This is a genomic window from Cytobacillus sp. FSL M8-0252, from assembly GCF_038007345.1.
Lineage (GTDB): Bacteria > Bacillota > Bacilli > Bacillales > Cytobacillaceae > Cytobacillus > Cytobacillus kochii.
On the sequence record NZ_JBBOWZ010000001.1, the window covers coordinates 403,701 to 519,043 of the forward strand.

The window sequence follows — 115,343 nt, forward strand, 5'->3', positions numbered from 1 at the left end:
TACCCGTCGAAAAATAATCCATCTTTTCTCTCCTTTGAACTTGAAGATGACGTAACGTAACCAGGTACTCTTAATATATCAAATAAATTGGGGGTAAATGGAGTGAATACCTTATTTTCAAAAGAATCACACTGGTCAATACAAACGTTTTTACTTATTCTGATGTTTGTCTTCATCATAGTGCCGATATTCATTGAAAATTGGGCACAAGACCTATTGCAGCGGTTATTTCAAAATGATTTATATGCGGGGACTTTGACAGGGTTAATCATGGCAATTGCCTTTACAGTGGCTCTTTATTATATTACGATTAAATCATATGGATTGAATTGGCAGTCGCTTGGCTTGAAGTCGTTTGCTAAGAGCTATTGGCTACCGATTATCGGATGGACTTTTTTTCTAATAGTGGGCAGTGGATTGCTTGTTATTCTTATGGATTTATTTGGTGTTGGCGTAGAAAATAAGAAAACCGCTTCATTAACAGCAGAACTGAATGGTTTTACGATTCTCATTGCATTTATATCTGCGGCCATTGTGTCACCCATTTATGAAGAAATTTTGTATCGTGGCTTTATTTACAAATGGTTTAGGACTAAATGTAATATTGGACTGAGTATGCTCATTAGTTCTACGATTTTTACGGTGGTACATTTACCGACTTATAACACATTACCAGTTAATTTTTTCAGTGGACTTATCTTCGCTTGGACTTATGAGAAAACAGGCTCCATCTATCCTGCGATGATTATCCATAGCGTTTTTAACGGACTGGCGATTCTATTAACTGCCTTTACTTAATTATCTTAATTTTTAGTTTTCACGAAACGTTTGAAGCGAATAATCGTAAACAATAGAGGGGGTGAATAGAATGAAATGGTTATTTGCTATTTTACTGCTTATGTTATTACTTTTTTATTATTATCGCTTATTTAATGTTTTCTTTAAGATTAAGAAAAATAAGGTATTCCCATTGCCAGATGAAGTATTAGAGGACATTCGTATTGAGCCGCAAAGGCCGATAGCAGAGCCAAAGGTAGCTAGTCAGAAGGGCAGTATCTTTACTTATATTTTTATCACATGTATGGTGTTTATCGCGATCATGTTTATTGTTTTTTCCGATCAGTTAGATGTTTCGAATTATCTGCTGTTACTTGTACCTCTTTTTCAAATGGAGTTTCTGTTTAACCAATTAGTTTTTCTTCAAAAAGGGATTGTTAAAGGGCTAAAGTATATCCCTTGGCATAAAATTGATTCTTATGAAGTTCAGTCTATTGATATTAATAACCGTCATTTTGGTTTTGATAAAAAAGTAAATGATGGTTTTGAGATGAAGCTTCATTCAGGTCGTTCGAGTCAGGTTAGTTTACTAGTTACTTCAACAGAGGCTTATGAACAGTTGCAAATCCTGTTAGAATCTCATGGTATTAAACAAAAAGCCTAAATAAATGGGAGGGACGAGATGAGTAATCATGAACAATTTTTAACAGAGGCAGTACATCTAGCAGTAGAAAACGTAGGAAATGCAGGAGGACCTTTCGGAGCAGTCATTGTAAAGGACGGGAAGGTGATTGCCAAAGGTGTGAATAGGGTAACAGCTCTTCATGACCCAACGGCGCATGCGGAAGTAATGGCTATTAGGGAAGCATGTACGAAGTTACAATCTTTCACATTAACAGGCTGTATTCTTTATACAAGCTGTGAGCCTTGTCCCATGTGTTTAGGTGCGATTTACTGGGCGCGTTTGGAAAATGTGTATTACGCAGCCGATCGGAAAGATGCAGCAAAAGCGCTTTTTGATGATGATTTTATTTACCAAGAGATTGGCATAGACCCGAAAGATAGAGGTCTTCCGTTTGTACAATTGACACTAAATCAATCACAGCTCCCTTTTGATGCTTGGAGTAAGCAAGTCAATCGAACTTCATATTGACTTCACGGAAATTCCTTACTTTCTGCATAAGGATATATTATTCTTAAAAGTGATACATCTACATAAAGGAGAGCAGTATGGGCACAAATAAAAATCAATTCCAACCGATGAAGTTATTATTTTTTATTACGATTATTGTCGTTATCGCAGTTGTTATCATGGTGTTCATAAACAATCAAGGAAATGAAAAGGATGAGTATACATCTTTTGAAAATGCACCCCCTATTGAAGGACAGCCTGTTTTAGGCAAGGCGGAATCACCTGTACAAATCGTAGAATTTGGCGACTTTAAATGTCCAGCGTGTAAACAATGGGGTGAGACTATTTATCCGCAATTAGTGGAAGATTATGTAGACACGAATCAAGTGAATTTCTCTTATATCAATGTGCTCTTCCATGGCGATGAGTCTAAATTAGGTTCAGTTGCAGCCGAAGCTGTTCATCTATTGGAACCTGATGCATACTGGGCATTCCATAAAGGTTTGTTTGATAAGCAGCCAGAGAGTGGGCAACATGATTCTGTCTGGTTAACAACGGAAGTGCTAGAGGAAGTCGTTGCAGAAACGACGTCAATTCCACTAGAAGATCTATTGGCAGAAATGAAAAAAAGCGCAACAATAGAGGCGGTTAATCATGACACTTCACTCGTAGGTGAATATGAAGTCCAGCTCACACCGACGATTATGATTAACGATAAAATGGTGACAGATCCATTTAATTATGATTCAATCAAACGTTTGATTGAAGAAGAGTTAGAGGGATAAGAATGAAGAAAAATCAAATCATGTTGTATTTTTCTTGGGTGGTTGCACTCATAGCAACATTAGGTAGTCTATACTTTAGTGAAATTAAGCAGTTTATTCCTTGTGAGCTCTGTTGGTATCAAAGAATATTCATGTATCCACTCGTTTTAATCTTGGGGATCGGTACGTTCTATCAAGATATTTCTGTGCGAAGATTTGCGCTACCAATGGCGTTTATTGGCTGGTGTATTTCTCTCTATCATTATCTTGTACAAAAAGTGCCTGGACTCGCTGAGGTCACCCCATGTTCAAGCGGTGTACCATGTAGTGGCCAATATATCAATTGGTTCGGGTTTATCACCATTCCTTTCTTGGCATTAACGGCTTTCACGCTTATTATCTTCTTTTGCCTGATGATAAAAAAAGACAATCAAGCATCATAAACATTCCTCGTACATATGATTGTACGGGGTTTTTGTTTTGTTCGTAATGGAGTAGAAATCGGTTGTGAATTTGTAAATGGAAGAAGGGGAAGCTGCTTGACATGAGACAAGCGTAAAATCTCATTATATGCACACAATTCATTTGAAAATCACGAATAGAATTGTATGTAAATCGGACATCGCCATTCATCCGCAAATTCCGTGAACACTTCCGCTTTAATCCGACTTGCCCATTCTTCATCTACTTTCTAGGGTTGGACATGAGCGTAAAAATGAAGTGAGGCATTGCATTTTCTTTGATTAATTTTCTAACTATCTCTGAATTTCCCATCTGTTAGAACAACTTGTGATATATGTTTTTTCATGCTTAATCTACTTGAAAATGGGTAAAATAATGTTAGTGAAAATCTGCCATTTATTAAAGGAGGAAATGAGATGAAAAACCCAATAAAACAAGGGATGATGTTAGGGTTAGGTTTAGCAGCAGCAGGGAAAGAGCGTGCACAAGAAATGATGGATGAGTTAGTGAAAAGAGGAGAGTTAACAAAACAGGAAGCGAAGGATTTTATGCAGGAGGTAAGGGCGAAAGGCCAAGAGAAGCAAACGCAGATAGACGACAAAGCCCATCAACGAATGACTAGTTTATTGCATGATTTGAATATCGCTACAAAGGATGATGTCTTAAGATTGAGGATGAAGGTGCCATAACAGACGAAGAAAAGGCCGTTCAAACCGAGGCCTTTATTCAACAGTTACAAACTCCAGGTGTTTATGAAGTAGGAGGATTAGGTGCGTGCACGCTAATTAGCAGGAAGGCTTTGTTAGCAGGTATTCATTTTAGTAAAATTAAAAATCTCAGTTTTTGGGGAGAAGATCGACATTTTTGTGTGAGAGCTGTGGCATTAGGACTGGATCTACATGTAGACACACATACACATCTGCCAGCTTATCATATTTATCGTTCTTCTGACCTTACAGGCATACCCGCATTTAAAGAAAAATGTCAGTATGCTTATAGCGAACTACCTATTTATCCAGAAAAAGCAGAAAGCCATCAAATTCGCTTATCGATGATTGTGAAGAATGAAGAAGGTCGTTATTTACAAACGATGTTAAAGAAAGTAAAGCCATTTATCGATGAAGCTGTGATTATAGATGATGCTAGTACTGATCAGACTATATCGATTTTCTTGCAAGAACTAAAAGGTATGCCAATTAAATTGGTCAAGAATGCAAGCTCCCAGTTTGCCAATGAAGTGGAACTAAGAAAACAACAGTGGTTAGAAGCAACGAATGGTTTTTTAGGTTGGGTATTAAATCTTGACGCAGATGAATGGTTTGAGGAGAGTTTTATTGATTATATTGATGACTTTGTTAAACAGGATACTATCGACCTGTACTGTTTTAGACTGTATGATATGTGGGATGAAGACCATTATCGTGAAGATGAATACTGGCAAGCACATTTCTTATACCGTCCATTTCTAGCAAGAGTTAGATCAACCTTTCAGCCTGTCTGGAAAGAAACACCACAGCATTGTGGGAGATTTCCAGAAAACATCTTCCAACTTACCCACAGTTTATCCACAATACGAGTCAAGCATTTAGGCTGGGCAAAAGAAAAAGATCGATTAGAAAAATATGAGAGATATAAGCTGCTTGACCCGAATAGCCTCTACGGTAATGAGAAACAATATGAATCGATTCTAGATAAGAATCCCCGTTTAAAACAATGGTGAGAAACATAAAGCAAATGGTCAGTTTCGAAATGAACTTCGATTCATAGCTAGGAAACTATTTGTATGCTAAACTAAAAATAATTAAAAATTGTTGCAGGGGGACTCAGAAAATGAGTTGAGAAGGTTAAAACCTGACCCTTAGAACCTGTTCGTTAAGACGATCGTAGGGAGCATCTTCCAACTATATGCATATGTATGGTAGGCTCTCCATTTTCGGGGAGCCTTTTGTTTTGTTTCCCTGAACATTTTTAATTACATCTATTGAAAAGAGGGAATAGCGTGAGAGAAGAAGTCGTGTTAGTAACAGGAGCAAGTCGTGGATTAGGAGCTGCAATTGCTGAAAAGTTTGGTAAGGAGGGCTACAAAGTAGTCGTTAATTATTTTAATAATAAAGAAAAAGCAGATGCAGTAGTTGAAAAAATCGGACAAGATCGTGCATTGGCTATCCAAGCTGATGTAAGAGATCATCAAGCAGTAAAAGCAATGGTAGCAGACACAATTGCTCATTTTGGTCGCTTGGATATCGTTGTAAATAATGCATTAGTTCAATTTAAATTTGATCCTGTGGCACAGGCGAAAGTAGAGGAATTATCTTGGGCTAGCTATCAAACCCAGTTTGAAGGCGCGATAAAAGCAAGCTTAAATGTTGTTCAATCTGCTCTTCCGGCTCTAAAGGATTCACAGCAAGCCCGTGTGATTGGTATTGGCACGAATCTTTACCAGAACCCAGTCGTTGCCTACCATGAATATACAACAGCCAAAGCGGCATTAATTGGCTTTACACGCAATATGGCCAAAGAGCTCGGACAGTATGATATTAATGTGAATATGGTTTCCGGTGGATTATTAGAAACAACGGATGCAAGTGCTGTTACTACCCCTGAGGTATTTGCGATTGTGGCTGATAACTCTGCTATCCGCCGTGTGACAAAACCAGAAGACGTAGCAGAAGCCGTTGTTTTCTTAGCCTCTCCAGGCGCTAGAGCGATTACGGGACAAAATCTAGTCGTTGATCATGGATTGACGATGAACTAAGATAAAAAAGGTCGTCATCTTTGTTTATGGCGGCCTTTTTCAATAAAATGGACTTATTTTGTAGGTTGATAAATCAGTAAAGAGCTTATATCAGCAAATGTGAGACTAAGTCGAAGCTAAACTCCAATTTATTCGCAGAAAAGGATATTTTTAAAATAACAACTTAATTTTCTCACTAGTATTTTATTCTACTAGATGTTAAAACGGTCGATTGAACGTTCAATCAGTATTGTTCAATTTTTCCTTGTTTATATCGATAGCCAAACATAGAAGATGCTTGTAGGTGAAACTTCAGCAGTTGCTTGCTCATCGGATCCGATGCTTCCTTAGGCATCTTATCGTTAAATCCAACAACTGTCACTGCACCGAGTAATTGATTCTGGTAGTCTAGCAAAGGGACGGAAGCCGAAGAAATCGATGGAATTAAAGGTTCGGTAGCGAAGGAGATTTTCGATTGTTGAATCATTTGCCATTCTGCGTTATCGATCGCTTCCCCGTCTCCTAGCCAATCTTTTGTCAGTACTGGGTTTAAGAAACTTAAGAAAATCTTCCCTGCGGCAGATGTTGGTGGTAAGCTTCCGCCTAGTTGTGTACCAATATGAAGTGGTTCATTCGAATGACAAATCTTTGTCGTAATAGGTCCGTTGTTTGTCCATAATGAAAACGAAACGGTGCAGGAAGTAAGCGAAGAAAGTTCCTGCATATACGGAGTGATTGCATCGGCAATATCACGACTACCAAAGGCGGCTGTACCATATTGAATCAATTTGCTTCCAAGATAATACAGGTTTGTCCCTTTTTCACGATAGAGCATGTTCAATTGCGTAAGTGTATTTAAATATTTATATAAATTACTTTTCGTAATACCGGTTTCTTCTTGAATGGTTGAGAATTTCATTGGGGTATCTTTTTGATAGATTAATTCGATGATAGAAATGCCTATTTGCAAGGATTGTATCATCGTACTACTTTTTTGTATTTCCATGTATGTAACTCCTCAATATGCTAGTCATGTTGAATCCTAATTTATCAGAAACTACATCAAACAACAACCTTCCTTTAGAGGGTTGGTAGGATATCCCTATAAATTCAGTATATATAAGAATAGTAAGTGAGTTGGCGATTATTAACTTGGTCAATGAAGGTGCTCAACTCACGAAAAATAGGGAGCGGTCAAATATATTAATTTAACCTTTTCCATTTTTTTAGCTCTTTTTGAACATAGGATAATGATTGTAGTTTTTCTTTTAGTTCAGCTACAGAGAGACGATAAGTATTATTGGAGTGATATTCTTCTACAGAGTTTGTATCAGTTTCTATTCTGGTATCTCGAGGAATGCGATAGAAGCCTTCAAGATCAATAGCTTTCGCTGCTTCTTCTTTTGTTAGTAAAACTTCATAGAGCTTTTCTCCCGGCCGTGTGCCAATTAATTCTAAAGGAAGGCTAACGTGAAAAAGTTCTTTAATCGCTTGTGCTAAATCTGTAATATAGGCAGCAGGCGATTTTTGTACCATAATATCCCCATTACAAGCATTCTCAAAAGCGTACAATACGAGTTCGACAGCCTCATCTAAACTCATCATAAAACGGGTCATTAAAGGATGCGTAACAGTTAGCGGCTTTCCTTCCTTTACTTGTTCTATGAGTAGCGGAATGATGGACCCCCTTGATGCCATGACATTTCCGTATCTTGTGCCACATATAATGGTACCACGAGCGTTAGCTTGTCTCGATTTAGCGATAAATGTCTTTTCCATTAAAGCTTTAGACATTCCCATTGCATTAATTGGATAGGCTGCTTTGTCCGTTGATAGGCAGACAATTTTCTTTACCCCTGCTTGTATTCCTGCACTTAATACATGATCGGTGCCAAGAATATTCGTTTTCACCGCCTCTAGCGGATGTGACTCACATGAGGGTACTTGTTTTAAGGCTGCTGCATGAAAAATGTAATCAACCCCGTCCACAGCTGGTAATAAAGTACTCATATCCCGAACATCGCCGAGGATATAAGAGATTCTTCCATCTGCATACTGTTTTTGCATGTCATCTTGTTTTTTTTCATCACGAGAAAAGATGCGTATTTCTTTTATTTCACTATGCAAAAAACGTTCTAACACCACATGCCCAAACGAGCCGGTTCCACCTGTAATTAATAGCGTTTTATTTTTAAACATAAGTATGGAACGCACCTTTCTGTCATTTCCCACAATGGGCTTACTTTAATCCAAAATAGTATAAATAATATTCGGAATTTATTCGTGGATAGTTATACCAGTAAGCGATAATTCCTGTTATGTGCACTGAAGGGTTTTGGTCTAAGAGCGCTTGATGAAAATCACAGTCCCCCGCCATATCCGGTCTTTCAGAAAATCTCGCTTCTCCCACACAGCTTCTCTTAATGATCCTAAATTGCCCACACCATTCACGATAATTTTCTTCCGTTGCTTGAAAGAGCTGGCCATCCTTTGTCACCATGCTGTAATAATAAATGTCGTACTCACCATCTATTTTAGCGAGTACTTCACGAATGGTTGGTAAATAAATATCATCGCTATCAATAATGGCAATATAATCTCCAGTTGCGGCTTCGATACAACGATTATACGAATAGCTAGCGCCACGATTTTCCCCATTTTCTAAGATTTTTAGTTGAGGGTACTGTTGTTGATATTCTTTTAACATCAATAATGTTTGATCGGTTGATCCGTCATCACAAACAATGATTTCATCGGCATATTCTTTAGGAATGCTATCAAGCATCGAGCGAACCCATTGTTCACTATTATAAACCGGGGATAAAAAGCTGAATCTCATGACTTTTCCTCACTTTATTATGCATGATTTTGGGGCAGGTGTTATATCGTTTAGTGTATGCGCCTAATTAAAAGTGGTGAATTTAGGACATAAAAAGAAATTATTTACAATAAATTTCTTTTGGTGTAATATTACACTCAAGAGGGGTGAGGGAATGTTTATGGTGAGTTTACCGTTATGGTTTTGGCTATTGTATTATCTCTTTTTGTTTATTTCATTTATGATGGCGTTAAGAATGTTATGGAGGAAACAAATTAGAAAAACAGCATTATTTGTCATCTTTTTTGTTCTAACAATCCCTTTTATTTCTATATTCAATGCTATTGGTCGCGGTGAAGAAATGAATGAAGGGGAGTTTTTCCTTCATGAGCTTTTTGATGGTGCACTATGGGCGTTGTATAGTGTTTTCGGTTATCTTGTTTTATTGTGGTTTTGGTGGAAGGCTATAATATTGTCTATAAAAAGAAGGGGATGAACACTGACATGAAGATGTTTTTTCGAGTTTTATTTCCCTCTATATGTATTTTTATATTTACGTGGATATGTTCATTTTTTCCGTTTAGCAAAATCTTATTATTAGGGATTTATGTCCTTTTTCCGCTAGCTTTTATTATCCAAGGTATTATTTGCGCGCGCTTAATAAAGCAGATGATCATAGGCTTTATCTGTTCATCCGCTGCGATAATAATTCCAGTTTCGTATTGGTTTGAGGTAGGTAGTATGGTGAATGCTGTTATATTATATACCGTATTAGGACTCATTTCGTTCTTCTTATATGGACGGAAGGTGAAAAGTGCTTAGCCTATTTAAGCTAAGTCATATTTGCTCTGATTTTCTCTGGGATCATAACGACTTCGGTAGTTAAATTAACTGGTTTGTAGGTTTCATCTATACAATCTTGCCAATATTGGAGATGTTTTTTATCTACCCAGTGTGTGGATTCAGTCACTTCAATCCCATCCCTACCTTGTACAGAATACCAGTAAAGATATTCATCTTCGTTTTGTACTTCGCGAAAAATCGTTTCAATATACATTTTTTCTCCTTCAAGTGTGAGGAGTACTTCTTTCATATGATGATTAAGGAATTGTAGCCATTCGTCTACAGCTTTTGTTTTTCCTTTTTTAACCTTAAAACGTGTGAGTTCAACGTTCATACAATCTCTCCTTTTATTAGAATGTTTATGTAATATTTTAACATAAAAAGGAATAAAGATAGCTTTAATCGAATAGTATGAGAGGTTTGAAGGAGAAAGTAGAGGTGTTTAAATGGAATGCAGGTTAAGTAACGGTGAAGTGTATGATTATCTGAAAAAGGATGGGGGAGAGAAGGTTCTACTTCTCGTTCATGGCAATTATGCCTCAGCGAATCATTGGGACGTATTTTTGGAGAAAATACCTTCAAAGTATACGGTCTATGCCCCGGATTTAAGAGGTTATGGCCGATCTACTTACAATCAGCCAATAGAGGATTTTAAGACATTCGCTTATGATTTGAAATTATTTTGTGATCATTTTTCTTTAAATAAAATAACAATCATTGGTTGGTCAAATGGAGGTGGTATTGCGTTGCAATTTGCAGCAATGTATCCAAACCTTGTTGAAAAAATGGTTTTGCTCGCCTCCATGCCAGCCGGTGGATATCCAGCCTATGATGAAAACAATAAGCGCTATCAAACAAGAGAAGCAATAGAAAAAGATCCAATGTTAAATAGGTTAGTAGAAGCACAGAAGATGAAAGAGTTTGCTTTTTTTACCGAAGCGATAGAACAGTTGATGTTTGTTAAAGGCAGGCAGGCATTAGGAGAACGGTTTGAAGGATATATAGAAGCAGCAATACAACAAAGGAATATGATGGATGTTGCACATGCAGCTAATGTGTTTAATATAACTGATATTGATAATGATGCAGCTGAGGGAACAGGAGAAATAAACAATATTCAAGCAGAGACTTTTCTTTTGTGGGGAAATAAGGATGTCTTAACTACAAGGGAAATGACGACTACATTACTAGAGGATTTAAAGAGAGCTGGCGTTAATGTCATTTTTAGAGAATTAGATGCAGGCCATGCGTTCGTTATAGAAGAAGTTGATGAAGTGATAAGGGAATTAGAAAACTTTTTCCAAAGATAAGTAGGCAAAAGAAAAGAGCCAAAATATATGGCTCTTTTCTTTACATCCTCGTTAATTAGCAACTTTTATCGTTTCATTCTCTTTTACCACAGTAGCTTCAGGCTTATAGGCCCGTTTAATTGGGACGAGAGCTAAGGCAATGGCAGCAATCAACCCTGGAATTGCAAATGCGATAAAGTTCATATGAATAGGGAGAGCGGCCGTTAATAAGAATCCGCCGAGAAGTGGCCCGAGCATGCCTCCAAATCTCCCTATTCCTGAAGCCATTCCTAATGCTGTGGATCGAATATTAGGAGGATAATATTGAGAGACATAGGCTTGTACAAGGTTTTGGGCACCGATTGTACTAGCACCAGCTATAGCAACGAGTAAATAAATGAATAATTCACTGCCACCAAATCCAAGTAATGTTAAGCTCACTGCACCAAGTGCATATAAGGGCACGAGCATTTTCTTTGAACCGTATTTATCACAGAGCCAGCCAATAATGAGTGTCCCAACAATGGCTCCACCTTGTAGCGTAATAAGGAACGCTAGGCTGGAATTTAAGGCATAACCCGCTTCAATCATTAAGTTCGGTAACCAAGTATTTAGGCCGTAAACCATTAATAAGCACATGAAAAACGCAATCCAGAACATGACGGTACTTAGGCCGCGGTTGTTTTTGAATAGTCCGACAACTGGAACTTTGTTTTCCTCTTGGACTTGTAGGAAGAACTCTGTTTTTTCATCCATCTTTTGTGCAGGGTTTACTTTACGTAGCACAGATAATAGCTCTTGTTTCTTATTTTTCTTAATTAAATGGGCTGAAGATTCAGGTAAAAATTTATATATGACAGGCAACAGTAATAATGGTAGACCTGCAAACCAGAAAATTGATTCCCAACCGAGTGTAGGCATAACGAAGATTCCTAGAATCGGTGCAAGCATCCCACCAAAAGAGTATCCACATAATACAATGGAAACAGCCATACTTTTCATTTTCGTTGGCGCGTAATCTGTCAATAAGGCAATAACGTTAGGCATAATTCCACCTAAACCTAAACCGGCAATAAATCGATAAATAGAGAAGGTTGTAGGTGAAGAGGCAAATCCACAAAGGAACGTAAATAAGCTAAAAAGAATCAGTGAAAGTGCAATCACATTTTTTCTTCCCATTTTATCAGCAAGAATACCAAAAAAGATGGCACCAAACATCATCCCTAATAATCCATAACTACTCATGGCTCCAGCTTGGACCGAACTTAACCCCCATTCTTCAATTAAAACTGGTACGGCGGTACCATAAACAACTAAATCATAGCCATCAAAGAGAATAATAAGGAAGCTCCAGGCAAGTAAGCCGAAATGAAACCGATTAAACTTACTATTATTAATCACTTCCGCTGCGTTTATTTTGTTCATTTGTTTCCCCCATCAATTAGAGATTGCAATCGCTTACACATATATGAAAAGAGAGAAGAAAGGATTAAGCCTTTCTTCTCCAGATGAAACCATTAATGACGACTTTGTGGAGAACGGTTTAAGCTTCAACTAGTTTTGCATTTTTATTATAGCCATGGAATTGATCGACAAATTCAAAGTCATTTGATTGTCTTTTTCCTAGGATAATGTTTCTAAGTAAAATACCTTCGTTTGTTGTATTGTGAATAATTTCACCCCATGTACGTGCAGAACCTTGGACATAGGCTGTTCTCGGTTGTCTTTCTTTTTGGAACGCTGTAAATGCTGCAGGGATATCTTCACCATGTGCACTGAGCATATCTGACATGTATGCAGCATCTTCAAGTGCTTGACAAGCACCTTGAGCAAGATATTGTAGCATTGGGTGAGCAGCATCACCAGTGAGCGTAATGTGACCTTGCGTCCAGTTTTCGATTGGTAAGCGATCGAACATTGGCCAACGTTTTTGACGTGAGATAAATGCAATCGCATTTTGCACTAATTCACATGACCCAGCGAACACAGCGTCCATTTCTTCCGGAGTGCCCCAACCTTCAGTCTTTTCAATTTCGGGACGGTAGTTTTTACTTTTGAATACAACGACTTGGTTATAAAGTTCACCACGACGAACTGGATATTGTACTAAGTGAAGGTCTGGTCCAATCCACATATATACGTCATCCATATCCCCAATAGAGGTCTTCACTTCTTCAATCGGGATTGCCCCACGGTAAGCAACATATCCGGAACAAATAGGTTGGTCATCAGAGAACATTTTACGTACATTAGACCATAGACCATCTGCACCAATTACTGCGATTCCCTTATGAACATCACCGTTTTCTGCTTTAACTGTTACACCTTGATCGTTTTCTTCTGTTGTCGTAATTTTTTGGTTTGTTGCTAGTTCAATATATGGGTTTTCCTGACAAGCTTCAAGAAGCACACGATGTAGATCAGAGCGGTGTAATACAATATAAGGAGCACCGTATCTCTCTCTGTAAACCTCTCCTAAATCAAGTGCTGATAATTCTTTACCAGAGAATGCATCCATAAGTACAAGACGTTTAGGGAATACAGCGATTTCATTGATTTTATCCATTACGCCTAAGCGTTGCAAAACATTGGTCGCATTTGCTGCAAGTTGGATACCAGCTCCAACTTCACCGAATTCAGGTGCTTGTTCAAGCACTTTTACATATTGGTTATTTTCTGCGACGCCTAATGCAGTAGCTAAACCGCCGATTCCTCCACCGATTACAATAAATGGATTCTGTGCTGTGTTTGTCATTATGTTTATCCTCCTTTTGTTTTACAAAAATAAATATTCTGTTTTATAAGCGTTTTCATTTACTGTTATATTTCGAATCTTTTAAGAACAACCGAGGAACTGTGCCCGGTTGTTCTTGTGCAATTAACGGAAAGCTTTAAATTCGCCTATGATTTTTTGTTCTCCGTTGTTTTCTTCAAGGTTTTGAGATTTTTCTAAGTCAAATCGCTCCATAATTGGAAGGTCATTTACTGAGAAAAGGTAGCTATCTTCAGCAGGTACATGTTCGTGCCATGCCCAGTTTGGAATACAGAAGTAATCTCCTTTTTTCCAATCGAATCGTTCACCGTTTATTACTGTATAACCAGAACCTTGATGTACTTGGTAAATGGTAGAATGTGTGTGACGATGTGCCTTTGTACGGAAGCCTTTTGGTAATAATTGCATCCAAGCTCCCATTGTTGGATTAGCTGTTTGTCCGTTGGATGGATTGATATATTCAACAGCGTAGCCATCATATGGATCTGGCTCAAATCTAGTTAATCCTTTAATCGCATCTTCTGTACGTTTCCACTTGTAATTTGCGAGTGGTGCCACGCTTGAATAGCGGTCATTAATTGGTCTTACCATTCCGCCACTGTATCTTTGTTCAGAGAAGTTATCTGGGCGAGTTGGCGTTTCAATCTTATTAGGAAATGGTTCAAAGAATGTTCCACCGATTGAATAGATGGTAGGTATATCAAGTGCATCCATCCAAATCATTGGTTTATCGCCTACATGGCCATGTCCATGCCAGAGGTTCTTCGGTGTAATAAGGAAGTCGCCTTCTTGCATGAAGATACGTTCACCTTCAACAATTGTGTAAGCTCCTTCTCCATCAGTGATAAAGCGCAGAGCACTTTGAGAGTGACGGTGTGAAGGTGCTACTTCACCAGGAAGCAGTAACTGCACAGCAGCATACAATGTTTGAGTGGTTGAAGCCCATCCCCATGGTTGTCTATAAGTCAACCCAGGGTTTTGAAAGTAAATCGCGCGTCTTTCTCCACCACGGTCAGGTGTGAAGATTTCAGCAGCTTCGGATAATTTTTTCTTTAAAAGCTCATCTGACCATAAATATGGAACAGCATGTGGTTTTGGTGTATGGTTCATCAGTGCTGGGATGGCTTCCCATAATGGACCGAGATGATATTCTTGGATTTCTTTCGTAAAGTCCTTTACGTCTTGATCCTCCATATATGCATGTTTTTCAGCCATAATATTTCGCCACCTTAATATTATTTTGCTAGCTTAGACAAGTTACGTTGAATTTGGTTGTAATGACCAGCGGCATGTTCATCGATAAAGTGATCGGCAATAAAGAATACAGATTTATTACCGAATTTTGCAAAGTTACGATGAGGTGATTCCTGAGCCAATGTGTCAGCAGATAAAACAGATAATTTTGTTTGAACATCTTGTTTTATTTGCGATAATTTTTTCAATTCGTCTTCAACTGATTGGTGTTCAGTATTTTCGACTGCTGCAAGGCGAGCAGGGTCCTGTAAGCCTCGTCCCCATTGGGAACCCGGGGCTTTTACAACTGTATCTATTTCACCTAGCCAATAAGGTAGGGCCTCGTTTAAATGAGTAATAACCTGCATAATGGACCATTCTTCTTTTGATGGGTTCCAACGTATGGTTTCTTCAGATAATCCTGAAACGGTTTCAATGATTTGATCTAATGATGTTTGAATAGACTCAATAGATTGCTGAATCGTTTTCGTTTCGCTCATAATTATTTTTCCACCTTTGAAACTTTATTTTCGAGAACGCCGACTTTATCTACTTCAATGCGAACGACATCGCCATCTTTCAAGAATACTTGAGGATCACGAGCAAATCCTACGCCTCCAGGTGTCCCTGTTAATACGATATCACCAGGTTCTAAAGTCATTAAGTTAGATAAGAATTCAACAAGCGTTGGAACATCAAAGACAAAGTTGGCTGTATTCGTTTTTTGTCTTTCTTCCCCATTAACAGTTAAAAGAACACCTAAACCAGATGGATCTTGTAATTCATCAGAAGTGATTAACCAAGGACCCATTGGTGCACTACCTTCAACTGTTTTACCTTGCAACCATTGAAGTGTGCGACGTTGGATATCGCGGTAAGTGACGTCATTAGCGATTGTATATCCTGCTACATAATTGAGTGCGTCTTCTTTTGCTACGTTTCTAGCTTTTTTACCTACAACAAAAGCAAATTCAGCTTCGTAATCTAATTGTTCAGAAATTGGATAGAATGGAATATCATCTTGTGGTCCAATCACTGTGTTGGCAAATTTAGCAAATACTACTGGGTGAGGCGGTAATTCTCTTCCCATTTCTGCAATATGTTCACGGTAGTTATGACCTACACAAATAATTTTTCCGGGTTTTGTTACAGGTGCTTCGATTTTTACATCTTCAAATGCATGTACAAGTGGATGTTTGAACGATTCACGATTATTTAATGCATAATCAACCATTTCCTTTGCGATGGAAAGGCTTTCATTTCCCCCTTGTAGGAAACCTTCCATTTGTGCTGGAATGTACGCTTCAGCAATTAATTCAGAACGTAGTTTACCTTCTGCTTCAAGGAAAGCTTGGTAAGCAAAGTTTAAGTCTACTACTTCATTTCCTTCTGTAACTGCTCCGATACGTGTGTTGTTATTGTGAGTGAAAGTAACTAATTTCATATTCAAACTCCTTTATGAAAAGTTTTTTTTGTCTAGGAATTGCGTGATCAAAGAGTAAAACGCTTTGTGTGGAAGTGTTAGGCATAAAACCTTTATTAATGAGCGTTTATTAGACTCTTTCTTCATTGGTTGTTTAATATTCCATTAATAGTGAACGATGTTATCTATTAATGATAAATTTATAGTATCCTAATTTTCAGATAAACTCAAGAGAATTTGTTGTGGTTTTTTAAACTTTTTGAAAAATAACTCCTTTCAAAAGGATGCAAAACATGGCTGAAATCAGAAAACATAGTGTTTTTCTGATATACTAAAAAAAATATAAAATAGGGGTTTTTTACATGAAAAATCAAAAACAAGCTACGATCCAATCGATCCAAGTTGGTATGAGAATTATTGACCTATTAGTTGCTAGCGGAGAACCATTGAGGTTATCTGATATACAGGAAAAAACAGGAATTACAAAAAGTAATCTTTATAAATACTTGAACACTTTTACGGAATTAGACATTCTATACAAGGACAAACATAATGGACAATATCAACTTGGAAGTAAATTAATTGAATATGGGGTGGCAGCTATAGGGCAGGAAGATGTGATTTCACGTGTTCTACCCTATTTGAAGGATTTAAGTCATCAACTAGACAATACGTGCCTATTAACTACGTGGACATATAATGGTCCAATTATCTCGAAAATATGGAACCCGGGACATGCCTATAATATTGGTGCACAGCTCGGTTCACTTTTACCACCGCTTTCATCGACTGGGAAAATATTCGAGAGCTTCCTTGATTCAGCAACAACTAAAGATTGGATTAAGGTTATGGGGAAAGAAGGAAAAGGGAATGCGGTAGAAGAAATCAACCGCGTAAGGCAGGAACGGATTGCCTTTGCTAAGGAGCCTTTGATTCCTACTGTATCTTCTGTGTCTATACCAATCTTTAATTACAATCAAGAATTATTAAGTGCGATAACAGTAGTTGGTTTCTCAGAGTCGATTCCAAAAGACCCCTCTGCAGATAAAAGTCAATCTATTATAAAAGTAGGAAAAGAAATCTCTGCACAATTTGGCTATCGAGCGAGGGGCTGAATGATTGAATCCTACTCTATATGAGGCGGTTGCATCGAAGGGAAAGTTATTTGCCATAGCTAAAAGAGATTTAGTTATGGTCCATGTAAAAGAGCAAAACGAAGCTAAAAAGAAGCAAATCGAAGTATGAGCCATGTAAAAGAGAGAAACGAAGCTAACAAAGAATCAAATTGAAGTATGAGCCATGTAAAAGAGAGGAACAAGGCTAACAAAGAATCAAGTCGAATGATGAGCCGGGTAAAAAGGGCAAAACAAAGCTTACATAAATAGCTGGATATGCATCTAGTAGTGGAAGGGTGATTTCACCTTTCATTCAAATGCGTAAGAAAAATTAGAAATTATTGTATCCCCCTTATATCCTAGCTACTTGGTTTAATTTAGACTAAAACTACACACCACCCGACTCCTTAATTGAAAATAGTTTCATGTGATTTTATTGAATATTTAAAAGAGAAGGTCTATAATTTTATATAAATAGTAAAGGTGGTGCTCTAATAGTGAACAGCAAGGATATGTCCAATCATGTATTTTTTGATATATTAGCAGAGAAAATTAAAAGAGATAGTCATGAAGAGTACAATCAATTTGTTAATTATGTAAACGTATTAGCTGAGGATAAAGGGTGGAAGGAATTACAAGAAGAGGTTGTTCATTTACAAGCTTTTCTTTCATATTTAGATGATAAGTTAGCTATCATCGATGATTATGAAGATATTATGAATATGAAAGCAACTTTGCTTGATATGATTGTTAACGATTTAAATGATACGTCTGTTTATCTTTTAGTGGAGGCTCTTATGTATAATAAAGAGCTGAATTATTTGCAATCCTTTATATCTCCAGTTGAATATTGGGTGTCAGTAATAAAGGCAAAAGAAAGACTTTGTGCTGCATAAAAGATTTATTATAAAAAGCTGTTGACAGCGCCGGATGATAAGGTTATTCTGATTAATAATTAATGACTCTTAAAATTTAAAAAATTCAATTTATCAAGAGAGGTGGAGGGACTGGCCCTTTGAAGCCTCAGCAACCGACCAAAACTAGGTAACGGTGCTAATTCCAAGATAGATAAGTTGAGGATATGGCGATATATCGTGAGCCCCTCTTCTTTAGCAAGAGGGGCTTTATCTATGCCGATTAGACGACTAAAGGCGGCTTTCGATGGAAGAGTACAATCTCTTTTTATTGAAAGTGGTCTTTTTTCTGCTCTTGAAAAAAGGTGTTGGACATAAAAAATTGATGTTTCAAATTCAATTTATGAAAAAACAACCATTGTGCTGGCATACTCAAAAGCTCATCACTGATAGATGGTTCCGAGTCGAGTTTGTTTATTATAAGTGAAATGTGAGAGGAGAATGAAAAATGAATCATCACCAGTTTGATACAATAGCGCTTCATGGGGGGCAAGTGCCAGATCCTGTTACAAAGTCGAGAGCCGTACCAATATACATGACTTCATCCTATGTGTTTGAAGATACCGATCATGCAGCAAGCTTATTTCAGATGCAAGAGCCTGGCTTTATTTATTCAAGGAATGCAAATCCAACCAATGCAGTGTTTGAGGAGAGAATGGCACAGTTAGAAGGTGGCGTAGCCTCATTTGCTGTTTCATCTGGGCAAGCAGCGATTTCCATTGCCCTTTTAACACTTGCAAGAGCAGGCGATGAGATAGTTTCTACACAGGCTCTTTATGGTGGTACCTACCATTTATTTGCAGAAACGTTTAGTAAATTCGGTATCAATGTTCATTTTGTTGATGGGACGGACTTTACATCTTTAGAAGGAAAAATTAATAAAAGGACAAAGGCGATTTTCACAGAGACAATTGGCAACCCGAATATGGAGGTAGCACATTTAGAAAAGTTAAGTGAGATAGCGAAACGTCACGGCCTACCATTAGTAGTAGATAATACATTTACTACGCCATTTTTACTAAAACCACTTGCATTTGGCGCGGATATAGTCGTTCATTCAGCAACTAAATTTATTGGTGGACATGGTACGGCAATCGGTGGGGTAATTGTAGATGGAGGAAGATTCGAATGGAGTAACGAAAGATTTCCTTCCTTTAATGAGAAAAAGCCTGCTATTGGTAATCGCAGCTATGTTGAAATTTCTAGGGAAAAAGCTTTTATTCTTAAAGCAAGATTTGAACTTGGCCATGACTTAGGGGCAACGCTGTCTGCCTTCAATAGCTGGTTATTTATTCAAGGTCTGGAGTCATTAAGTGTCAGAGTAGAAAAGCAAGTCGCTAATGCACAAGTTTTGGCTAAACGGTTAGGAGAGTTACCTCATATTTCTTGGGTGAACTACCCTGGGTTAGAAAGCCATCCACAATATCATCTCGGGAAAAAGTATTTTCCGAGTGGGGCAGGTGCAACCTTTACATTTGGCATCAAAGGGGGAATCAGTACAGCTAAAAGGTTTATCAACTCACTAAAGCTGGTATCACATTTAGCAAATGTTGGTGACGCTAAAACGCTCATTATTCATCCAGCGAGTACAACACATGCTCGTCTTTCACCTGGACAACAAGCGGAGGCGGGTGTGAGTCCCGAAATGATCCGCCTTTCTGTTGGCTTAGAGGATCCTGTAGATGTGATGGCTGATATCACGCAAGCGTTAAAACAATGTACGTAGGTTTATTACGATTTGCATTATAAAGGGTGAAAAGTGTGAAGTTAAACTGCTTATCAAAGAACCATTCTTTATTCCTTTACCATATACTTTGTTGATCGCATGTCTCAGGCGATTCACCTCATACAGTATGAATGACAATATTTTTCTCAAACAGAGCCATCAACACTGATATCTTACCATTACGACGCGCCTGTTTCCTTTCATGAAAAGGGGGATAGAGCCATCGCGTAATTCCCTGTATGAACTAGTTGCCTTTGATTATCTAATGGATGAAACCTTTTTATCTTTCCTTCGTATGTATTAAAAAGACGAACGGAAAGAGGAGGAATGGGGTATGGATAGACCAGTACTTAAATTGCCTCGTACTAAATGGGAATGGGGATGCGACATACTTGGTCTTATTGTATTCATTGGGTCGATTGTATTCTTAGTTGTGTCTTGGTCAGCTATACCTGAACAAGTACCGGGTCATTACAATGCTTCAGGGGAAGTTGATCGGTGGGGTTCTAAATATGAATTATTTATCTTACCAATTATCGGCGTGTTTCTATGGTTTATGATGGGGATATTTGAACGGTTTCCTCATATTCATAATTACCCTGCACGCATCAATGAATCAAATGCAGCCGCATTTTACTTAACGAGTAGAAAAATGCTAAATGTCATAAAGAATATTTGCCTCGCATTATTCGGCTTTATACTTATACAATCCATTAGAGTAGCATTAGGATGGGCGGACTCTTTAGGCATTTGGTTTCTGCCAGTGTTTTTACTTGCCACGATAGTTCCAATTATATTTACTTTGATTAAGTTTAGTCGAATTCAATAGTTGCCAACTTATCCTTTTTGGATAGGTTGGCTTTTTTATGTTATTTGACCAATAAGCACTGAAATAAATTGATAAAAATATTCCCCTATTAGGTAAGGTCACAGGCGAAATGGACTTACTGTTTGTAATATATATAAAAGGATAAGAAGGTGAAAATAGTGAACAGGTTTAATAAAAAAGGTTTTTGTTTGCCTGGAGGTTATCGGTATTGTGGCCCGGGTTGTAGCGGTCCAGGCAAGCCCATCAATTATGTGGATTCTTGTTGTCAGAAACATGATGCCTGCATTGATCGATATGGCCATTGTTATCAATGTGATCAAATGTTAATTGATTGTGTCAATCGAAAGAAGTATGCATCCAGGCATGAAGGAGCGACAGCTAGAGTAATTGATGCAGCTATGCGTTTTCGTATGCTTTGGGGATAATTTAGAAAGCTGGAGGTAAGGGAACGACTATCCCTGTCCTCTAGCTTTTTTGATATAAAGGGAATATTTAGTAGGAGAATAGCAAAACTTAGTCACAAGAATGGTTATTTTATAAAAGTAGGTGACAGAATGGTCAATCGAAGTAAAATGACATCTACAGAAATTGGTGCACTGTGGATTACTTATCAGAAGAAAACAATGATATTAAGGGTTTTAGAACATTTTATAGAAGTGTCCGAGGATAAAAAAGCGAAAAAGCTTATGCAAGGTTTATGGTCTGAGTTAGAGCCAAATGTCCACCGTATTGAACAGATATTTAATGATGAGGGTGCTGTTATACCTCAAGGCTTCACTAATGCCGATGTGAACTTGAAAGCTCCTAAAATTTTTGGAGAGGGATTTGATATTCTTTTGTGTATGGTGTTAAAGGAAATTAGCATGGGACTATACACCCTTCATATAGCAACGTCCTACCGAAATGATATTATTGATTTATATCGTGAGATGACAAATGTAACGCAGAAATATTATCAAAAGTTCTTAAATTATGCGGTTGACGAGGGGTATTACCCATTACCTAATTTGATTAATGTCCCTACAACGGTCGACTTCGTCTCAGATATAAATTATACAAAAGGTTATCGCCTGTTTGGTGACAAAAGAGATATTAATACGATTGAGTTTAGTTATTTAAACCAGTCTATTCAAACGAATACAGTTGGCATGATGCTTATGACAGGATTTGCTCAAACGGCAGTTCATACAGAAGTGAAGGACTATTTTATTAAAGGGAAAGAGCTCAGCAAGGATATTTTGGAGGGAACATATGACATCCTAATTAAGGATGATATTAGGGTGCCGACAATTCATGGGTTATCGCTTACTAAGTCTAACATTCCACCATTTTCTGATAAATTAATGATGTATCTAACCTTTTTGTTAAGTAATTTCGGTCTCGGTAGTCAAGGATTTGGTGCAGGCTTTAGCTTAAGAGATGACATCAACATCAAATTAGGTTTATTTGTAAAAGATATCATGTTGTTTATTAGAGAAAATATAAGAATTATGATCGATAATGGATGGTTAGAGGAGCCCCCAAGAATGAGTGTAAATAATTTGAGAGAATAAAAATTGATTGGAAAGTTTGTTTCGTAACGAAGCACTTTCCTTTTTTTTTTTGAAATAAAGATTGCGATTATTCATATATTAGATTAACATCAAATTAGATGATTATCTAATTATATGAGGAGGGGACGAGAATGATCTCCATATTAAAAGAAGAGAAAGACTATGCGCGCTTATTCTTTGCGGGTGTTCTCAATGGAATAGGTGATCGATTTAGTCAAGTTGCGTTGTTAGCACTGTTATTGCAAGTAACAGGGTCTGGCCTTGCTGTTGGTCTTGCTTTAGCGATAAGAGTCATTCCGTTTCTGTTATTTGGCCCATTAGGAGGATTGATGGCAGACCGTTTTTCACGGAGGAAAATATTAGTCTGCACAGATTTAGGACGTATCCTGTTTGCTTTGTCGTTTGTGTTTGTAAATGATGTTTCATCTGTCTGGATCGTTTATTTGTCGAGTTTTTTCTTAGCAGCAGGTGAAGCCATTTATGCACCAACAAGAAAATCTGCCATTCCGTTGATGGTGAAGGAAAAAAATATGATAAAAGTTAATAGCCTTGAACAAGTAATGGTGGGAGTTGTTCTTATTGGAGGGTCGTTTTCAGGTGGAGTGGTCACTTCTTTATTCGGTGCTAATTTTACCTTTTTCGTAAATGGTGCTTCCTTTTTAATTGCTGCTGTTTTGTTAGCTAAATTGCGCGTTCTTGATAGAGAAAGAACTGAGGAATCAATGTCCAAAAATAAGAAGAAAGGTTCATTCATCATCGTTAAAGATGTTATTTTTCATTCGAGTTTATTATTAATCATTTTTCTATCAGAACTGTTAATTCCTCTATTTAATGGCATTGATAATGTGTTATTAAGTGTGTATGCAGTTCAAGAATTTCATTTAGGAGATGTTGGTGTCGGCATATTCTATGGTTCATTAGGAATTGGTTTAATGCTAAGCTTTCCTGTAGCAGAGAAATTGCAAAATCATCTAATGAGAATCGCCTTAATTGCACTGATGTTCGAAGGATTTTGTATTATCTTATTAAGCCAGTCACAACAATTTTGGATGGCCATTGTTTTTTTAATAACGGCCGCGTTTTTCTCTGGATTATGTAACACCTGTTTTGATACGATGCTAATGAGAGAGACACCTAAAGATAAGAGTGGACTTATATTTGGTCTATTTACAACGATTTCTAATACAATGATAGGTATCTCTATGTTTTTAGCTGGGCTTGCCACTGTATGGATGCCTAATCGCTTGCTTGGATTATTAGGTGGGACTGGGTTTGTTATTTCTAGTATTTTCTTATTTTCTTTGTATTATTTTTTAAAATACAAGAAACAGAAATAAAGCCCTAGCAAAGCATCTTGTTAGGAATAGAGTGTGAAAAAGAGGTGTTTATTTTGAACTTTATTGAAGCGATCGTTCCGTTAGCAAAGAAAATAGCTAAACAATATCACATACTGCCTTCACTAGTGATTGCACAAGCTATGCATGAATCTAATCATGGGAAGAGTAAATTGGCAATAGAAGGTAATAATTTGTTCGGTATAAAGGGTGAGTATAACGGACAGTCGGTAAAGATGTTGACGAAAGAATTTATAGATGGGCAAATGGTTACAACGGCAGCGGCATTTAGAAAGTACCCTTCATGGGAGGAGTCAATTGAGGACTTAGCAAAGCTTTATAAGAATGGTGTATCTTGGGATCGAAACAAATACCTTGCTATTTTAGAAGAAAAAGATTACAAAAAAGCTGCTGAGCAGGTGCAGTTATCAGGTTATGCGACAGATCCTGATTATAGCAAAAAAATCATTCGTATCATTGAGACTTATCAATTACTACAATATGATACTAATCCTAAATATCATTTATCAAGGGACAAAAAAGGTTATGTAACGGTTGAAGATGCAAAGAAAGAGATACGAGAAAAGTCCCTGTACAAGGCAGGGAGTTATTATATTTTTAAAAAGGTAGGAGAAATATTTAATCTATCAAAAGTGGAAGGTATGCCAGGATCTTGGGTGAACCTAAATCAATTAGAGGAGGTAGAGTTTAGCTATACAGTCAAATCTGGCGATACGCTTTCAAAAATAGCAGCTGTGCACGATACAAGTGTCAGTAGCTTGCAAAAAATCAATCATATTCATAATCCTCACTTGATTACTGTCGGACAAATAATCAAGACAGGGGAAAAACACTACTATTACACCGTTCACCAAGGTGATACAGTCACAACTATCATAAAGAGATTTAAACTAACGGCGCAAAAGTTACAAGAATGGAACCATTTGAAAGATATCAATGTGATTACAGTTGGGCAAAAGTTACGAGTGAAATAATTGGAGGTGTAATCAAGTAATGGTAAGAGCAGTGATGTTTGATTTAGACGGAACCCTTCATAATCGAAAGGCAGCTATTTTGTCGTTTATTGAGAATCAGCAAGAGAGACTCTTTCCACATTTAGATAAGAAAATATATGCAGAAAGGTTCATTAATTTAGATCAAGGCGGCTATGTTTGGAAAGATAAAGTGTATCAACAGATGGTAGGAGAGTTTTCTTTAATAGACTTTTCTTGGCAAGAATTACTGCAGGATTATTTATCTCATTTTCCTTTACATGCCGAACTGTATCCTCAGGCAATTACATTGCTTAAAAGGTTGAAAAAGAAGGGCTTAAGGACGGCGATCATCTCGAACGGGTACAGTAAATTTCAGCGAGAAGTAATTAAGTCATTGCAGATAGAAGCATTGTTTGATGAAATTGTTATTTCAGAAGAGGTTGGTGTAAAGAAACCCCATCCTTATATCTTTGAACATACTCTTTCAAGACTTGGCGTATCTCCAGATGAGACAGTATATGTAGGTGACCATCTCAAAAATGATATAGTCGGTGCGGGTGGAGTGGGGATATATACAATATGGAAACAGCCTCGCCCTGCATTTACAACAAAAGGGGATGAGCATGTTTCTGATTTATCGGAAGTATTTGCAGCTATTATGAAAAAAGTAAATACTGAATTTTGTAAGGACCAAATCTTGTAGGATGGATGAGGTCTTTTTATTTTATTCATATTGGTATCGAATAACTTACATTTAGAGATCCTTACATGCGTTTTTCTTGTGAAGAGAAGGAGAATAGCGAAAAAAATTGAATGAGAGTAGTATCAAAATTTATTTTAAAAGAGGGGTACCTAGTGATATATCATCATAACGAAAATAAAATCGAAACGAACCAATTAATGCTTCGCTTGTTTAATGAGGCCGATGTACCAGAAGTTGTTAAACTATGTAACAATTATAATCTTTATAAAAGTACTTTAAATCTTCCCTATCCTTATTTAACTGAACATGCTCTTATTTGGATGGAAAATCATCTTAGTGATTTCAATCATAATAAGCGGTTTGAGTTGGCAATAACTGATAAAATCACTGGCAAGTTATACGGTGCAATTGCGCTCTCGCATCATCAAACGTTCAATCATGGAGAGCTTGCTTATTGGATTGGTGAGGAATATTGGGGGAATGGCTATGCTACAGAGGCTGCTAAAGCGTTAATTGAATTTGCCTTTAGCGCAAAAAATTACAATAAAGTGTTTGCACGTTCATTCGACTCGAACCCAGCTTCAATGAGGGTAATTGAAAAGACCGGTATGAAGAAAGAAGGCCTGTTGAAAAAACATGTAAGAAAAGATGGAAAATATATAGACCTCGTATGTTATGGCATTCTTAAACCAGAAGCTGATGTTTTGGGTTAAATAGGGACATGTATTAGTTACGAGTTCATATGAGAGTGAAGTTGAAACAGCTAGGGACATAGGTGGGGAAGTACCTTGCTGTTGCTTTATTTAAAACTAATGGAGGACTCTCTAAGAGAGGGTAAGCTGTTTACTGTAATATACAAAAAAATTGTCAGTTTGGCATAGATAGAAAAATTGGATAAAATACAAGAAGGAGTTCTCAAGAGAGAAACATAATATAAAAAGTAACCCGAAACGAGTTCGGGTCATTCTCATTTATTAGGTTATTTCTCTACAGATACAGAGATATGGTTAAAGGTATTGACATCAAAGAGCCCAAGGTCTGTTAGTTTTAGTGATGGAATAACAGGTAGCGCAAGGAAGCTTAATGTTAAGAATGGATTAAATGTATGGTTAGCTCCGATTTTATCCAATGCCTGATTGATTTCCACTAGCCTCTTATTCACTTTCTCATATGGTTCATGTGACATGAGACCCGCGATTGGCAAGTTTAATTGAGCAAGCACCTTTCCTTTATCGACAACTACAAGTCCACCTTGCATGTCGCGGATTGCATTGGCAGCGACAGCCATATCTTTATCAGTTGTACCCGCAAGAATTAAATTATGAGAATCATGGGCTACCGTTGTTGCGATGGCGCCAGATTGTAGTCCGAGCCCTTTTAAGACACCGAGTCCAATGTTGCCAGTATGATGATGACGCTCCATGACAGCAATTTTCAAATGATCTTTCTCGATAGAAGCGATGAAACGATCGCGTTCGTCTTTCTGAACGGTTTCAATAACATGGTCGGTTACTATGCTGTTCGGTATCACTTCAATAATATGGGCTTTTTCTCCGACGATGTCTAAGTGAAACGATTGTTCATTAATGACAGGAAGATGGACGGTATTAGTGAGATGGGAAAATTCCTTTTGCTCTAATTCTTTAGGGAAATCAGTTAATTCTCCTTCACTAAAAACACATTGTCCATTTTTATAAACAGATTGAATCTCAATTTGCTCAAGATCGTCTAATAAAACGAAATCAGCTTTATATCCTGGAGCGATGGCACCTTGTTCCTTAAGCCCGAAGCACTCAGCTGTATTGAGAGACCCCATTTGAATCGCTGTAATCGGATCAATCCCCTTCTTAATCGCTTTCCGAATCATATAGTCGATACTACCTTCGCTAATAATATCATCAAGATGGCGGTCATCTGTAACAAATAGAAATCTACGTGCATTTTTCTCATTAACAATTGGTAGGATTCGACATAATTCTTTTGCTGCTGTACCTTCGCGAATCATGACGTACATCCCTTTTTGCAATCGTTCTTTTGCTTCTTTTGCAGTAGTTGCTTCATGATCAGTTCGGATACCAGCTGTCATATACACATCTAGTTGTTTTCCTTTTAGCCCCGCCGCATGGCCATCCACTTTTTTTCCTCTTTTATGCGCTTCGTGAATTTTACTCAATAAGTCGTGATCGCCTTTCATCACACCGGGATAATTCATGACTTCGGCTAAACCAATCACCCTCTCATATTCATAAAAAGGAGATAAGTCGTTTGCTGTTAATGTAGCACCGGCATTTTCAAAAGGTGTGGCTGGCACACAAGATGGTAGCATGAAATAAGCATCAAATGGAATATCATCAGATGCGTGAAGCATAAACTCAATACCTCTTTCACCAACGACATTAGCAATCTCATGAGGATCACAAATGACAGCAGTTATCCCATGCTGCAGGAGGATTTTTGAAAACTCGACAGGGGTTACCATGGAGGATTCAATATGTACATGTCCATCAATAAAAGAAGGAGCTAAAAAACGGTTATGAGCGTCAACTGTTTCTATTCCTTTATAGTCACCAATTCCAACAATATATCCATCTGTGATGGCTACGTCTCCAGAAATAATTTCACTTGAAAACACATCAACAATTTGCGCATTTTTGATGACAAGGTCTGCAGGTGATTTACCTGAAGCTACTTCAATTCGTTTCTTCATCTTTTCCATTAAAGGTCCTCCTCCAAAAGTGGTTCCGTCAATTTCGATTTTTTGAACTTTATTGTACCATTAAGTAGTTGGTTCATTTATGACATTGTTATTGTTTCTTCCAATCATAAGTAAGAAGGCTTAAACTGTTTAGGTCATTATACTAGTGTTCTTAAACTAAGGGAAATAAAAGAGAATTTTGACTTCTCCCTAAAAATTATAATCAAGTGTGAAACCAAATAATGTAAATGTACTCTTATATAAGATATGATGTTAGTTGCTTTTTAATCAATAAAGGTGGTAGATACTACGATGATTAATTATGAAAAACAGTTAAAGGAAATGTTAGAACAAAATGAGGAAATCATTCATTTATTAAGTTGTTTATCGGATTTGGACTTACCCTTTGATTATTATGTAGCTGCGGGATGTGTGGCAAATACCGTGTGGAATCAATTATCTGGCAACGCAATCGACTATGGTATATCAGATATTGACCTTGTCTACTATGACAAGGGAAACCGATTGAGCGAAAGGGAGTTTCAGCAAATATTAAGTAGTATGCTCAAGTCGTTTCCATATCAATTAGATATAAAGAATCAAGCGAATGTCCATTTCTGGTATGAAGAAAAATTTGGTTTTGCGATTCCTGCTTATACAAGCATCAATGAGGCAATCGCGAGCTGGCCAACAACAGCTACTGCGGTAGGGGTGAAAATGGAGAAAAATGACAAGATGACTATGTATGCGCCTTATCATTTAGATGATCTGTTTAACATGAGGATAGTACCGAATAAAGTAATCGTCACGAAGGAGATATATGAGTATAAGGCAAGGAAATGGAAAGCGAAATGGCCCAATCTTGTTGTATATGATTGGTGAGGTCGGAGAGAGGGAACCTATCCGACCTCGATACCTTAATCAAATCTACGTTTCTTATATATTACGATGGTGAGTATGAATGAAACGGCTACCCACAAGAATAAAATGAACAAATTCATGAGGATTTCAGCTGCCCCCTTACCGTCACTTAAACCAAACCAAATCTGATTTAATTGTTCATTAGGCAACAACTCAATTATATTGATCAAGGTTGCATTTTCAACCATTGGTTTAAACATGGAGCTCATGCCGAATATAATTAATACAGGCATACCGATAATACTTGTCTCCATTACTGTCCGTGAAAGCAGTCCAAGAATCGTTCCTGTTGCAAGGTAAAAGACTAAGCCTAGTAAAGTGCTAAGAGAAAATAGTGGAAGGGATGGGACTGTGTATCCTGAGAAAATAATTGATCCGATAATAACAAGTATGGTCATCAGTCCAGACAATGCGCTTTTTCCAATCAATATTTCTAGTGTACTGGCAGGTGATAATAACAAGCCCCTCAAAGTATTTTTCTCTTTTTCTTCTGCAACCATCGCAGCTTGAATAAAAGCACCTGCAATAATTAGTGCGAGATTAATTGGATAAGTAGAAAGGACGTCTGTTGCTGCATTCATGCGACCTAACATCGCTGCAAAAACTAATGGGATGGCTAAAGTAAAAAGAATATATGAATTTCTCTGCAAATCTTTCCAATCTTTAATAAATATAGCGTTGACACGTTTTAATGAAAAGATCATGATAATTTCCTCCCCGTTAATTTTACAAATACATCTCCAAGTGTCGGCTCATCTGAATGAATGGTTACGATTTCTCCGTCTTTTATATAGTTATATATTTCTTTTGCACCTGCTTCGTCTTTTTGCACAACCACTTTACGATTGTTTCGCAATAATAGGGAGATGGATGAAGAACTTTGTTGTGTTTTAATATTCTCTGGTGTATCAATTAAGCTGATTTCACCATTATGTAAGAATGCCACTCGATCACAAATTGTCTCGGCTTCTTGCATATCATGAGTAGTTAAAAATATTGTTGTTCCTTCTTCGTTTAGCTTTTTAAGCCCTTGGTGGATATGCATCGTGTTTACAGGATCCAAGGCGGAAGTCGGCTCATCTAAAAAGAGTAAATCCGGTTTATGAAGCATGGCTCTAGCTAATGTCACTCGTTGCTTCATTCCTTTGGACAGTTTTTGCACGATTTTCTTACTTTCTCCTATTAAATTTACCGTTGTGAGTACTTCATTGATTCTTTTTTTATCTACTTCATATAAATCACAATATAATGCGAGATTATCGTATATACTAAGCCTTTCGTATAAGCCACTATTATCAGTTAATATACCAATTCTCTTCATATAAATGGGATCTTTTAGTTTCGCAATTGGTTCACCAAACACTTTCACTTCTCCGGCAGTTGCATGAAGTTGAGCGGTTAGGATTTTGATTGTTGTTGTTTTACCTGAACCACTCGGTCCTAAGAAACCAATTGTTTCCCCTTTTCTTACTTGAAAACTTACTTTCTTTAAAGCTAGTTGGTTTTGAAAAGACTTTTCAAGGTCTCTTACTTCAATGACATTTTCCATTTAATTGGCCCCTTTTCACGTTTTGCATTTCTTGTCTTCAATATTAACTGTGAAATGGGATGAATACAGTAATATCAAGGTGAAAAGCGTCTATATTTAGATGAATGGAAGCAATTAAGCGGTGAATGGAGCAAGGAAAGTAGGTGAAAATAGGGTGTCATTCGTTGTTAAAGTCAAGATGAAACAACTTATATGCCCATAATCTCTTTCAACTCATTTAATTTTCCTTTTGATAATGGGATTGAACTCTTTTTCGCATCATCGAGAATAAGGCTATAACTATTTCTTGTCCAAGTAATGACTTCTCTCACCTTCTGCAAATTAACAATATATGAACGATGACAGCGAAAGAATCCAAATGGATGCAGTCTCTCAAATAATGTATTTAGCGTAAGAGCACAAGGGAAACTTTCACCATTTACATGTAAATGGGAAATGCCATCATTACTCTCAACATATACAATTTCAGTCGGATCAAAAAGGATGATTTTGTCCTCCACTTTTGCAGGGATTTTTTCAAGACGCAATGGATTGTTCATGTTCTGAATCTTTTCTGAAGAAGCTGGACCGATTTCTTCGCTAGGCAACATATCTTGTTGCGGCTGTGCTTCTTCATCTTCGATATCCTGGTGACTACTCTCTTCATCCATGATCTCGATTTTTTTTAGACCGTGCTCATTTAAACGATACACTGTATCCGTCATTGATAGTGCACTTTCGTAATTATTAGTAATGATAAGGGCGACTCTTCCTTGTTGTTTATGGTCTTCTAATACTTTCTGTAGTGTAATTTTACTTTCGATATCGATGTTTTGGTCGGGTTCTTCTAATATAAGCAAATCTGGTTGATGGAGGATTGCCCTTCCTAAGTGTAGCCTTTTCTTTTCAGAAAACGTAAGTCTGCTAATCTTTGTATTTACTTTGTCTATTAAATTTATTTTTTGTATTAAAGCTTCTATTTCTATATTGACTTCATGCAGGTTCTTATAAAAAGTTAAAAATTCTCTGGGAGTTAACCGGTCGTAGAGAGCGTCGTCTAGTAGAGATAGCCCAATTCTATTAGATAGACTTTTAAAATGCTTATTTAACTCTGTATCTTCAAATAATACATTTCCATTTGAAATACTGTTCTTTCCAATCATCATCATGATGAGATGTTTGCCAACTTCGTTATTGCATTGGAGTGCAACAATTTCATTTCTATATAAAGTTAAATCGAATTTAGGGAAGATAATTGTATTTCCGATTGTTTTTTCAAGTTGATTCATCTGCAATAGCTTCATGTCGACACCTCAGGGTAGATTAATATGGTTTACATTGACTATAAGATTTTCGTTTACACAAAGGATAAATGATTGAAGAGGAAGAGGACGAATGTCGTAATTCAATGTAGTTAAATATACCTTAATTGGATTTTACAGGATTTTAAAGCTGATTAAAAGTGGAAATAATTAAAATGTTGAGGCTTTATATGAAGAAAAAAGAGGGACCCGAATGTCATGCAAGTAGGGTCCCTTTGTAGAACTTATTGCCATTTCTTTTTCTGTTGTAGTAGTTTCTGGAATTCTTTTTCCAGCTCCTCTGTTGGCTCGATACTCAATCGTGAAAGGACTTCTGTTATTTTTGTTTCGATGAGTAAACGTTCTTCCTCATGATCATTCCTCTTCACCTCGGGCTCATAGGATTCGTAAGCTTCGTGATTGCCTCTGAATACTTCAATCTGTTTATTTTTAATAATCAATAACCTGTTTGCTACCTTATTAGTAAGACGGCGATCATGAGAGACGAAGAGAATAGTTCCCTTATATTGCATTAATAGTTCTTCTAATGCTTCTACAGCTTCAATATCGAGAAAATTTGTCGGCTCATCTAGCACTAATGTATTCACTTCACTCACAAGTATTTTGGCTAATGCGACTTTCACTCGTTCTCCGCCGCTAAGAAGTGAGACTTTTTTATATACATCTTCTCGAAAAAAGCGTAGTCTGGCTAGTATTGTACGAATAATCGTTTCTTCCTGAATAGAGGTTTCTTTAACATTTTCAATAATCGTTTTATCCTTGTGCAGAATATCTAAATTTTGACTAAAATAGCCAATTTTTAAAGATGGAGAGACAGTCAATTCTTGCCTCTGTAAAATTTTTTTAATCAAGGTTGTCTTTCCAGAGCCATTGGGACCAATAATCGCCCATTTTTCTCCTCCGCGAATTTGAAAGGAGGCGGGTTCAAAAAGCAGGTGATCAGCTATTTTTCCTTTAAGGTTTTCCGCTCTAATAATAATTCGGTTCTTCGTATTTTTTTCATTAGGTAAGGTCATTTGTAAAGACGGGAGGTCCTTAATTTTTTCAACCTTTTCAAGCTTTTCCAATCTTGTTTCAATTGATTTAGCCGTTTGTTGCAGCTTTTTTTGTTTTTTAGCAAAGTAAGGCTTTGATCCTGTGATCCGTGCTTCAGAAGAACTTAGATTTTTTGGCTTTTTAGTTGCTCTCTCTGCCTTCTTAGCCTTCAAGGTGAGGGCATTTTCTAATTGTGCTTTTTTCTGTTCATACTGTTCGTAAGCTTGCTGCTTCTCTGCTAATGCTAATTCTTTCTGCTGTTTATATTGCGAGTAATTACCAGAATATATCTTTACTTTCTCCTCGTCAATTTCCCAAATTTTTGTACACACACGGTCAAGAAAAGTTCTGTCATGCGAGACAAGAATGAGGGCACCTTGCCAATGCTTAAGAATCTTTTCTAACCATTCAATATGGGAAGTGTCCAGATGGGTCGTTGGTTCATCTGCAAGTAATATTTCCGGGTTTTTAGCTAGTGCTTCTTTAATATATTGTTGCGTTGTTTCTCCACCACTTTTGTATTGATCATCATGTTTTAATTGTGGTAATAACTCCATTGTGCCATTGCGGATGATTTGTCCCTCTTCGGCAGCTATTTTTCCTACAAGTGTATCTAAAATTGTCGTCTTTCCTGTCCCGTTCCGGCCAACTAAACCAATACGATCGTTTTGTTGTACAGTTATTCTTTCTGCAGTAGCTAATAGCCGGTCACCTATAGTAATTTTCAAATCAGTGGCTTCTAATAATAGCATATTGATCATCTCCTCTCGTTTTGGGAGACAAATTCTCGAAAAAAATGCCTCCTATTTCTTCAGAATAGGAGGCATAAAGGTACACTAAAAAAGTTGGGAGAATTCCAACGGGTAACCTTATGAAGTGCAATCCTATTCTGAAAACATTGTTTGAAAGCATAGCAAAATAAAGCGTTCCTTTACTCATTACCTTCAATTGTTTGTTTTCGATAAATAGGATTCTTACTTCATTGACTTAGAGTCACCCTTTCGCATTTAATAATATTATCATACTTAAATGGATAGAAATTGTCAAAGTTATGTGTTTTAATGTTTGTTGAAAAGGGAATAAGAGAAGTTAGCGCTCTATAAAACCATTCGTGTCTGAATTTTAAAATAGTTATTTTTGCTCATTTATTTTCAGTTTTATCATGTATTTTTTTAATGAAAAATATAGCAAAAGAACCAGGTATAATATACTATGATACTATCAACTATTTTGATGTGGGGTGACCGGCAATGGAAAAGGTCTTACAGGATAAAGAAAAAATGAACCTTTTATTAAAAGGTGTCCAAACTTCAATTGGACAGCTAATTCCCATGAATCATGAATTAGTGGGTAGGACTGAGCTAGAAGGTTCATTCCTTGTTCGATATGGGGTATTCATCGGTTTCTCAGGGGACATAGCTGGTAAATTGTTCATTGGTGGTGATCGTTCACTTTTTTCATTGCTGGGGAAATCTATGTTCGGGATGGACTTAGAAGGTGAAATGTTAACATCTTTTAGTGGGGAACTAGGGAATATGATTGCTGGTGGTTCAGTATCAGCCATCGAAGGGAAGGGAATGGAAGTAGATATTACCTCCCCGACAATATTGGATGGTCATAGTTTTATATCAGGGTATACAAAAGGGTATATTCTTACTTATAATTTGCCAGATAATATAGAACTTCTTGTCCATGTTTTGATTGACTAACTATTGTTGATACGATAAGTATTCATATTCATCCAATGGAATAGCTTTAATGACTTCCTGCTCGTCATTTCTATAAACCTCGAATTGTTGATATTTTTCAACAATGACATCATCTTTGTAAACTGTGTCCACTAGTTGAAGCTCTAAAGTAGGAGCTAAACCTTCAAGGTCAGTTTCATCAACGGTTTGACTTACTTCTTCGCTGTCATTATTCTCATTAATTACTGGAAAATAGGGATATTTACTTTCTCTTTCGTTCTCATGGTGGAGGATTGAATTAGGGGATTCAGCTAATGAAACAAAGCAAATAATGATGGCTACTCCAACTAGATAAACAACTTTATTCATCATTTCTCCTCCTTAAATAGTCTCCTATTTTAGTTTATGCATGTCCTATTAGTGATAGAACGTTAATAAAGTCATCGCCTATCAATAGAGGGGATACAAAAAAGGGCTATTCATTAGCAGAACACCCCTTTTTTATTATTAGTTATGAAATTAAATTTATTTTTGTACTTATAGTTGTTGAGGTAAAAACTTCACACAAACTGGTTCAGGTACAGGAACATTTTGTTGCAATAGTTGAAGTAACCCTGATTCAGCCTCTCGTTTAAATAAAGTTAAATTATTTGACCGTTCATTGGCTGCGATTAAGTATTCTTCAGTTGGATCTAATACAAAGTCACGTGGCCAATCTCCATATGTCGATGTATGAGCAACAAAGGTTATATGCAATCGATCTTCGGCGACTGCAAATATCGCAATTGAATTATGACCTCTATTGCCAGCGTATAAAAATTTGCCGTCTTGAGAAAGATGGATGGCGCTACCTTGATTGTTTTCTAAAAAATCCTCAGGTATCGTCTTATAATAAGAAATTTCCTTCAATTCTCCTTTCTCAGTGTCATATTGAAGTGCAATAATTTCTGAGCTTAGTTCAGTCATGCAGTAGGCCCATTTCCCATTGGGGTGAAAGGTGATATGTCTTGGTCCAGAGCCTGGCTGTGTTGCCAAAGTAAAATGTTTGGTGAGTTTATCCCCATCCCTACGAAATAGAATGATTTCATCTGCCCCTAAATCGACAGCAACAACATACTTCTCATCCGGTGTGAGTCCAGCGAAATGGGTATGTGGTTTTTCTTGGCGCTCATGTGGTCCCGAACCATGAATCTCTTTTGAAGTTAGCAGGTTTTTAATCTCGCCATTTTGTAGTAGTGAATAATAGTCAACCGTTCCTTTATGGTAATTCGCACTTAATAAGTATTGACTCTTTGGATCTAGACTTACATGACAAGGCGAGGCACCTGGAGAAAGGTGTTTGTTTAATAAAGTGAGCCCACTATGTCTGCTGTCTAACTCATAAGCGGCGACACCGCCTAAATCTCCTTCTTTCATCACAGCGTATAGATGTGATTGATTCGAGCTGATCGTTAAATAAGTTGGGTTTTCAAGTTTAGCAGCAAGTTCTATATTTTTAATTTGATCATCCTCTAAATGAAATGAGTAAATTCCTTGGCTATCCTTTTTTGTATAGGTACCAACATAGCCTGTGTAAGTAGTTGATGTCATAAGTATTCCTCCAACATTTTATGTATAGCTTTACTGTATCATATTTAAAGAGGAGAATGAAAAATAGAAAGAATCGGGATAAATTTATGGTAAGCGGAGAGGAGAAGGATGGTTACAAATTTTATTTAAAGTAATTTGATTTAAAGATTTGTATGTTTTTTGAATTTTTAACAAATACATTTGCTTTTACTTATTAAAGAATGATATCCTTTTACATTATATTGACAGGAGGCCGCGAAAGAATTATGTCACTTGAAAGTGTTAAAGCTCACTTGGGGAAATATGGTCGAGATAAAGATATATTGGAGTTTGATACGACAAGTGCAACTGTTGATCAAGCTGCCGAAGCAATTGGTGTTATTCCAGCTAAAATTGCCAAAACACTCTCTTTTCGAGGTGAGGGAGAAAAAGCACTACTAGTTGTTGCTGCAGGTGATGCCAGAATAGATAATAAAAAATTTCGTCATACATTTGGAATGAAAGCGAGAATGCTCTCTGCTGAAGAAGTGCTTGATCATACAGGGCATGTGGTTGGTGGTGTCTGTCCATTTGGTTTATCAAAAGAAATGAATATCTTTCTTGATACTTCCCTACAGCGTTTTGAAATGGTATATCCAGCATGTGGTAGCAAAAACTCAGCAATTGAACTAACTTGTGAGGAATTATATCAATATGCAGGGGCAAAACAATGGGTGGATGTAACTAAAGATTGGAATGGCGAGGCTAGGGAACAAACTGCGGCTACAACGGAAAATTGATTGTATTTGATGTAATGAAAGAAGGAGAGGTACTTGCCTAACAAAGGTTGGTACCTTTTTATGTGGAGAAGAATTTGAAATACGTGGTGCTTCCTCACTTGGGAATCTTAATAACACACACTATTATTAAGAGGAAATAGCTTAATTCTTTTTTTATTAGAGAAAAAGACCTGAATCTGCGTGGTGTTCTTATGTTACTATAGTACTATTCATGTTGTGTGAAAGGGTTTAGTCATGAATGAAACGTATCTTATTTTCTAGATTAATAGTAAGATAAAGGTGTATATATGCAAAAGGGGTTGCATTTATGGGAGTTGTCGTCACTGGAATGGGATTGATTGGCCCTAACATTACATCAATCAAAGATTTTTCAAATATATTAAAAGATAAAAAGACAACATTAAATAGAGAAGAATTTAACGGTGAGCACATTTTTACTGGAAGAGTAAATGAGAATGATATTAGCCACTCTTATTTAAAGGCGAGTAAATTACCGAAGTCAGCGCAAATGCTCCTTCATGCAACAGATCGGGCAATAGAAATGGCACAGATTCAACCGAGAGATTATGCAACTGCTATCATTGTTGGCTCTTCTGGTGGTGTAATAACGGAGGTTTTTAACCATTCAACTAAGTTAAACAAAGGAAAAAGGATGAGTCCCTATGCCATAGGGAATATGAATGGGCATACTTTGGCGAATTGTTTAAGTACTTCATTGCAAATTGAAGGACCAGCCTTTTCTTTAGCAAATAGTTGTACTTCAAGTTTAGACGCCATTCATATGGCTAAAATTCTTCTGCAAGCAAACGAGGTAGATGTGTGTATTGTCGGTGGGGTAGACTCTACCATTAATGATTTGGTATTGGCGGGATTTCTGCCACTGAGAATCTTGCAAACGGGAGAGACATTCATGGGTCCCTTTTCAACAGGTGAGGGTTTTGCTATGTCTGAAGGTGCAGGCGTATTAGTATTGGAATCAGAGCAAGGAGCGGTTAAACGAAAAAAAGAGATAATAGGGTATTTAGCGGAATCTAGCATGTTCCAATCCGCATATTCATCTTACATTGCTGATCCAGGAGGTCGGGCAATGGTTAAGGCTGTTGAAAGAACAATTAAGAAAGGGATGCCGACTTATATTAATAGTCAGGCTTTAGGTTCCGAAGCAAACGATGATATTGAGGCAATGGTTTATGGAGAGTTTTTTCTAGATAAGGGTGTGCCCATTACTTCTATTAAAGGGAATGTTGGTCACGCGATGGGAGCATCGGGCATGTTTCAAGTAATGGCCGGTTTAATTAGTATACAGGAACAGTTCATTCCGCCAACCATCAGAGTAGATGTCGGTAAGTATGAGCAGCTTCTGGTTGTTGACGAAGTGATTCATAGCCCAGTGGAACAAGTACTTGTTACTTCACAAGGCTATGGTGGGAACAATAATGCTGCCCTTTTCTCTAAGGAAAGGATGACATAAGATGGAGTTTGTTTTATTATTAACTGTTTCTTTCATCCCCTTGTTTATCTCTGTATCCATATTATTCTATTCTAAAACCTCCTTAACAAAAGCTTTGTCCATTTTCCTCTTAATGTTGTCATTTTGGCAAATGGATATTGCCTTTCTTTATGCTGACCAGATGCTTTCTTTACAAGCGATTGATTTGTTGTTCCGCATTTTACGGATGGGTCCGATTTTTATAATGCCAACGATGTATTATTTCTCATACTATTTAGTAAAAGAAAATCCTTTTTTACATCGCTTTGGGATATTGTTTAATAAACCGGGAATGTGGTTATTTACGATCATTAGTATCATAACGTATTTGATAAACTTTACTTCACTTGGAGTCGAGTCTTACAGATTTGTTGAAGCGGTAAACGTTTCACCTTCTCATTGGATTCCTATCTATGGTCCATTGAATTTTACGTTTATCATTAATGTTTTACTTGTTTTTATTAATTGGTTTTTCTTGTTTATCGTCACCTTACAGTTAAAAGGTGTTTATTATCGAAGCTTTTACTTACAATTAGTAATAGCAGCAATGATTATTTTTATTAATGGTGTTATAAGTGGTTTTTCTTTTGCGCCGCTTTATTTTTCTAGTTTTAACTCTATCATTGCAGCCTTAATCTTATTTCTAGGTTTTTTTCAAATGCAATCGCAAAGAATTCGCAATATCAATATTGAGTTAATTAAACAGAGTGAACTATTAGAAGAAATTATGGATATTAATCCTAATTATCTGCTTGTTACAGGTAGTGATCAGCGAATTGTGAAGGTGAATCGCTCCTTTTGTCAATTATTTGATGAGAAAGAACGTACTTTATTAGGTAAAAAAACATCTACACTTATTCACTTTTTGCCAATGGTTGCATACGGGTTTGAACAACCTTACCGCTATACAGATTATAAAGGAAAAAATTATTATATTCAGTGGGGCATGAAGCAACTATATCAAAATTCCGGTCAATCGTTCACCATCTATTTTGGTAATGATGTAACAGAGCAGAAAAAGAATGAGCAATTGCTTCTTTCATCAGAGAAAATGAAAGTAATTGGTGAAATGGCTGCGAGTGTAGCGCATGAAATAAGAAATCCATTAACGACGATTCGTGGTTTCATACAATTGTTAAGAGAAAGAAACCCTGACTCGGCTTACGAGAGAATTCTTATTGAAGAAATTGATCGGATTAATCAAGTATTAAAAGAATTATTAATTCTCGGGAAGCCTGAGGCTAAATCTGATGAACTGCCTTCTGTTGAGCCATTTGATGCAGTTGATGAAGTGAATAATATTAACCTCCTCTTCAATGCTATGGCGACAGAACAAGGGAAGAAGATTCAACTTACTAACAAATTAAAGCAAAAACATTATATAAATATGGATAAGTCCCATTTCAAGCAAGTTATGATTAATATTATTAAAAACAGTTTGGAAGCCATTCATGAAGGTGGGAAGGTTAAAATTGTTTTAGATGAGCATGAAGAGTATATCCGTATCCGCGTCATGGATAATGGAGAGGGAATTTCTAAAGAAAGATTAGCTAGGATTGGCGAACCGTATTTCACAAGTAAAGAAAAAGGAAATGGCATTGGCTTAACGATTTGTTTTAAATTAATGAACGAAAATAAAGGGAAAATGTTTGTGAAAAGTAAAGAAAGATATGGAACAGTTGTAACAATGCTATATAAAGCACACTAAAAACTCCGAGGGCAATTGGAGGTGGTTAAATATCCTTTGTCTTCGGGTAGAAGTTGTGTTGACATTGACATTTTCTTAAATCCATTTTAAAATGAATGATATTCAGTCATGTTTAAGGAGTTTGATAAATGGACAAAAAAGAGCGTATTGTGCATGCCGCAATTGAAGTTTTTCAAGAAAAGGGCATTGAAAAAACAAAAATTGCCGATATCGTGAAACTAGCAGGTATTGCTCAAGGGACTTATTATTTGTATTTCCCATCGAAACTTTCTGTTATGCCGGCTATTGCAGAAGTGATGGTAGAAAAATTAATTGCCAGAGTACATCATGAAGTAAATAGTGAAGCGATATTTGTTGATCGATTAAAGCAACTGGTCGACAGTATCTTTTTATATACGAGTGAGTATCGAGAAGTGCTTGCCTTAGTATATGCTGGTCTTGCTTCTAGCGAACATATTCGTCAATGGGAAACTGTTTACCAACCATTTTACGAATGGATTAGTCATTTTTTGCAGACGGCTAAAGAAGAAGGAGTCGTACGTTCCAACCTTAATATAGAAAGTACAGCAAAGATTTTGATTGGATTAGTGGAATCGACAGCGGAGCAAATTTACTTGTATGATCACACAGATGAAGACAAAGCAAAGCAACAAAAAGAAGAAGTGCTAACCTTTCTAAAATACGGTTTAGGTTATCAATCTTCTGCTATTTAGCTTATGATTTTTGTAGGTTAAATAAATCTCACCAGTGGTGGGTTTCTGATAAAAAATGACTGAAATTCAGTCATTTGGAGGGAAAAAGATGAATCGATCTTGGTTTTATGTTATATTAACGTGTTTATTTGAACTTGTTTGGGTTTTTGGCTTTAATACAGCGTATCTTTGGTGGCATTGGCTACTTGTAGTTGCAGTGATTTTATTAGATTTTCACTGTTTATCCAAAGCATGTGAGAATCTACCAACTGGCACCGTTTATGCTATCTTCGCCGGAGTAGGTACTGTAGGGACGTCTTTAATGGATGTCTTTCTCTTCAATGGAGAAATGGGGTTAGCGAAAGTAGTATTTATTATATTCATTTTAGTCGGTGTTATCGGTTTGAAGCTAGCTGATAATCAAATAGAAGAACATAGTAGGGAGGATCAAGTAGCATGATGGGCTGGATTCTTGTGATTTTAGCAGCAATAAGTGAAATTACTGGTGTTATTGGGTTAAAAAAATATAGTGAACAAAAAAACATTCAGAATGGTGTCATTTATATGGGTGGTTTTGGGATATCCTTTGCGCTCCTGTATGCCTCCTTTCAATATTTACAAGTGAGTATTGCTTATACGGTATGGATTGGTATTGGTACAGCAGGGGCTGTTTTACTTAGTATGTTCCTTTTCGGAGAGCCAAAAAGTAAAAAACGTATCATCAGCGTGTTGTTTATCATTGTCGGCGTAATTGGTTTGAAGGCGACTTCATAATATCCTTTGCAAGGAGGAGGAAGCACCATTCTGAAGTGAAAAAATGAATAATTTGGGTGCGCAAATAAAAATGCGCACCAAAGTTAATAAAAGGGAGTGATTGCCTTTTTCTGTGCTGGGAAAACTCTGTAATCAACGTTTCCCCCTTTTTACATTGTGATATTCATTTCGTACTTACTCCATTTTTTCTCTATTATACTAAACAACATTATTCCTCTTTTATTTATTCAATGTATAGTGCAGGCAGAGTGAAAGAATTAGACTAAAATATTTGCTTTCGTTGTACCTTTATAAACCCGTTATTTTTTACGGTTAACCGCTGATCGATCATATAAAGCAACTCGAAAGCCGATGATAATGGATAGTAAGATGACAATAAACGGCGCATAAAAAATAATAAATGTACTCATCTAAAATGTCTCCCTTCTTATACATGACTATCATTTCGCCCTTGTACATACTCCTTATTAAATAAGAAAAGCCGCAATAAAAGATAGAGCGATGGTAGGAGCAAACCTAAACCGGCTATAAAAGCTATAATCAAAGCGATGGCCATTGCTTCATTTGTGAAACTATCAAATATTGATAAATGGGGATACAGTAAATACGGATAATGTGAAATGCCATAAGCAAAGAAGGCAAGGTAATATTGTCCGCATAACAAAGTGAATGCGAGCCCATAGTTCATCCTCTTATATATAAGGATAAACGTCCCGATGAAAAATAGTACAGACAATGCAAACATCCACCATAAATCAACAAGTCGTTCAAAATGCTCTGGGTTGTGGAACTTTAATTCAACGATAATCCCAATTGCTGTAATGAGTGAAGGGATAGCCCATATTAGTGCATATTTCCTTAATAAAATAGTTGCCTCTTCGTCCTTGGCATAATGGGCATACCATGTTAAGAAAACAGCTGAGATATAAAGAACTGCCGTTATACTCAGTACAACAATACTCCATGTGAGTGGGCTTGTGAAAAGGGAGACTATATCAAGCACAGGTCCATTTTGTTCGATTGAAATAAATCCGCCTTCTGAGATTGTAAAAACAATTGAAAGAGAAGCTGGGATAAATAAGCCAGATAATCCATAAACATATGTATACCTCTTGGGCATACGATTTCCGTATGTTGAAAAAGCATAATAAGATCCACGAATGGCTAATAAAATAATGGCTAAGCTAATCGGCACTAACAGAGTGGTCCCATAATAATAAGCGGATTGTGGAAAAAACCCAACGATACCGACAAAGAAAAAGACGAGAAATACATTGGTGACTTCCCAGACTGGGGATAAGTAACGTTGAATGATTTTATTTAAAATATGTTGATTGCCTCTATATAAGCTGTAGGCATTAAAAAATCCTGCGCCAAAATCAATAGATGCAACGATAACGTAACCAAACAAAAACAGCCAAAGTACAAAAATACCAATTATCTCAAGACTCAAAAGTGTCACCGCCTTTTTCTATTTTTCGATCAGCTAATTCTTGTTCAACCGTGTTTCTATTGAACATACTAGTGAGTACGTAAATACTCCCTGCACCGAGCAAGAGGTATAAACAGGCAAATAGAACAAGCATCCAGCCTACATATTCATTACTAGTTGCCGCTTCAGCTGTCCGCATCAACCCATGTAGAATCCAAGGCTGTCTACCTACTTCGGTGAACCACCACCCTACCTCAATGGCGATCATTGAAAGTGGACCGGAAAGCACCATAATCCATAAAAACCATTTTGAATGAATAAATGACCACTTTCTAATAAGCCCAATAATATAAAGTAAAGCAATTAAAATAAGGAGCATACCTAAAGTCACCATAATATCGAATAAATAATGAATATATAAAGGTGGCGTAACATCTTCATCAAACTGGTCCAAACCGATGACTTCGGCAAATGGATTGCTGTGGGCAAGTATACTTAAAGCGTAAGGTATCCGAATGGCATATTTAATCTCTTCATCATCTAATACACCATAGAGAATAAGAGGCGCATTTTCTTCTGTTTCAAAATGCCACTCGGCAGCCGCAAGCTTCTCTGGTTGATATTCGGCTAAATATTTTCCAGCGAAGTCACCTAACAGGGCGGTGGAGATGGAGAAGACGAGTGCAAGTTTTAAAGTTAGATAAAGCGCTTTTTTATGATAGAGATGTGTTGAACCTCTAAGCATGCGATAAGCAGCAATACTAGCAAGTATAAACGCTGAAGTCATATAGGCCGTGCTTAAAACATGTGCTACCTTTGTCGGCATAGCTGGACTAAACATAGCAAGCAATGGAGAAATATTAACAATCTGTCCATCGACAATATCAAATCCTTGGGGTGAATTCATGAAAGCATTGACCACAGTAATAAAAACAGCCGAAAATGAAGCACCTAAAGCAACAGGGATTAACAATAGTAAATGTTTTTTTTGATTTTCAAATCGATCCCATGTATATAAGTAAATTCCAAGAAAAATTGCCTCAAAGAAGAAAGCAAATACTTCCATAAATAATGGCAGAGCAATAATATGTCCTACTAGTTCCATAAAGTGTGGCCAAAGAAGAGAAAGCTGCAAGCCGATTGCCGTTCCTGTCACAACTCCAACAGCTACGGTAATGACGAATCCTCTTGCCCAACGACGAGCAAGTAATATGTAATGGTCATCTTGCTTTTTAATTCCGATCCATTGGGCAATCATAATCATTAGTGGGATTCCTACACCAATGGTTGCATAAATGATATGGAAAGTTAATGTTAACTCTGTCAAAGCACGGCTATATAAAACGCCTTGTTCGCTAGCCAATAGAATCCCTTCTTTCGTTATTATCTTTTATAATTAGTGGAACAAGCGTCCGAGGATGGATAAGCCGAGAATAAAAGCGATTGAAAAGGCTAAGAGAATGAGCTTTTTCTCCTGTTTTTTATACATTTTGTCTCCTCCTTTATTTCAAACTAAGTTTGCCCATAATATGGGATATTATTAAGAATCAGACAGAAACTTGTTACAAAGGATGAGAATAATTGAGTTATAATAGAATTAACTGTTTTTTAGGGGTAAATTTTCGTTAGAAAGGGATGATAAGGAATTTATTCTAGCCATGTATCAATTTGAAAAAGTAAAGAGGAGATTATTATGGAAACAAAAAGTAAAAAGAAAAGTAAACAAAGTATACTAAGAATGGTGATTAGATGTCTGATTGTTATTATAGGTGGTTTTATCGCTGCTTATGGACTAGAGGCAGTCTTGATTCCTAATAATGTATCAGATGGAGGCGTTACGGGCATCAGCATTGTAGGTTCGCAACTATTTGATGTCCCATTAGGTGTTTTAATCGCAATTCTTAATATACCTTTTGTTTGGTTAGGTTATAAACAAATTGGTAAAACATTTGCCATCTATTCAATTATTGGTATTGCTTCATTAGCTGCAGGTACAAGCCTCATGCATCACATACCAGTCATTATTCAAGGTGATACACTCCTTGTCACAGTTGTAGGTGGAATTATTCTTGGTTTTGGTATGGGGTTAGCATTACGTAATGGTGGGGCACTTGATGGAATCGACATGCTTGCTGTGCTACTTTCACGAAAGCTCCCATTCGGAACAAGTGATTTAATTCTATTCTTAAATTTATTTGTCTTTATAATTGTTTCTACTGTGTTCGGCCTCCAGGGGGCGTTCTTATCTGCGATTGCTTATTTTATTGCAAGTAAAGTGATACATATCGTTGAGGAAGGGTTAAGTGGATCGAAAACATTTAAAATCATTACAACTGAACCAGTGGCTATGGTTGAAACCATTCGCGACCGTCTTGGGCGTAGTGCTACGTATAAAGAAGCTTATGGCGGTTATTCGCATGAAAAGTTCATCGAAATCACTTGTGTCATTAACCGTTTAGAAGAAAGCAAAATGAAAGAAATCATTTCTGAAATTGATGACGGCGCATTTGTCACCGTTTATGATGTAGCAGAAGTGAAAGGTGGAAGCTTTAGGAAAACGAATATTCACTAATTCAGTTTATGACTCATCCTTTCCCAAACTTGACTGTTTGGGGGGATGAGTTTTTTCGTTTTAGAAATAAAAAAAATAGATTTTTAGTGAATAACAATCCTACTTAAATGAGAATTATTAAATTTTCATATGTAGAGTATTGCGATTCATATCGTATTTAATTATTGGTTAAGAGAAGGACATTTGATTATAACCATTAAAATTAACGGAAAATTATAAAAATACAATCCTGTTTATGCAGGGAATGAATGGGTAAAGGGGAAATAGTAGATAGGTAAATAAAGGGATTAAGGGGGGCTCATAGTGACAGAGAAGTTTGAGGTCACAATTAATGGAGAAACAACAAGTGTGAGTAATCAAAAGTCGGTTATGCAGCTATTAAATACAATGAATATTGAGGTACCATCACTTTGTTATCATCCTAGTTTAGGAGCTATTGAAACTTGTGACACTTGTATTGTGAAAGTAAATGGGGAATATGTCCGTTCGTGCTCAACGACCATACAGCCAAATGATAAGGTTGAAACAGTAGGTGAAGATATCCATGAAGCACAGATGATCGCTATGGATCGCATATTAGGTAATCATGAATTATATTGTACAGTTTGTGACTTTAATAACGGCAATTGCGAAATACATAATACCGTCAAGGAAATGAAGATTTCCCATCAAGAGACTGATCATACATCAAAAGATGCAGAAGTACAAAGAAATGAGTTTTATCGATATGATCCTGATCAATGTATCCTTTGTGGTAGATGTGTCGAGGCATGTCAGAACTTACAAGTTAATGAAACGTTAACAATTGATTGGGATTTAAAGCGACCACGAGTAATTTGGGACAAGGATTCTCCGATTGAAGAATCGTCATGTGTAAACTGTGGTCATTGTTCAACTGTTTGCCCTTGTAATGCCATGATGGAAGTTGGGATGGAAGGAGAAGCCGGATTCTTAACCGGTGTTAAACAACAATCTCTTCGTCCGATGATTGAACTAACGAAGAATATTGAAACAGGTTATGAGTCTCTTTTAACCATTTCGGATATAGAAGCAACTATGCGAGAAGAAAGAATTAATAAGACGAAAACAGTTTGTACATATTGTGGCGTAGGCTGTTCGTTTGATGTGTGGACAAAAGGAAGGCAAATATTAAAAGTAGAACCGCAGGAGGAAGCACCAGCAAATGGTGTATCAACTTGTGTGAAAGGTAAATTCGGCTGGGATTTTGTTAATAGTGAAGAGCGCTTGACCAAGCCATTGATAAGAGATGAAGAAGGTTTCAAAGAAGTGGAGTGGGAGGAAGCGCTTACTTTTATTAGTTCAAAAATGACTGAGATAAAAACGAATCATGGACCTGATTCATTAGCTTTTGTTGCATCTTCTAAATGTACAAATGAAGAGTCCTATTTAATGCAAAAATTAGCGAGAGCTGTCATCGGGACAAATAATGTTGATAATTGTTCCCGTTATTGCCAATCTCCAGCAACAAAGGGACTATGGAGAACAGTAGGTTACGGAGGCGATTCTGGCAGCATTAGTGATATTGCTCAAGCAGAGTTAATCATTTCTATCGGCTCCAATACAGCAGAATCCCACCCTGTTTTGGCGACAAGAGTAAAACGAGCGCAGAAACTAAACGGTCAAAAAGTGATTGTGGCAGATTTACGGAAGCATGAATTAGCTGAACGAGCAGACCTTTTCGTTCAACCTGCACCGGGCAGCGATCTTGTTTGGCTTTCAGCAGTGACAAAATATATTGTCGATCAAGGCTGGCATGATGAAGCGTTCTTAGCTGCGCATGTCAATGATGTAGAAGTTTTCTTCGAAAGTTTAACGCCCTATACATTATCATACGCTTCTGAAGTGACGCACTTATCAGAAGAAGAGCTGATCTCAATCGCTGAAAGAATTCATGAAGCAAAAACAACATCTATCCTTTGGGCGATGGGTGTGACACAGCATGGTGGAGGGAGTGACACAAGTACAGCTATCTCTAATTTGCTTCTTGTAACAGGAAACTATATGAAACCAGGTGCAGGTGCTTATCCACTTAGAGGTCATAATAATGTGCAAGGAACAAGTGATTTTGGCAGTATGCCAGACCGTTTTCCTGGTTATCAATATGTAACCGATGAAAGTGTCAGACAACGTTTTGAGGAGCAGTGGGGTGTGGACCTCCCTAGTGAGCCTGGTTTAAATAATCAAGAAATGGTAGAAGCCATTCATGAAGGGAAATTAAAGGCTTTATATATAAAGGGCGAAGATATGGGGATTGTTGATACGAATATCAATCATGTACAAGCAGCTTTTGAAAAACTAGAACTGTTTATTGTGCAAGATATCTTTTTCTCGAAAACATGCCAATATGCGGATGTAGTATTACCAGCCAGCCCTAGTTTGGAGAAAGAAGGAACGTTTACCAATACTGAAAGAAGAATTCAACGTTTATATAGAGTAATGGAACCGCTGGGTGATTCTAAGCCTGATTGGGAAATTATTATGGCTATTGCTAATCAACTAGGTGGAGATTGGAACTATCAACATCCAAGTGAGATTATGGATGAAGCCGCATCTCTTACCCCGTTAATGGCTGGAGTCAATTATGATCGGTTAGAAGGCTATAAAAGTCTACAATGGCCAGTAGCAGCAGATGGCAAGGATACTCCACTCTTATTCACAGATGGATTTTCACTACCGGGTGGAAAAGCTATTCTCCATCCAGTGAAATGGACACAACCGCTTACTTTCAATGAAGAATATGATATCCATGTCAACAATGGTCGACTGCTAGAGCATTTTCATGAAGGGAATATGACTTACAAATCTAAAGCGATTTCCGGTAAAACACCTAATGTCTTTCTGGAGGTTTCAGGCGAATTGGCAGCGGAAAGAGGGATTAGAGATGGTACGAAAGTTAAGTTAACATCTCCCTATGGCAGTGTAAGGGTAAGCTGCCTCGTCACTGATCGAGTAAAAGGTAAGCAGGTCTATTTACCAATGAATACATCTGGAGAGGGCGCTATTAACTATTTAACTAGTTCGCATACAGATAAGGATACAGATACGCCTGCATATAAAGAGATTTCAGCTAAGCTTGAGGTAATAGAAGAAGATGGAGAGTCTCCATTACCACGGAAGAATCATCGCTTCGGTACACCTCAACCGCAAGTAGGTGTGAATGTGGAAGGGAAATGGCAGAGGAGCGACTATATTTTTCCTGGAGATCTTGTAAGAGAGAGGAGGAGGAGGAGGAGGAGACATGGCTAAAGCAACAACAGTTATACGAAAAATCGAAGTGTCGCCTGAAGAGCAGAGAAATAGGGAATTAAAGGAACTGGAAGATAGTATTGTGAATAACCGCCGAGCAATTATTGATTCTATACACTTAATACAAAGAATCCACGAAAAAGGCATCCTTCATATCGTAGAAAGTATGCTGGGACAAAGTGACAAAATTCTTGATCGTGTCCTGTTATCAATGGAGCATCCTGAAGTTACAGGATCAATTAAAAATTCGTTCCTTCTCCTTGAAGTCTTAGGAAAAATAGATTTAAAGGAATGGGAACCGATGATTGATAAAATAAATACTGCACTTACCCGCATGGTAGAGGTTCAACAATCAGATAAGGAAAAAAAGGAAGTGACCATGCTATCTATGCTAAGGGATTCAGAGGTAAGGGAAGGAATGAGTATTCTACTTGCTTTTGTGAAAGGACTTGGATCAAGTGAGGGTAAGGAAAAGGAAGAGATAGTAAAACAAAATTTGGGCACCAGAAAGTTTAATAAGAATTGGCTCTTTTTTATAGGTGGAGCAGCAGTTATGTCTATCCCGTTATTTTTAAAGAGAAAATAAGAATGAATTTCCGGCCAATGTGCCGGAAATTTTTTTTGGGGAGGGGAGAAAAGAGGGACGGTGCCTCTGATAAGAATAAAATGCGCATATAAGCGGCTACGGAAGTAGCGAGAAGTGTGGGCAAAAGACCTCACTCATAAAAAAAGGTCCCCATAGTACGTATATGGGGATTTATTGTCGTTCTTTATTCGGCTTGCAACCATTCTTGAGACCACTTCTCTATTTCGCGTAAAACGGGCTCTAGGGCCATTCCTTTGTCTGTAAGCGAATACTCTATTCTTACGGGCGTTTCCGGATACACCTCGCGTTTAACAATACCTTGTTGTTCAAGGTCCTTTAATCTTTCGGACAAGACTCTACCGCTAATGCTCATTGAAGATTCTAATGTACAAAAGCGTTTAGGTCCTGCTAATAGTTGATAGATTACTAGACCAGTCCAACGTTGGCTCATGATACTCATGGCTTTTTCGAATCGAGGACATATCAGTGCTTGATTCAAAATGGTCACCCCTATTCGATGATTTCCTTATATCTTAACAATACATGATTATTGTACTTGACACAAGTAGTTAACAAAAATATAATTACTTACATAAAGTAACTAACATAACTAAAAGACAATTAAAGGGGTTAATGCAAATGAATACGTTTCATGCAGAGCCAAATATCTACGCACAGAAAATAGATCTTAAAGTAACAAATTTACAAACATCACTAAGATTCTATCAAGATATATTAGGTTTCCAAGTATTGCATCAAAGCAAGCATGAAGTGTCATTATCAGCTGATGGGAATCAAACTTTAGTGCAATTACATGCGCCAGAAGGTTTGCAGAAAAAAGAGCTGAGAAGAACAGGGCTATATCATTTTGCCATCCTGCTTCCAACGAGAAATGACTTAGCTAAGATCATTCGCCACTTTATTAAAGTGAATTATCCTTTACAAGGAGCGTCTGATCATGATGTGAGTGAAGCCCTTTATTTAGCAGACCCAGACGGAAATGGGATTGAAATTTATGCTGATCGCCCAAAAACGTCTTGGGATTGGAAGGGCGAAGAAGTTGTCATGGGCACCAATGCCTTAGATGTTCAAAGTATTATGAGTGAATGGGACGGTAATGAGTGGAATGGTATGCCGAATGAAACAATTATGGGACATATTCATTTACATGTAAATAATATAGAAGAAGCAAAAACTTTTTATTGTGAGGGTCTAGGCTTTGAAGTAGTTACTCATTATGGTAATCAAGCATTGTTTATTTCTACTGGGAAGTACCATCATCATATTGGCTTAAATATTTGGAACGGAACCATGGCTGTAGCGCCTTCAGCTAATAGTGTTGGGATGGCTTTCTATACGCTCGTTTTCCCGAAAAACAAGCTTGAACAGGCTGTTGAAAGACTTCAAACGATGAATATAGAGGTCGAAAGGCAAGCGGACAGTTATATGGTGAGTGACCCCGCTGGAAATAATATTAAGTTAGTCGTTGAATAGAAAGGTGAGCCTTATGGATGTTAACTACGATGTATGTATTGTTGGTGCCGGACCTGGCGGCGCATTATTGGGATATTTATTAGCGAAAAAAGGCATCAATGTCATCGTGCTAGAACGTAATGAAAATATGGATAAAGAATTCAGAGGAGAACATTTAAATCACTTAGGTGAAAATGTACTTAAAAAATATCAATTGTTTGATCAGGTCAAACAATTAGGTATATTGCCGATGGAAGGAATAGAGTACTGGCAGAACGGGAGAATTCTTAGAACTGTCTCACCAGCTCCAGATGAAAGACATGTTGGCATCCATGTACCGCAAAAGCATTTATTATCAGTTCTATTAAAAGAATCTTTACAGTTCTCCGCCTATCGCCTATTAACAGGTACAAGGGCTACTGAATTGATGCTCTCAGATGGGAAAGTAAAAGGGGTAAAAGCGAAAAGGAAAAATGGAGAAGAAATAACGATTCACTCCTCCATTGTTATTGGTTCAGATGGTAGGCATTCAACGATTAGAAAGCTAGCTAAAATTCCATTTGAAAAAATTGAACACGATTACGATTTACTTTGGGCAAAATTCCCTGCACCACAAAATTGGCAACCTGTTATACGACAAGGCTTAGTAAACGATCATCAACTAGCGCTATTTACACAAACGAATTCTTATATTCAAGTGGGATGGAATATAGATAAAGGTGCTTTTGCAGAGATTAGGAAACAACCAGTGGAAACATATATAGAAAAGTTAATTCAGGCATTTCCAGATTTACAACAATCTGTGTTAAAGTATATTCAATCGTGGCAGGATTTTATTTTACTAAATGTACAAAGCTGTCGTTGCCAAACTTGGGTTAAGGATGGCTTAGTACTAATGGGAGACGCAGCTCATACGATGAGTCCAACAGGCGCATTTGGCTTAAATAGTGCCTTGATTGATGCAGAAACTTTATATCCAACGATAGTTAAAGCTTTAGCTGCAAACGATACAAGTGCAGCATGCTTAAATGAGTTTGAAAGATATAGAAGAACAGATATTGAATCTTTACAATTAGAGCAACAAAAGATGGAGGCTTCATACAGAGAGCAGTTTGTCTCTGCCTGAGTCTTAGGGGGAGAAATAAATGAATCAAATAAACATAGAAACAAAAGCAATTGAAATATTAGAAAAAAAGATTCAGAGAATTGATCGAGGTGATCGTTCTGTTTATTTAGTAGGGCCGATTCGCTTACCTGTAAACCTAGATGGAGAAACTGTGCATTTTAAATGGTATTGCTGGTTAGATAGTGCTGAAGTGATGGAAGATACGAGCAAGATTGTCGCTCATTTATCTTCTGCTAATCTTGCTGATTCACAGCAATCAAGTGTCCTTGTTTACGGTGATTTTGAGGATAGTGAAGATGCATTGGTGCGTTTCCACTCGATTTGTCATACCGGGGATATTTTTGGCAGCAAGCGTTGTGATTGCGGATACCAACTTAAGCAATCTATGAAAATGATGGTGGCAAATGGTTCGGGCGCATTGTTTTACTTAGCTAATCATGAGGGAAGAGGCATTGGGTTATTTAGTAAAGCGATGGCTTATGTACTGCAGGAAAATGGGTATGATACCGTCGAGGCAAATGAAGAGCTTGGCTTTGTGGATGACTCTCGAAAATATGATGAAGCAATCACTGTATTACAACAATTGAGGAAAAAGCCTATTACATTAATCACGAATAATCCCAAGAAATTAGATGCTTTAACAGATGCAGGAGCCTTATTAGTAGGTCGGACACCACTATGGGGGGATATCTCTGATTTTAATGAAAAGTATCTGCAAACAAAGGTGTTAAAATCCGGACATCTTCAGGCAGAAGGGGTGTCGAGAGATGAGTAATGATCAATTTTACATGGAGTTAGCATTGCAAAATGCCAAAGCGATGAAGGGACAAACAGATCCCAATCCGCTTGTAGGTGCCGTAATTGTAAATAACCAGCGGATTGTGGGTATCGGCGCGCATATGAAAGCAGGTGAACCACATGCAGAAATTCATGCTCTCAATATGGCAGGTGATCAAGCGAAAGGGGCAACGATTTATGTCACCTTGGAACCTTGTTCCCATCATGGACGAACGGGTCCCTGTGCGGAGGCCCTTGTTCAAGCGGGGATAAAAAAATGCGTTATCGCTTCATTAGACCCCAATCCTATTGTTAGTGGGAATGGAGTAAGGATATTAGAAAAAGCAGGTATCGAAGTAATTATTGGTATTTGTGAACAAGCAGCAATAGAGATGAATGAGGTATTTAATCATTATATAACTGCTGATCGTCCTTTCATTACCCTGAAATCTGGTATTTCACTGGATGGTAAAATTGCTACACATACAGCTAGCAGTAAGTGGATTACTTCAGAAGAAGCAAGATTAGATGTACACCAGTTAAGAAGTAACCATCAAGCGATTTTAGTTGGAATCGGAACAGTGCTTCATGATGACCCAGCTCTAACGTCTAGAATACAAAATGGTAGAAATCCCATTAGACTTGTGTTAGATTCAACTTTACGTATCCCTATGGAAAGTCAGCTTGTTAATGATGGATTAGCACCAACATGGATTTTTACTGGTTCCTACTATGATCAAGAGAAGAAAACGCAGCTAGAAGAGAAGGGCATTCGTCTCTTTCATACAGCAACAGAAAAAGTAACTATCGCTGAAGTAATGACTATGTTAAAAGAAGAGCAAATTTCTTCTGTTCTGATTGAAGGCGGCGGCAATGTCAGTGCGTCCTTTTTAGAGGACGGTTATATTGATAAAGTAGTTATTTATTTAGCGCCTAAGTTAGTTGGTGGAAAAGAAGCACCAACCTTTTTAGAAGGTACAGGGGTTGCTCTTATGAGTGAAGCGGTAGAATTAGAGCATGTAACGGTGACTCCGATTGGCAAAGACTTTAAGTTTGTTGGATATCCTACTAACAAATAAAGGACTGAAATGATGAGGTTTGGTTTTGATATTGATGATACTTTAATCGATTTAAGAGGACATGCATTAAGTATTTATAATCGGAAATTAAAGAAGGAGATTGAAGCATCTGCACTTCAACAATTAAACACACTTGAAATCCATTCTTTATATGATTTGACTGATGATGAAGGTTTCAAAATGTGGAATCAACATCAAGAGGAAATCTTTTTTACGAACTGCAAAGCTTTTCCTGGCGCACTTGAGCTTTTACAGAAGCTGGCGGCAATGGGGCATGAGATCTTTTATATTACCGCAAGAGATGCGGACTATTGCCAGCAAACGAAAGCTTGGATGAAGCAATTCGGTTTTCCAATTGAAGAAGGTCACTTTTTCTGTGGAATGAAGGATCACGAAAAAGTGAATATCATTAAAGAGCTTCAGCTAGATTATTATGTTGATGATAAACCACAAATATTGCACACACTCAAAGAGACAAAGGTCACATGTTTTTTAAAGGATCAATCATATAATCAAGAGGCTTGTGATTGGGAAAGAATAAAAGACTGGCAAGTGTATTTAAGAAATATCGACCAATAAAAAAACTGACTCAGATTGTCGTATACATACGACAATATAGAGTCAGTTTTTTTAGCATCTCGTGGAAATAGTAAAAGTGAAGGAATCTAATGAAATGAAATACGAAATACAATTATTGCTTGATGTATACACTTCCAAAAGGTTGATAGAAGTGCTCCATATCGTTAAAATATCATGACTCATTTCCGATAGACTCTCGATTTTTTAAAAATTTGCTAAGAAGTGATATGTTTGTTGAAAAAGTGGAGGGAGAGTTTTGAGTAATTGAAAAAGATATTCACTGTTTGGAACAGCCGCCAGCTCCCCATGGAGAGGCTAGTTTTAAGTGGAGTAAAATTAATCACAAAAGGCTGTAACACAAGATGTGTACAACTCTTTGTGAATAAATTTACTTAAATTGTAGTGAATTAGCTTTACTTCATTTTATCTACTAAAGGTTGTTCAGATGATTGAGTCATGGCTATGAACCCATTAACAATTAATATGTAAATAGGATAGAGAATGACACAAATAAGAATAATGATACTGGTGACTGGGTTAGGTGATTCGATTGTCATTGAAAACGGTAAGAATATTGCAGTGATAAGCATCATGATGGAAAAGAAAGGAATCCAAGTAATGCTAGTAAAATATCTTATTCTTTTATGGTGTAGCCATTTTGTAGTTAAATGAAAAATATAGGCAGTACCTAAGAGAAGGATGATCAGAATAAGTGTATTACTAATAATGATAACCATACTGACATTTATGCCTGTCCAGCGACTGATTCTATTAACATTGCTTGAAAGTTGTACGGGGAAATAAGCGATGAGTGCATAAAATAGGCTCAGCAGATTCATTTTTTTAAATGTAGTCATGGGGGTTCTTCCTTTCTCAATTTTACAATTACACTCGACAAAACCAATGTAGTTCGGCCAAAATAAGGATAAAGCGTAATGATAAGAAGGTGTATAGGATATGATAAATAATCAAATACAACAGTTATTAGCAGATGATTCACTTATTAAAAAGCTAGTTAAATATGAACCAGTACTATGGTTGAATCAACAATATGATTCTACGATTCGTGGTCCTTTATCTAGTGTACATGTTGAAGACGCTATAAGACGTTTAGAAAGATTTGCTCCATATATTGCTAAAGCTTTTCCTGAAACAAGCAAGCAGAAGGGTATCATTGAATCTCCTCTACTCACATTGTTCAATATGAAGGAAAAACATGTAAATGTCAAAGGAGACTTACTGCTAAAGGCAGATAATGAACTTCCTATATCGGGATCTATTAAAGCTAGAGGTGGGATATATGAAGTATTAAAGCATGCAGAACACCTTGCTTTATCTGAAGGGATTCTTAACCTTACTGATGATTATAGCAAATTATTTAATCAGCAGGCATTTTTTTCACAGTATAGTATAGCTGTTGGTTCTACAGGTAATCTTGGTTTAAGTATCGGTATAATGGGTGCAAAACTTGGATTTCGCGTATATGTACATATGTCGAGTGAGGCAAAGAAGTGGAAGAAGGAATTATTGAAGCAAAAAGGTGTACAGGTCATCGAGCATACTTCAGATTTTAGCGCGGCGGTAGCTGAAGGTAGAAGACAAGCAGAGAGCGATCCGACTATGTATTTTATAGATGATGAGCATTCTGAACACCTTTTTCTTGGATATGCAGTTGCTGCCTTTCGTCTAAAGAAACAGCTAGAAGAACAGCAAATTAGCATCTCTCAAGAGTATCCATTATTTGTCTACTTACCTTGTGGGGTAGGAGGGGGGCCAGGGGGCATTACCTTTGGTTTAAAACAAGTTTTTGGTGAGCATGTACATTGTTTCTTTGCTGAACCGACACACGCACCGGCCATGTTATTAGGTTTGCGAACAGGCCTGCATGAGAAGATTTCGGTACAGGATATTGGAATAGAGCTGAAGACAGAGGCGGATGGACTCGCTGTTGGACGCCCCTCTCAATTAGTTGGTCATATGCTAGAAAAAGCGATAAGTGGTGTATATACTGTTTCGGACCGTGAGTTGTATGAAATGATGCATTTTTTGAAAAACGAGGAGGGTATTTTCTTGGAGCCTTCAGCTTTAGCAGGGTTCTTAGGTCCGAAAAAAATCCTTCAATCAATGTATTCTGAGCAAGTTGGTATTACTAATATGAGTAAGGCAACTCATCTCGTATGGGGAACAGGTGGCAGTATGGTCCCTGATGAAATACAGCAACAATATTTACATTTGGCAAAAAAGGCGGGGGAATAAAGAGATGAATTTCACAAAAAAGCTATTTTATAATGATGCTTATACACAAACATTTACAACAAATATCTCTAAGGTAGGTAAAGATACAGAAGGCAGCTACGTCGTATTAGAAGAAACTGCGTTTTACCCGACCGGTGGTGGACAACCTGCTGATAAGGGATGGCTAAATGGTGTAGAGGTAATGAATGTTGAAGAAAAGGAGGGTGAGATTAGGCATTATTTGGCGCAGTTGTTAGACGAAGGGGAGAAAGTCGATGGTAAAATTAACTGGGGCCGTCGCTTTGATCATATGCAGCAGCATGCTGGTCAGCATATTCTTTCAGCTGCCTTTGCTGAAACGTTTCAATATCAAACGATTAGCTTTCATTTAGGCAAAGAAATTGTTTCAATAGATTTAGACATTGAAGACGTAACGGATGAAGAACTCGAAAGGGTGGAAAATGTAGCGAATCAAATCATTCTTGAAAATAGAGAAATAGAGACAGTATGGGTAGAGAAAGAGGATCTTTACAAGTATCCACTTCGAAAAGAAACAACGGTCTCTCATCATATTCGTTTAGTGATTATTCGATCATTTGACTATAATGGATGTGGTGGTACACACCCTTCTTCAACTGGGGAAGTAAGTGTGATTAAAATTCTCGGAACAGAGAGACATAAAAAGAAAACGCGAATTTACTTTGTTTGTGGTGCAAGGGTATTGCAGCAATTGCATCAAAAAAATAAAGTTTTGAATGAAGCAACCAAGTTATTAAGTGCACCTGAGGAAGATGTAGCACAAACAATTAAAAAGCTTTTAGTGGATATGAAAAGCTTGCAAAAGCAATTAGAGGTAAATGGAGAACAACTTTTGCAATTTGAAGCACGTCAATTAATGACTACAGCAAAGACAAACGATAACTGCTTGGTTGTCGGTAAGGTTTTTCTTAATCGTTCAATCAGTGAATTGCAATGGATGGCCAAATGGATGACAGCAGAGAAAGAGAATAATCTTATTGTGTTTATTAATGAAACGGAAGACAAGCTTCAATGTATTTGTGCAAGTGGAACACAAGTAGACTTTAGCATGAAGGAAATTTGTAGCAAGTTACTCTTTGAGATAAAAGGTAAGGGTGGAGGCAACCAAACTTTCGCTCAAGGTGGCGGAGAGCGCAGTGTAGAGGGAAAAGTCCTGCTAGACAAGGCGCTTTCATATGTTATATAATCTAACATAAATAAGACAAAATTAAAAAAATATTACGAAAAATATTGAAAATTGATTGTCAAAGCTAGGACGAATGGTTTACAATTCTAAGTAAGGGTCTTATGCATTACAATGAATGTTTATGTTTTTACATAAGCACCTCTTGTAATATCCATACTGGCTAGGAGGAAGAAAAATGTTTCCGCCAAATACCCTCTATATTATTGGAGAGAGTAAAACCTCTTCTAACAATGCGATCATGCAACAATACAATGGTTTTTTCATTGCCTTTGTGGTTGAGAAAGATTCTGGGAAGATTATCGATGCTGAATGCTCTTCAACCATAGGTTTAACATCAGCTTTCATCCAATCTATTTTCGTTGGGCAAAGTTTGTTGGAGTCGGATTTCTTATTAAATGAAATCGAAACGAGATATTTTGGATCATCGCAGAAAGCCATAATGGTAGCGTATCGCAATGCACTTATTAAATATAACCAAATTAAAATGAAATAGCTGCTTTTTCTGTTTATCGCAGATAAAATCCAGCGACTAAAGGTTTATTTCACTCTGCCTTGGTCGTTGGATTTTTTTGATTTCTAATGATGAAGGTATGATATTTATTTGTAAAATATTTTCAATTTTCTGAGAATCATAAGCTGGAGGGGACAAAATGAAATTATATGTGTCAGTCGATATGGAAGGAATTACAGGGCTTGCTGATTATACTCAAGTAGATTCAGCTAAAAACAACTATGAACGTGGTCGGAGAATTATGACTGATGAAGCGAACTATGTAATCACAGAGGCCTTCAATCAAGGTTGTGAAGAGGTGCTTGTGAATGATAGTCATTCGAAAATGAATAATTTAATGATTGAATATCTCCATCCAGATACAAGTTTGATTACTGGGGATGTAAAGCCCTTTTCAATGGTAGAAGGCTTAGATGAATCTTATGCTGGAGCAATTTTTGTCGGATATCATGCCCGCGCTTCCATGAAGGGCGTAATGTCGCATTCTATGTTTTTTAATGTGAGAAATATGTTTATTAACGATGTTGTTGTTGGTGAGTTGGGGTTCAATGCATATGTAGCTGGATACTATGGTGTCCCTGTCATCATGGTGGCTGGTGATGACCAAGCAGCGAAAGAAGCAGAAAGCTTAATTCCTCATATAACGACAGCGATAGTGAAAGAAACGATTACCCGTTCAGCAGTGAAGTCACTTACGCCAGCAAAAGCAGAGATTTTATTGAAAGAAAAGACAGTGCAAGCAATAGAGAATAAAGAAAGAGTTAAGCCGCTTGTGCCTCCAGATAAGCCGCTCCTTAAAATTGAGTTTGCTAATTATGGTCAAGCAGAGTGGGCAGCATTAATGCCCGGAACTCATTTGGAAGAGGGAACAACAACGGTGCAATTTCAAGCGAAAGACATCTTAGAGGCTTATCGTGCCATGCTTGTCATGACTGAATTAGCTTCGAGAACATCATATTGCTAAGGAGGTGTGTCTATGCTTAAGTACATTGGAAAACGACTCGGGGCGATGGTCATCACCTTATGGGTAATCATCACACTTACATTCTTTCTTATGCATGCTATACCAGGTTCGCCATTTAATAATGAACGTGCAACAAGTGAAGCTGTTCAAAGGAACTTAGAAGCATTCTATCATTTAGATGAACCACTATATGTCCAGTATTTTTCTTATATCCAATCTGTCGTTACCTTTGATTTTGGACCTTCGATTAAAAAGCCGGCGCAGTCGGTTAATGATATGCTCGGTCGGGGCTTTCCTGTTTCTTTTGAATTAGGGATGGTAACCCTCATAGTGGCCGTTATATCCGGGATTACCCTCGGCGTGATCGCCGCCCTTAGACATAATGGCTTTATAGATTATTTAGCTATGACTGTAGCTGTTTTAGGTATTTCCATTCCGAATTTTGTCATGGCAACCATGCTAATTCAGCAACTTGCAGTTAACCTTCCAATTTTTCCTGTAGCAACATGGTCGAGTCCAATGCATATGGTGCTACCGACTCTAGCGCTTGCGACTGGACCGATGGCAATTATTGCTAGGCTTACAAGATCCAGCATGCTAGAAGTGTTAACTCAGGACTATATTCGCACAGCGAAAGCGAAAGGTTTGAAGCCTGTAACAATCGTTTTTAGACATGCACTGCGCAATGCGCTTTTACCGGTAGTAACCGTGCTAGGTACATTAGCTGCCAGTATTCTTACAGGTACATTTGTGATTGAGAAAATATTTGCTATCCCGGGCATGGGGAAGTATTTCGTTGAGAGTATCAATACGCGTGACTATCCAGTCATTATGGGGACTACGGTGTTTTACAGCTCGATATTAATCGTCATGTTATTCCTTGTCGACATTGCTTACGGCATATTAGACCCTAGAATTAAGCTTCATAAAAAGGAGGGGAACTGATGGAGATACAAAAGCAAACGAACGATACATATACAGATATTCCAGATGATTGGTTTTCCCCGAAAGAAAAAGATGAAAGAAAAGCGGAAGCGGTAGTTAGACCAAGTCTTTCTTATTGGCAAGATGCATGGAAAAGGCTATTGAAGAATAAATTGGCTATGTCAGGGCTCGTTTTTCTTGTTCTTTTAACCATTATGTCTTTTGTAGGACCGTTGATTTCCCCTCATAATGGATCGGAACAAATGCTGGCGAATCAAAACTTAGCGCCATCTTCAGAATTTTGGTTTGGCACAGATGAACTAGGTAGAGATGTCTTTACTCGAGTGTGGGAAGGGGCCCAAGTTTCCTTATTTGTTGGTCTTGCTGCAGCACTTATTGACTTTGCCATTGGTGTTGCTTATGGAGGCATTGCCGGTTATAAGGGTGGACGCACAGATAATGTAATGATGCGGATTGTAGAGGTATTATACGGTCTTCCTTATCTTTTAGTTGTGATTTTAATAAGTGTGGTCATGGGACCAGGATTATTCACCATTATTTTTGCCCTGTCGATCACAGGCTGGGTAGGAATGGCAAGGATTGTCCGTGGGCAAGTTCTTCAGGTGAAAAACTATGAATTTGTAATGGCATCGAAAACCTTTGGTACGAAAACGGGGAGAATCATTCGTAAAAACTTACTTCCGAATACGATGGGACCGATAATCGTTCAGATGACTTTAACAGTACCATCAGCCATTTTCGCTGAAGCCTTTCTTAGTTTCTTAGGGTTAGGGATTCAACCCCCACTAGCTAGTTGGGGATCGATGGCTAATGATGCACTCACTTCCATATTAACTGGAGATTGGTGGAGACTATTCTTCCCAGCGTTATTTATTAGTTTAACGATGTTCTCATTTAATGTGTTAGGTGACGGTTTACAAGACGCATTGGATCCTAAGTTAAGGAGGTAACAATCATGGAGAAAATACTTGAAGTGGAAGATCTGCATGTAACGTTTAAGACGTATGGCGGAGAAGTAAAAGCAGTAAGAGGTGTTACCTTCGACTTAAATAAGGGAGAAACATTAGCCATTGTTGGCGAGTCGGGTTGTGGGAAAAGTGTGACCTCACAAAGTATTATGAGGCTCATCCCCTCACCACCAGGAAAGATTGCGTCTGGTGCGATTCGATTTAAAAATAAAGACCTCGTGAATATTTCTGAAAAAGAAATGAGAACTGTACGCGGGAAGGATATTTCAATGATTTTCCAAGATCCAATGACGGCATTAAACCCGACATTGACTGTAGGAAAGCAGCTCATAGAAGGCATTATACAACATGATGGTTCAACAAAAGAAAAGGCAAGAAAACGGGCACTTGATATGTTAAATCTTGTCGGTATTCCTGATGCAGATATGCGTATGAAAAACTACCCTCATGAATTTAGTGGGGGGATGAGACAAAGGCTGATGATTGCCATCGCCCTGGTGTGTGAGCCGGAAATTCTTATTGCTGATGAACCAACAACAGCTTTGGATGTAACAATCCAAGCGCAAATACTTGATTTATTTAAAGAAATACAAAAGAAGACTGATGTATCCATTATTTTGATCACACATGATTTAGGTGTGGTCGCCCAAGTAGCTGACCGCATTGCCGTTATGTACGCTGGTAAAATCGTTGAGGAAGGCACGAGGAGAGAAATTTTTTATCAGCCCCAGCACCCTTATACGAAAGGGTTGTTGCAATCTGTACCGAGACTCGATCTAATTGGCGGGGAACTGGTTCCTATTTTAGGTTCACCCCCTGATTTATTTTCACCACCAATTGGTTGTCCATTTACAGCAAGATGTGATTTTGCTATGGAAGTATGTGATAAGATCATTCCTCGTGAAAAGAAACTTTCCAATACACATAAAGTGGATTGTTGGTTGCAAGATGAAAGGGCGCAAAAATTAAAAATGATGGTCAAGTAAGCAGTCTTAATATTTATCAGCTGAAATAGCTGAAAATATAAAATTTTATAAAGATGAAGGGGGAAATATGATGAAGAAGCTATTCTCACTTGTATTATTACTAGTTTTCGCTCTTGTTCTATCTGCTTGTACAGCGAATGAGGAGGCAGGGAAGGAAACAGATGGTGAAACTGGAGGAGGAGAAGAGGCGGCAGAAAAAGTATTGTATATGAATAATGCCCAAGAACCGACCTCTTTTGACCCGCCAATCGGTTTTGATAGTGTCTCTTGGTCGGCATTGAATAACTTGATGGAAGGCTTAACAAGATTAGGAGAGGATCACCAACCAGCTCCAGCAATTGCTGAGAAATGGGATGTTTCTGAGGATGGTAAAGTTTATACATTCCATTTAAGAGACGATGCGAAATGGTCTAATGGCGATGATGTAACAGCGGGCGATTTCGTTTATGCGTGGAAAAGGCTACTAAACCCAGATACTGGTTCGGCTGCCGCGTTTTTAGGTTATTTCATTGAAGGTGGAGAAGCTTTTAATAACGGCGATGGTTCTGCAGATGATGTTCAAGTAAAGGCTGTCGATGAAAAAACATTTGAAGTAACATTAACAAGTCCACAAGCTTACTTCTTAAGCGTTATCACGAATCCGGCGTTCTTCCCGATTAATGAAAAAGTGGCTGAAGAAAACCCAGAATGGTTCGCAGAAGCTGATTCATATGTTTCAAATGGACCTTTCAAATTAACAGAATGGCAGCATGATAGCCACTTTGTAATGGAGAAAAATGAGAACTATTGGGATGCAACTAATGTGAAGTTAGACAAGGTTCACTGGGCGATGGTGGATGATGAAACAACAGAATATCAAATGTATAAAACTGGTGAACTTGATACATCAGCTGTTCCAGCGGAGTTGAGCGAAGAATTATTTGCTGATGGTTCTGCACAAATGGTCGAACAGGCGGGAGATTATTTCTACCGTTTTAATGTAACGATGGAACCATTCCAAAATGTGAATATTCGTAAGGCGTTTGTCATGGCAATCAATCAACAAGAGATTGTTGATTACGTTACAAAAAATGGTGAAGAGCCAGCATATGGATTTGTTTCCCCAGGGTTTAAAGATCCATCAGGTAAGGATTTCCGTGAAGCTAGTGGTAATCTGGTAGAAACTAATCTTGAGGAAGCGAAGGCTCTTTTAGCAAAAGGAATGGAAGAAGAAGGATATGAAACACTTCCTGAAGTCACGTTAACTTATAGCACAAGTGAGAATCACAAAAAAATGGCAGAAGCGATCCAACAAATGCTTAAAGAAAACTTAGATGTTAGTGTGAAATTGGCGAATATGGAATGGAATGTCTTTTCAGAAGAACAAACAGCTCTTAAGTTCCAATTCTCTAGAAGTTCTTTCTTAGCTGACTATGCTGATCCAATTAACTTCCTAGAAAATTTCCAAACAGGACATTCAATGAACCGTACAGGTTGGTCTAATGAAGAATATGACAAATTGATTAAAGATGCTAAGAACGAAGCAAACGAAGAAAAGCGTTTTGAAATGATGTATGAAGCCGAGAAAATCCTTTTTGAAGAAATGCCGATCATGCCGATTCACTTCTACAATCAAGTGTATTTACAGAATGAAGATATAACTGGTATTGTTCGCCATCCAGTTGGCTATATCGAATTGAAGTGGGCAGATAAAAAATAATTTTATTAAGATATGAGGTTTGAATGGTGAGGTGAGCCCTTTCGAGGGTTCACTCTTCACATATAGTAAGAAATGATAGCTGAACAGCTCTTATATTTCGACAATATTTCCTGAGAAATAAATAGATTGATGTCTAGATTTGCCTAATCGCGCTTAAAAGATTGCTTGTGATGTTAGGTAGTGATGAAATAACAGAATACACATACGCATATATTGAAGTAATGACAATGAAAAGGATGTGGGGAAATGATCATCAAACCGGCTAGATTACGCATGGGGGATACAGTCGGGGTAATCGCACCTGCAAGCCCACCAAATCAAGAAAACTTAAAACGTTCATTTGCTTTTTTGGAGAAAGAATTAGGATTGAAAATAAAGCTCGGCCAGTCTCTCTTTGAACAATACGGTTATTTAGCTGGGCCGAATGAGAATAGATTAAAAGATTTACATATGATGTTTGCTGATAAGGAAGTCAAAGCCATTATCTGTGCAGGAGGTGGCTATGGAACAGCTAGAATTGCTGATGATATTGATTATAAAATGATTGCTGAAAATCCAAAGGTTTTTTGGGGCTATAGTGATATTACTTTTCTACATACAGCTATTCGACAACAGACGGGGTTAGTTACTTTTCATGGACCGATGCTAGCTTCAGATATCGGCTCAGTGCAAGAGGATCAAACGTTATCGAAGACTTTTATGAAGCAAATAATGGAACCAGAAGGTAGGGTATATCCTAAAACATTAGGGAATCTTGAGACAATTGTTTCAGGAGTAGCAGAAGGTGACATTGTCGGAGGTAATCTGTGTTTGCTCACTAGCACAATAGGAACTGCATTTGAGATTGATACGAAGGATAAAATTATCTTAATCGAAGATGTTCATGAGGAGCCGAGATCGATTGACCGCATGTTGAATCAACTATATATGGCTGGGAAGCTCCAACAAGCAGCAGGGTTCGTCATTGGGAATTTTAAGAATTGTAAGCCTGAAAGAGAACAATCATTATCACTAGATGAAGTGTTAGATTACTATTTTAAACTTATCGGAAAGCCAGCTGTGAAAGGCTTCATGATTGGTCATTGTACACCGCATTTTTCTTTACCACTTGGTGTACCTGCAAAGCTTAATGCCGAGACACAAGATTTAACGATTGAACATGGAGTCTTATAAAGGTGGATGTCAAATATGAAAATCAAAAGAATTGAGACACATCGCGTAGCTATACCACTCATAAAGCCATTTAAAACCGCGCTGCGCACAGTAAATACAGCGGATAGTGTCATTATCAAAATAATTTGTGATAACGGAATTGTTGGTTGGGGAGAAGCGCCGCCTACAGCTGTCATTACAGGTGATACGATGGGGAGTATTGAAGCGGCTATTAACGAAGTGATGGCTCCGAATCTAATGCATACGGATTTTTCCCAATATGAACAAATGCTTTCAATAGTTCAAACGGCAATAGTTGGTAATGCAAGTGCGAAGGCAGCAATCGATATGGCTATTTATGATTGCTTATCACAATTATGTAAGCTACCACTCTATCAATTTTTAGGTGGATATACGCATGAAATAGAAACCGATTATACAGTAAGTGTAAATGGCCCCGAAGAAATGGGGGAAGATGCGGTAAACTATGTGCAACAAGGGTTTGATGTATTAAAAATCAAGGTAGGGAAAGATAGTATTGCAACTGATATCGAGCGTATTAAAGAGGTACGCCGTAGAATTGGTAATAAAATTAAGTTAAGACTAGATGCTAATCAAGGATGGGGCAAGAAGGAAGCCATTTTTGCGATACGAAAATTGGAAGATTTAGATTTAGGCATTGAGTTAGTTGAGCAGCCAGTGAAAGCTTGGGATATCGACGGCCTAAAACAAGTAACGGATCATGTTGATACATTAATCATGGCCGATGAAAGTATTTTTACACCGAAGCAGGCGTTGGAAGTCGTTAAAAACCGTAGCGCAGATCTCATTAATATTAAGCTGATGAAGGCTGGTGGGATTTATCAGGCCCAGATGATCAATCAATTGGCAGAAGCAAGCGGAATAGAATGTATGGTTGGTAGCATGATCGAAACGAAAGTAGGTATTACTGCTGCCGCTCATTTTGCTGCAAGTAAAAGAAATATTACGCGATTTGACTTTGATGCTCCTTTAATGATGGCGAAAGATATCGTTGATGGTGGTATTCAATATAGAAGCAAAAAGATCACATTTCCGAACGAATCGGGGTTAGGCATAATAGATGTAGATATTAAAGGAGGGGTTTCTCTTGGTAAATAAATGGATTACGAATGTCCCTGTTGCTACGTTATGGACGTCTGCCCAATCTCCTAGAGCAATAGATGAGCAAGGCATCAAGCAAAATCCTGACCTTAATGCTTGGATTGCATCACTAGATTATGAGAAAGCTTTAGAACTATGTAATGCCAATCTCGTACAATCACAACTTTTATATGGTGAAGAAGTCGTCGTGATAGAAGAGACAAATGAATGGTTTCATGTGGTTGTACCTACTCAACCTTCTTCCAAAAATAGTGTTGGTTACCCTGGTTGGGTACCGAAATGTCAAATGACGGCTTGTGAAAGCTGGGATGTCATGCAAGGACCGATTGCTGTGGTCACTGCGAAAAAAGCCAATTTAACTAAAACAAATGAAATCCTCACTCTAAGTTACTTAACGGTCTTACCATTAATTTCAGAAAAAGGTGAGTTGGTTACTGTACAAACACCTGACGGAGAAGGTGCTTTACAGCGGAGTGACGTTGAGATTTTTTCATCTAGATCCGATTGGTCGGTGAAAGATGGTGAGAAAGTGGTTGAATCAGCTGAACAATTTCTTGATTTACCATATTTTTGGGGTGGGATGAGTAGCTACGGTTATGATTGCTCTGGATTAAGTTATACTGCGTGTAAAGCGAATGGTGTCATCATACCAAGAGATGCACATGATCAGTCTGTTGAAGGAGAAGAAGTTTCACTTGATTCCCTACAACGAGGGGATCTTTTATTCTTCGCTTATGAAGAAGGTAAAGGAGCGCTGCATCATGTCGGTATTTATTATGGGGATGGTAAATTACTGCATTCACCAAAGACGGGAAAGAATGTTGAGATAATCCCACTCGCTGGGACGGTATACGAGAAAGAACTAATGGCAGCAAGGCGTTTCTGGAAAAAAGGAGAAGATTCACATGCAAGCTGAAACGATTTTATCAGTCCAACAATTAAAGAAGCATTTTCATTTAGGGAAAGACCGCGTTTTAAAAGCTGTTGATGGGGTTTCTTTTGACATTAAAAAAGGAGAAACTTTTGGGATTGTAGGCGAGTCAGGTTGCGGTAAATCGACTGCAGGCAGAACAATCATTGGCTTATATGATCGTACGGCTGGAGAAGTTTTATATGATGGTAAAAATATTCATGAAATGAATGAAAAAGAAAAATTTCAATTCCATCGCAAAATGCAAATGATTTTCCAAGATCCATATGCTTCATTAAATCCTCGCTCAACTGTACAAGAGATTATTTCTGAACCGATGGAAGTCCAAGGACTTTATCAAAATAAAAAAGAACGTCTAGAACGGGTATATCAATTACTGGAGGATGTCGGGTTAAATCGGGATCATGCAAACCGCTACCCTCATGAATTTAGCGGGGGGCAAAGACAAAGGATTGGTATTGCTAGAGCACTCTCGTTGGATCCAGAATTTATTATTGCTGATGAACCTATCTCTGCATTAGATGTATCTGTTCAAGCGCAAGTTGTGAATCTATTAAAAGATTTACAAAAGAAAAAAGGCTTAACCTACCTTTTTATCGCCCATGATTTGTCCATGGTTAAGCATATTAGTGACCGAATAGGCGTTATGTATTTAGGACATTTAGTAGAGTTAACTTCAAGTGAAAACCTTTATCAGAAACCCTTACACCCATATACACAAGCACTACTATCAGCAATCCCCATACCTGATCCTGATGTAGAAGATAGACGGGAACGAATTATTTTAAAAGGAGAGTTGCCAAGTCCAGTCAATCCACCAAGTGGCTGTGTGTTTCGGACGAGGTGTCCACATGCTATGGAAGTGTGCGCGACACAAGCTCCTGTTTGGCAAGAGGTTGATGATAAACATTTTGTTGCTTGCCACTTATATAATGAAGGCCTGCAAGACGGTAAGAATGGTAAGCAAGCAGCTGCATCGAGGGAATCATGAGTAAATTGGAGGTAATGAAACAAGCTGTTAATGAGTTGTTGCAGCAACATTGTCTAGATGCAGCTGTACATATAGAAACCGACGAAGGTATTTTATCAGTCAATTCCCATCAAGTGTTTTCGTCAGCAAGCCTAATAAAAGTGCCCATTTTATTAACAGCATTACGTGAAGTGGAAAAAGGTCGTTTACACTTAGAAGAAGAAGTAAAGGGTGGTCTTTCTGTTGGAGGGGCAGGGGTTTTATCAGCTCTATCTCCCAATCCTTCCTTTACATGGAAAGATATCCTTACATTAATGATGATTGTCTCTGATAATAGTGCAACAAATTGGATCATTGATCGCTTGGAGATGGAGACAATCAATCGTTTGATTAAAAGCTTAAATTTAGAACAAACATGTTTAAACAGAAAAATGATGGACTTTCAAGCGATTGAAAGAGGAGTGAATAATCTAACAAGTGCTTACGATATGGTGCAATTGCTAAGAGTAATGAAAGACAAAGGGCGATGGATAAAAGATAGCTACATGCTCATGGAGAGTATAATGGCGAAACAACAATTCACATTATTAACGGCAGAATTAGAGGAAGAGAGCCATCCAAATATTAGTTACGGAAGTAAAAGTGGCTCGCTACAAGGTATTCAACATGATTGTGCTTACTTCTGTCATGAAAATAAGTATGTTCTTGCCGCTGTTTTAACAGCTAATTTACCTAATCAAATGATTGGTAAACAACTTATTAGTGAAATAGGAATGGCGATTAAGAGGTATATAATATAGTTGTTATAGCAAATTAGGCTCTGAATAACCATTGTGTTCAGAGCTTTTTTTTGTTTAAGTCGGCGATATCAGTATTGCTGTACGATTTGAGGATGGGAGCAGGGAATTACTGCATTCTTCGCATATAGAAACGTGAAGAAATGTGAGTCGATGACAAGGATACGGTAAAACCGTCTTTGCTGAGAAATAGCCAATTCGGATTTGCAAAAGCGGTTGAATTAGCTCCGAAATGAAAGTGAGGAATCAGGTCAAGCATGAAGAGAAAATCGAAAGTCTACCTCTAAAGTATAAGAATCCCCTGAGTCAAAGTGCACACTTCCCCATGCCCCATAAGACCGGAGCCTTTACCGCAATCAATCCATCTTTTGTAAAACATAATGGTACTAAAGATGCCAACAAGTAACTTTGATGGCACAAAATATATTCTCCTTTTTAGATTGAAATTGTCTAACTTTTCTTTCTATCTAGAGGAATTCGCTGTTGTTTTAGGGTTTTTTATACTATATAATGATAAATGGACTTAGATTGATAATCATTTTCAGTTGTCATGATGAGAATAAACAGATAATGAGGTTTACATATGAGAATATGGATGTTAATCTGTGCAGCTATAGTCCTGTCATTTATATCACTATTTATCGGTGCGATTGATATTAAACCAATGGATTTGCTAGATTGGGAGTCTGATGAAACACAAATTTTCCTGATTAGTCGTGTACCTAGATTAATAGCGATTATTTTAGCTGGTGCAGGAATGAGTATTGCTGGTTTGATTATGCAAAGTTTGAGCAGGAATAAATTTGTTTCTCCGACAACCGCGGGAACGTTAGATGCTGCTAAGCTAGGTATTATGATTTCCATGCTATTTTTTACAAACGTAACGTATACCCAGCAAGTTCTTTTTAGTTTTGCTTTTGCGCTTGTCGGTACGATGGTATTTATGCAAATACTTGATCGTATCAAATTTAAAGATGTTATATTTGTTCCTCTTATTGGAATAATGTACGGGAATATTTTGTCTTCTATTACCACTTTCTTTGCGTATGAAGCTGATATCCTGCAAAATATATCTTCATGGTTAATGGGGAGTTTTACTTTAGTAATCTCGGGCCGATATGAACTTTTATATGTAAGTATCCCAGTATTCATTTTGGCTTATTTATATGCTAATAAATTTACCGTTGCAGGTATGGGAGAAGAATTTGCGAAAAATTTAGGATTGAGCTATAAGTGGGTTTTAAATATTGGTCTCATCCTTGTTGCTATCATTGCTACGACTGTTGTACTAACTGTCGGTGTCATTCCGTTCTTAGGCTTAATTGTACCTAATATCGTGTCTCTGTATATGGGAGATAATCTCCGAAAAACGATTCCACATACGGCTCTTTTAGGCGTTGTGTTCTTATTAATTTGTGATATTATTGGGCGCATTGTGATCCACCCTTATGAGATACCGGTGAACGTAACAGTTGCGGTAATCGGTAGTGTCATCTTCTTAATTATGTTATTTAGGGGGAGAGCATATGCGAAAAAATAGTACCAAATTAATCGTTTTGGCGGTCATATCTGTCGTTTGTATAGTACTGTATGGTTTTTACGATATAAAAGGTGGGTTTGATTATGCTTTCCCAAGGCGTATGATTCGTGTGGCAGCTATGGTTGTTACCGGAGTTGCGATTGCTTATTCTACAGTTGTATTCCAAACAATCACTAACAATAGAATCTTAACACCTTCTGTGATGGGGATCGATTCTATGTATGAAGTAGTTCAGACGATGATTTACTTCTTCGCGGGTTCGATGTCGATATGGGTATTAAACAAATATTTAAATTTTGGTGCAGCTATATGTGCCATGGTCATTTTTGCATTGTTGTTATACCGCTTCTTATTCAGAGCAGACAAACACCCGATTTACTTACTTTTATTAATTGGGATGATTATTGGTACGCTGCTTGGTAGCTTGGTGACATTCTTACAAGTAATGATCGATCCCGTTGAATATTTAAGTTTACAAAGCAAGTTATTTGCAAGTTTTACAAATGTAAAAGCTGATTTACTAATGATTGCTTTTGGCATATTGTTACTTGCTTTTATATACGGATATTTCATCATGGATAAATTGGATGTTATGTCGCTTGGGCGTGAAAATGCGATTAACCTGGGGATTAACTATGATCGTATGGTTATGAATGTACTAATTCTATCATCAGTCTTGATTGCCACTTCTACTGCGTTAGTTGGGCCAATTACATTCTTTGGGCTGATTGTTGCTAACCTGTCCTATCAATTTCTCTCGTCATATAAGCACTCTACGCTCATTCTTGGTGCTAGTTTAATTAGTATCATAGCTTTAGTCGGTGGACAATTCCTAGTTGAGCATGTATTTGAATTAAAAACAACATTAAGTGTTATCATTAACTTTATTGGTGGTATTTACTTCATCTATCTATTATTAAAAGAAAGTAGGTCAGCCGGATGATTGAAATAAAAGGATTAACGAAGCGTTTTAATAAAAAGCCTGTTGTTGAAGACGTTACAGTCGCAATTGAGCCAGGGACCATTACTTCTTTTATCGGACCAAATGGTGCAGGGAAATCTACACTTCTATCGATGGTTAGTAGATTGTTAGAAGCAGATACAGGAGAGGTATTGCTTGATCAAAATGATGTGACGAAATGGAAGTCCAATGAATTTGCGAAACGCGTATCGATTTTAAAACAAGCCAATCACATTAATGTCAGGTTAACAGTGAGAGATCTTGTAGAGTTTGGAAGGTATCCATACTCTAAGGGTAGATTAAATGACGCTGATAAGAAATTTGTTGATCAGGCAATTGAATATATGAACCTTTCAGATATGGAAGATAAGTTTTTAGACGAGTTATCAGGGGGACAAAAGCAGCGAGCTTTTATTGCTATGGTTATTGCACAAGATACTGATTATGTCTTGCTTGATGAGCCGTTAAATAACTTGGATATGAAGCACTCCGTCCAAATTATGAAGATTCTCCGTAAATTAGTTGACGATCTTGGAAAAACCGTCGTCATTGTATTGCATGATATTAATTTTGCTTCTGTTTATTCCGATCGGATTGTCGCATTAAAAGACGGCAAAGTTGTAAAGAATGGACCGACTGAAGAAATTATTAATTCGGTCGCATTGCGAGAAATTTATGATATGGATATTCCTATTCAAGAGCAAGATGGTTGCCGTATATGTGTATATTTTAATTCGCAAATTTCTTAAAGAGATTCCTTATAGGAAGGGTTACTATCACCCCTTTTTATAAGGAATTAACATAACTTTAAATGCATATTTATTCATTTTTATGCTTCTTTTATTAAAACATCTTAATTTATGCTTCTTTTTTAGCAAACGTTAAAAATCTAAATTTGGCAAGTGTTTCGATAGGTGAAATAAACAGTCAGTAAAATAATTAATTTCCAATTATAGAATATTTTTCTAAAAAAATTCAAAATAATTATGCAAATGGTATTGACGATTTGTCTAAATCAATCTATAATGATTATTGTTATCAGTGATAATGATTATCATTGCTAATAAGAGATTATACAATAGGGAGAGGTCATACATATGAAGAAATGGAAGTTAGCTAGTCTTTTTCTAGCGCTTGTTTTAATGCTTGCTGCATGTGGTTCCAATGACGATACTGCTGAAGATGCAGGCAACTCAGAAGATAAACAAACAGAAAATAATGCAGCGGAAGGTTCTGCTTATCCAATGACTGTGTCTCCGACTGTTGCTTCGACTGAAAGTCGTGATGCCGGAACAACAGTTAACTTTGAAGATGTAGAATTTGAAAGCATGCCTGAAAAAATTGTTGTTTTTGACTACGGTTTCTTAGATACACTAGATGCACTTGGAGTTGAAGGGGTAGTTGGTTTACCTCAAGAGTCTACTTTGCCATCTCACTTAGAGGCATATGCATCTGATGAGTATACAAATGTTGGTTCTTTAAAAGGTCCTCTTTTAGAAGATATTGCTGAACTTGATCCAGACGTTATCTTTATTTCTGGTCGTCAATCAGCATTTTATGAAGAATTAAAAGAAATTGCACCAGTTGTATTTGTAGGTACTAGCGAAGATGCTTATTGGGATACATTCCAAAATTCTGTTGACGTAGCTGCAAAAATGTTTGATAAAGAAAAAGAAGCAGAAGAATATCTTGCAAAATACGATACAGCACTTGAAGAAATTAACGAGTTAGCTGGCAACTATGAAACTTCATTAGTGACTATGTATAATGAAGGAAAACTTTCTGGATTTGCTGAAAACTCTCGTTTTGGTTATATCTATGATGTTTACGGCTTCAAACCAGTTACACAAGATATCGAATCTTCATCTCACGGTTCAAACTTCGGTTTTGAAGCGATTCTAGAATTTGATCCAGAAGTATTATTTGTTATCGACCGTACAGCGGCTGTAGATGGCAATTCTAATATCGAAAAAGATCTTGAAAACGATATTATTAAGAAAACACAAGCGTACCAAAATGATCGTGTGATCTACCTTGATGGTGCTCTTTGGTACTTAAGTGGTGGCGGCTTACAATCTGAGCTTGCTAAAATCGAAGAAGTATTAGCTGAATTAAAATAATCTGCTGTTAGAGTAAGCGATTATCCTATAGAAAAAGAAGCATTCTTAAAAAGATGCTTCTTTTTTGTTTTAAGTATATCCTTTTTGATGGGATTTGCTGTTACAACGATAGCGGAAATACCAAGGATAGCAGAGCAAAAAGGTTTTGTTCGTACATTAAGAGTAGAAAGCCTCTAAAAGGTCTTGTATTAAAAAATCCCTATTTTCACAGTTTGTTAAACAGTCACAACTAAAGAAGGATAGGGTGGGCAATAATTGTTGCACCACCCAAAGCAAAAATAACTAGTAATATAAGTTGGTATGCACCTATCAATGTAGAATGATTTCAATTTAATAGACAAATCTATGTATAGCTTATGTGTTCATTTTATTTAACAATGGCCTCTCCCAAGCTGGTTGAGTGAAGGAAAGAAAGTCTTTGAGCCATTTCCTCGGGAGTTGTTTGGAAGTCTTCTTTTATCCAAAAGATAAATAGTCCTAAAAGGGCGTAGGTTTCATAGAAATTAATCGCTTCTATATCAAACCATACTTCTTCTTTTAATTGTAACTCACTGCGACTAATGCTAGTAATGGTTTCACAAAAATGGTTTTGTGAACCTGGTATCACTTCGCCAATCAACATAAGGGAGAAAACGAATTGATTTTTTTGTACGTATTCGAAGATGGGAACATTACGTGTTGGGTCAGATAATAAGAAGCTTTTTTTTCCTTTAAAGCTATCACGGAAATATTGAGCGAGTTGTTCTAGGTAGTCTTGAAATATATCTTCTAATAAATGAGAGCTATCTTTATAATGCGAGTAAAATGTCACACGATTACAATTGGCCACTTTAGATATTTCAGTTATTGAGATCTCTTTAAAGTCTTTTTGGGATAACAGCTTTAACATGGCACTTTTTAAATTTGTACGTGTTCGCACGACTCGACGGTCTTCTTTTACCACCATGACTACCACCTTTCATACTGTGTCTTAATAAAGAGTATAACATGAAAAATAGAGCGTTAAGCAAATATTATTTTCATACTCGAAACATTTATTTTGACAACGGATTAGAATTCTGTTAATTTACATATGTAGTATAAAAAAACGGTGACAATTTTCCTGGTTTCATGAATAACTTTTGATAGTTAGAGGAGGAATTATACATGGCAAGATTAGAGGGGAAAGTAGCAATTATTACTGGTGCGGCTCAAGGGATGGGTGCGGCTCATGCGCGTCTTTTTATTGAAGAAGGGGCAAAAGTAGTGATTACTGATTTAAACACAGAAAAAGGTGAGGCTGTTGCAAAGGAATTAGGTGAAAATGCTTTATTCGTAAAACAAAACGTAACAACCGAAAGAGACTGGGCAACAGTTGTAGCTAAAGCAGAGGAAGTATTCGGTCCTGTTAATGTGTTGGTAAATAATGCGGGTATTACAATGTCTAAATCATTACTTGAAACAACGGAAGAAGAATATCGTCGTATTGTAGATATTAACCAAGTATCTGTTTTCTTAGGGATGAAAGCGGTTATTCCTTCCATGCAAAAAGCAGAAGGTGGCTCGATCGTTAACATTTCATCAATGAATGGTATTGTTGCCGGTGCAGTCGGTTATACAGATACGAAATTCGCCGTTCGTGGGATTACAAAAGCCGCAGCAATGGAATGCTCTCACTATGGCATTCGTGTAAACTCTGTACATCCTGGAGTAATTGAAACACCAATGATTATTCAAGAGGATACGAAAGCACAAGTAGAAGAATTCGCTAAACATATTCCACTTAAACGCATGGCAAAACCTGAAGAGGTTTCTAACCTGGTATTATATTTAGCATCAGATGAATCAAGCTATTCAACAGGTTCTGAATTCATCGTTGACGGTGGATTAACTGCAATGTAATCAATATAAAAAAAGCGGGGTCTCATATTGACCTCGCTTTTTTTTTTATGAACGCAAAGAGCGTCTATATTTATACTGATTGTACTGAAAGTGAATAAAACAGCCAATACAAAAGCCACAAAGAGCAATGGTTGCTGCTAATCCAACAATAATGGCGAAAGAGTAAGATAGTATGGTCCATCCAATGATAGAGCTAATGAATGCAATACTTAAACATACTACAGCAATTAGCTGATTGAATTGTTGTTGTGCTTTATCTTCAGGTATATAAGAGGATAAAGGTTTTTTGAGAAACTTTTTAGCTATCATCATCACCGGATTATTCCCTGTTAGTAAGCCAATCAATCCAGCAAGTAAGGGAATAAGTAAAATGAAGAATTGCCCAGTTATCAGTGTCGCAATTACACTTAAGACGATTACCCACTGATTCGTTTTAACGAGAGGACGTGGAATAGAAGCGATTTGTTGGTTGTTCATTTTAAAAACCAACCTTTCCAATGTGTTTAGTTCATTATATCATGAAATTTAGTTGATTATACCTATTTTCGCTTCTTTACTAGGACTACTCTTCTCTATCATTCTCGACAATAAACTTTAATTTAGTGAGTTTGTTATTCCAGAATTGTTCATAATAATGCAGCCACTGGCTTACTTCTGTTAAAGGTTCTGGATTAATATGATAGATGTTTTCTCTGCCTTTCCTGTGGCTCTTCACTAAGTTGGCATCAGAGAGAATATGCAGATGTTTGGCTACCGCCGTGCGACTGATTGGAAAATGAGCACTGATTGCAGCGATAGATAGTTCTTCTTTTGAAAGTAGCTGGAGAACATGTCTTCTAGTAGGGTCAGCAATTGCCTGAAAAACGTCGTGCTTAATTGCTGTCATGATTGCTCTATTGCCGTCCTTAAACGTTTTTGCACGATGGCTTCCCATCCATTATTCATACGTTCACGAATAATTTCGCTTTTTTCATTTGGTTTAGTAAGAATTGTATTCGCTTCTTTCCAACCACTATGAATGAGTGTGAATTTTGTGCTATTGTCTACTTCTTCTAGTAAAAAGGTGACAACCCATCCGTCAGTATCCCAAGAGAAAGATAATTTATTTGGCTCATCGATTACTTATTTATATGGATGTCTATGTGCTTTTCAGTTCACTAAAAAAGCTGCGTAAATAAAATAAACGTTTCACTCAGATACTAAATATAACTCATTTAATGATCTATAATGATTATGATTCTTATTTAGGCCATCCTAGATAAACAGCAAAAAGAATGAGAATAATTCCTAGCGCTAATAAAAACTTATACAACAAATGACGTTTTCTGCGAGAAGTGCCAAGAATGGTGAAGAATATGCCAAGGATGAATGACATGACCATTGTAAGGAATCCCATTTTATTCATTCCTTTCGAGAGTAATTATTCGTTCATGACGATTGGCTACATCTAAATCATGAGTCACTGTAATGATAGTAGTATTAAATTCTTTATTCATATCAAATAGTAGATTGATAATTTTATTTTTATTTTCTAAATCTAAAGATGCAGTTGGCTCATCTGATAAAATTATTTGGGGATTCATAATTACAGCCCTAGCAAAAACAGCTCTAGATCGCTGACCCCCAGAACAATCAAGTGGTTTTTTTTCCAAAATGGACTCTATCCCAATTTTATTAGTAATCCGTTTAAATCGCTCTTGTACAGTTAGGTCTTTTTCAACGTTACCATACATAAGCGGCAGTTTAATATTGTCCTCTATGGTTAAAGAATTAATAAGCGAGGACTCCTGGAGAACAAAACCAATTTTTTGATTACGCCACTCAGCTAGTTTATTTCGGGATAAATCATTAACAGGTGAATCAAAAAGCTTATAATTCCCTTGATAGTCTGTATCAAGTAGACCAAGAATATTAAGCAAAGAAGTTTTTCCAACTCCAGACTCTCCTATAATAGAAAGTCTTTCCCCAGGTTTTACTTCCAAATCAAAGTCATTTAGAATAGAAAAATTTTTCTTCTTGAATGTTTTTTTCTGGATTTCTAGCTTAATTATACTATTCATTGTAACACCCCTACGGATATCGGAATACTTTTGATTTTTTTTATCGTAAGTTCAACAATCACAAATGCAATAATAACATCTATAAAAAGAACAATAAGTAAAGCCATCCAATCCATACTTATTAAACCAAGTATTCCGTAAGTAGCAAAAGTTGAATCGTTTCTTAACCAAGAGCCGTATCTATTATAAGCGGTGATCACAGATACTATGACTAGAATAATAGAGAACAACATTCCAAAATAGCTATAGAAAATTGCTCTTAGTTTTGAATAACTTAATCCAACTAATAAATTGATTGTAAAATCTCTTATCATTAATCGAACACTCACTAAATTATTCCATATAGCTAGACCTACAATGATTATAGTTAAAATAAGGGTGATAGTACAGATGATTATTAATGAATTTAAATAATAATCTTCAAAAAACTCAAAATTTTCTTGTTGATTAAAAAAGTTAAATTCTAAACCTAGATTTTCCTTGATATTTTCTCTTAAATTCATTGCTTCTTCTTTTGTAGAATTTAGAAGTATAAGATCCATTAAACCATTAACGTGGAGGTCAAGACCCGCATTTTGAATAAATTCTTCATTAATAGGTAGAAAAATTGAGAAGTTATGATAATTCTTTGAATTGGGAGCATAAAAATTAGAACTTTGAGCATTCTTCTTCAAAACTCCTTGAACTTTTAAATTAACTAGTTGTTGGGTCACAGGATCCGTAATCTCAATATTTGACCCTACAGGATATGTTTTGGCTAAACCTGCACCTATTAAAACAGGTATGTCATCTTTATTAAATTTATAATTGAAATTTAAGTGGTCTCCTTGAGATAATTCCAATTGATTTATCTTATAAGCCTCTTCATCGATATAATTAAAAGGAACTTCCATCTGATGTTCATTAGGCAATAAAGTAACAAAACCATCGACTCGCAGAGCATAAGTGTAATTGTTGTTTAAGTATTCATATACTTTTTGTGTATCTTCAATCTTAATTCTATTAAAATCAGCTTCACTATCTGGATCTAGATTAGCAATAATAGTCCCTTCTTGATTCAGTTTTTCCATTTCTTCATAGCCTTGAAAAGTTGATATAACTGAACGAACAGTAGTAAAAGAAAGATAATTGGCTAACAAAAGCAATGTTATCATACCCAAAACAAGTAACGGTCTTTTTAAAAATATTTTAAGTATAAAAAAACGTAAAATTCTCATTCTTTTTCCACCTTACCTGCACTAATTAATATATATATAATAAAAATAAAAACTAAGTAGAGATTACTGGTTATATTCAACTCTAAATAGAAGTTTAATAAGAGTGATAGTAAAAAACTAAACACTAATATAGCTAGACTATTCAAGATATACCGAATCACAACATTTACCATAGTATCTCCTACAAGTATTCGGCAGGATATTTCTGTTTTCTTACGATTTAAAAATTGATAGTGAAATACTATCATAACAAATGTAAGAAAAATATTTATTAAAAGCTGATACTCTATAATACTTTCTAAAAAAGTTCTTAAAATATAAGAATCTCCTAAATCCAAAGTTTTTACATAAGTAAATATTAAATTTGTAGAAAAACACATTAGGTAAATAGCAAAAGCCTCGATAACGTCGATAAATCTAAATAAAGAATATTTCAATAGTATCACCTTTTAGTTGACATCAACTACGTAGTTATTATTCATAATTAAAGTAATGCGGTATTTTATAAGATTTAAAAGTCGAATCGGGCCCTGTAGAAAAGTACCTATCAGGCCCGAACGATTTCCTATATTATATTACAAAAAAATTATGAATATTAAAATTATAGAAAATTATTTTTTTGCTCCACGACTCCAAGAAAATTTCGTAGTATACTTGTCTCCCCATCTTAAATCGTCCCAAACAGAACCTGTCACTTTACTAGAATAGGCGGTTTTGTTCATTAAAGTTTTACCATTTCGTGAGTATTTAAACGAAGTAGACCTATAAGCCGAACTAGAGTAATTCCAGGCAGCCCCATTATACCTAATTTCAAGAACTTCTTTAGTAGAGGCTCCACTAGAAGAATTTCCGAAAGAGGCCCCAAACGCTGTATTTGCACCTAATCCAATTGAACCAACTACCAATGCCGAGCAAATAAGTTTTGTCATTTTCTTTTTCATATTTCATCCCTACTTTCTATTATTTGTTTACCACGAGTATAAAAATAACATAAATTTCTTTAAATTACAATAATTAGGAGTATAAATAATAATAATTTTCACAAATAGTGTAATTATTAACAGGTGCTGCAATTGTAAGTGTCAAATAATCCCCACCTTTTCATTAGGTGGGGATTGTTTTATGATTTATTTATTCGTTTTCGTAAAACAAGAGGCTGCCAATGACTTGGACCATGGAAGAATGGCGTCTCTGTAAACAGGAACTTCAAATACTCATAAGGAATTATTCCATTTTCTTTCGTCTTTTTCTACAATACTATACGTTACAGCACTTGCTTGAGCTTCTTTTGGCGTATTGGCAAACATCCAGGCCCGATCCGATTATCTTGTTTGATTATCATTAAACAAGAGCGAGTAAGCATCCGAAGAGATTCCTCTCTCCGTTTGAAGGATATCTATATGTGGATGGATATGCGGGTTATCACGGCATTCTTTTAAAGCGATGATGAGGGAAGTAAGATAAGAGAGGAGGTGTTGGTATGATTATCTTTCGAGAGGCAAAAAGAGAGGACTTAGAAAGAATTGTTCAATTATTAGCAGATGATATGTTAGGAACAGGTAGAGAAGATGTGTCCATCCCCCTGCATCAGGCATATGAGCAGGCGTTTGAAGCGATTAGCAAAGATAAACATAATGAACTAATAGTAGCAGAATGGGATGAGAAGGTTGTCGGTGTTTGTCAATTGACCTATATCCCTTATTTAACCTATCGTGGATCCTGGAGAGCAATCATTGAAGGTGTCCGCATAGCAAGTGAATTTAGAGGAAAAGGTTTTGGTGAAGCCCTTATAAAAGAGGCCATAGTTAGAGCGAAAGAAAAAGGAGCGCGGCTCGTACAATTAACAACAGATAAGCAACGCTCTAAAGCGAAACATTTTTATGAGAAAATAGGGTTTAAAGCAACGCATGAGGGGATGAAGTTGGAATTGTAAATCCGTTTCATTTGGGATGTACTAAAAAGTAATGAGGTTCCTCCTAAAAGATCATTTCAGCAGGAACCTATAAACCTATTAAAAAAAAATTATACTTTTTCTATAACATTTGTAGCAATATGTGCAGCGAACATTTCCGCGGGTGAAGGAAGGTCCTCTTTTGCAAGCCAAGTTTCAGGCTTCCAAATACCGGCTCGGTTAAATGAGTTAGCGCAATGGAGGAAACACTCTTCAACTTCCACAGCGATTCCTAAGAGAGGTGCCTTTCCTTTATCGGCCATTTTAGCTAAGATATCTTCATCTTGAATAATTGCAGCTTTTCCGTTAATTCTTAATGTTTCATTTAATCCAGGAATGATAAATAATAATCCAACATGTGGGTTCTTTAATATGTTGTGCATACTATCTAATCTTCTGTTACCAGGTCTATCAGGTATAACTAGATGCTTCTCATCTAATACTTGTACGAACCCAGGATAATCTCCACGTGGTGAGTTATCACATTGCCCGTCTTTATTCGTTGTTGCTAAAAAAAGAAACGGTGAACGAGCAAGAAAGTCTTTGCAATGTTCATCGATTATAGATATGACCTTATTAGCAGCTCCTTTACTTGGGGGAGTGAATAGAGCTTCTAATTCTTCTTCTGATTGAATGACATTGTTGAACATTTGTTGCCTCCTTTAAACAGTCGTTGATTGTCTTATGTTTATTATAAGGGGGAACAGCTAAATAAAAAAGAAGCGATTGTGAATAGACTGAAAAACTATTAGTCTATTTCGCTCGCTTCTTTTTTATTTCTATTGTACTTAGCCTAGATAGGCATTAAGCATCCAAATATGTTTATCTAAAGAATTAATTAAGCCAACTGCATAATCTTCAACTGCTGGTTCCTCTTCTTCATCTGCCAGCTTTGTAATCTCTTTTAATTCAGCACGTAACTGTTGATAATCACTGATTAAGTTCTCAACCATTTTTTCTGCTGATTTTTCATCAAGGTTTTCTTTTAGTGTAGCTACCTCAAGATATTCTTTCATTGACGCAACTGGTTTGCCACCGATTGTAAGAATGCGTTCAGCCATTTCATCGACTACCTCAGCTGCCTCATTATATAACTCTTCAAATTTTTCATGTAGTGTAAAAAAGTGTGGACCTGTTACATACCAGTGATAGCGATGCAACTTCGTATAAAGTAGGCTCCAGTTAGCAACTTGTGTATTTAGGGCAGCGTTTAATTTCGTATCTAATGTAATCATTATTTAGTCATCTCCTCAAGAATGTTTTGTCTTAACTATATTATAACTGATTTAAAATTAAAATCAATACTTAATTATAATAATTATAATTAAGGAATTAATTTAATCTGTTTTTGATATAGTGTGTTGTGATGAAGATAATAATAATGAATATAGCCATATAAATGGTCAATGCCGTAAAGTGGTCTTTTATGAAAGGTACAGCTTTATTGCCTAATTGATGGATGAGAAAAGCTTCAAAATAAAACCTTGCGCCTCTTCCAATCGTTGCCCATAATACAACGGTCTGTATTTTCATTTTTGAGATGCCAGATAAAATCGTAAATATCTTAAACGGTAAGGGTGTAAAGGCAGATATCAGAATGGCCAATGGACCAAGCTTTTGAAAGTACAGTTCTACTTTCATGATTTGTTGCTCTTTAAAAAGTGCTCGTAGGACAGGCCTGCCAACTCGTAATCCGATATACCAGCCAAAGATTGCACCGATAACAGAAGCGAAAGTAGTGAGAAAAGCGTACCAATACACATGATCACTGTCTGCTAGTCCCATTGGAATCAAAAGTAAATCAGGAGGAATGGGGAAGAAAGAAGAGTCAGCGAACGAAACGAAAAAAAGTCCAAACACACCATATTCCAATAACCATTCTTTAAGTAAATGTAAAATTTCTTGCATATATGAAAACCCCTTTTTAAGATTACGTGGTTTGTCCTTTAGAAATTATATGTGCACTTTTTCTTTTCATTACTATGGGGTATGATGGGGATGGTTGTTTGATAGAAAGGTGATGGAATTGTGGAATTGATATTGTTTTTTCTACTAGGTGCCTTAATTAGTGTGTTGTCAGGTTTTTTTGGCATCGGTGGAGGGTTTATATTAACACCATTATTAATGCTCATTGGACTTGCCCCTATTGAGGCAATTGCGACAAGTTTGTTATTTACAATTGGGAGTTCATCTTCTGGGATTATCGGTCATATAAAATTAAAAAATATTAATTGGAAAGCAGGGATTATTTTAGGGGTGAGTGGGATCATTGCTACCCAAATTGCCCATCCTTTTGTTGTCTTTTTAGATGCTCATCAGTTAGATGAATGGGCGATTCCTGTTATGTATATTGTGTTGCTTTCTTTCTTTTCTGTCCAAATGTTTAAGAAGAAAAGTGCGCAGCAAGGAGTGAGCGGGTTAGTTCAACCTTCCATATTAAAAATGGTTTTAATCGGCTTGTTTGCAGGGTTTGTTTCCACTTCTTTAGGTGTAGGTGGAGGGTTTATTATTGTACCAATGTCGATTGCCTTTCTAGGTATGTTACCTAAGGAGGCGGTAGGAACGAGCTTATTTGCAGTCCTATTTATTGTTTCAGCAGGTTTCTTATCCTACGCATTCACTGTAGAAATTAATTATTTTATGGGGATATTCTTACTTGCTGGTGGGCTACTAGGTTCTCAATTCGGAGCTAGATCAACCGATGTTTTTGAAAACAAAGAAATTACTACATTACTATCATTTCTATACTTAACGACGATTTTGAGTGTGGCACTTAAGGCATTTGAACAAAATGTTTTTGGATTAATCATCGTTGTTCTTTATCTTCTCTACTTTTTCACTGTTCTAGGGAAAAGACATATTGCTCATTGGCGAGAAGAAAAAGGGTACTCTTAAACAGGGACATACAGGGTAGGCTTTGGTTTAGTATGGATTAGAAATATGACGAAGTAAGCCTGTTTCTAGCTCTTTCCTGGTAGATTGCATTTTTTAAAAAGGCTACATATTGTAGCCGCCGGATATATAGTGGTAACTAACTGTAGACTTTTGTTTCATTCAATCATATAGCTCCCAATTGGCTAAAGAGGGAGCTGATGTACAAGGTGAAATTACATCTCCTGAGGTGCCTTCATACCAAGTAAATGCAGGCCGTCAGTTAAGATGATTGTTACTGCTTTGACAAGACCGAGTCTCGAAGATAAATGTTCATCTTTATGAAGTATTTTTTCGTTAGCATAGTATTTGTTAAAGCTTTGCGCTAGACTAATTAAATATTTGGCAATGATGGACGGTGCTGATTTTTCATGGGCAAGGACGAGCTTATCTGGATAAAGGGATAAAAGTTTAGCTACTTGCCAAGCGTATTCACTTGATAGACCTTCTATTTTATAAGTCTGTTGCTGACTTTTGTGTAAAATAGATTGCGCTCTAGCTTGGGTATACTGTACATACGGACCGGTTTCCCCTTCGAATGTTAACATGTCTTCTAAAGAAAATTCTATTTGTTTCATTCGTTCGTTCTTTAAATCATGGAAAATGATTGCTCCTACACCAACAGCTTTAGCTACCTCATCTTTGTTCTTTAGATGAGGATTTTTTTGTTCAATATTCTCTGAAGCTAATTGTATGGCATCTTGTAATACTTCCTCTAATAATATGACACGACCTTTTCTTGTCGACATCTTCTTACCTTCTTGTAAATACAACCCAAATGGGATGTGATGGATATGTGTCGCCCAGGAATGCCCCATTTTAGATAATACGGCTTTGACTTGTTGGAAGTGGATGGACTGCTCTGGACCAACGATATAGAGAGCCTCATCAAATTGGTATGTTTGTTTACGATAAATGGCTGCCGTAATATCGCGTGTAGCATAAAGAGTCGCTCCATCTGATTTCTTAATTAAGCAAGGAGGTAGATTTTCATCTGATAAGGGTACGATTTCTGCTCCATCAGAGGTAGATAGCAAGTCAGATTGTTGCAGTGTATCGACAACCGCGTTCATTTGATTGTTATAAAAGGCCTCCCCATAATTAGAGTCAAAAGAGACACCGAGCAGTTGATAGGTTTTCTCGAATTCTTTTAAAGATTCGTCTCTAAACCAAGACCAAAGTTGCTTTGCCTCCGCATCATCAAGTTCAAGTTTTCTGAACCAAGCTCTTGCTTCTTCATGCAAGTGGGGATGTTCCTCAGCTTTCTGGTGAAATTTTACGTATAATTGGAGTAATTCCTTAATTGGCTCCTTTTTAATTAAAGCTTCACTTCCCCAATGCTTATAGGCGGTAATGAGTTTGCCAAATTGTGTGCCCCAGTCGCCTAAATGATTAATCTTAACTGTATCATATCCATGCTTTTCTGCTATAAGTGCAAGGGAATGACCAATGACTGTCGAACGTAGATGCCCCATTGAGAATGGTTTGGCGATATTTGGGCTAGAGTAGTCTAATACGATTGTCTTACCTTTACCGCTTCCTGATTGTCCGTAATTCTCTCCTTGATGTAGTACGGCTTGAATAATGAGTTGACTGATTGCTTTTTTATTAAAAAATATATTTACATATGGCCCAACTGCTTCAACATGATCTATCCATTCATGAGTTAGCTTTCCTGTTAAGTCTTTTGCTAATAGATTTGGGTTTTCTTTATAAATCTTTGCTAGTGCAAAACATGGGAAAGAGAGATCGCCATGTTCGGATGTTTTAGGCGTTTCTAACAAGCGACGAATCTCACCTTCACTTAAGGCGTTATCTATTGCAACTTGAATACATGAACTGATTGTCTTTTTCATATCTATCACCTTTTTCACCTCCAAAAATATAGGAAAACATAAAAAAGCCCGTCTCTCATAATTTGAGAGACGAGCCTTAAACCCGCGGTACCACTCTAATTGTTCGTGACGAACCCCTTTACTACTTGCCTGTAACGGGGCGAACAACCGACATGACCTACTTGGATTCTGCCATGCTTCTATCGAAGTGCGCTTCAATGTGGCTTTTCTTGCAGGCTCTCACCATCCCTGCTTCGCTTTAGAATTCACCTACATCTACTCTCTTCGTCACTGAATTTCCGTTTGATTTTCCATTATTATACGCTAAATTGTTAAAAAAGCAACCTTAAGATGCACGATAATATTTAGAGCTGTCTTGGAACATATAACTCTTCTGGTGAAATCTAATGCTAAAAATAAGCCCCATAGCCATCATATTTCCGATTAAGGAGCTACCCCCATAACTAATGAAAGGAAGAGGAATACCTGTAATCGGTAATACTTGAATGGTCATCCCGATATTTTGAAATACATGGAACGTTATATAACTAATAACGCCAACGCAGACATAAGTATTAAATGGGTCATTGACTGATAAGGCAATTTTCGTTAAGTGGAAAATAAGTATAAAATATAAGCATATCACGACACTTGCACCAATAAAGCCGTATTCTTCGCCAATGACACTGAAAATAAAGTCTGTGTGAACATCGGGGATATAAACTTGTCTCTCATAAAAACCTTTACCACCCAATTCTCCCGAGCCGATAGCATGAAGAGAATTGTACAGTTGTAAGCCAGCTCCTTGTTTATGTGTATACGGATCTAACCAAGCATAAATTCGCATCAATTGGTAGTTATCCACTGATAGATACTTTAATAATGTTTCAGGAGCCCAAATAATGTAATAGATGATGGTTCCACCTACAGCAGCAACTGTTCCGTAAACAGGGAGGATAATTTTCCAAGTAATACCAGACACAAGTAGAATCCCCGTGAAAATAGCGATAATAACGAGCGCCGTACCCAAATCTTCTAAAATGATTAGTCCTAGCGGAACACAAGTAACGAGCCCAAGCTTAATAAACAGTATAAGGTCATTTTTTACCGTTTTCATGGTGTATTTTGCATAATGATCTACAATTACTTTACTTAGTGCGAGGATAAGAAATATTTTAAAGAACTCGGATGGCTGCAAAGAAGGTCCTGGTAGACCGTTGTACCAGAGCTTAGCTCCTTTTACTTCATATGCAAGGGACTCTGGTGCGATAAAAAGTCCTGCTTGAAGTATTGTGCCGATACCGAATAAGATCCAGGTCATTCGCTTTATCTGATCAGAATCAAAGTACATAATGGTGGCGATAACAATCATACCTACACTATAAAAGATTATTTGTTGTAGCACGAAGTTATCTGGATACTGCGCTGTTGTTTGCCCGCTATAAATAGCAGTGCAACTAATGATGCAGAACAAAAATAATATCAGGGCTAATGTCCAATCAAAGCGATCATTCTTATTTTGTATACGATCCATATATAAACACCTATCTTTATTTTATACATTCAGGTAATGCTACGAACAGAAAAAAACCATTAGGGATCTTCTGCAAAGGAATATGTTTAAACGTATATATAGACGTACCGAATTGAGAAAGAGTTTCCTTATTTACAATATAAAATAAAAAAGTAATGTTAAGTTAAGTAGGAAATAAACATTGTGGCAATACCAAAATACGTAACAAGTGAGAAAATGTCATTTAATGTTGTAATAAGAGGCCCGGAAGCTATGGCTGGGTCTATCCCGAATTTGTATAATAGTAAAGGAATAGTTGCTCCCGAAAGTGTCCCGATAATTAAAGTAAGAAGTAGGGAAACTCCGACAACTAAGCCTAAATAAATATTTCCTTGCCAAAAAAATGCAATCAGTGCGATTAAAATACCACAAGTGACACCAATAATCACGCCTACCCCTAATTCCCTAAGAATCAGTTTCGTAACCACTTTTTTATTTAGATCATTGGATACAAGCCCTCGGACAACTACAGCTAATGATTGCGTACCTGTGTTACCTGTCATACCAGAAATCATGGGCATGAAAAAGGCGAGGGCTACGACTTGCGATAAAGTAGCCTCATACCCGCTTATGATACTGCCTGAAATAATGCCGATGAATAATAAAAGGATGAGCCACGGTAACCTTCGATAAGCGGCGACGAAAGCTTTCGTATCAAAGTCAATTGCCTTACCGGAAGCGGATAGTTTTTCAATATCTTCATTCGCTTCTTGGACAACAACATCCATCAAGTCATCAACAGTGGCAATACCCATTAGCACATTTTCTTCATTCACAATTGGAATAGCAAGAAAATCATATTTTAAGACCATGTTTGCAACTTCTTCTTGGTCTGTCGTCACTGCAGCTGAGATGACCCGTTCATACATAATGTCTTGGATAACCTCGAGGGGCTCTGCGATTAGTAAGTCACGGTGAGAGACAACCCCAACTAATTTTCTGTCTTGATCTATCACGTATAAATAATTAATCGTTTCAGCATATTCTGCAAAGGATTTTAACTTCTCTACTGCTTCTCGGACTGTGTAATAATCACGAATCCATACAAAACGGTTAGTCATTAAGCGCCCGGCAGTTTCTGGTGGATAGGTCATCATATTCTGAATGATGCGAGATTCACTTTGTTTCATACCGGCAAGGAGACCTTCTATTTTCTCAGCTGACATATCATGAAGTAAAAGGGCGAGGTCGTCATTGTCCATTAGATCCAAGACTTTTCCTGTTTTCTCATTTTCTAATTTATTTAAAACCTCAAGCTGCATGTCTTTATTCAATTCCTCTAGCAACTGGGCAAGGCGGTCAGCAGTCATAAATAATAAGAAGCGCTTCTTATGCTTTTCAGGCAGATGATCATAAGCTTGAGCAATATCATACGGTTGCAGTTCATCTAAAATCCTGTTAAATTCTTTTTGTTTATTATCTTTTAATGCTTTGATGATCAATAAAGCGATTTGGTTTTCTGTCATCGTCTGAATCATAAAGCTCAAGTCCTTTCAACCGAGGATATACCTTAAATTGTAAACGGAGATTATATGCTTATCTTACCATTCTTTTACTGGGAAAATCATGATTTCTTAAAGTAATGTATGATTTAAAAGTTAAGATTGTATGCTAATCCATTAGTTATTTTCATAGTATGTGTTAGAAGTGGATTGTTATCATTGGTTTGATATAAAAAGGTTTTTTAGGGTATGAACAAAACTCAGGAATTGAAATAGTTATTTTGTAATGTTTTTTTAATAATCGTATTTCCTTATCTTTGCTAAAATGAAATGGATGAAATGACGCATTGTATCGGTTGTTTATGATTTACATGTAGTTAGTATAAATTATTGCAGTAAAACGAAATAGTTGTGTGGTATGAGGGTAATAACAAAGGTGGTACAATTTAATTTGCTCTTCGTCTTTCTATTTTCAGTTCGGAGGTTTCTAAATTGCGAAAGAAAAATCATAGTGTTCGAGATCTCATCTATATCTTATTAAACGAAAAGGACCAGTCCGTTATTTCTTATGGAATTGAATTTTCTGAGTTTATGCAATCATTACAGAACAGGACAGGGCATCTTCTATTAGTGAAGCATCAGTATGATAATGGGGAACTGAATGTACATACCATGTTTGATTGGGTGGCTCATGAAGACCTGCCAGCACTAATAAACGAAGATGTTTATAGTTATGGTGATTTTTGCTGGATAGATTTCGAGGAGGAAGAATCGTTAAATGAATTGCCTGCTCAAGCAATTGCTGAGCTCCTATATCTTAGTCATGTAAAGGAGCATTTAAAGAAACCTTTCTATAACCATTTAAGCAATCGTTATTGTTATTTAGCGCATGATGACGGTTGGTTAAATAAGGTCTATTACCGAGACTGGCAGGACTTTTACAAAATGCTTGGCGACGTTGCTGCTATGAAGATGGAGCATTTAAAAGTAGAAAAATCTTTATTAGGCCTAAAAAAGAAAAAAACATATCCGCAAGTTCCAGAAGGCGCGTTAAGGGCATTAAGAAATTTAATGAAGGAAGGCCTGGTAATTTCTTTTGAACAGAGTGAGCAGACACGTACAAAAATTAATATACCGCTCTGGACAGTTGGAGATTTCGCTAATATGGATGATATGTATGATGAGTTCGAAGCAATGAGGAAGGAAGCCACTCCAGACGCGAGATTGGTTTTTGATAAAAAACTGAAAGAATGGCAAGTAACTGATTCATAAAAATAATAATGCACCACAAAATATGATAAGGTATAATAAAATCGACAGAAAATTGTAGATTTAAGGAAATAGGTGTCAATTTTTGACTTAATAGGGGAAATTGGTGTAAAACCAATGCGGTCCCGCCACTGTAACTGGTTAATAAACAAAGAAAACTGCTATATATGTTGTATAGGAGGAGCCTTTGATTATAAACCATAAGCCAGGAAACCTGCCTATCTTCCATAAACACTGTAACCTACGAGGATAGGGGGTGTTTGGTAAGGCTTCTTTGTCGTGATTATTCCTTCCAAACATCTCCTACTAATGGGGATGTTTTATATTTTAAGGAGGGTCAATCATGAAGAAATGGTATTTATTTTTAGTCTCGATTCTACTATCAGCAGGTATTCTTGCTGGATGTGGGAATGACACAGCTGAACCGAAAAAAGATGGAGAAGAGAAGGTTGAAGAGAGTACTGAAACTAGCGCTTTTCCTGTAACATTAACGGATGCTGCGGATCAAGAAGTGGTGATTGAAGAGGAACCAGAAGCGATTGTTTCATTAATCCCGAGTAATACTGAAATCGCTTTCGAATTAGGGTTAGGTGAGAAGGTAGTCGGTGTATCTGATTTTGATAATTATCCAGAAGAAGTAGCTGATATTGAAAAAATCGGTGGACAAGAATTTAATGTAGAAGCAATTATTGCTTTAAATCCAGATGTTGTATTAGCACATAATTCAGGAGCGCATAATAGTACTGAAGGCTTAGATCAATTAAGAGATGCTGGTATTACTGTTCTTATTGTCAATGATGCACAGAATTTTGAAGAAGTATATGATTCCATAGAAATGATTGGTAAAGCAACAGGAGCAACAGAAGAAGCAAATCAAACAGTTGAGGAAATGAAAACCCGTTTGGCAGAAATTGAAGAAAAAGCAAAGTCTGTTGAAGAGAAAAAATCTGTCTTTGTAGAAATCTCTGCAGCTCCTTCTTTATATACTGCCGGTCAAAAAACATTTATTGATGATATGCTCAATTTGATCCAAGCGGAAAATGTAATTGAAGAAGAAGGTTGGCCACAAATTGACGAGGAAGCTGTCATCGAAAAAAATCCTGATGTGATTATTACTACATACGGGTATTATACGGAAAATGCGGTAGAAACCCTTTTAAGTCGAGAAGGTTGGCAAGATGTAACAGCCGTTAAAGAGAAGCAAGTCTATGATGTGCACTCTGATAAGGTAACTCGTACAGGTCCTAGACTTGTAGAAGGAGTAGAGGAGCTTGCAAAAGCGATTTACCCAGAAGTATTTAAATAATAGAGGTGTTGCTTATCTCTGTGCGTTCGTTTTCTTATGTGTAGCAATGATGATGGGGATTTCTATAGGGACTGTTTCAGTGCTACCGTTAGATATATTCAATATCATTGGAGCGGAAATCTTACGTTTACCGATAAGTAATGATGTTAATCCAATGCATAGTAATATTGTTATGAATATTCGCTTGCCTAGAGTCGTATTGGCGGGCTTCGTCGGGGCATCACTTGCAATAGCAGGTGCTGCCTTTCAAGGTTTATTAAGGAACCCTTTAGCAGACCCTTATACATTGGGGGTGTCTTCAGGAGCTTCTGTTGGTGCTGTATTAACGATCTTTCTCGGTTTATCCATTCCGTTTGTTGGCACCTTTACTTTACCGTTATTTAGTATTACAACAGCTTTTCTAACGATAATTGTTGTCCTTTTCTTTGCGCGACAAATTGATCGTGGCATGAGAGTAGAGACAATCATTTTAACCGGTATTATCTTCAGTTCTTTTCTAGGTGCATTTATTTCCTTAATGATTGCTTTAACCGGGGATGAACTGAGACAGATTATTGGGTGGTTGTTAGGAAGCGTATCGATGAGAGGTTGGGACTATGTTCAAATCATCCTTCCTTTCTTTATCATTGGTTCTGCGATGCTTATTGCCAATAGCAAGGAATTAAATGCGATGTCATTCGGCGAAGAAAGAGCTCGTCATATCGGGGTGAATGTACAGAAACGTAAGATGATGGTCTTAATTGCCGGATCGATTTTAACTGGTGCCGCTGTAGCAGTGTCAGGTACAATCGGATTTGTCGGCTTAGTCATTCCGCATCTGACCAGATTGCTATGGGGACCAGACCATAGACACTTGCTTCCTTTATCGATGATGACAGGTGCGGGGTTTTTAATACTTGCTGATTTATTTGCAAGAACAGTCATTTCACCTACTGAGTTACCTATTGGTGTCATTACTGCGTTAATTGGTGCACCAGTTTTTGCTATCATTCTAATTAAAAGAAGAGCGGAAGGCAGAGGATAATGTGATGATGTATAGCTTACGAAAAATTAACGGTGGTTATGGAGGCAAGCAGGTCATTCATGATGTTTCCTTTGAAGTAGAGAAAGGACAGTTATTCGGCATACTTGGACCGAATGGGAGCGGCAAGTCGACAGTTTTAAAGATGCTAAGTGGTCTTATACCGGTCACATCTGGTGAAGTTTATTTAAAAGATCAACCAGTACAAAATTATAACACGAAGGAAATAGCGAAAATCGTTGCTGTCCTACCTCAACATGCCGAACATAGTTTTTCTTATACAGTAAAGGAAATTGTATCACTTGGTCGCTATGCTCATCAAAGTGGCTGGTTCCAAACATGGTCTGAAGATGATGAAGAAGTGGTTCAACGATCGATGAAACAAACAGGCGTACAGCATTTTGCACATAAAAATATTACTGAGCTATCAGGTGGAGAGAGACAACGTGTGTTTTTGGCACAAAGTCTCGCACAAGAACCAGAAATATTATTACTTGATGAGCCAACCAATCATTTAGACTTATCCTATCAAAAAGAATTGCTAGATATGTTAAAAGAATGGACTGAGAAAAAGGGTTTAACGGTCATATCCATTTTTCATGATTTAAATTTAGCCGGTTTATATTGTGATCAAATCGTTTTATTAAATGATGGAAAAATAGTCTGCAATGATAAACCTAATGAAGTATTGCAAGAAGCACGTATTATAGAAGTTTATGAGACTGAAGTGAAGAAGCACGGCCACCCGAAAGTACCAGCACCTCAAGTAGTCCTAATACCTGAGGAGAAATGGCATAATGAAGAGATTATTACACCTGCTATATTAATGGTGAATGCAGAATATATTACACTTCAGTCTGCCCAACCTCTAAGGGTAATGTCATCAGGTGTTGTTGGTTCTGGTATTGGCTGGTATCAAACATTTGTTAATCGCCATGTTGATAAAAGTTATAACTGTGATGATTTTTATGAGGAGATGGTAGATTTTCTTATAGAAAAAGGGTTTGAGCCTTCGGAAACGGTTGGTATGATGACAGCGGTATATACGGATGATGTGATCTACGAATTTTACGAAATGGATCTGTTCTCTGTGTTGATCGTGGTCACAGCAGGTGTAGGAAACGCTGTCGATGCTTCGATGGCGAGCAAACATAAAGAGGTAGTAACCCCAGGCACTATAAATAGTTGGATATTTGTCAATGGTCATCTTTCTGAAGAGGCATTTATTCAAGCAATGATGACGGCAACTGAAGCGAAAGCAAAAGTATTAATGGATTTAGAAGTAAGAGACAAAGAAACGGGGACAGTTGCCACGGGCACATCTACGGATAGTATATTAGTTGCTGCAACACAAAGTGGAGAGAAAATAGATTTCGCTGGAACAGTTACACCCCTAGGAAAAATAATTGGAAAAGGTATTTACGAATGTACACAAAAAGCGATTCACAAGAGTCGTAAAAGAAAAAAGGAAACAGATGATGATTGAACATTTAATCGCATTAACAATAGCAGTGGTCATTGACCGATTCATAGGTGACCCACCGCAATGGCCGCATCCTGTAAAGTGGATGGGTTCTTTAATAGGATTTTTAAGGAATAAATGGAATATAGGGGCGCATAGAAAATGGAAAGGTGTAGCTATGATAACAACAGTCTTATTGATTGTATTAGTTATATCGATAAGTATTGTGGTGATTGCTTATGCTGTCCACCCTATCGTTGGAATATTATTTGAGGCGGTGTTAATCGCAACTACCATCGCCCAAAAGAGTTTAAAGGAAGCGGCAATAGAAGTGTACGAGCCTTTAAAGAAGGAACAAATAAGTGAAGCAAGGCAAAAGCTTTCATATATTGTTGGTAGGGATACAGAAGAGCTAGATGAAGCGGAGATTGTTAGGGGAACAGTTGAAACAGTAGCAGAAAATACAAGTGATGGGATTACTGCCCCGTTGTTCTTTGCATTAATTGGTGGTGCACCATTTGCATTAGTTTATCGCGCTATTAACACTTGTGACTCAATGGTCGGTTATCAAAATGAGAAATACATTGATTTTGGCTGGGCGTCTGCAAAGCTTGATGATGTGGTGAACTGGGTACCGAGTAGACTGACAGCATTTTGTATGCTTCTCGTGAATAAGCCGAGATTTATTCGAAAGAAAGAGAGCTTCCGATTAGTGATGAGCGATGCGAAAAAACATCCAAGCCCCAATAGTGGCTGGGGAGAAGCAGCTGTGGCTTATTTATTAGGAGTTCAATTAGGTGGTAAAAATACATATGAAGGGCATGTTTCTTATCGTGCCACGATGGGGGAAGCTAATATGCCATTATCAAGGAATCATATTGTAGAGGCGAATACTATTATTACTAAGACCATTCCACTGTATCTCTTTATCTTATGGCTAGGGGGTGTTTTGATTGCAATGGCCTAAGCATGGTGCGAATCCACAATATTTATACGAAGTATTAAAGTTAGATATGCCCGCAAAGACAATTGACTTTAGCGCGAATATTAACCCATTAGGGCCTCCACAAGCTGTAAAAAGGCAATGGTCAAGCTTACTTTCATCATTATACGAATACCCCGATCCGTTTGCCACAAGATTAACAGAGCGTATCAGTAAAACCACATTACTTCCAAAAGAAAATGTTCTCATTGCCAACGGTGGAGCCGAAATCATCTCAATGATTGGACAGTTATTTGCAAGAAAGCGTGTAATGATTGTCCAACCTGCTTTTTCCGAATATGAGACAGCTTGCCGAGCGAATGCGTGTGAAATTGACTATTTCTTCTTAAATAAGAACTGGCATTTAGATATTGAAGGTTTGATAGCTACTTTTAAGGAGATTGATGTAGTTTTTTTGACGAACCCGAATAATCCGACGGGTAAATACTTCTCGAAAGCTTCAATCAAACGTTTGATTGAAGCTGCAGAATGTCTAGGTGTTTACCTCATTGTCGATGAAGCTTTTTATGATTTTGTGGATGAATATGAACCGATCTCTCCGTTATTACTGCAGTACGATCAGTTAGTTATTATTCGCTCTATGACTAAAATGTTTGCCATTCCTGGGATTCGCTTAGGATATGTGCTCGCGAATGAACAATTTATAACTGACTTAAGGGCAATACAACCGCATTGGAGTGTCAATAGTGTAGCGCAGGAAATAGGGTTACTGTGTATAGAGGATAATAACTTTCAGAAGGAAACACGTGAGTTGATGAAGGTAGAACGGAAGAGAATCTTTTCTTTTTTAACACATAATGATTACCTACATTCAGATTCATCTACCAATTTTTACTTATTAAAAGATCCATTTTCCAAAGAAAGCGAGAGACTTTTTCTTTTTTTATTAGAAAAGGGACTGATTCCAAGGCATACATACAACTTCCCCGGATTGGAAGGAAATTGGCTTAGACTAGCAATGAAATCACCGGATGAAAACAGTCGATTGATGGAGGCATTAAAGCGATGGCGCGAATCATCTTTATAAGCGGTGGAGTGAGAAGTGGTAAGAGTCGGCTTGCTGAGAAATTGGCCATTGATAGGGCTTACTACCATGGGAAGCAATTACATTACATCGCGACAGCTCAACCAAGCGATAAGGAAATGATGTTGCGCATTCAGCATCATCAAAAGCAGAGGCAAGAGAGTGGTAAGAAGTGGATGACATGGGAACAACCAAGAAAGGTTCACCAACTAGCTACCCACTTCTCTTCAAACGATATTATTCTTCTAGATTGCCTAACAACTCTGCTTAATAATGAGTTTTTTTATGAGAATCGCTGGTCTGATTACGAATTTCAACAACAAATTTATGCAAATCTTGTCCAAGGAATAAAAGAGCTTGCGAGTAAGGTCGATACGTTAATTCTCGTAAGTAACGAAATATTCCATGATGTGATAAGTGATGAACCACTTGTACTTGTGTATGGAAAGATGTTAGGACGACTCCATCAAAAAATCGTGACACTTGCAGATGAAGCTTATCTAGTAGATGCTGGCTGTCTCATTCAGATGAAAGGAGGAGAAGAATATGAAAGGCTTAATGGTCGTTGGAACCGCCTCTGATGTGGGGAAAAGTATGATTGCCACAGCTATATGCCGAGCCTTAGTAGAAGAGGGTGTGCGTGTTGCTCCGTTTAAATCACAAAATATGTCTAATAATTCTTATGTAACGAAAGATGGCAAAGAAATTGGACGGGCACAAGGTGTACAGGCAGAAGCTGCGAAAATAGAGGCAACCGTCTATATGAATCCAATTCTCTTAAAACCAACATCAGACTCGACTTCTGAAGTCGTTTTGTTTGGGAAAGCTGAGACGATTCAGTCTGGTCGTGACTATAGAGCCTCTTTCTATGAAAAGGGACTAGAGGCGATTAAGATAGCACTTAATAAACTAGAAAACACTTATGATGCGATCGTGATGGAAGGTGCCGGGTCTCCTGTAGAAATTAATTTAAAAGATCGTGAGCTAGTCAATATGAAAGTGGCTGAAATGGCAGATGTGCCTGTGTTGTTAGTAGCTGATATCGATCGAGGAGGCGTGTTTGCAAGTATCGTTGGGACGTTATCATTACTAGAAGAAAGCGAAAGAAGTCGAGTGAAAGCCATTATTATTAATAAATTTAGAGGAGATCTGTCTCTATTTGCGGACGGTAAGAAGTGGATAGAAGATCACTGTGGTATTCCAGTTATCGGTGTGATGCCATATTTACATCATCATATGATCGATGCAGAGGATTCCTTATCTATACAAGTTTCTAAAAAGGATAACCCAATAGATATTGCTATATTTAAACCACCGTATCTTTCCAATTTTACCGATATGGATCCGTTTTTATATGAAGATGATGTATCTTTCCGCTGGGTTAATCATAGTGATGAAATGGGCATGCCTGATGCTGTCATTTTACCAGGAACGAAAAGCACGATCCATGATTGGCAATATTTCTGTGATAGAAAGCTCGATAAATGGTTAAAGCATTATATAGAAAATGGCGGCAGAGTCATCGGAATTTGCGGTGGTTTTCAAATGTTAGGTAGGCGATTAGCCGACCCTTATGGTGCTGATACGGGAATTAAAGGGAAGGAGATAAATGGACTCGGGGTAATTCCAGCTGACACCACTTTTATCGCTGAAAAAACAACCATTCAAGTGGAAGGAACGCTTCATCCCAAGTTAAAAGGCTCATTTGTACAATCATTAAAAGGATATGAAATCCATTTAGGCGAAACAGTAGTAGAGAATCATGATAGGCATTATTTTCTGAAAAAAGCGGATGGCCATTATGATGGATATACAAGTAAAGGTGGCAAGGTTATTGGTACATATATGCATCATGTTTTTCATCACGATGAATGGCGTGCACATTGGTTAAATCAGATTCGCGTAGATAAAGGTTTGCCTTTAAAAGACCCGGTTTATATCAGTACCAAGAAGGACAAAAAGTATGCAGAACTAGCAGCACACTTTAAATCAAATGTTGACTTTAATCTTCTTAAAGAAATCATCGATATAGAGGATCACACCTTATGAAAATATGGCTAAAAGGATTATTAATTAATTTACAATTTTTCACTGCTATTCCGATTCCTCTCCAATTACCGATGGATAATAAGCATTTAAATGGCGCGATTAAAACGTTTCCATTGTTAGGTATCATACAAGGTGTCATCTATGCGCTTATATTTTATTTGTTATTAATGATTTCTCCTTTTTCGCCATTAGCATCTGCCATTTTTCTTTGGGTGACATTAATCGTTGTCACAGGAGGGATTCATTTAGACGGTTGGATGGATGCAAGTGATGCATACTTTTCCTATGGTGATCGACAAAAGCGATTAGAAGTGATGAAGGATCCAAGAGTGGGTGCTTTTGGTGTGCTATCGGTCATTCTCTTATTAGGTACAAAACTATTTTTTATTTATGAAATTGCTATTAAGTTAGAAAGCACATCTGTTTTCTTTTTTATTGCTTGTATTCCTTTTTTTAGTCGTATGGTCATGGGCATGATGCTAGTGAAGGTGAAGACAGCAAAAAATAGTGGGTTAGGTAAAATGTTTCAGGATGCAGCTACTTCGAGAAGTGTTGTGATATATGGTGTATATATTTTACTAGTTGCTATAGGGCTGTTCTTCTTTTTTCCTTCCCTTTTATTCGGATTTACTTGCATGTTAATCATTTCATTATGCTTATTTATGATCATGAAACAAAAAAGCGTAGGTTGGTTTGGGGGCACAACAGGTGATGTCATTGGTGCATGTGTGGAAGGAGTGGAATGGAGTTTATGGATGGTTCTTTGGTTATCACATTATTTCGTCATGGGATGACAGAGGCCAATAGGAGGAAAGCCTATCTAGGTTGGAGTGATTCTCCGCTTGTTTCGGCGAAAGCTATCGTCCCAATCGTCCCACCTTGCGATATCATTGTAACAAGTGATTTAGGTAGATGTATTGAAACGAGTAAGCAATTATTTCCTGATGAACCACTTGTCTTGATGAGTGATTTGAGAGAACTTAACTTCGGTGAATGGGAAGGCTGTACGTATGAGCAATTAAAGAATCATCAACCATATCGAAAGTGGTTAAATCATTGGCAAACATTATCACCCCCTAATGGTGAAAGTTATAGTGAATTTAGTCAACGACTTGATCACGCGTGGGACTCGTTAGTAGCAGAAGCGCTGAGGAAAGCAATTTCAACAATGGCGATTGTCACGCACGGTGGAGTGATCCGCCATATATTACATACGAAAGTGAAAAATAAAAAAGCTTTTTGGGACTGGAAGATTCCTTATAGTGGAGGCTATCAAATCGATGTTAAATTGAAAGGGGGAGAGATTATATGCACTTTGTTACAGGAGGAGCCTATAACGGAAAGGGAGAATGGGTAGAAAAACAATATGGTATTCACCGAGCAAGCCATTTCTGGTATTCCGCCTACCGTAGTTCATCACCACCTGAAGTAGAAAAATTTACAGATATTGATGGTGTAATTGTATGGGAAGGAATAGAATATTGGGTAAAGGATGTATTAACTTACAGTGGTGAAGAGGAGATACAACAAAGAGTACAGCAACTCCTCGTTGATTTTGCAGCATGGGAAAACAGCAGACGTACACGCAAGGTCATCTTAATTGGTACGGATATAACAAAGGGCATTGTACCAGTAGAAGAAAAAGATCGACTTTTACGCGATGTTTGCGGACGAGTGTATCAAAAAATGGCAAAACAGGCAACGCAAATGGATATTATTTGGTATGGTATAGCACAGAAAATTAAATAAGGGAGTGGGCGATTAGATGAGAATTTATACGAGAACAGGAGATAAAGGAAAAACGAGCATTATTGGCGGCAGAGTAGAAAAGGACGATATACGTGTTGAAGCCTATGGTACAGTTGATGAAGTCAATTGTTTTGTCGGTCAGGCTGTAACTGAGTTGGATCAAGCAAAATTCGCAGACGTCTTGGATGATTTAGAGAAGATACAACATGAACTTTTTGACTGTGGTGGAGACTTAGCAAACGTAACAAAGACACGTGAACTGAAGCTAAAACAAGAGTCCATTGATTATTTAGAAGAGAGAATTGATGTGTTTATTGCAGAAGCACCGGAATTAGAACGTTTCATCTTACCAGGAGGTGCCAAGGCATCTGCTTCTATCCACATAGCAAGAACCGTCACAAGAAGAGCAGAAAGATTAGTCGTATCACTTAAGAAAACAGATGATACTGTTCCAGATGTAGCTGTTATGTTTTTAAATCGCTTATCTGATTACTTTTTTGCATTAGCCCGCGTCATCAACTTTCGCTTAGGGAATCCGGATGTAGAATATGTACGTAGTGCGAAAGTGTTCCGTGGGGGTAAAAGAAAAGGGGAATAAGTGATGGGTCTTTTGAAAGGAATTAAAATAACATGGCTAAGTGTTTTTGTTGCCCTATCGGTGATTGGTGCAGCAATTAAGATTCCAGCTGGGATTGTCACTAGTGTGGCACTAGATTCATTTCCTGCGCTACTTGCTAGTGCCTTATTAGGAGGTCCGGCTGGTGCAATCGTTGGAGGGACGGGTCATTTATTGTCAGCACTATTAGGTGGGTTGCCAATGGGGCCATTTCATTTGGTAGTAGCGATTGAAATGGCCATTCTAAGTTATATATTTGCATTATTTTACCGCAATGGACATAGATGGATTGCTTCTATTCTCTTTGTACTTGGAAACTCGTTTGCTGCCCCACTTCCATTTCTTTTTATTATGGGGGAAGCGTTTTATTTGGCACTCGTACCTTCGCTTTTAGTTGGTTCTATTTTTAACGTAGCTATAGCGCTTATCCTCATTCCAAGATTGGCAAAAATCACACAACCTGTAAAAACATCCATGGAAAATACCAAATGAGAGATGTGCTAGTGATTCCATATAACAAGGAAGAATCACTTGTCATAGCAAGTGATAATAGCGGTGGTATTGGATTAAAGCATGAGGATTTAATTAAAGTTTCTTATGAGGATGTCGCTTATTATGCTTTAAGGGTATCGATGATGGAATGTATAGCTATAGGTGCAACGCCCTTAGCGATAATTTTACAGAATTTTTCTGGAGATCAAGTGTGGCAATCATTAGTAACAGGAATTGAAAAGGGCTTGCTGGAACTAGGCCTAACCGATTTATCTATAACAGGAAGTACAGAAAGTAACTTTGAGTTGAAGCAATCTGCAACAGCTGTATCTGTTATGGGAAAAATACATGCGAGTAAAGATATTCATACGATAGAGTTTACAGAAGAAAATCAGATAGCAGTTATCGGTAGACCGTTAGTAGGAGAAGCCGTCATTCATGATGCTCTACATATAGCTCCGCTAGCGCTATGTTCAAAACTCGCCAATATGGAAAAAGTGACAGTCATGCCTGTTGGCTCTAAAGGGATATTAGCTGAGTTAAATCAATTATTTGAGGATCGTGTCTTTGCCCTAACTGATATCACTTGCGAATTAGACTTACTCGCTTCTTCAGGTCCTGCAACCTGTTTCATTATTAGTTACACACTTGCGAATGAACAGAAAATAAAAGAAATGGCTACTGGTTATTTTTATCCTGTAAAGGTGAAGGAATGAGTTTAACTGTTTTTATAACAAGGCACGGGCAAACGGAATGGAATATAGAGAAGAGAATGCAAGGTCGATTAAACTCTCCTTTAACTGACAAAGGTAAGCAAGATGCTTTAAAACTTGGCCAGAGATTAGCGCAAACAAAATTTACAAAGGTTTTCTCCTCTCCAAGTGGTCGAGCATTAGAAACAGCACAAATCATTACAAATGGGGAAGCGATTGTTAAAGATGAGCGATTGATGGAGATTATGCTTGGGGAGTGGCAAGGGAAAACTGAAGAGGAAATTTGGGAGAATGATCCTTTATTATTTGCGCAATATTGGCAACACCCTAATGAATATGACAACCCATACGGTGAAAGCTTTCAAACTGTGATTGATCGCTTGCGTGCCTTTCTAGCAGAATTAACTTTAACAAGTGGGAATGTGTTAGTGGTCACTCATGGTGTCGCATTGAGAGCTATTTACTCTATTTGTCGCATGCTGCCAGTTCATCAATTTTGGAACGGCGCGCCAGATATTGAGGGAACAAGTTTAATAATCCTTACCTATGAATCACAGCGTTTTCAAATTGTGAAAGAAGCATGTACGGCACATTGCCAATAACTGGCGTGCGGATGCTTCTTTTTACTTTGACAGTAGTCAATGTGGCATGGTTAGAAAGTGAATATACATAAAGGTGGTAGGTCTTTTGGTTGATTTTATTTACCTAATGGCAAATCGTACGATTGTAATCGAAACGATGCGATGATTAATCTTGCCATTTATTTTAGCTAGTATAAAATATATAAATGAGGTAAAATGGGCTGGCAATCATTTGTCCTATTTAGTGAATGATACCTAATGTCAGTTCGTTAAAAAAGAAAATTTTTTATTATATATAGATAACGATTACAGATATTAATCTTTTTGTAATAGAAAACTAGAGCTTTTGTAACATAATGTTAACAGAGAAGTAAGTGAAAAAAAGTATAATAGTGGTATATCAGTAGGTAGAACAACTTCAAAGAACTTAGCATCTATATTGATGCTATCTATAGGTTGTAGCAGGAATGAAGGATATATTATTAAATATTTCAGGATAATGGGAATTAGGTCTTTATATCCTGACATGAGTTCATCTCATTGCCATTAATAGTCGATATGAGGACAATCTCCAATGACGATATCACTTTTTTTAAGAGAGAAATGGCTATTTTTTAATTGAAGTAAGCTCCTTTTCCCATGGTTATACATACATATACTTTTATAGGCATTTATCTTGTTGAAACATTTACTCTCTTATTTTATAAAGTGGTAAAATAAATATAAGTTACTTGTTAAAATTGGAGGTTTTATTGATGACAATTAAGATCGGACTTTTGTACGGTGGGAAATCTGCTGAACATCATGTTTCTATGCAGACAGCGCTTGCCGTGATTAAAGCATTAAACACAAATAAATTTGATATTTATCCTATTTATATTTCGGAAGAAGGTCAATGGATCAAGGGGCAACAACTTACTGGGCCCGTGGAGACAGTGAAAGAATTATCTTTTTCAGAAGGCCAACAGCTATCACCTTTAGCGTTAGCACCAACCCTTTTTGAGTCACAAGAAAGTCGACCTTTTGATGTGATTTTTCCTTTATTGCATGGTCCAAATGGGGAAGATGGAACGGTTCAAGGAATGCTTGAGCTTTTGAATTTACCATATGTCGGAAATGGCGTCCTTTCTTCTTCAGCAGGAATGGATAAAGTGATCATGAAAAATATCTTTGCTCAAGCTGGATTAAACCAAGTTGATTATGTTTGGTACCTTCGAGGGGAATGGGAAACTGCGGAAGAGGATGCTTATCGCAAAGTAGAAGATACCATCGGATACCCGTGCTTTGTTAAGCCAGCAAATTTAGGCTCAAGTGTAGGGATTAGCAAATGTACGAATCGTAGTGAGCTCCATGAGGCATTCGTTGAAGCATTTAAATACGACCGTAAAATTATTATCGAACAAGGTGTAGATGCAAGAGAGATTGAACTAGGTGTAGTGGGAAATGATTATCCTGAGTGCTCTGTTGCCGGTGAAATTATTCCGAAAGATAAAAACTTCTACGATTATACGGCAAAATATGAAGATGGGAATACAATTTTAATGATTCCTGCTGATGTTACTGAAGCTGAATATAGCGAATTAGAAGCGATGGCAATTAAAGCCTTTAAAGCATTAGATTGTTCGGGACTTGTTAGAGCGGATTTCTTCTTAACAAAGGAAGGAAAAGTCTATATAAATGAAGTGAACACAATGCCAGGCTTTACACCATACAGTATGTTCCCATTACTTTGGAAGCATTCAGGTGTTGAATATCCAGCCCTTATTGAACGTCTTGTCAACTTAGCAATTGAAAGACATCAAGAAAAACAAAAAATTAAGCATACAAAGTAACTGTAAGCGGAACAGCTAAGCTGTAACGTATACAGTTACATAGAAAGATAGGCTTTGCACCCCGCAGTGCACCTGTCAAAAAGGAGGCAGGAAAAGTTGATTAAGAGAACCTTGAATGATATAGCAGAAATGATTCAAATAGAGAATGATCTTTCACCATACGGAAAAAAAGAAATTCAAGGTGTAAGTATAAATTCTCGTGAGATTACTCCAGGACAACTATTTATACCCTTTAAAGGAGAGCGAACAGATGGGCATCAGTATGTGTCGGATGCTATCGAAAAAGGAGCTGCGGCTGCTTTTTGGCAAGAGGATGTACCAAATCCACCGACTCACTTACCCATTATCATCGTTAAAGATACGTTAACTGCATTACAAGAGCTGGCAAGAGCCTATCGTAATCAGTTAAGTATAAAAGTGGTAGGGATTACTGGTAGCAATGGTAAAACGACGACAAAGGATATGATGGCGAATCTTTTAGCGTTGAAATATAAAGTCCAAAAAACCGAAGGCAATTATAATAATCATATCGGTCTTCCGCTTACCATCTTAGCGCTAGAAGAAACAACAGAGGTAGCTGTATTAGAGATGGGTATGAGTGGTAAAGGTGAAATTGACTTTCTAACTAAGCTAGCACGCCCTGATGCAACGATTATTACCAATATCGGTGAATCACATCTACAAGATTTAGGCTCAAGAGAAGGAATTGCTGAAGCAAAGCTTGAGATTATAAATGGCTTAAAGTCAGATGGATTGATGGTATACATGGGGGATGAACCCCTTTTAAGAAATTACTTTGATTCATATGAAGGGCAAGCTACGGTTAAAACCTTTGGAAGAACCGAACAAAATGACCTATATCCTGTGAATATCCAACAATTAGACAACGGTAGTAAGTTTCAGGTCAATGCGAGCGAAGTAGAATTCACTTTACCTATTTTAGGTATGCATAATGTCTTAAATGCTCTATCAGCTATGATTGTTGCACAACACTTTAATGTGTCATTTGCGGAAATGGAAGCAGGATTAGTGAAAGTGAGACTGACAAATATGAGGATGGAAATACTACAGGGTCAAAATGGCGAGAAAATAATTAACGATGCATACAATGCAAGCCCTACTTCAACGCAAGCTTCGATAGAATTATTAGCGAATTTACCAGGATATAAGAAGAAAATACTTGTTCTAGGTGATATGTTGGAATTAGGGGCAGATGAAGAGAGATTTCATGAAGAAATTGGGTTATCCATCTGTGCGGAAAACATCGATGCCGTATTTACCTATGGTCGATTAGGACACTTAATTGCAAAGGGAGCCAAGGAAGTATTGTCTGAAGACCGTGTATTTGCTTTTGATGAAAAGGCGCCATTAATTGAAGAACTAAAAAAACATGTCAATGATGAAACAATTGTACTCGTTAAGGCTTCTAGAGGAATGAAGTTAGAAGAAGTCGTTGAGGGATTGCAATAATACTATACTAAAATTCAAAAAACCTTATTGTTTCACATGGAACATAAGGTTTTTTCTATCTTTTGAATTATATTATAATAATTAACATTTTTTGCGTTGTGAGGATTTAATTTTCCGTATAGAGGGTAAAAAATAAACTAGATGTTTATGTTAAAGTTGATAAGCTGTTCAATAGCCTGATAAATTTACCATTGGCGGTGTAAAAGATGATTGGATGTTTATGCATACATGGATTTACAGGTGCACCTTATGAAGTCGCCCCATTGGCGAATTATATAAAGGAACATACGGATTGGGAAATAGCGGTTCCAACATTACCTGGCCATGGAGAAAAGCAGTCCTTAAAGGGGATTGTATTTCAAAAGTGGATCAATCATGCAGAGGAAGAATTAAAAAACTTACTAGAAAAATGCGAAGTTGTTTATATAATTGGATTCTCCATGGGAGGCATGATTGCTAGTGAATTAGCGGTAAAATACCCGGTAGCGAAACTGGTTTTACTTAGTGCAGCTGCCTACTATTTAAATCCAAGACAAATTTTCCTTGATATTAAAGGGTTATTAAGAGAAGGACTTCAAGGCACAAGAATAACGCAAAATCCATTATTTATACATTACAAACAAAAGATCAGCTCCACGCCGTTTGCTGCAGCTAGGCAGTTCCAAAAGCTAGTAGCGACGGTTCGCCCACGATTAAAAGAAGTGAAGGTTCCAACTTTCATCGCTCAAGGAGAAGATGATGGCATCGTTCCTGTACGCAGTGCAGATTATCTTTATAAACACATCACCTCAGAACAGAAACACAAAATTATTATTAAACGGTCAAAACATTTAATTTGTCATTGTGATGAAAGTGAGCACCTGTTTAAAGAAGTACTTCAATTTCTTTCATAACCTTTTAGTTAAGGCGATTTTCTTCAAATGAACTCTCTTTTGTCAATTGTTTATTTTTATACTACTGTCATACTATGTCCTGCGAAAGCATTGCAAATCATGCGTTGAGATGGTAATATATACAACAAAGTGTCAACAGGAACTCCATTGAAACCCGGACATACTCCACTGGTAGGAGAATGTCTTTTTTCATTACATGTCTGAATAAAAATTTCTATTTGTAATTGTTCGTTAGATTTAGGATGCGGAAGTCATCATACATTTATTTTTTTATACAAATAAGCATAGCAATTCATGCATTGGTAATAAATTCTCCCTCATCCTCTCTATAGTGGGTTTCTCTTAAATCGTTGTAATTATAACAACTTTGATTGGGGAAATTTCCTGCCTACTTGATGAAATAAAATATTTTTCAAAGAACAGAAGGAGATTGGATACATTGACTAAGTTTCAAGATTTGGGTATAAGCCCTGAAACAATGAAGTCTCTTAAAAGAATGGGGTTTGAAGAGGCAACTCCGATTCAAGCAGAGACGATTCCTTTAAGCTTGCAGAATAAGGACTTAATTGGACAAGCACAAACAGGTACAGGTAAAACAGCCGCTTTTGGTATTCCTATGATTGACCATATTGACTATAATGATAGTTTTATTCAAGGTTTAGTCATTGCGCCGACAAGAGAATTAGCCATTCAAGTGTCAGAGGAATTATACAAACTCGGTTTTGGGAAAAGAACGAGAGTGTTATCGATTTATGGTGGCCAAGATATTAACCGTCAAATACGAGCGTTAAAAAATCGTCCTCATATTATTGTCGGTACACCTGGAAGAATTCTTGATCATATTAATCGAAAAACACTAAAATTAGATCATGTCAAAAAAGTGATTTTAGACGAAGCTGATGAAATGTTAAATATGGGCTTTATTGATGATATTGAAAAAATCTTATCAAGTGTCCCAGAAGAGAAGCATACTTTACTCTTCTCTGCGACGATGCCACCAGCCATTCAACGTATTGCTGAACGGTTTATGAAAGAGCCACAAATCGTTCGAGTAAAAGCGAAGGAAATGACTGTACCACTCATTGAGCAATATTATATTGAAGTACAAGAAAAAAATAAATTTGATGTGTTAACAAGACTGCTTGATATTCAATCACCAGAACTTGCGATTGTTTTCGGACGTACGAAAAGAAGGGTTGATGAACTTTCTGAAGCCTTAAGTTTAAGAGGTTACAATGCAGAAGGAATACATGGTGACTTGAGCCAGGCTAAACGTATGTCTGTCCTTCGTAAGTTTAAAGAAGGGTCCATTGATGTCCTTGTCGCAACAGATGTAGCAGCTCGTGGATTAGATATTTCTGGTGTTACACATGTGTATAACTTTGATATACCACAAGATCCGGAAAGTTATGTTCACCGTATTGGTCGAACAGGTCGTGCTGGTAAAGAAGGAATGGCCATGACATTTATTAACCCACGTGAGAAATCATACTTACGTATCGTTGAAAAAACAACGAAAAAGAAAATGGAAAGAATGGCTGCTCCGACGTTAGATCAAGCATTAGAGGGGCAACAAAAGGCTGTTGCAGAAAAAGTCGAGCAAATCATTGAGGATAATCATCTTCAATATTATCAACAATCTGCACAACAATTACTTGAACACCACGACGCAACAACGGTAGTTCAAGCATTGTTGAAGCTCATGATCAAAGAACCGGACACGACTCCGGTAAAACTAACAGAAGAGAAACCTTTACCGGCTAAACGAGACAGAAGATCCACAGATAGAAGTAACCGTCCTAGAGGTGGGTATAGCCCGAAAGGAAGACAAAGTAACTCCTATCGCTCCCGTGATGGTAAACCTTCAGGTAAAAGGAATTATCAAGGAAATAAGAAAACAAATGCAAATAGCTATAGATAATATATTGGGAGAACCGAGCATTGAAATGAAGCTCGGTTCTTTTGTGTTATGTAGACATGTAGCAAAAGGGGTCTGTGGTGGAAGAAAATGAAAAGTCCATATAAAACTTATAGACGTTAAACTAGATGTGTTTTTATCTATAGTATTTGCTGCTGCTTCAGTATAATGGTTAATAGGATGCCAGATAAATTTAAGATGAGGTGAACGGCAGTATGATTAAAGGTTTGAACCATATGTTATTCTCTGTTTCTGATTTAGACCGTTCTATTGCTTTTTATGAGAAGGTTTTTGCAGCTAAGTTGCTTGTAAAAGGGAGAACGACAGCATATTTTGATTGTCAAGGCATATGGATTGCCCTTAATGAAGAAAAAGACATACCTCGTCAGGAGATTGCCCAATCTTATACTCATATTGCGTTTTCTATTGATGAAGATGATTTTGAAAGTAGTTATCAACGCTTACAAGACTTAAAAGTGAATATTTTATCAGGCCGCATAAGGGACAAAAAAGATAAGCGCTCGATTTATTTTACTGACCCGGATGGTCATAAATTTGAGTTCCATACGGGTAACTTACAAGATCGATTAGCCTACTACCGGCAAGATAAAGATCATATGACATTTTATAAGTAAATGAAGTAGATAGGTAAGGGATTAATCAACTTCACTCTAATTGAAACCTTTTCTTTAGATTATCGTATAGAAATAATAAATAAGAATGAAAAAATATCCAAGTTTTTACTGAGAAATAGTATGGCTTTCATGTATACTATAGTTGTTCAATAAGGAATTTTAGGGGGTTTACATATATGTTATCGAAGCCGCAAAAGCGTATTTCTAAACGGGGTCTGACTGTTTGGAAAATATCTGGTGCACTACATTCCCTTATCCCATTTGTATTGGCAATTGGCGCTATTGTTTTAACATTCATTTTTGATTGGCCGATGTGGATAATTGGTGTTGCATTAATTATATTTGCTCTTTATGCCTATTTAGCGATTAAAGTTTTTCCGACTGTGCGGTGGAAAAGGTGGCGCTATGAAGTGAGAGAGAATGAAATAGAACTACAGCATGGAATATTTATCATTAAACGTACACTCGTCCCAATGATTAGAGTACAGCATGTAGATACTCACCAAGGACCTATTCTTCGAAAATATAAACTAGCTACCGTGACGGTTTCAACTGCGGCAACTGTTCATGAAATACCCGCATTAGATCTAGAAGAAGCAGAAGAACTGCGATTTTTTATATCTAACTTAGCAAGGGTGGCTGTAGATGATGTCTGAGCCGAGAAGACTTCATCCGATTGCAGCCGTATCAAATGTACTGAAAACATTAAAGGACTCCATTATTCCCATTTTAATTATTGTCGTATTTGGTAATAGTGAAGGGAAGATTCAGCTTTTTATTACAATAGGTATTATTGCTCTTATTCTTATATCCGGTATTCTTACTTGGCTTCGTTTTACCTACAGAATAGAAGAGGGAGAATTACGAATTGAATCAGGGTTAATTATTCGGAAAAAAAGATATATCCCTTTCGAAAGAATCCAAAGTCTTGATTTATCAGAAGGTATTTTACAAAGACCTTTTGGTTTAGTGAAAATGACCATTGAAACAGCTGGTTCAGGACTAGAGGCAGAAGCTATATTGACTGCTATTTCTAAAAATGAGGCACAGCAGATTCAAGATATCCTATCACAATCTAAAAATGCACATATAGAGTTAGATGAGCAAATCGAAACAGAACAAAAAGAGGAACAAATACTTTACCAAATTAAACCTGGAGAGTTGATTTTACTTTCTTCGACCTCTGGGGGAGTAGGTGTTGTGATATCAGCTGTCTTTGCCTTTTTATCACAATTTGCTGAAGTCATTCCTTATGAGAAGGTATTTGATGAATTGAGTGTCTTTATTACAGGTGGTGTTATGCTCATCAGTTTAATGGTTTTCCTTGGTTTCGTTCTTGCTTGGCTTATTGCTCTCATTGGATCAGTGTTAAAGTATGCTAATTTCACTGTAAGAAAAGTGGGAGAAGAATTAGTTATTACCCGCGGTCTATTGGAGAAGAAGCAACTAACGATTCCCTTACATCGGATTCAAGCATTAAGGATAAATGAGAATCCAGTTCGACAAGCGATTGGCTATGCATCTGTTTACCTTGAGAGTGCAGGTGGGTCATTAAAGGATGCGGATAGCTCGAAAGTGATGCTGTTACCGCTCATTAAGAGAAACCGAATTCGCGAGAAGATAGAAACTGGACTAAATGATTACCAATTGACAGATATGTTTGTTCCAGCACCAAAAAGGGCTTTACGAAGATACATATTGAGAGGATTATTTATCTCTGTTCCAGTCGCAGTTATCCTTCTTTATTTCTTCTCAGTGTGGGGTTTATTTAGTTTAGTGTTCGTTGGATTGATGCTTATTTTATCTTATTACCGTTATAAAGCAGCTGGTTGGACGATTATAGGAAATCAACTCGTTCTTCGTTCACGATTTATTTCTAAAACAACTGTTTATTTGAGGAAGAATAGAACACAATCAATTTCAATGAAAGAAACGTATTTTCAGAAGCAAAATCAGTTAGCTACTATTTCTGCTAAGGCTATGTCTGGTTCAGGTGCAACTGGAGGAGATGTAGTTGACCTAGAAGTAGAAGATGTATTATCTATATACAAGTGGTATTCTTATACTCCTGAGAATACAGAATGAGAAACAGCAAATCCGAACATAAATTGTTCGGATTTGCTGTTTGTTTGAACGATTTCATTAACGTGACAATAGACCGATAATGGCAAGAAGAATAATGCCCCCAAAGATAATAATGGTTGATAGGGGGACACCTTTTAATCGTCTAGCTGAAGATTTCCATTGGTTTGTTGGTCTCGTTGCACCGTATCCAGCTTTTAATTTCGTTTTAATCATTGCTGAACCAGTGAGGAAACCTGCTAATAGACCAAATAGATGGGCAATCACATTTACATTCGCTTGCAAGAAGGTCATAATTACACCAATAACTGTGATGGCAAGAATGAGCTGAGTATTTTGCTGTGAAAGTAAATCTCTGCGGTACACAATAATAGCAATAAAGAAACCGAAGATACCATAAATCGCCCCGCTCGCGCCAACGTGAATATATGTTAACGGTTCAAGGATGAGAGTTGCGATATTCGCGCCAATACCAGCTAGGAAGTAAACAAGGAGGAAACGCCCCTTGCCAATTGCTCTCTCAAGTGGGGGTCCAAATAACACAAGCGAGAAGCAATTAAATAAAAGGTGAGCAAATCCGCTATGCATGAAGATAGGTGTAACAAGTCGCCATAACTCCCCTTGCATAATATAAATATTAATACCTGCAAAATGCGCCATTAACCAATTGGTTGGTAGGATGGGCAAAACAGTAAGTAAATACAATACAATATTAATAGCGATAATAGAAGTAACGATGGGATAGAAGCGAATAAATTCTCTAAAGCTTTCTGTCCTGATAAACAATAATTGACTCCTCCTAAAATGTTCTCATACATTAAATATACTATAGTTTGTTTTATGCAGCATTTATTTTATTTAGAAGATGGTGATTAGAATGATTAAAGGCATTGGTATCGATATGATTGAAATACAGAGAATTAAACAATTAGTAAAAAGAAAAGAACGGTTTGTCGAACGTATTTTAACAACAAGCGAAAAAAAGAAATATGAGACTCTAACTGGGCATAGAAAAATAGAATATTTAGCAGGGAGATTTGCTGCGAAAGAAGCCTTTGCTAAAGCGAAAGGAACAGGCATCGGACAATCACTTTCGTTTCTAGATATTGAAACAGCTAACCATACGACTGGACAACCGATAATTGTTCTTCCGGTTGATGGCTGTCTTGTACACTTATCTATTTCCCATAGTAGAGAGTATGCCATTGCTCAAGTGATAATTGAAAAAGAGTAGTATTCATTAGGACAGGAAGTAAAGTTGATTATAGCTACTATTCCTTCAAATAAACGCCTGTAATTAATTACATACAAATCATCCCCAGGCTCGAAAAAATATTCTTGATCTATTAGAAGGTCTGGAATAATCTTTGAGGTTGTCTCATATATTCAATAGTGCAATGGAGGAGACAAGGCCACGGAAGCGTTTGACTGCACTGTTGATTATAAGAAAAAGGGGTTGAAGGAATGAAGAAGAAGTTTTTCTGGCTACTCATGGGACTGGCCATAACTGTCACACTAGCTGCATGTGGGACAAAATCCCAGGAGGATGTGACAAAAGATTTATCGAGCAAACTAGAATCATTAAAAAGCTATAAGGCGGAAGCGAAAATGACGCTGCAAACAGGTTCCGAGCCGCAATCCTATGATATAGAAATATGGCATAAGAACCCGGAATTTTATCGTGTGGCACTTAAAAACACTGAAAAAGATCAAAGTCAAATGATCTTAAAGAACAAAGAAGGTGTGTTTGTTCTTACGCCAGCTTTGAATAAAAGTTTTCGCTTCCAAAGTGACTGGCCAAACAATAGTAGTCAAGCGTACCTTTATGAGTCATTAATTGAAGATATTCAAAATGATAAGGAAGCAAAATTTAAAGCAACGGAAGATCATTATGTTTATGAAACAAAAACGAGTTATCAAAACAATCAAATGCTACCTCTCCAAGAGATTACCTTGAATAAATCGGATCTATCTCCAGTTAGTGTAAAGGTAATGGATGCAGAAAGAACACCAGTTGTGACGGTAGATTTCTCCAATGTGAAATTTAATGAAGAACTAGATAATAAAGATTTCGATACGAAGAAAAATATGACAGGTGCGCAGTTAGAATTCCCAGTCATGGCTGAAGTAGCAGAAGAAGAAGATTTCACTGTCTTCTATCCAGAATCGCTACCTGAAGTTGAACTTGTTTCTGAAAAAGAAGTAGAAACAGAAGAAGGTAAACGTGTCATTCTAACCTATGAAGGTGAAGACAAATCATTCACAATGATTCAAGAGAAGGCTGTTATTGTTCAAACCTCTGGTGGTGAAGAGGCGATGATGAATGGTGACCCTGTTGACCTTGGCTTCACGGTAGGAGCCGTATCAGATAATATGGTATCCTGGACGCAAAATGGCGTGGATTATATGATTGCATCGACAAACCTATCGAAAGAAGAAATGATCCAAATTGCACAGTCTGTACAAGGGGAAGTTGTAAAATAAATATAGATAAGATAAACCCGAGGTAGATTCCTCGGGTTTCTTTGCGTTGTTTGTGGTTTCTACGGATGATAATTTTGCCAATATTAACGCCATATCATCTAGATTAATTGGTAATCAAAGGTAACTTTAAGTTACCATGTTTAACATACTTCTTAAATTACATCTTACACTGCTTTTACTTCACTCGGTCTAAGAAGAAAGTTTGTCTTTTCTGTTATACGTTAATGTGACATAATCAAATAATAGAAGGAAAAGTATAAAGAGGAAGTGGACGGTATGAATCAACAGGTCCCATATTTTCGTGATACTTGGGCAGAGATAAATTTGGATTATATCACATATAATGTAGAGTCAATGATTAAACATATTGGAGAAGAAGCAGAGTTGTTTGCAGTTGTGAAGGCAAATGCATATGGCCATGGAGATATAGAGGTAGCCAAGACAGCTCTAAAGGCTGGTGCCACATACTTAGCGGTGGCGACATTGGATGAGGCTTTTGCTCTTAGAAATAAAGGGATTGACGCTCCGATATTAGTTTTAGGGCTCACACGACCAGAGGATGCTGGGTTAGCCGAACAAGCAGCAATTACTTTAACTGTTTGCCAAGCTGAGTGGCTGAAGAAAGCTGCACCATTCATAAGTAAAGAAGTAAAAGTTCATGTGAAAATGGACTCGGGGATGGGTAGATTAGGGATTAAATCAAAAGAAGAATGGGGAATATTTCAATACCAACTACAGCAAGGAAAGTTCCATGTTGAAGGAGTTTTCACGCATTTTGCGACAGCAGATGAACTTGAGACATCCTACTTTAATGAACAGTTAAGCACCTTTAATGAAATGATAAGCTGGATGGATGAACAACCAAGATATATTCATGCTAGTAATAGTGCAGCTGGCATGAGACATCCTGAGGCGAAATTTAATGCAGTTAGATTTGGGATTTCAATGTATGGCATGTCACCATCTTCTGAAATTAAAAATCATTTACCTTTTAAATTAAAAGAGGCGTTTTCACTTCACACGAAAATTGTTCATGTGAAAAAATTGCAACCGGGCGAGAAAGTGAGTTACGGAGCAACGTACGAAGCTGAAAAAGAGGAATCAATTGGTACCTTGCCAATCGGATATGCGGACGGGTGGATTAGGAGGTTAGCAACACAAGAGGTCCTTGTTAATGGAAGAAGAGTAAGTATTGTCGGCAGAATTTGTATGGACCAATGCATGATTCGTATTAGTGAGGAAGAGCAAATTGGAGATGTCGTTACGTTAATCGGGACTCAAAATAATCAGACCATCTCTGTAGATGACATAGCTAACACACTTGAAACAATTAATTATGAGGTAACTTGCCAAATAGGTATGCGCATACCAAGAATCTATATGCAGGATCAAACAAAAATTTCTACAAGAAATGGGATTCTTTAATGCATATCAATGAACATGTTGGTAGATAATAGTTATTAATAATTTGGGAAATTATCACTGAAATTCCTAGGAAGACATTGAAAGAAAATGCAACTGTTTTTATGGATAATTTCTTACTAAATAAAAAACCCCCTTTGCAGCCTAAGAGAATAATGGTAATATGAAAATTGGTAGATATAAAAAATATGGTGTGTAGTGATGGTGGAGGTGTATGTTTGTGTCTGAATCCAGCGCAACAACAGAAATAGTGGTGAAGCTGCCGCAACATCTATTAACGGAATTAGATGGTTATGCGAAGCAAGAGAACGTAAACAGAAGTGAGTTTATTTATCAAGCAACGAAAATGTATTTGCGTGAACGGAAGAAAAGACATATTCGTGAGTCCATGAGACGTGGTTACATGGAAATGGCAAAATTAAACTTGACGATAGCATCTGAAGCATTTCAAGCGGAATACGAGGCAGAAAACGCAGTTGAACGTCTTGTAAGCGGAGGCTGATCCTTTGATTGTTAAACGTGGTGACGTTTATTTTGCAGACCTATCCCCAGTTGTTGGCTCAGAACAAGGCGGTGTCCGTCCAGTACTTGTTATACAAAACGACATCGGGAATCGGTTTAGTCCCACAGTAATCATCGCAGCAATTACCGCTCAGATTCAAAAAGCAAAGCTGCCTACTCACGTTGAAATTGATGCGAAGCGATATGCTTTTGAAAGAGATTCAGTAATATTGTTAGAACAAATTCGTACAATTGATAAGCAGAGATTAACCGATA

General features: G+C 37.2%; 120 protein-coding genes, 2 pseudogenes, 3 riboswitches and 1 other annotated feature (2 of these 126 cut by a window edge). Of the genes and pseudogenes, 86 read left to right on the forward strand and 36 right to left on the reverse strand.

All coding sequences use genetic code 11. From position 1 onward, the window contains the following. Window positions 1-22, reverse strand: the 5' end (the start) of a protein-coding gene (locus MKX83_RS02100) for a MerR family transcriptional regulator (protein WP_307315604.1). The gene continues 692 nt to the left of window position 1, outside the view; the window shows 22 of its 714 coding nt (coding positions 1-22); its start codon is at window positions 20-22; its stop codon lies beyond the left edge, outside the window. 80 nt (window positions 23-102) lie between these two features. On the opposite strand from MKX83_RS02100, the gene MKX83_RS02105 reads away from it, so the two are divergent. The 8 genes from MKX83_RS02105 (at window position 103) to MKX83_RS02140 (ending at window position 5,890) form a co-directional block, all read left to right on the forward strand. Next, window positions 103-798 (forward strand): CPBP family intramembrane glutamic endopeptidase, encoded by a 696-nt coding sequence (locus MKX83_RS02105; protein ID WP_341053830.1) that lies wholly within the window; start codon window positions 103-105, stop codon window positions 796-798. A gap of 70 nt (window positions 799-868) precedes the next feature. After that, window positions 869-1,441 (forward strand): hypothetical protein, encoded by a 573-nt coding sequence (locus MKX83_RS02110; protein WP_307315601.1) that lies wholly within the window; start codon window positions 869-871, stop codon window positions 1,439-1,441. Between the two features lie 18 nt (window positions 1,442-1,459). Beyond that, complete coding sequence (locus tag MKX83_RS02115) at window positions 1,460-1,930, forward strand: nucleoside deaminase (RefSeq protein WP_307315599.1); 471 nt, start codon at window positions 1,460-1,462, stop codon at window positions 1,928-1,930. Between the two features lie 77 nt (window positions 1,931-2,007). Then, complete coding sequence (locus MKX83_RS02120) at window positions 2,008-2,694, forward strand: DsbA family protein (RefSeq protein ID WP_307315597.1); 687 nt, start codon at window positions 2,008-2,010, stop codon at window positions 2,692-2,694. A gap of 2 nt (window positions 2,695-2,696) precedes the next feature. Beyond that, window positions 2,697-3,116 carry a disulfide oxidoreductase gene (locus MKX83_RS02125; protein ID WP_340977437.1) on the forward strand — a complete coding sequence of 140 codons (420 nt, stop codon included), beginning with the start codon at window positions 2,697-2,699 and terminating at the stop codon, window positions 3,114-3,116. A 435-nt stretch (window positions 3,117-3,551) separates the two neighbouring features. After that, complete coding sequence (locus tag MKX83_RS02130; protein ID WP_341053832.1) at window positions 3,552-3,824, forward strand: phasin family protein; 273 nt, start codon at window positions 3,552-3,554, stop codon at window positions 3,822-3,824. Between the two features lie 110 nt (window positions 3,825-3,934). Next, window positions 3,935-4,855, forward strand: coding sequence for a glycosyltransferase (locus MKX83_RS02135; RefSeq protein WP_341053833.1), 921 nt, complete (start codon window positions 3,935-3,937; stop codon window positions 4,853-4,855). An 85-nt stretch (window positions 4,856-4,940) separates the two neighbouring features. After that, window positions 4,941-5,042, forward strand: a riboswitch (TPP riboswitch). 92 nt (window positions 5,043-5,134) lie between these two features. Further along, the gene (locus MKX83_RS02140; protein WP_095370927.1) at window positions 5,135-5,890 is read left to right on the forward strand and encodes a 3-oxoacyl-ACP reductase; all 756 of its coding nucleotides are present in this window, start codon (window positions 5,135-5,137) and stop codon (window positions 5,888-5,890) included. Window positions 5,891-6,113: 223 nt separating this feature from the next. Here MKX83_RS02140 and MKX83_RS02145 read toward each other — a convergent pair whose 3' ends face one another. The 3 genes from MKX83_RS02145 to MKX83_RS02155 form a co-directional block, all read right to left on the reverse strand. Further along, the gene (locus MKX83_RS02145) at window positions 6,114-6,875 is read right to left on the reverse strand and encodes an IclR family transcriptional regulator (RefSeq protein WP_095370926.1); all 762 of its coding nucleotides are present in this window, start codon (window positions 6,873-6,875) and stop codon (window positions 6,114-6,116) included. A 197-nt stretch (window positions 6,876-7,072) separates the two neighbouring features. Then, window positions 7,073-8,068, reverse strand: a complete 996-nt coding sequence (locus MKX83_RS02150) for a polysaccharide biosynthesis protein (protein ID WP_095370925.1) — start codon at window positions 8,066-8,068, stop codon at window positions 7,073-7,075. Between the two features lie 40 nt (window positions 8,069-8,108). Beyond that, a complete protein-coding gene (locus MKX83_RS02155) occupies window positions 8,109-8,708 on the reverse strand; it encodes a glycosyltransferase family 2 protein (protein WP_341053835.1) in 600 nt (199 codons plus the stop codon). Between the two features lie 154 nt (window positions 8,709-8,862). Between MKX83_RS02155 and MKX83_RS02160 the strand changes: the two genes are divergently transcribed. After that, window positions 8,863-9,183, forward strand: a complete 321-nt coding sequence (locus MKX83_RS02160) for a hypothetical protein (RefSeq protein ID WP_095370923.1) — start codon at window positions 8,863-8,865, stop codon at window positions 9,181-9,183. Between the two features lie 336 nt (window positions 9,184-9,519). Here MKX83_RS02160 and MKX83_RS02165 read toward each other — a convergent pair whose 3' ends face one another. Next, window positions 9,520-9,864, reverse strand: coding sequence for a DUF6176 family protein (locus tag MKX83_RS02165; protein WP_095370921.1), 345 nt, complete (start codon window positions 9,862-9,864; stop codon window positions 9,520-9,522). A 112-nt stretch (window positions 9,865-9,976) separates the two neighbouring features. Here MKX83_RS02165 and phaZ point away from each other — a divergent pair, with 112 nt between their 5' ends. Beyond that, window positions 9,977-10,840, forward strand: a complete 864-nt coding sequence (gene phaZ, locus MKX83_RS02170) for an intracellular short-chain-length polyhydroxyalkanoate depolymerase (protein ID WP_095370920.1) — start codon at window positions 9,977-9,979, stop codon at window positions 10,838-10,840. A gap of 51 nt (window positions 10,841-10,891) precedes the next feature. On the opposite strand, the gene MKX83_RS02175 is transcribed toward phaZ, so the two are convergent. The 5 genes from MKX83_RS02175 to MKX83_RS02195 form a co-directional block, all read right to left on the reverse strand. After that, window positions 10,892-12,244, reverse strand: a complete 1,353-nt coding sequence (locus MKX83_RS02175) for an MFS transporter (RefSeq protein WP_095370919.1) — start codon at window positions 12,242-12,244, stop codon at window positions 10,892-10,894. A 118-nt stretch (window positions 12,245-12,362) separates the two neighbouring features. Further along, window positions 12,363-13,574: an FAD-dependent monooxygenase gene (locus MKX83_RS02180; RefSeq protein ID WP_341053839.1), complete on the reverse strand. Its 1,212-nt coding sequence runs from the start codon at window positions 13,572-13,574 to the stop codon at window positions 12,363-12,365. Between the two features lie 123 nt (window positions 13,575-13,697). Further along, the gene (locus MKX83_RS02185; protein WP_095370917.1) at window positions 13,698-14,807 is read right to left on the reverse strand and encodes a cupin domain-containing protein; all 1,110 of its coding nucleotides are present in this window, start codon (window positions 14,805-14,807) and stop codon (window positions 13,698-13,700) included. Window positions 14,808-14,827: 20 nt separating this feature from the next. Beyond that, on the reverse strand, window positions 14,828-15,325 hold the full coding sequence (locus MKX83_RS02190; protein WP_328198940.1) for a DinB family protein: 498 nt from the start codon (window positions 15,323-15,325) through the stop codon (window positions 14,828-14,830). Window positions 15,326-15,327: 2 nt separating this feature from the next. Continuing rightward, a complete protein-coding gene (locus MKX83_RS02195) occupies window positions 15,328-16,269 on the reverse strand; it encodes a fumarylacetoacetate hydrolase family protein (protein WP_095370915.1) in 942 nt (313 codons plus the stop codon). 341 nt (window positions 16,270-16,610) lie between these two features. Between MKX83_RS02195 and MKX83_RS02200 the strand changes: the two genes are divergently transcribed. The 11 genes from MKX83_RS02200 to MKX83_RS02250 all read left to right on the forward strand — a co-directional run bounded on the left by MKX83_RS02200 (window position 16,611) and on the right by MKX83_RS02250 (window position 26,130). Further along, window positions 16,611-17,363 (forward strand): IclR family transcriptional regulator, encoded by a 753-nt coding sequence (locus MKX83_RS02200; RefSeq protein ID WP_095370914.1) that lies wholly within the window; start codon window positions 16,611-16,613, stop codon window positions 17,361-17,363. 4 nt (window positions 17,364-17,367) lie between these two features. Beyond that, window positions 17,368-17,493: a hypothetical protein gene (locus MKX83_RS02205; protein WP_267892260.1), complete on the forward strand. Its 126-nt coding sequence runs from the start codon at window positions 17,368-17,370 to the stop codon at window positions 17,491-17,493. A 367-nt stretch (window positions 17,494-17,860) separates the two neighbouring features. Next, complete coding sequence (locus tag MKX83_RS02210) at window positions 17,861-18,259, forward strand: hypothetical protein (protein WP_341053841.1); 399 nt, start codon at window positions 17,861-17,863, stop codon at window positions 18,257-18,259. Window positions 18,260-18,346: 87 nt separating this feature from the next. Beyond that, window positions 18,347-18,438: riboswitch (SAM riboswitch) on the forward strand. A 287-nt stretch (window positions 18,439-18,725) separates the two neighbouring features. Continuing rightward, window positions 18,726-20,003, forward strand: coding sequence for an O-acetylhomoserine aminocarboxypropyltransferase/cysteine synthase family protein (locus MKX83_RS02215; protein WP_341053843.1), 1,278 nt, complete (start codon window positions 18,726-18,728; stop codon window positions 20,001-20,003). Window positions 20,004-20,337: 334 nt separating this feature from the next. Next, window positions 20,338-20,832: a DUF1648 domain-containing protein gene (locus tag MKX83_RS02220; RefSeq protein ID WP_095370910.1), complete on the forward strand. Its 495-nt coding sequence runs from the start codon at window positions 20,338-20,340 to the stop codon at window positions 20,830-20,832. Window positions 20,833-20,990: 158 nt separating this feature from the next. Beyond that, window positions 20,991-21,257, forward strand: a complete 267-nt coding sequence (locus tag MKX83_RS02225; protein WP_095370909.1) for a Parvovirus coat protein VP1-like protein — start codon at window positions 20,991-20,993, stop codon at window positions 21,255-21,257. Between the two features lie 129 nt (window positions 21,258-21,386). Beyond that, window positions 21,387-22,385, forward strand: coding sequence for a DUF3231 family protein (locus MKX83_RS02230; protein WP_095370908.1), 999 nt, complete (start codon window positions 21,387-21,389; stop codon window positions 22,383-22,385). Window positions 22,386-22,516: 131 nt separating this feature from the next. Further along, window positions 22,517-23,722, forward strand: coding sequence for an MFS transporter (locus MKX83_RS02235; protein WP_341053845.1), 1,206 nt, complete (start codon window positions 22,517-22,519; stop codon window positions 23,720-23,722). A gap of 53 nt (window positions 23,723-23,775) precedes the next feature. Continuing rightward, a complete protein-coding gene (locus MKX83_RS02240) occupies window positions 23,776-24,714 on the forward strand; it encodes a glucosaminidase domain-containing protein (RefSeq protein ID WP_341053847.1) in 939 nt (312 codons plus the stop codon). A 19-nt stretch (window positions 24,715-24,733) separates the two neighbouring features. Then, window positions 24,734-25,417, forward strand: coding sequence for an HAD family hydrolase (locus MKX83_RS02245; protein ID WP_095370905.1), 684 nt, complete (start codon window positions 24,734-24,736; stop codon window positions 25,415-25,417). A 152-nt stretch (window positions 25,418-25,569) separates the two neighbouring features. Next, window positions 25,570-26,130, forward strand: a complete 561-nt coding sequence (locus MKX83_RS02250; RefSeq protein ID WP_411675011.1) for a GNAT family N-acetyltransferase — start codon at window positions 25,570-25,572, stop codon at window positions 26,128-26,130. A 266-nt stretch (window positions 26,131-26,396) separates the two neighbouring features. Here MKX83_RS02250 and ade read toward each other — a convergent pair whose 3' ends face one another. Further along, entirely contained in the window at window positions 26,397-28,166 is a 1,770-nt protein-coding gene (ade, locus tag MKX83_RS02255) for an adenine deaminase (protein ID WP_340978644.1), read from the reverse strand. Window positions 28,167-28,424: 258 nt separating this feature from the next. Here ade and MKX83_RS02260 point away from each other — a divergent pair, with 258 nt between their 5' ends. Next, the gene (locus MKX83_RS02260) at window positions 28,425-28,994 is read left to right on the forward strand and encodes a nucleotidyltransferase family protein (protein WP_340977467.1); all 570 of its coding nucleotides are present in this window, start codon (window positions 28,425-28,427) and stop codon (window positions 28,992-28,994) included. A gap of 35 nt (window positions 28,995-29,029) precedes the next feature. Here MKX83_RS02260 and MKX83_RS02265 read toward each other — a convergent pair whose 3' ends face one another. The 4 genes from MKX83_RS02265 to MKX83_RS02280 all read right to left on the reverse strand — a co-directional run bounded on the left by MKX83_RS02265 (window position 29,030) and on the right by MKX83_RS02280 (window position 33,670). Continuing rightward, a complete protein-coding gene (locus tag MKX83_RS02265) occupies window positions 29,030-29,737 on the reverse strand; it encodes an ABC transporter permease (protein WP_307315563.1) in 708 nt (235 codons plus the stop codon). Next, the gene (locus tag MKX83_RS02270) at window positions 29,734-30,582 is read right to left on the reverse strand and encodes an ABC transporter ATP-binding protein (RefSeq protein WP_341053849.1); all 849 of its coding nucleotides are present in this window, start codon (window positions 30,580-30,582) and stop codon (window positions 29,734-29,736) included. Before MKX83_RS02270 ends, MKX83_RS02265 begins: the two co-directional genes overlap by 4 nt. Window positions 30,583-30,770: 188 nt before the next feature. Then, a complete protein-coding gene (locus tag MKX83_RS02275; protein ID WP_095370899.1) occupies window positions 30,771-31,865 on the reverse strand; it encodes a LytTR family transcriptional regulator DNA-binding domain-containing protein in 1,095 nt (364 codons plus the stop codon). A 242-nt stretch (window positions 31,866-32,107) separates the two neighbouring features. Then, on the reverse strand, window positions 32,108-33,670 hold the full coding sequence (locus MKX83_RS02280; protein WP_328198949.1) for a Vga family ABC-F type ribosomal protection protein: 1,563 nt from the start codon (window positions 33,668-33,670) through the stop codon (window positions 32,108-32,110). Window positions 33,671-34,168: 498 nt separating this feature from the next. Here MKX83_RS02280 and MKX83_RS02285 point away from each other — a divergent pair, with 498 nt between their 5' ends. Further along, on the forward strand, window positions 34,169-34,627 hold the full coding sequence (locus tag MKX83_RS02285; protein WP_095370897.1) for a chemotaxis protein CheX: 459 nt from the start codon (window positions 34,169-34,171) through the stop codon (window positions 34,625-34,627). Here the strand turns inward: MKX83_RS02285 and MKX83_RS02290 are convergent, their stop codons facing one another. Next, on the reverse strand, window positions 34,628-34,975 hold the full coding sequence (locus tag MKX83_RS02290; RefSeq protein WP_095370896.1) for a hypothetical protein: 348 nt from the start codon (window positions 34,973-34,975) through the stop codon (window positions 34,628-34,630). A 168-nt stretch (window positions 34,976-35,143) separates the two neighbouring features. Beyond that, a complete protein-coding gene (locus MKX83_RS02295; protein ID WP_095370895.1) occupies window positions 35,144-36,196 on the reverse strand; it encodes a lactonase family protein in 1,053 nt (350 codons plus the stop codon). A gap of 245 nt (window positions 36,197-36,441) precedes the next feature. Between MKX83_RS02295 and MKX83_RS02300 the strand changes: the two genes are divergently transcribed. From MKX83_RS02300 to MKX83_RS02325, 6 genes are all read left to right on the forward strand, one after another. Next, window positions 36,442-36,954, forward strand: coding sequence for a YbaK/EbsC family protein (locus MKX83_RS02300; protein WP_095370894.1), 513 nt, complete (start codon window positions 36,442-36,444; stop codon window positions 36,952-36,954). Window positions 36,955-37,261: 307 nt separating this feature from the next. Further along, the gene (locus MKX83_RS02305; protein WP_095370893.1) at window positions 37,262-38,425 is read left to right on the forward strand and encodes a beta-ketoacyl-[acyl-carrier-protein] synthase family protein; all 1,164 of its coding nucleotides are present in this window, start codon (window positions 37,262-37,264) and stop codon (window positions 38,423-38,425) included. A gap of 1 nt (window position 38,426) precedes the next feature. Next, a complete protein-coding gene (locus tag MKX83_RS02310; protein WP_095370892.1) occupies window positions 38,427-40,151 on the forward strand; it encodes an ATP-binding protein in 1,725 nt (574 codons plus the stop codon). 128 nt (window positions 40,152-40,279) lie between these two features. Continuing rightward, window positions 40,280-40,864 (forward strand): TetR family transcriptional regulator, encoded by a 585-nt coding sequence (locus tag MKX83_RS02315; protein WP_095370891.1) that lies wholly within the window; start codon window positions 40,280-40,282, stop codon window positions 40,862-40,864. An 88-nt stretch (window positions 40,865-40,952) separates the two neighbouring features. Further along, complete coding sequence (locus MKX83_RS02320; RefSeq protein WP_095370890.1) at window positions 40,953-41,303, forward strand: DMT family transporter; 351 nt, start codon at window positions 40,953-40,955, stop codon at window positions 41,301-41,303. Beyond that, complete coding sequence (locus MKX83_RS02325; protein WP_095373550.1) at window positions 41,303-41,617, forward strand: DMT family transporter; 315 nt, start codon at window positions 41,303-41,305, stop codon at window positions 41,615-41,617. The genes MKX83_RS02320 and MKX83_RS02325 overlap by 1 nt, the downstream gene beginning before the upstream one ends. Before the next feature lie 299 nt (window positions 41,618-41,916). Here MKX83_RS02325 and cydS read toward each other — a convergent pair whose 3' ends face one another. Genes cydS through MKX83_RS02335 form a run of 3 tightly spaced genes read right to left on the reverse strand, consistent with a single transcriptional unit; the run spans window position 41,917 to window position 44,412 of the window. Beyond that, window positions 41,917-42,027, reverse strand: coding sequence for a cytochrome bd oxidase small subunit CydS (cydS, locus tag MKX83_RS24570; protein WP_370873333.1), 111 nt, complete (start codon window positions 42,025-42,027; stop codon window positions 41,917-41,919). Window positions 42,028-42,044: 17 nt separating this feature from the next. Next, window positions 42,045-43,070, reverse strand: coding sequence for a cytochrome d ubiquinol oxidase subunit II (locus tag MKX83_RS02330; RefSeq protein ID WP_095370889.1), 1,026 nt, complete (start codon window positions 43,068-43,070; stop codon window positions 42,045-42,047). Continuing rightward, a complete protein-coding gene (locus MKX83_RS02335; RefSeq protein ID WP_095370888.1) occupies window positions 43,060-44,412 on the reverse strand; it encodes a cytochrome ubiquinol oxidase subunit I in 1,353 nt (450 codons plus the stop codon). Before MKX83_RS02335 ends, MKX83_RS02330 begins: the two co-directional genes overlap by 11 nt. 330 nt (window positions 44,413-44,742) lie before the next feature. On the opposite strand from MKX83_RS02335, the gene MKX83_RS02340 reads away from it, so the two are divergent. The 3 genes from MKX83_RS02340 (at window position 44,743) to MKX83_RS02350 (ending at window position 49,474) form a co-directional block, all read left to right on the forward strand. Further along, window positions 44,743-45,621 (forward strand): YitT family protein, encoded by an 879-nt coding sequence (locus MKX83_RS02340; protein WP_095370887.1) that lies wholly within the window; start codon window positions 44,743-44,745, stop codon window positions 45,619-45,621. A 303-nt stretch (window positions 45,622-45,924) separates the two neighbouring features. After that, window positions 45,925-48,888: a formate dehydrogenase subunit alpha gene (fdhF, locus tag MKX83_RS02345; protein WP_341053853.1), complete on the forward strand. Its 2,964-nt coding sequence runs from the start codon at window positions 45,925-45,927 to the stop codon at window positions 48,886-48,888. Then, the gene (locus MKX83_RS02350) at window positions 48,881-49,474 is read left to right on the forward strand and encodes a DUF1641 domain-containing protein (protein WP_341053855.1); all 594 of its coding nucleotides are present in this window, start codon (window positions 48,881-48,883) and stop codon (window positions 49,472-49,474) included. The genes fdhF and MKX83_RS02350 overlap by 8 nt, the downstream gene beginning before the upstream one ends. 184 nt (window positions 49,475-49,658) lie before the next feature. On the opposite strand, the gene MKX83_RS02355 is transcribed toward MKX83_RS02350, so the two are convergent. Further along, window positions 49,659-49,973 (reverse strand): winged helix-turn-helix transcriptional regulator, encoded by a 315-nt coding sequence (locus tag MKX83_RS02355; protein WP_095370884.1) that lies wholly within the window; start codon window positions 49,971-49,973, stop codon window positions 49,659-49,661. A 140-nt stretch (window positions 49,974-50,113) separates the two neighbouring features. On the opposite strand from MKX83_RS02355, the gene MKX83_RS02360 reads away from it, so the two are divergent. Genes MKX83_RS02360 through MKX83_RS02380 form a run of 5 tightly spaced genes read left to right on the forward strand, consistent with a single transcriptional unit; the run spans window position 50,114 to window position 54,508 of the window. Further along, window positions 50,114-50,968 (forward strand): VOC family protein, encoded by an 855-nt coding sequence (locus MKX83_RS02360; protein ID WP_341053858.1) that lies wholly within the window; start codon window positions 50,114-50,116, stop codon window positions 50,966-50,968. Between the two features lie 13 nt (window positions 50,969-50,981). Next, on the forward strand, window positions 50,982-52,073 hold the full coding sequence (locus MKX83_RS02365) for an FAD-dependent monooxygenase (protein ID WP_341053861.1): 1,092 nt from the start codon (window positions 50,982-50,984) through the stop codon (window positions 52,071-52,073). Between the two features lie 19 nt (window positions 52,074-52,092). Beyond that, entirely contained in the window at window positions 52,093-52,848 is a 756-nt protein-coding gene (locus tag MKX83_RS02370; protein ID WP_095370881.1) for a GTP cyclohydrolase II, read from the forward strand. Next, window positions 52,841-53,929, forward strand: coding sequence for a bifunctional diaminohydroxyphosphoribosylaminopyrimidine deaminase/5-amino-6-(5-phosphoribosylamino)uracil reductase RibD (gene ribD / locus MKX83_RS02375; RefSeq protein WP_289432718.1), 1,089 nt, complete (start codon window positions 52,841-52,843; stop codon window positions 53,927-53,929). The genes MKX83_RS02370 and ribD overlap by 8 nt, the downstream gene beginning before the upstream one ends. A 12-nt stretch (window positions 53,930-53,941) precedes the next feature. After that, a complete protein-coding gene (locus tag MKX83_RS02380; protein ID WP_341053864.1) occupies window positions 53,942-54,508 on the forward strand; it encodes a 5' nucleotidase, NT5C type in 567 nt (188 codons plus the stop codon). 413 nt (window positions 54,509-54,921) lie between these two features. Here the strand turns inward: MKX83_RS02380 and MKX83_RS02385 are convergent, their stop codons facing one another. Continuing rightward, complete coding sequence (locus MKX83_RS02385) at window positions 54,922-55,365, reverse strand: hypothetical protein (protein ID WP_095370879.1); 444 nt, start codon at window positions 55,363-55,365, stop codon at window positions 54,922-54,924. Between the two features lie 100 nt (window positions 55,366-55,465). Between MKX83_RS02385 and MKX83_RS02390 the strand changes: the two genes are divergently transcribed. From MKX83_RS02390 to MKX83_RS02470, 17 genes are all read left to right on the forward strand, one after another. Then, entirely contained in the window at window positions 55,466-56,764 is a 1,299-nt protein-coding gene (locus MKX83_RS02390; RefSeq protein WP_322910307.1) for a D-serine ammonia-lyase, read from the forward strand. A gap of 4 nt (window positions 56,765-56,768) precedes the next feature. Next, window positions 56,769-57,968: an alanyl-tRNA editing protein gene (locus MKX83_RS02395; RefSeq protein WP_341053868.1), complete on the forward strand. Its 1,200-nt coding sequence runs from the start codon at window positions 56,769-56,771 to the stop codon at window positions 57,966-57,968. 175 nt (window positions 57,969-58,143) lie between these two features. After that, entirely contained in the window at window positions 58,144-58,461 is a 318-nt protein-coding gene (locus MKX83_RS02400) for a DUF3870 domain-containing protein (RefSeq protein WP_095370876.1), read from the forward strand. Window positions 58,462-58,618: 157 nt separating this feature from the next. Next, window positions 58,619-59,443, forward strand: a complete 825-nt coding sequence (locus MKX83_RS02405) for a M55 family metallopeptidase (protein ID WP_340977495.1) — start codon at window positions 58,619-58,621, stop codon at window positions 59,441-59,443. Window positions 59,444-59,455: 12 nt separating this feature from the next. Continuing rightward, window positions 59,456-60,388 carry an ABC transporter permease gene (locus tag MKX83_RS02410; protein ID WP_095370874.1) on the forward strand — a complete coding sequence of 311 codons (933 nt, stop codon included), beginning with the start codon at window positions 59,456-59,458 and terminating at the stop codon, window positions 60,386-60,388. Further along, window positions 60,388-61,338 carry an ABC transporter permease gene (locus MKX83_RS02415; RefSeq protein ID WP_095370873.1) on the forward strand — a complete coding sequence of 317 codons (951 nt, stop codon included), beginning with the start codon at window positions 60,388-60,390 and terminating at the stop codon, window positions 61,336-61,338. Before MKX83_RS02410 ends, MKX83_RS02415 begins: the two co-directional genes overlap by 1 nt. A 5-nt stretch (window positions 61,339-61,343) precedes the next feature. Next, window positions 61,344-62,342, forward strand: a complete 999-nt coding sequence (locus MKX83_RS02420; protein WP_095370872.1) for an ABC transporter ATP-binding protein — start codon at window positions 61,344-61,346, stop codon at window positions 62,340-62,342. Between the two features lie 70 nt (window positions 62,343-62,412). Next, window positions 62,413-64,041: a peptide ABC transporter substrate-binding protein gene (locus MKX83_RS02425; protein WP_340977501.1), complete on the forward strand. Its 1,629-nt coding sequence runs from the start codon at window positions 62,413-62,415 to the stop codon at window positions 64,039-64,041. Between the two features lie 246 nt (window positions 64,042-64,287). Next, a complete protein-coding gene (locus tag MKX83_RS02430) occupies window positions 64,288-65,214 on the forward strand; it encodes a S66 peptidase family protein (RefSeq protein ID WP_328198959.1) in 927 nt (308 codons plus the stop codon). Between the two features lie 15 nt (window positions 65,215-65,229). Then, window positions 65,230-66,333, forward strand: a complete 1,104-nt coding sequence (locus MKX83_RS02435; RefSeq protein ID WP_095370869.1) for a dipeptide epimerase — start codon at window positions 65,230-65,232, stop codon at window positions 66,331-66,333. Further along, a complete protein-coding gene (locus tag MKX83_RS02440; protein WP_340977505.1) occupies window positions 66,323-67,252 on the forward strand; it encodes a C40 family peptidase in 930 nt (309 codons plus the stop codon). Before MKX83_RS02435 ends, MKX83_RS02440 begins: the two co-directional genes overlap by 11 nt. Continuing rightward, window positions 67,242-68,258, forward strand: coding sequence for an ABC transporter ATP-binding protein (locus MKX83_RS02445; RefSeq protein ID WP_341053872.1), 1,017 nt, complete (start codon window positions 67,242-67,244; stop codon window positions 68,256-68,258). Before MKX83_RS02440 ends, MKX83_RS02445 begins: the two co-directional genes overlap by 11 nt. Next, window positions 68,255-69,037 carry a serine hydrolase gene (locus MKX83_RS02450; protein ID WP_341053874.1) on the forward strand — a complete coding sequence of 261 codons (783 nt, stop codon included), beginning with the start codon at window positions 68,255-68,257 and terminating at the stop codon, window positions 69,035-69,037. Before MKX83_RS02445 ends, MKX83_RS02450 begins: the two co-directional genes overlap by 4 nt. Window positions 69,038-69,617: 580 nt before the next feature. Further along, on the forward strand, window positions 69,618-70,574 hold the full coding sequence (locus MKX83_RS02455; RefSeq protein ID WP_095370865.1) for an ABC transporter permease: 957 nt from the start codon (window positions 69,618-69,620) through the stop codon (window positions 70,572-70,574). Continuing rightward, entirely contained in the window at window positions 70,561-71,517 is a 957-nt protein-coding gene (locus MKX83_RS02460; protein ID WP_095370864.1) for an iron chelate uptake ABC transporter family permease subunit, read from the forward strand. Before MKX83_RS02455 ends, MKX83_RS02460 begins: the two co-directional genes overlap by 14 nt. After that, on the forward strand, window positions 71,514-72,284 hold the full coding sequence (locus MKX83_RS02465) for an iron ABC transporter ATP-binding protein (RefSeq protein WP_095370863.1): 771 nt from the start codon (window positions 71,514-71,516) through the stop codon (window positions 72,282-72,284). Before MKX83_RS02460 ends, MKX83_RS02465 begins: the two co-directional genes overlap by 4 nt. A 348-nt stretch (window positions 72,285-72,632) precedes the next feature. Then, window positions 72,633-73,655 (forward strand): siderophore ABC transporter substrate-binding protein, encoded by a 1,023-nt coding sequence (locus tag MKX83_RS02470; protein WP_095370862.1) that lies wholly within the window; start codon window positions 72,633-72,635, stop codon window positions 73,653-73,655. A 367-nt stretch (window positions 73,656-74,022) separates the two neighbouring features. On the opposite strand, the gene MKX83_RS02475 is transcribed toward MKX83_RS02470, so the two are convergent. Beyond that, window positions 74,023-74,601, reverse strand: coding sequence for a TetR/AcrR family transcriptional regulator (locus MKX83_RS02475; protein ID WP_341053876.1), 579 nt, complete (start codon window positions 74,599-74,601; stop codon window positions 74,023-74,025). A 200-nt stretch (window positions 74,602-74,801) separates the two neighbouring features. Here MKX83_RS02475 and MKX83_RS02480 point away from each other — a divergent pair, with 200 nt between their 5' ends. After that, the gene (locus MKX83_RS02480) at window positions 74,802-75,536 is read left to right on the forward strand and encodes a glucose 1-dehydrogenase (protein ID WP_224938159.1); all 735 of its coding nucleotides are present in this window, start codon (window positions 74,802-74,804) and stop codon (window positions 75,534-75,536) included. 45 nt (window positions 75,537-75,581) lie between these two features. On the opposite strand, the gene MKX83_RS02485 is transcribed toward MKX83_RS02480, so the two are convergent. From MKX83_RS02485 to MKX83_RS02510, 6 genes and pseudogenes are all read right to left on the reverse strand, one after another. Further along, window positions 75,582-76,013 (reverse strand): DUF4395 domain-containing protein, encoded by a 432-nt coding sequence (locus MKX83_RS02485; protein ID WP_341053880.1) that lies wholly within the window; start codon window positions 76,011-76,013, stop codon window positions 75,582-75,584. 85 nt (window positions 76,014-76,098) lie between these two features. Continuing rightward, window positions 76,099-76,422: an ArsR/SmtB family transcription factor gene (locus tag MKX83_RS02490; RefSeq protein ID WP_251163042.1), complete on the reverse strand. Its 324-nt coding sequence runs from the start codon at window positions 76,420-76,422 to the stop codon at window positions 76,099-76,101. Next, a pseudogene (locus tag MKX83_RS02495) lies at window positions 76,419-76,655 on the reverse strand (SRPBCC family protein); the annotation flags it as partial. The gene MKX83_RS02490 and the pseudogene MKX83_RS02495, both read right to left, overlap by 4 nt. A 278-nt stretch (window positions 76,656-76,933) precedes the next feature. Then, entirely contained in the window at window positions 76,934-77,596 is a 663-nt protein-coding gene (locus MKX83_RS02500; RefSeq protein ID WP_307315485.1) for an ABC transporter ATP-binding protein, read from the reverse strand. Continuing rightward, complete coding sequence (locus tag MKX83_RS02505) at window positions 77,593-78,813, reverse strand: peptide ABC transporter permease (protein WP_307315482.1); 1,221 nt, start codon at window positions 78,811-78,813, stop codon at window positions 77,593-77,595. The genes MKX83_RS02500 and MKX83_RS02505 overlap by 4 nt, the downstream gene beginning before the upstream one ends. A 611-nt stretch (window positions 78,814-79,424) precedes the next feature. Next, complete coding sequence (locus MKX83_RS02510; protein ID WP_224938155.1) at window positions 79,425-79,754, reverse strand: hypothetical protein; 330 nt, start codon at window positions 79,752-79,754, stop codon at window positions 79,425-79,427. Between the two features lie 221 nt (window positions 79,755-79,975). Here MKX83_RS02510 and MKX83_RS24575 point away from each other — a divergent pair, with 221 nt between their 5' ends. The 3 genes and pseudogenes from MKX83_RS24575 (at window position 79,976) to MKX83_RS02520 (ending at window position 80,746) form a co-directional block, all read left to right on the forward strand. Next, the gene (locus MKX83_RS24575; RefSeq protein WP_370873341.1) at window positions 79,976-80,158 is read left to right on the forward strand and encodes a hypothetical protein; all 183 of its coding nucleotides are present in this window, start codon (window positions 79,976-79,978) and stop codon (window positions 80,156-80,158) included. After that, window positions 80,132-80,239 (forward strand): annotated as a pseudogene (locus MKX83_RS02515) (IS66 family transposase); the annotation flags it as partial. The gene MKX83_RS24575 and the pseudogene MKX83_RS02515, both read left to right, overlap by 27 nt. 54 nt (window positions 80,240-80,293) lie before the next feature. Next, window positions 80,294-80,746 carry a GNAT family N-acetyltransferase gene (locus MKX83_RS02520; RefSeq protein ID WP_307315479.1) on the forward strand — a complete coding sequence of 151 codons (453 nt, stop codon included), beginning with the start codon at window positions 80,294-80,296 and terminating at the stop codon, window positions 80,744-80,746. An 89-nt stretch (window positions 80,747-80,835) separates the two neighbouring features. Here MKX83_RS02520 and MKX83_RS02525 read toward each other — a convergent pair whose 3' ends face one another. The 3 genes from MKX83_RS02525 to MKX83_RS02535 form a co-directional block, all read right to left on the reverse strand. Beyond that, window positions 80,836-81,414 carry a pyridoxamine 5'-phosphate oxidase family protein gene (locus MKX83_RS02525; protein ID WP_307315475.1) on the reverse strand — a complete coding sequence of 193 codons (579 nt, stop codon included), beginning with the start codon at window positions 81,412-81,414 and terminating at the stop codon, window positions 80,836-80,838. A gap of 138 nt (window positions 81,415-81,552) precedes the next feature. Continuing rightward, window positions 81,553-81,999, reverse strand: a complete 447-nt coding sequence (locus MKX83_RS02530; protein ID WP_095370854.1) for a Dps family protein — start codon at window positions 81,997-81,999, stop codon at window positions 81,553-81,555. 97 nt (window positions 82,000-82,096) lie between these two features. Then, window positions 82,097-82,672 carry a YqaA family protein gene (locus tag MKX83_RS02535; protein ID WP_095370853.1) on the reverse strand — a complete coding sequence of 192 codons (576 nt, stop codon included), beginning with the start codon at window positions 82,670-82,672 and terminating at the stop codon, window positions 82,097-82,099. Window positions 82,673-82,792: 120 nt separating this feature from the next. Between MKX83_RS02535 and MKX83_RS02540 the strand changes: the two genes are divergently transcribed. Further along, window positions 82,793-83,659, forward strand: coding sequence for a sulfite exporter TauE/SafE family protein (locus MKX83_RS02540; protein ID WP_307315469.1), 867 nt, complete (start codon window positions 82,793-82,795; stop codon window positions 83,657-83,659). A 212-nt stretch (window positions 83,660-83,871) separates the two neighbouring features. On the opposite strand, the gene argS is transcribed toward MKX83_RS02540, so the two are convergent. The 3 genes from argS to mgtE form a co-directional block, all read right to left on the reverse strand. Then, entirely contained in the window at window positions 83,872-85,557 is a 1,686-nt protein-coding gene (gene argS, locus MKX83_RS02545) for an arginine--tRNA ligase (RefSeq protein WP_445293174.1), read from the reverse strand. Window positions 85,558-85,613: 56 nt separating this feature from the next. Beyond that, window positions 85,614-85,831 (reverse strand) — a binding site (T-box leader). 45 nt (window positions 85,832-85,876) lie between these two features. Next, window positions 85,877-87,064: an FtsW/RodA/SpoVE family cell cycle protein gene (locus tag MKX83_RS02550; protein WP_341053885.1), complete on the reverse strand. Its 1,188-nt coding sequence runs from the start codon at window positions 87,062-87,064 to the stop codon at window positions 85,877-85,879. A 158-nt stretch (window positions 87,065-87,222) separates the two neighbouring features. Next, the gene (gene mgtE / locus MKX83_RS02555; RefSeq protein WP_095370850.1) at window positions 87,223-88,581 is read right to left on the reverse strand and encodes a magnesium transporter; all 1,359 of its coding nucleotides are present in this window, start codon (window positions 88,579-88,581) and stop codon (window positions 87,223-87,225) included. Window positions 88,582-89,037: 456 nt separating this feature from the next. Between mgtE and MKX83_RS02560 the strand changes: the two genes are divergently transcribed. From MKX83_RS02560 to MKX83_RS02665, 22 genes are all read left to right on the forward strand, one after another. Continuing rightward, entirely contained in the window at window positions 89,038-89,817 is a 780-nt protein-coding gene (locus MKX83_RS02560; RefSeq protein ID WP_224938147.1) for a hypothetical protein, read from the forward strand. A gap of 53 nt (window positions 89,818-89,870) precedes the next feature. Next, window positions 89,871-90,050: riboswitch (cobalamin riboswitch) on the forward strand. A gap of 107 nt (window positions 90,051-90,157) precedes the next feature. Continuing rightward, complete coding sequence (locus MKX83_RS02565) at window positions 90,158-91,120, forward strand: ABC transporter substrate-binding protein (RefSeq protein WP_341049592.1); 963 nt, start codon at window positions 90,158-90,160, stop codon at window positions 91,118-91,120. Further along, window positions 91,086-92,144 carry a FecCD family ABC transporter permease gene (locus MKX83_RS02570; RefSeq protein WP_095370847.1) on the forward strand — a complete coding sequence of 353 codons (1,059 nt, stop codon included), beginning with the start codon at window positions 91,086-91,088 and terminating at the stop codon, window positions 92,142-92,144. Before MKX83_RS02565 ends, MKX83_RS02570 begins: the two co-directional genes overlap by 35 nt. 7 nt (window positions 92,145-92,151) lie before the next feature. Then, window positions 92,152-93,627, forward strand: a complete 1,476-nt coding sequence (locus MKX83_RS02575; RefSeq protein WP_341053886.1) for a heme ABC transporter ATP-binding protein — start codon at window positions 92,152-92,154, stop codon at window positions 93,625-93,627. After that, the gene (gene cbiB / locus MKX83_RS02580) at window positions 93,617-94,570 is read left to right on the forward strand and encodes an adenosylcobinamide-phosphate synthase CbiB (RefSeq protein ID WP_322910313.1); all 954 of its coding nucleotides are present in this window, start codon (window positions 93,617-93,619) and stop codon (window positions 94,568-94,570) included. The genes MKX83_RS02575 and cbiB overlap by 11 nt, the downstream gene beginning before the upstream one ends. After that, entirely contained in the window at window positions 94,557-95,633 is a 1,077-nt protein-coding gene (cobD, locus tag MKX83_RS02585) for a threonine-phosphate decarboxylase CobD (RefSeq protein ID WP_341053888.1), read from the forward strand. The genes cbiB and cobD overlap by 14 nt, the downstream gene beginning before the upstream one ends. Continuing rightward, window positions 95,612-96,211: a bifunctional adenosylcobinamide kinase/adenosylcobinamide-phosphate guanylyltransferase gene (locus tag MKX83_RS02590; RefSeq protein ID WP_307315454.1), complete on the forward strand. Its 600-nt coding sequence runs from the start codon at window positions 95,612-95,614 to the stop codon at window positions 96,209-96,211. The genes cobD and MKX83_RS02590 overlap by 22 nt, the downstream gene beginning before the upstream one ends. Beyond that, window positions 96,177-97,679, forward strand: a complete 1,503-nt coding sequence (locus MKX83_RS02595) for a cobyric acid synthase (protein ID WP_341053889.1) — start codon at window positions 96,177-96,179, stop codon at window positions 97,677-97,679. The genes MKX83_RS02590 and MKX83_RS02595 overlap by 35 nt, the downstream gene beginning before the upstream one ends. Continuing rightward, window positions 97,676-98,473 carry an adenosylcobinamide-GDP ribazoletransferase gene (cobS, locus tag MKX83_RS02600; protein WP_341053890.1) on the forward strand — a complete coding sequence of 266 codons (798 nt, stop codon included), beginning with the start codon at window positions 97,676-97,678 and terminating at the stop codon, window positions 98,471-98,473. The genes MKX83_RS02595 and cobS overlap by 4 nt, the downstream gene beginning before the upstream one ends. Beyond that, a complete protein-coding gene (locus tag MKX83_RS02605; protein WP_157733816.1) occupies window positions 98,431-99,036 on the forward strand; it encodes a histidine phosphatase family protein in 606 nt (201 codons plus the stop codon). The genes cobS and MKX83_RS02605 overlap by 43 nt, the downstream gene beginning before the upstream one ends. Beyond that, a complete protein-coding gene (locus MKX83_RS02610) occupies window positions 98,988-99,428 on the forward strand; it encodes a bifunctional adenosylcobinamide kinase/adenosylcobinamide-phosphate guanylyltransferase (protein ID WP_095370839.1) in 441 nt (146 codons plus the stop codon). Before MKX83_RS02605 ends, MKX83_RS02610 begins: the two co-directional genes overlap by 49 nt. Before the next feature lie 16 nt (window positions 99,429-99,444). Then, the gene (locus MKX83_RS02615) at window positions 99,445-100,026 is read left to right on the forward strand and encodes a cob(I)yrinic acid a,c-diamide adenosyltransferase (RefSeq protein ID WP_095370838.1); all 582 of its coding nucleotides are present in this window, start codon (window positions 99,445-99,447) and stop codon (window positions 100,024-100,026) included. A gap of 3 nt (window positions 100,027-100,029) precedes the next feature. Then, window positions 100,030-100,536 carry an ECF transporter S component gene (locus MKX83_RS02620; RefSeq protein WP_341053891.1) on the forward strand — a complete coding sequence of 169 codons (507 nt, stop codon included), beginning with the start codon at window positions 100,030-100,032 and terminating at the stop codon, window positions 100,534-100,536. Next, window positions 100,533-101,252, forward strand: a complete 720-nt coding sequence (locus MKX83_RS02625) for an ATP-binding protein (RefSeq protein ID WP_095370837.1) — start codon at window positions 100,533-100,535, stop codon at window positions 101,250-101,252. Before MKX83_RS02620 ends, MKX83_RS02625 begins: the two co-directional genes overlap by 4 nt. Continuing rightward, window positions 101,249-101,851, forward strand: a complete 603-nt coding sequence (locus tag MKX83_RS02630; RefSeq protein ID WP_341053894.1) for a histidine phosphatase family protein — start codon at window positions 101,249-101,251, stop codon at window positions 101,849-101,851. The genes MKX83_RS02625 and MKX83_RS02630 overlap by 4 nt, the downstream gene beginning before the upstream one ends. Window positions 101,852-102,585: 734 nt before the next feature. Further along, window positions 102,586-103,662 carry a D-alanine--D-alanine ligase gene (locus MKX83_RS02635; protein ID WP_307315436.1) on the forward strand — a complete coding sequence of 359 codons (1,077 nt, stop codon included), beginning with the start codon at window positions 102,586-102,588 and terminating at the stop codon, window positions 103,660-103,662. 96 nt (window positions 103,663-103,758) lie between these two features. Continuing rightward, entirely contained in the window at window positions 103,759-105,132 is a 1,374-nt protein-coding gene (locus tag MKX83_RS02640) for a UDP-N-acetylmuramoyl-tripeptide--D-alanyl-D-alanine ligase (RefSeq protein WP_307315433.1), read from the forward strand. Between the two features lie 206 nt (window positions 105,133-105,338). After that, complete coding sequence (locus tag MKX83_RS02645) at window positions 105,339-106,025, forward strand: alpha/beta hydrolase (protein ID WP_095370833.1); 687 nt, start codon at window positions 105,339-105,341, stop codon at window positions 106,023-106,025. A gap of 439 nt (window positions 106,026-106,464) precedes the next feature. Continuing rightward, window positions 106,465-107,946: a DEAD/DEAH box helicase gene (locus MKX83_RS02650; RefSeq protein ID WP_095370832.1), complete on the forward strand. Its 1,482-nt coding sequence runs from the start codon at window positions 106,465-106,467 to the stop codon at window positions 107,944-107,946. Window positions 107,947-108,158: 212 nt separating this feature from the next. Further along, the gene (gene fosB / locus MKX83_RS02655) at window positions 108,159-108,578 is read left to right on the forward strand and encodes a metallothiol transferase FosB (protein WP_341053897.1); all 420 of its coding nucleotides are present in this window, start codon (window positions 108,159-108,161) and stop codon (window positions 108,576-108,578) included. A gap of 176 nt (window positions 108,579-108,754) precedes the next feature. Continuing rightward, a complete protein-coding gene (locus tag MKX83_RS02660; protein ID WP_095370830.1) occupies window positions 108,755-109,234 on the forward strand; it encodes a PH domain-containing protein in 480 nt (159 codons plus the stop codon). Then, window positions 109,227-110,663, forward strand: coding sequence for a PH domain-containing protein (locus MKX83_RS02665; RefSeq protein WP_341053898.1), 1,437 nt, complete (start codon window positions 109,227-109,229; stop codon window positions 110,661-110,663). Before MKX83_RS02660 ends, MKX83_RS02665 begins: the two co-directional genes overlap by 8 nt. Window positions 110,664-110,720: 57 nt before the next feature. Here MKX83_RS02665 and MKX83_RS02670 read toward each other — a convergent pair whose 3' ends face one another. Continuing rightward, window positions 110,721-111,446 (reverse strand): rhomboid family intramembrane serine protease, encoded by a 726-nt coding sequence (locus MKX83_RS02670; protein WP_307315423.1) that lies wholly within the window; start codon window positions 111,444-111,446, stop codon window positions 110,721-110,723. Between the two features lie 91 nt (window positions 111,447-111,537). On the opposite strand from MKX83_RS02670, the gene acpS reads away from it, so the two are divergent. The 5 genes from acpS to MKX83_RS02695 all read left to right on the forward strand — a co-directional run. Continuing rightward, window positions 111,538-111,894 (forward strand): holo-ACP synthase, encoded by a 357-nt coding sequence (gene acpS, locus MKX83_RS02675; RefSeq protein ID WP_341053900.1) that lies wholly within the window; start codon window positions 111,538-111,540, stop codon window positions 111,892-111,894. A gap of 230 nt (window positions 111,895-112,124) precedes the next feature. Then, window positions 112,125-113,144: a LolA family protein gene (locus MKX83_RS02680; protein ID WP_095370826.1), complete on the forward strand. Its 1,020-nt coding sequence runs from the start codon at window positions 112,125-112,127 to the stop codon at window positions 113,142-113,144. Between the two features lie 276 nt (window positions 113,145-113,420). Continuing rightward, complete coding sequence (alr, locus tag MKX83_RS02685) at window positions 113,421-114,569, forward strand: alanine racemase (protein WP_322910323.1); 1,149 nt, start codon at window positions 113,421-113,423, stop codon at window positions 114,567-114,569. A 217-nt stretch (window positions 114,570-114,786) separates the two neighbouring features. Continuing rightward, window positions 114,787-115,068 carry a CopG family ribbon-helix-helix protein gene (locus MKX83_RS02690; protein WP_095373546.1) on the forward strand — a complete coding sequence of 94 codons (282 nt, stop codon included), beginning with the start codon at window positions 114,787-114,789 and terminating at the stop codon, window positions 115,066-115,068. Between the two features lie 4 nt (window positions 115,069-115,072). After that, window positions 115,073-115,343: the 5' portion of a type II toxin-antitoxin system PemK/MazF family toxin gene (locus tag MKX83_RS02695; RefSeq protein ID WP_095370824.1), read on the forward strand. 80 nt of this gene lie beyond the right edge of the window; the window shows 271 of its 351 coding nt (coding positions 1-271); it begins with the start codon at window positions 115,073-115,075; its stop codon lies beyond the right edge, outside the window.

Bases quoted from the DNA above. Each gene is read 5' to 3' on its own strand.
- MKX83_RS02470 (WP_095370862.1), top strand. From the start codon at position 72,633: ATGAAGAAATGGAAGTTAGCTAGTCTTTTTCTAGCGCTTGTTTTAATG.
- MKX83_RS02290 (WP_095370896.1), bottom strand. From the start codon at position 34,975: ATGAATAAAGTTGTTTATCTAGTTGGAGTAGCCATCATTATTTGCTTT.
- MKX83_RS02320 (WP_095370890.1), top strand. From the start codon at position 40,953: ATGAATCGATCTTGGTTTTATGTTATATTAACGTGTTTATTTGAACTT.
- MKX83_RS02415 (WP_095370873.1), top strand. From the start codon at position 60,388: ATGGAGATACAAAAGCAAACGAACGATACATATACAGATATTCCAGAT.
- MKX83_RS02520 (WP_307315479.1), top strand. From the start codon at position 80,294: ATGATTATCTTTCGAGAGGCAAAAAGAGAGGACTTAGAAAGAATTGTT.
- phaZ (WP_095370920.1), top strand. From the start codon at position 9,977: ATGGAATGCAGGTTAAGTAACGGTGAAGTGTATGATTATCTGAAAAAG.
- MKX83_RS02305 (WP_095370893.1), top strand. From the start codon at position 37,262: ATGGGAGTTGTCGTCACTGGAATGGGATTGATTGGCCCTAACATTACA.
- MKX83_RS02465 (WP_095370863.1), top strand. From the start codon at position 71,514: ATGATTGAAATAAAAGGATTAACGAAGCGTTTTAATAAAAAGCCTGTT.
- MKX83_RS02150 (WP_095370925.1), bottom strand. From the start codon at position 8,068: ATGTTTAAAAATAAAACGCTATTAATTACAGGTGGAACCGGCTCGTTT.
- MKX83_RS02125 (WP_340977437.1), top strand. From the start codon at position 2,697: ATGAAGAAAAATCAAATCATGTTGTATTTTTCTTGGGTGGTTGCACTC.
- MKX83_RS02190 (WP_328198940.1), bottom strand. From the start codon at position 15,325: ATGAGCGAAACGAAAACGATTCAGCAATCTATTGAGTCTATTCAAACA.
- MKX83_RS02590 (WP_307315454.1), top strand. From the start codon at position 95,612: ATGGCGCGAATCATCTTTATAAGCGGTGGAGTGAGAAGTGGTAAGAGT.
- MKX83_RS02535 (WP_095370853.1), bottom strand. From the start codon at position 82,672: ATGCAAGAAATTTTACATTTACTTAAAGAATGGTTATTGGAATATGGT.
- MKX83_RS02155 (WP_341053835.1), bottom strand. From the start codon at position 8,708: ATGAGATTCAGCTTTTTATCCCCGGTTTATAATAGTGAACAATGGGTT.
- ribD (WP_289432718.1), top strand. From the start codon at position 52,841: ATGAGTAATGATCAATTTTACATGGAGTTAGCATTGCAAAATGCCAAA.
- MKX83_RS02595 (WP_341053889.1), top strand. From the start codon at position 96,177: ATGAAAGGCTTAATGGTCGTTGGAACCGCCTCTGATGTGGGGAAAAGT.
- MKX83_RS02635 (WP_307315436.1), top strand. From the start codon at position 102,586: ATGACAATTAAGATCGGACTTTTGTACGGTGGGAAATCTGCTGAACAT.
- MKX83_RS02425 (WP_340977501.1), top strand. From the start codon at position 62,413: ATGAAGAAGCTATTCTCACTTGTATTATTACTAGTTTTCGCTCTTGTT.
- MKX83_RS02265 (WP_307315563.1), bottom strand. From the start codon at position 29,737: ATGATCTTTTCATTAAAACGTGTCAACGCTATATTTATTAAAGATTGG.
- MKX83_RS02550 (WP_341053885.1), bottom strand. From the start codon at position 87,064: ATGGATCGTATACAAAATAAGAATGATCGCTTTGATTGGACATTAGCC.
- MKX83_RS02195 (WP_095370915.1), bottom strand. From the start codon at position 16,269: ATGAAATTAGTTACTTTCACTCACAATAACAACACACGTATCGGAGCA.
- MKX83_RS02110 (WP_307315601.1), top strand. From the start codon at position 869: ATGAAATGGTTATTTGCTATTTTACTGCTTATGTTATTACTTTTTTAT.
- MKX83_RS02380 (WP_341053864.1), top strand. From the start codon at position 53,942: ATGAGGTTTGGTTTTGATATTGATGATACTTTAATCGATTTAAGAGGA.
- cbiB (WP_322910313.1), top strand. From the start codon at position 93,617: ATGATGATTGAACATTTAATCGCATTAACAATAGCAGTGGTCATTGAC.
- MKX83_RS02145 (WP_095370926.1), bottom strand. From the start codon at position 6,875: ATGGAAATACAAAAAAGTAGTACGATGATACAATCCTTGCAAATAGGC.
- MKX83_RS02510 (WP_224938155.1), bottom strand. From the start codon at position 79,754: ATGAAAAAGAAAATGACAAAACTTATTTGCTCGGCATTGGTAGTTGGT.
- MKX83_RS02680 (WP_095370826.1), top strand. From the start codon at position 112,125: ATGAAGAAGAAGTTTTTCTGGCTACTCATGGGACTGGCCATAACTGTC.
- MKX83_RS02180 (WP_341053839.1), bottom strand. From the start codon at position 13,574: ATGACAAACACAGCACAGAATCCATTTATTGTAATCGGTGGAGGAATC.
- MKX83_RS02360 (WP_341053858.1), top strand. From the start codon at position 50,114: ATGAATACGTTTCATGCAGAGCCAAATATCTACGCACAGAAAATAGAT.
- MKX83_RS02625 (WP_095370837.1), top strand. From the start codon at position 100,533: ATGAGAGATGTGCTAGTGATTCCATATAACAAGGAAGAATCACTTGTC.
- MKX83_RS02215 (WP_341053843.1), top strand. From the start codon at position 18,726: ATGAATCATCACCAGTTTGATACAATAGCGCTTCATGGGGGGCAAGTG.
- MKX83_RS02610 (WP_095370839.1), top strand. From the start codon at position 98,988: ATGCACTTTGTTACAGGAGGAGCCTATAACGGAAAGGGAGAATGGGTA.
- MKX83_RS02405 (WP_340977495.1), top strand. From the start codon at position 58,619: ATGAAATTATATGTGTCAGTCGATATGGAAGGAATTACAGGGCTTGCT.
- MKX83_RS02385 (WP_095370879.1), bottom strand. From the start codon at position 55,365: ATGACTACATTTAAAAAAATGAATCTGCTGAGCCTATTTTATGCACTC.
- MKX83_RS02295 (WP_095370895.1), bottom strand. From the start codon at position 36,196: ATGACATCAACTACTTACACAGGCTATGTTGGTACCTATACAAAAAAG.
- MKX83_RS02410 (WP_095370874.1), top strand. From the start codon at position 59,456: ATGCTTAAGTACATTGGAAAACGACTCGGGGCGATGGTCATCACCTTA.
- mgtE (WP_095370850.1), bottom strand. From the start codon at position 88,581: ATGATTCAGACGATGACAGAAAACCAAATCGCTTTATTGATCATCAAA.
- MKX83_RS02285 (WP_095370897.1), top strand. From the start codon at position 34,169: ATGGAAAAGGTCTTACAGGATAAAGAAAAAATGAACCTTTTATTAAAA.
- MKX83_RS02130 (WP_341053832.1), top strand. From the start codon at position 3,552: ATGAAAAACCCAATAAAACAAGGGATGATGTTAGGGTTAGGTTTAGCA.
- MKX83_RS02245 (WP_095370905.1), top strand. From the start codon at position 24,734: ATGGTAAGAGCAGTGATGTTTGATTTAGACGGAACCCTTCATAATCGA.
- MKX83_RS02530 (WP_095370854.1), bottom strand. From the start codon at position 81,999: ATGATTACATTAGATACGAAATTAAACGCTGCCCTAAATACACAAGTT.
- MKX83_RS02395 (WP_341053868.1), top strand. From the start codon at position 56,769: ATGAATTTCACAAAAAAGCTATTTTATAATGATGCTTATACACAAACA.
- MKX83_RS02350 (WP_341053855.1), top strand. From the start codon at position 48,881: ATGGCTAAAGCAACAACAGTTATACGAAAAATCGAAGTGTCGCCTGAA.
- MKX83_RS02270 (WP_341053849.1), bottom strand. From the start codon at position 30,582: ATGGAAAATGTCATTGAAGTAAGAGACCTTGAAAAGTCTTTTCAAAAC.
- MKX83_RS02175 (WP_095370919.1), bottom strand. From the start codon at position 12,244: ATGAACAAAATAAACGCAGCGGAAGTGATTAATAATAGTAAGTTTAAT.
- MKX83_RS02120 (WP_307315597.1), top strand. From the start codon at position 2,008: ATGGGCACAAATAAAAATCAATTCCAACCGATGAAGTTATTATTTTTT.
- MKX83_RS02300 (WP_095370894.1), top strand. From the start codon at position 36,442: ATGTCACTTGAAAGTGTTAAAGCTCACTTGGGGAAATATGGTCGAGAT.
- MKX83_RS02340 (WP_095370887.1), top strand. From the start codon at position 44,743: ATGGAAACAAAAAGTAAAAAGAAAAGTAAACAAAGTATACTAAGAATG.
- MKX83_RS02325 (WP_095373550.1), top strand. From the start codon at position 41,303: ATGGGCTGGATTCTTGTGATTTTAGCAGCAATAAGTGAAATTACTGGT.
- MKX83_RS02660 (WP_095370830.1), top strand. From the start codon at position 108,755: ATGTTATCGAAGCCGCAAAAGCGTATTTCTAAACGGGGTCTGACTGTT.
- MKX83_RS02235 (WP_341053845.1), top strand. From the start codon at position 22,517: ATGATCTCCATATTAAAAGAAGAGAAAGACTATGCGCGCTTATTCTTT.
- MKX83_RS02500 (WP_307315485.1), bottom strand. From the start codon at position 77,596: ATGAATAGTATAATTAAGCTAGAAATCCAGAAAAAAACATTCAAGAAG.
- MKX83_RS02365 (WP_341053861.1), top strand. From the start codon at position 50,982: ATGGATGTTAACTACGATGTATGTATTGTTGGTGCCGGACCTGGCGGC.
- MKX83_RS02615 (WP_095370838.1), top strand. From the start codon at position 99,445: ATGAGAATTTATACGAGAACAGGAGATAAAGGAAAAACGAGCATTATT.
- MKX83_RS02315 (WP_095370891.1), top strand. From the start codon at position 40,280: ATGGACAAAAAAGAGCGTATTGTGCATGCCGCAATTGAAGTTTTTCAA.
- MKX83_RS24575 (WP_370873341.1), top strand. From the start codon at position 79,976: ATGACTTGGACCATGGAAGAATGGCGTCTCTGTAAACAGGAACTTCAA.
- MKX83_RS02565 (WP_341049592.1), top strand. From the start codon at position 90,158: ATGAAGAAATGGTATTTATTTTTAGTCTCGATTCTACTATCAGCAGGT.
- alr (WP_322910323.1), top strand. From the start codon at position 113,421: ATGAATCAACAGGTCCCATATTTTCGTGATACTTGGGCAGAGATAAAT.
- MKX83_RS02370 (WP_095370881.1), top strand. From the start codon at position 52,093: ATGAATCAAATAAACATAGAAACAAAAGCAATTGAAATATTAGAAAAA.
- acpS (WP_341053900.1), top strand. From the start codon at position 111,538: ATGATTAAAGGCATTGGTATCGATATGATTGAAATACAGAGAATTAAA.
- MKX83_RS02605 (WP_157733816.1), top strand. From the start codon at position 98,431: ATGGATGGTTCTTTGGTTATCACATTATTTCGTCATGGGATGACAGAG.
- MKX83_RS02260 (WP_340977467.1), top strand. From the start codon at position 28,425: ATGATTAATTATGAAAAACAGTTAAAGGAAATGTTAGAACAAAATGAG.
- MKX83_RS02390 (WP_322910307.1), top strand. From the start codon at position 55,466: ATGATAAATAATCAAATACAACAGTTATTAGCAGATGATTCACTTATT.
- MKX83_RS02435 (WP_095370869.1), top strand. From the start codon at position 65,230: ATGAAAATCAAAAGAATTGAGACACATCGCGTAGCTATACCACTCATA.
- MKX83_RS02430 (WP_328198959.1), top strand. From the start codon at position 64,288: ATGATCATCAAACCGGCTAGATTACGCATGGGGGATACAGTCGGGGTA.
- MKX83_RS02575 (WP_341053886.1), top strand. From the start codon at position 92,152: ATGTATAGCTTACGAAAAATTAACGGTGGTTATGGAGGCAAGCAGGTC.
- MKX83_RS02200 (WP_095370914.1), top strand. From the start codon at position 16,611: ATGAAAAATCAAAAACAAGCTACGATCCAATCGATCCAAGTTGGTATG.
- MKX83_RS02455 (WP_095370865.1), top strand. From the start codon at position 69,618: ATGAGAATATGGATGTTAATCTGTGCAGCTATAGTCCTGTCATTTATA.
- MKX83_RS02165 (WP_095370921.1), bottom strand. From the start codon at position 9,864: ATGAACGTTGAACTCACACGTTTTAAGGTTAAAAAAGGAAAAACAAAA.
- MKX83_RS02630 (WP_341053894.1), top strand. From the start codon at position 101,249: ATGAGTTTAACTGTTTTTATAACAAGGCACGGGCAAACGGAATGGAAT.
- MKX83_RS02400 (WP_095370876.1), top strand. From the start codon at position 58,144: ATGTTTCCGCCAAATACCCTCTATATTATTGGAGAGAGTAAAACCTCT.
- MKX83_RS02115 (WP_307315599.1), top strand. From the start codon at position 1,460: ATGAGTAATCATGAACAATTTTTAACAGAGGCAGTACATCTAGCAGTA.
- MKX83_RS02490 (WP_251163042.1), bottom strand. From the start codon at position 76,422: ATGACAGCAATTAAGCACGACGTTTTTCAGGCAATTGCTGACCCTACT.
- MKX83_RS02475 (WP_341053876.1), bottom strand. From the start codon at position 74,601: ATGGTGGTAAAAGAAGACCGTCGAGTCGTGCGAACACGTACAAATTTA.
- MKX83_RS02620 (WP_341053891.1), top strand. From the start codon at position 100,030: ATGGGTCTTTTGAAAGGAATTAAAATAACATGGCTAAGTGTTTTTGTT.
- MKX83_RS02460 (WP_095370864.1), top strand. From the start codon at position 70,561: ATGCGAAAAAATAGTACCAAATTAATCGTTTTGGCGGTCATATCTGTC.
- MKX83_RS02220 (WP_095370910.1), top strand. From the start codon at position 20,338: ATGGATAGACCAGTACTTAAATTGCCTCGTACTAAATGGGAATGGGGA.
- MKX83_RS02665 (WP_341053898.1), top strand. From the start codon at position 109,227: ATGTCTGAGCCGAGAAGACTTCATCCGATTGCAGCCGTATCAAATGTA.
- cydS (WP_370873333.1), bottom strand. From the start codon at position 42,027: ATGAGTACATTTATTATTTTTTATGCGCCGTTTATTGTCATCTTACTA.
- MKX83_RS02450 (WP_341053874.1), top strand. From the start codon at position 68,255: ATGAGTAAATTGGAGGTAATGAAACAAGCTGTTAATGAGTTGTTGCAG.
- MKX83_RS02505 (WP_307315482.1), bottom strand. From the start codon at position 78,813: ATGAGAATTTTACGTTTTTTTATACTTAAAATATTTTTAAAAAGACCG.
- fosB (WP_341053897.1), top strand. From the start codon at position 108,159: ATGATTAAAGGTTTGAACCATATGTTATTCTCTGTTTCTGATTTAGAC.
- MKX83_RS02275 (WP_095370899.1), bottom strand. From the start codon at position 31,865: ATGAAGCTATTGCAGATGAATCAACTTGAAAAAACAATCGGAAATACA.
- cobS (WP_341053890.1), top strand. From the start codon at position 97,676: ATGAAAATATGGCTAAAAGGATTATTAATTAATTTACAATTTTTCACT.
- MKX83_RS02160 (WP_095370923.1), top strand. From the start codon at position 8,863: ATGTTTATGGTGAGTTTACCGTTATGGTTTTGGCTATTGTATTATCTC.
- MKX83_RS02310 (WP_095370892.1), top strand. From the start codon at position 38,427: ATGGAGTTTGTTTTATTATTAACTGTTTCTTTCATCCCCTTGTTTATC.
- MKX83_RS02445 (WP_341053872.1), top strand. From the start codon at position 67,242: ATGCAAGCTGAAACGATTTTATCAGTCCAACAATTAAAGAAGCATTTT.
- MKX83_RS02645 (WP_095370833.1), top strand. From the start codon at position 105,339: ATGATTGGATGTTTATGCATACATGGATTTACAGGTGCACCTTATGAA.
- MKX83_RS02485 (WP_341053880.1), bottom strand. From the start codon at position 76,013: ATGAACAACCAACAAATCGCTTCTATTCCACGTCCTCTCGTTAAAACG.
- MKX83_RS02280 (WP_328198949.1), bottom strand. From the start codon at position 33,670: ATGCTATTATTAGAAGCCACTGATTTGAAAATTACTATAGGTGACCGG.
- MKX83_RS02185 (WP_095370917.1), bottom strand. From the start codon at position 14,807: ATGGCTGAAAAACATGCATATATGGAGGATCAAGACGTAAAGGACTTT.
- MKX83_RS02230 (WP_095370908.1), top strand. From the start codon at position 21,387: ATGGTCAATCGAAGTAAAATGACATCTACAGAAATTGGTGCACTGTGG.
- MKX83_RS02525 (WP_307315475.1), bottom strand. From the start codon at position 81,414: ATGTTCAACAATGTCATTCAATCAGAAGAAGAATTAGAAGCTCTATTC.
- MKX83_RS02420 (WP_095370872.1), top strand. From the start codon at position 61,344: ATGGAGAAAATACTTGAAGTGGAAGATCTGCATGTAACGTTTAAGACG.
- MKX83_RS02480 (WP_224938159.1), top strand. From the start codon at position 74,802: ATGGCAAGATTAGAGGGGAAAGTAGCAATTATTACTGGTGCGGCTCAA.